Source organism: Psychrobacter sp. M17(2026), assembly GCF_055699815.1.
In genome coordinates, this window is record NZ_CM146741.1 from 1 (window position 1) to 115343 (window position 115343).

Here is a 115343-nt window from a genome sequence, read left to right on the forward strand (position 1 = left end):
ATGATAGATACCGCTATACTTTGGGACAAATGCTTAGACGATCTACGTTATCGTGTGAAAGATAACGTTTTTACGATGTGGCTAAGACCTTTGTCAGTACATAAAGAAGAGCAAACGCTAATCATTAGAGCGCCTAACGACTACTTCGTTACTTACATAAAAAAGAACCATCTAGCAGATATTGAGCAGTTAGTTATCAAACACAGTCAAAACAGTATTGAAGAGGTGGTGGTTCGTGTAGATAATAATAGTCATAGTAATGCTCAAAATGTCGATGCTAGTGAAACAGGAACGATAGATAATAAAGAAACGTCTTCTACTTCGTTGTTTACAGGCAACCAGCTCTCCCCTACCCTAGCGAGTTCAGATAATAACGCTAAGGACTTAAATAATAAGCAGCAAGTAAATACCTCGCAAGCGGCACTGATTGACTCAGCTGACATTAAATCCCTGAGCTATCTCAATCCTGATTTTACCTTTGAAACCTTCGTCACAGGCAAGTCTAACAACTTAGCTTACAAGGCTTGTTATGAGCTTACCAAACCACAATCAAAAAATCGTCATAATCCTTTATTTATATACGGACCTTCAGGTTTGGGGAAAACTCATTTAATGCATTCTGTAGCTCAGCGCTATTTAAAAAATAATAGAAGTTTTTATTATTTCACTTCTGAGAAATTTATTAATCAATTAGTTTACTCATTAAGAAATAATAAAATAGAAGATTTTAAAAAGAAAATAAAAAAAGTAGATCTATTAATTGTAGATGATATTCATGTGCTTGCAGGAAAGACTAAAAGTAGTAATGAGTTTTTAACTTTATTTGCTGATTTTACCAGTGGCGACAAGCAGCTGATACTAGCCTCAGATCGCCATCCTTCACAAATGACTGAATTTGATGAGCGCTTTCGATCGCGTTTTTCTTGGGGCTTGACAGTCGCAGTAGAGCCACCTGAGATCGATACTCGGGTACAGATCCTGCAAAAGAAGGCTGATTCTTACGGAATGTTGCTACCAAAAGAGTGTGCTTTGTTTATCGCACAAAACGTAGTTTCTAACGTTAGACGTTTGGAGGGTGCCTTAAACCAAGTATTTGCTAATGCTAATTTGACAGGCGCCCCTATTACCCTTGAGATGGTACAGTATGCGTTAAAAGATATCGTAGCTATGCGCGTGCAAGCGGTTAATATGGATAATATCCGTAAAGTAGTCGCTGAGTATTACGATATAACCGTAAAGGATCTAATGGGGCGCAAACGTACGCGCACAATTGCCCGGCCAAGACAAATAGCCATGGCGCTATCACGGGAGCTGACGGGCGATAGCTATCCAGATATTGGTCAATCTTTTGGTGGTCGTGACCATACAACAGTGATGCATGGCTGCGATAAAGTCGCTGAACTACGCGCCGCAGACCCTGCCTTTGATAAAGACTACAAAGCTTTAGCGATGATGCTACAAGCTGGGTAGTATCAGTTGTAGTACTATGCGATAGTCATTAGTTTTGCTATGTTTTAGCGCTTAGATATGGTTTATAATCATAAAAATATTTCACAGAAAAGCATTATTAATAAGAGAAATACACATGCAATTATCAATCAATCGAGAGTCATTGTTAAAAGCTATCAACTTAATCGCCAAAGCCGCCGATAAGCGCCATAATATGGTGATTCTAGGCAATATAAAGCTGCAGTTATCTGAGTCTGAGCTGATCTTGACTGCCTCTGATTTAGAGGTTGAGCTGACCTCAACGCTTAAACTACCAATCGGGGCTTGTATTGAAGAAGGTACAACTACCCTACCAGCAACTAAATTAAGAGATATTTGTAAGTCATTGCCAGCTCAAGCGCTGATTAATCTTGCTACGCAAGAAAATGAGCGTTGTCTACTAACCAGTGGTAAGAGCCGTTTTACCTTAGGAACTTTGCCGAGTGAGGATTATCCAAGTCTAGGTAACCCTGAGAATATTACGCCGCTTACGATGAGTCGTAATCGCCTTGTTGACTTGATTCACAAAACTCAGTTTGCTATGGCTATTCAAGATGTGCGTTATTATCTGACAGGTATGTTGTTTGATATCTCAGGGCAGCAGCTAACAACTGTCGCGACTGACGGGCATAGACTGGCACTGGCTCGTAGCGTTATCGATGTCAGCAGTGAGCTAAACATGCAGGCTATTTTGCCGCGTAAGGCAGTGATCGAACTTGAGCGTTTAGCGACAGAATTAGGTAAAATGCTCAGTGATAAGGATAATAACGTTACGCTAAGCTTTGGTCGTGAGTTTTTGCAAGTGAGCTTGCCCTTTGGCGACGTTGATAGTATGGGTCAAGTGAGTCAAGACTTGATGGTAACCTTCACTGCGCGTCTTATCGATGGTAAATTCCCTGATTATCGTCGGGTAATGCCAAGTAATACTGATAAGCTAGCTCTGTTTAGTCAAGAAAAGATGTCTGATGTTTTGCGTCGAGTCGCTATTTTGAGTAACGAGAAATCACGCGGCGTCGTGTTTAATTTTGCTAGTGATGGCATGGTTGAGATTCGTGCTAATAATGCTGAGCAAGATGAAGCGGTCGAGATGATTCAAGCTAAGTATCAAGGTGAGCCGATGGAACTGTCTTTTAATGCGGCATATCTGCAAGATGTGTTAGGCGTCATCCAAGGCGATTTGCAAATGCATATGAGTCAGTCTAATGCCTCTGTACTGGTCAATCAGCTTAACGATGAGTTTCATCAATATGTCATTATGCCAATGCGTATATAAGTACGACAAATAAACAAAGGTTTGTTTATTGTTGTTGAGTGTTTTGGTTAAAAGTTTTTAGTTAAGAGTTTTGTGATTAAAATAGCCATTGAGATTGTGACGATTGATAAACAGGGACGGTTATAGTAGCTATGATTGAACGCTTACAAGTCTCGCATTTACGCAATCTTGAGCAAGTAGATATGCAAGCGGCTCAATGCAATGTCATTATTGGAGTCAACGGTAGTGGTAAGACTTCATTGCTTGAGTCTGTATTCTTATTATCACGTGGCAAGAGCTTTCGTCATCATCAGCCCAAACGCTATATACAACATCATAAGCAAGCGACTACTGTCCATGCTAGGCTCGCTGACGGTAGTACTGCAGCTATTCAAAAACAGACTGATGCCACAACTATCCTGCGCCTCAATCAATCTACTGTTTATAACCAAAGCATACTTACTGAGCAATTACCAACGCTACTGATAGATCCCTCATCAATGGATATGTTAGAGCAGGGGAGTGCCAGTCGACGTCAATTGCTTGATTGGCTAGTGTTTCACATGAAACCAGGGTTTCATTCACAGTGGGTGGCATATCAGCGTCTGTTGAAACAACGCAATAGCTTGCTCAAACAAGCTAACACCCTAACATCCGCGCAGCTTAGTGAGCTTAAGGCGTGGGATAAAGGCTTTGCCAATCACGCAGCATTGATTCATCACTACCGTGAAAGCGTCTTTAGAGCATGGCAGCCTTACTTTGAGGCTAGTATTAAGCAGCTACTGCCCAATTATGCTGAGCAACTGAGCTTAACTTATAATGCAGGTTATGATACTAGCATCGCTCTCGATGCGCAGTTGCACGAGCGCTTATCGCAAGACCTACAGCTTGGCTATACGCGTATAGGCAGTCACCGTGCGGATATACATGTTCATTGGCGCTCGAATAGCTTTAACAAGATAGATCAACTACAGAATACAGCGGACAACGAAACATCGGCTAACAGCATCAGTGATGTTCCTGTGGATAAGGTAAGTAAGCTGCCAGTAATAAAAGAGCAGGCGGCTAATGTATTATCGCGCGGTGAAAAGAAGCTGCTTATTACCGCATTAAGACTGTCACAATTACCACTATTATTGAATGATACTGATCAAGTAATGTCGTTAGATAATGTGTTTAAATCAAGTATGAGAGATGATGTGATAAAGAAAGTTAATACAACAACACAGCGACAAGCAACACCAGTAGTTTTATTAGACGATATTACTGCAGAGCTTGACGATAAAGCTTTGGATATCTTATTGGCCACTTTATCAACGCTACCTTGCCAAGTATTTATCACAAGCCTAACAGAGGATGTGCTACCACTTATCACTAAATACTGGTCTAACCTTAATGTGTTTCACATGAAACAAGGGCAGCTTACTATAGGTTAATGACGACAGGTTGATGAAGACGATTCAATCATCAAGCAAATACTTATATGACCTTTTCATTTGCTCATCCGCAATTATTCCCTCCCAAATTGGCACTGTTGATACTAGCTTGTTTTCTATAAAATTTAAGCCTAGCTATCTTTATAATATCACTGGTAAACAGTGACTTAAGCCCAGAAAAATGCTAAAATGAACCTTCGTTTTCGTCCTATTTTAAGTAGGTCTGTAGATAGTTTTATATTATTGATTATTCAACTCATTAAGAGTATACACAATTGATAATAAAAGCTTTTATTTTAATAATTAGCCTTTAGTCAGTGTCTTGATAAGTTAAAAATAAAGCATTGGCTGACTAGCCCGAAATTATTTAGTTTTTGTATAGTGACATCATACTTTATTCAAAGATATTAACGTTGATAAGCTAAATCTTAGATGAGATTACGGCATTACATTGAAATGTATAGCGGTGTCGAATCGCTGATTATGGCTTGATTAAGGAATGCACATGAGTGATTCATTACCTACTGATAATGAGCAAGTATTGACAGAGACTAGCGTTCAAATCATCGCCCCTGATACTGTTTCTGAAATAAGCGCTTCTGGAACAGTCCCATCCGACTATAGTTCTAAAGATATCCGTGTACTGCGCGGCTTAGAGGCTGTGCGCGTGCGTCCTGGGATGTACATTGGCGATACCGATGATGGCACAGGCTTGCATCATATGGTCTTTGAAGTCGTTGATAACTCTATCGATGAAGCGCTTGCTGGTCACTGTGATCAGATCGATATCATCATTCATGAAGATGAGTCAGTCAGCGTTATGGATAATGGTCGCGGTGTGCCTGTGGATATCCATCCAGAAGAAGGTGTGTCAGCGGCTCAGGTTATTATGACTGTACTGCATGCTGGTGGTAAATTTGATGATAATAGCTATAAAGTGTCAGGCGGCTTGCATGGGGTTGGCGTATCGGTGGTGAATGCGCTGTCTAAACATTTAGAGATGAATATCTGGCGTGAAGGCTTCCACTACCATCAGACTTATACTGATGGGGTACCTGACGCTGATATCGAACAACAAGAAGCTACCGATAAAACGGGCACACAAATTCGTTTTTATCCGAGCAATGACGTGTTCACGGGTACTATCTTTGAATACGATATTTTAGCCAAGCGTCTACGCGAGTTGTCATTTTTGAACTCAGGCGTGCGTATTGTCTTAACTGATGAGCGCATCGATAAGCGTCATGAGTTTGAGCACAAAGGCGGCCTATCTGAGTTTGTCAGCTACATTAACGCAGGCAAAGATAACGTCAATGAGATATTTCACTTTACCAGTGAGCAAGATGACGGCATCAGTGTTGAAGTTGCACTGCAGTGGACGGATACTTATAACGAAAAAGTGCTGTGCTTTACCAATAATATTCCACAGCGCGATGGCGGTACCCATCTATCAGGCTTTCGCTCGGCATTAACGCGCTGTCTAAATACTTATATGGATCGCGAGAATTTATTTAAAAAAGAAAAAGTCGTTGCCACTGGTGATGATGCTCGTGAAGGCTTGACGGCTATCGTCTCAGTAAAAGTACCTGATCCTAAGTTCTCCAGTCAAACTAAAGATAAGCTGGTCTCAAGCGAAGTTAAGTCTGCTGTCGAATCAGCGATGCATGATAAGTTTAATGACTATTTACAAGAGAATCCAGGCGCTGGTAAAGCGATCGCTGGCAAGATTATTGACGCCGCTCGTGCCCGTGATGCTGCTCGTAAAGCGCGTGAAATGACCCGTCGTAAAACCACTTTGGATATTGCAGGTTTGCCTGGTAAGTTGGCTGATTGCCAAGAAAAAGATCCTGCATTATCAGAGTTATACATAGTGGAAGGGGACTCAGCTGGCGGTAGTGCCAAACAAGGTCGTAGCCGTAAGACACAGGCTATTTTACCGCTCAAAGGTAAAATCCTGAACGTTGAGCGCGCACGCTTTGATAAGATGCTGTCTTCAGCTGAGGTTGGCAACTTAATTACCGCGCTTGGCTGTGGTATTGGTCCTGATGAGTATAACCCTGATAAGGCCCGCTATCATAAAATTATTATTATGACCGATGCGGACGTTGATGGTTCGCACATCAGAACCTTGCTATTGACGTTCTTTTTCCGTCAAACGCCTGAGTTGATTGAACGCGGCTATATTTATATCGCTCAGCCACCGCTTTATAAAGTCAAAAAAGGTCGTCAAGAGCTGTACCTTAAAGATGATGAAGCGCTAAAAGCTTATCTATTATCATCGACGATTGATAATACCAAGTTACATATCAGTGCGGATGCGCCTGCTATTACAGGTCAAGCGCTTGAAACTTTGCTGAACGACTATAACCAGACTCAGCTGATTAAAGCGCGATTGCAGATTCGCTATCCCGCTGTTTTATTAGACGCGCTAACGCATACGCCAAAGCTCAGCACCGATATGACTTACGATAAAGGTGTGATGCAAGAGTGGGCGGATAAGCTGCAAGTTCAGCTCAATACTTTTGGGGCTGATCTAAATCCTGAGATTGAGCTGGTTGATATTCATGCGCCTGTATCTGCGGCTACTGATGCAGTGACTGCTGATCTATTAGGCATGAAACCGCAAGTACAGCCTGAGATTGCCAGCGTAGATGGTGAAACCGTTACTGATGTTGAAACTGAGTCGAAAAGACCGCAGTGGTTACCACGCATAACCGTTTATGTGCATCAATTGGCGCATCACTATTTGCTAGATGCTAGCTTTATCAATTCAGGCGAGTACAGCAAACTCCTGCGTTTATCGAGTGAGTGGAATACTTTGCTAGAAGATGATGCCTTTATTCGCCGTGAAGGGACAAGTGCTAATAAAGATATTCCAGTACGTGACTTTGATTATCTCTGGCAGCAAATGATGCTTGATGCGCGTCGTGGTCTATCGGTACAGCGCTATAAAGGTCTAGGAGAGATGAACGCGGATCAGCTCTGGGATACTACAATGGATCCTGAAAACCGTCGTATGCTGCGCGTGACTATTGAAGATGCAATCGCTGCCGATCATATGTTCACATGCTTGATGGGCGATCATGTTGAACCACGTCGTATCTTTATTGAAGAGAATGCGCTGACCGTATCTAACCTAGATATTTAAAGCAGATATTTAAAGCAGATATCTAAATAAGATATTTGGTTTGGATTTACAGTAAAAATACCTATAATAAAAGTCATCTTGCTCGCAAGGTGGCTTTTTTGTTTCATGTGAAACAATATAAAGTATAGGCTAGGATTTATAATTATTGGTGAAGAGTAGGGGCTTTATTATGCTGACGACAGAACAAAAAGAAGCGCTAAGCAAATTATCCAAAGCCACTTTAGTAAACTTTGTCGCTGAGGTACAAGGCGTAGATAAGTTGTTAGATAAAAAGATAGAGCGTCTATTATTGCAATCTGATACGCCCAAACTGATCAAAAAGCTGACTTCGAATTTAAAAGGGCTGCGTCGTCGTCATGCGTTCGTTGAATACTGGAGGGTCAGTGAATTCGCCACTGAGCTACAATATTTAGCCGATGACGTTATGAGCTTATATCCTGAACAAGCTGATATCTGTCTGAATCTACTAGAGCTGTTCCTTGAATCAAGCAATAGCAGTCTACAGCGCTGTGAAGACAATGGCGAGGTCGCCAAGACTTATAGAAGTGCTGCTGAGTCTTGGCTGACAGTAGCCAGTAAATGCTACGAGCAAGAAAAACTCAGCTTACCTATAGATGAGCAGGATATCTTAAGTCAAGCGTGGCAACAGAAAATTAAGACCTTAATTGATGAGAATGACTACGGGTTTGGTCATATTTACGCTACTAAAGAAGCGCTAATAGAAGGTGTTAATCAGCTGTTATCAGAGTCTGAAATAGCAGGGCTTATTGAGGACTATGAGCAGTATTATGAAAGCTTGTTTGAACAAGATTCATCAGAGAGCATAAAAAGTCTATCTACAAAAAGATCGTACGATCATAGTAGAGCAAATCATCAGGAAAAGCTGAAAACAGAAGTGACGCTGATAGGGTTGGTTAGGGCACTGGGTAATGTGGCTTTGTTCGAGAAAGTATATTTACGGATTTATCCTAAAGATGCTATGACCTCGCAGCAATTGAATGAGCTATTACCATTTATGCTAGATCATAAGGCTTTTGATAAAGCTGAGTATTATTTAAATGAGGTCTGGCAAAATAATAGTAAGCAAAACAAGCAAGAGCAATTAAAGCGTTTGGATTGGCTGAGCGAGATTCACCGCTTGCAAGGTGACACTAAAGCACAGATGCAAGTCCTTAATGAAGCATTCGAGCTGCACGCATCACCGCAAAGGCTAAAGTCAATAATGGCTATTGCTAGCCCAGCGCAGCAAGCAAAATTACGTAAAACGGCTTATAAATTAGCTGAGCAGCAAGAAAGCATTGTTGATGCTATTTCACTATTATTAGAGATAAATGAGACGATACTTGCGAATCAAGTAGCCGTTACTCGTCATCTTGATTTTAATGATATCCACTATGAGACCTTGACGCGGTTGCTAAAAGACTTACCAGAAAATACAGATCTTATAAAGGTCATTATTTATCGCAGTTTGATTGACGATATATTAGATCAAGGTCGTAGCAAAGCTTATGGTTATGCAGCTCGCTACTGTAAAAAGCTCATTTTACTTAATAGCATTATTGGTAATACAGAGCAGAGCTATAGCACGCTTACCTCACATAAAGCCTATATCAAAGCGCTTTATGACAAGCATGGTAAAAAGTATAGCTTTTGGGAGCGAGTAGAGGACTAAAGGAATATCAGCCGATAAAAAACACCGCTTTAATGATTGAAGCGGTGTTTTTGTTTCACATGAAACTTAAAGGGTTAGTTCAAAATTACTTAATGTTCCATGTGAAACATAATAGGTGAAACTATTTATTCTTCTTCATCCATAGTAAAGCGCCATGCCAATACTCGAGTGCTCTTTTGGCCTTGGCTCATCTCAATAATACGCATCTGCGCAACATCGAGCTGCTTTAATAATAACTGTAAAGGTTTTACGTTCTCTGATTTTGATACCAGTGATGTAAACCAGCCAACGTGTTCGGCAAAGTTGGCACTCTCTTTAATCATATTGGTCAAAAAAGTAATCTCGCCGCCTGTAGACCACAGCTCTTTATGTTGACCACCAAAGTTCAGGTTTTGCGCGGCATTACCTGATTTGGTTGAGCTACGGCTGACTTGCTCGCTCTCATTCTTACCGCGATGTCGTTGCAGGTTATGTTGCTTGCGGCTATTGGATTCCATTGCCTCTGCCATCGAGGCATGAAACGGAGGATTGCATATCACCACATCGAAGTAATCTTGACGACCAATGATATTTTTAAAGAAACTCTTAGGCTCAGGCTGTAGTTTAACTTTTACTGCGCCTTTTAGCTTAGGGTTAGTCTCACAAATAAGGGCTGCGGTATTGACCGAAATTGGATCAATGTCGCTGGCAGTAAAGCGCCAGCCATAGCTTTGACTACCGATAATTGGATAAATCGCGCTAGCACCTGTACCGATATCTAAGGCATGAATTTGCTTACCTGTCGGCGGGGTACTGTCTTTATTCGCATGTGTCGTTTGTGCCAATAAGTCAGCGATATAATGGATATAATCAGCGCGACCTGGAATCGGTGGACACAGATAGCCGTCAGGAATATCCCAAAACTTCACCCCATAAAACTGTGCTAATAGCGCTTGGTTCAGCACGCGCACTGCCCCGTGATCGGAGAAGTTAATCGTCGACTCACCTTTAGGATTGGTAATAGTATGCTTGGCTAATTCAGGCAGGGCGCGAGTCAAAGCTGCAAAGTCATAGCGACCTTGATGCGGATTGCGCGGATGCAATTTGCCTAGTTTCTTAGCGGTCGCAGGTGAGCGGTTTTTATGGGTACTAGTGTTGTTTCGGCTGTTCATAATATTGGGCTACAAAGTTTGAATATAACTAGACATTTTAGCAGATTTTGCGAGTCACTAATGTTTTATCGATTGCGAAAAATAAGGTTTAACCCTAATACAATCATTGCGCTACCCAATATACGGTCAATCCAATGCTCAAAGCGCTGAAAACGTCTGAGAATAGTGGGAATGGATAGCAGCATCACCACAGTACTAAACCATGCCATCTGCAATACCATCATCCATACGCCATAAATAGCCAACTGCCAAAGCGGAATATCAGGCGATAATACTAAAGTAAATATTGCCACAAAATACACTGGCGCTTTAGGGTTAAAGACATTACAAAAAAAGCCACGGCGCAAGATAGCAACGGTGGACTCCGTTTGTTGATGGTCTTTATTTACAACGGGTCTTGCCATTGAAGCTGGCTGGTTCGCAAGCGGTTGAGTCGCTCTATTCTTAGTCTCAGTTTTGGCGATGATAGGTTGTGGTCTATTATCACTATCACCTAATAATTTTTTCGGCTTAGCTTGGATACCTTGCCAGCCTAAATAAATAAGATAGCTACCGCCCAACCATTTTATGGCCGTCAGTAAAGGCTGCGAATGCGCAATTATTGTAGCCAGTCCTAGTACAGAGTAGATAATATGAATGGCAAGACCGAGGGTAATGCCTAGACTACAAATTAGACCAGTGCGACGACCTTTAGCTAAGGTCTGCTGTGAAACCAGTACAAAATCAGGCCCCGGCGAGGCGGCAGCAAGCAGATGGACGCTCGTAATTAACAAAAACCCATGCCAAAATTCCATAAAGTGCTCTGCGTCTTGCGGCTATTCGCTCAATCTTTGCACTAATTCTAAATGAGGTCAACTCTATAAAAGAAAATAGCGCGGTATCATTTTAGCGTGATATTGCCAACTGCTATGGTAGAGCGCTTTGTTACTTGTGTAATCGCGCTAGGATGTCTATATTAAAAGCACGCTTGCTAAATAATCATAACTTCGACAAGGATAGCACTATGACCACCGATAACCGTATTACTTATGACACTGATGGATACATTTGCCTGATTGGCTTTAATCGCGCCGATAAGCGCAATGCCTTTGATAGTCATATGATCAAGCAACTCTCTGTTGCGCTAACCAACTACGAAGACGACGATAATCTGCGTTGTGCGCTGATATTCGCACACGGTGAGCATTTTACCGCAGGTCTTGATCTGATGGAGCTGCAAGACAAAGTCGCTAAAGGGGTGTTTGTATTTGATGATAGCCAAATCGATCCATGGGGCGTCGGTGGTAAATTGCGTACTAAACCTGTGGTGGTGGCGATACAAGGCACTTGCTTTACCGCTGGCATTGAGCTGATGCTTAATAGTGATGTGGTCATCGTCAGCGATAATAGCAACTTTGCACAGATGGAAGTCCAGCGCGGTATCATGCCGTTTGGTGGGGCAACGGTAAGGTTTGTCGCGGCGGCTGGCTGGCAAAAAGCCATGCCGTATCTATTAACAGGCAAAAACTTCGACGCGCAAGCCGCTGATAAGCTGGGCATAGTTAGTGAAGTCGTAGCCAACGGTGAAGAGTACGAGCGTGCGCTGACTATCGCTAAAGAGATTAGCACTGCCGCACCGCTTGGGGTAAAAGGGCTGATCTCATCAGCACAAGACGCTACTCGTAATGGCGCAGGCGTGGCACTGGGTAATATTCATAGCTATCTACCCGCGCTATTTCATTCAGAAGATGCCAAAGAGGGTGCAATGGCGATGGTTGAGAGACGAGCGGCTGAGTTTAAGGGTAGGTAGAGACTCGTAATGCTACCGAACGCATGATGTAAAGCTTTCTTTAACCGTATGACCAAGGACAATACTAGTGCAATATAACTTCGACGAAATCATCGATAGACGCGGTACGGGATCACTTAAATGGCACTATAGTGACGATACCATTCCGCTGTGGGTCGCCGATATGGACTTTAAAGCCGCGCCGCCTATCTTGGCTAGCGTACAGCGCGTGGCCGAACACGGCATCTTGGGCTATACCAAACCGACCGGCGCTTTGTATGAGGCGATTATCAACTGGCATAGCAATCGTTATGGCTTAAATCTGACACAGGATAATATCTTATTTTCGCCAGGGGTGGTGCCAAGTCTAGCGCTGATGATACAGATATTTACCGAAGTAGGCGACGCGGTACTGGTCAATGATCCTATTTATACGCCGTTTATGACTAAGGTTGAGCAAAATAAGCGCACGCTTGTGATGTCTGCGTTAAAAGAAGTCGATGAGAAATATCAGTTAGATCTAAAAGATATCGAAGCCAAAATAGTGGAGCATAAGGTTAAGCTATATCTATTATGCAACCCGCATAATCCGGGCGGGCGCGTCTGGACTGCTGATGAGCTTAAAGCACTACTTGCGCTATGTCAAAAACACGATGTCGCCATCGTCAGCGATGAGATTCATCAAGATTTAACCTTAAATGGTCATAAATTTACGCCGTTTTTGAAACTCGCAGAAGCAGCAGGGTACGCGCACAATGTCGTCAGTCTCACCTCCATGACTAAAACCTTTAATGTGGCGGGGATTAAAGGCTCGATGATCTTTGCCAAAGATGACGCTTTAATCAAAAAAATCAGCCAGCAGCAGCAGCTAAATGATGAATATGAGCTGAATTTATTTGCTTATACGGTGATGCAAAGCGCTTATGAAGAAGGGGGAGAATGGCTTGAGCAGGTGCTGGCTTATATTGAGAAAAATATTGAGTTGACGCTAGATTTTTTAGCAGGACATCTGCCAGATATCAAGGTCATGCGTCCTGAGGCGTCGTATTTGATTTGGCTCGATTGCTCGGCGTACGGTGAGGACAATCAGGCGCTATATGACAAACTGCGAGACGCCAAAGTTGAGCTAAATTCTGGTATTAAATACGGTAGCGAGGGACATCTGAAAATGCGTATTAATGTGGCGTGTCCGAAAACGCTGCTGCGTGAGGGATTAAATCGGGTTTATGCGGCGTTTAGGGGTGAGGTTTAGTTTATAAAATATTTTGGAGAAAATAATTGGCTAATAAAAGTAAGGAAATCAGCAATCCGTTTTCTACAGGGGGCGGAGGCGCACATTTCGAGGCGCATATTCAAGCATGTTTTGTAGCTTTGATGCTATCTAGAGGTCATGTTCCTAATATGCCATGTTGGCCTATTAAAGAAATAGCTCTTCAAGGTAAGAGGTTAGGTTATGAGACTGATGACTTAGTTTTATTAATTGAAGACTCGGAAACTAATGAGTCTCGCAGACTACTGGGTCAAGTAAAACATTCTATTACTATTACTAAAGGTGACTCTACATTTGGTGAGGTTATACAAGCAGCGTGGACTGACTTTAACAATAGCTCTATTTTCAATAAACGTAAAGATATTATTGCGTTGATTACTAGTCATATAAGTGCAACTGACCATAAAAATGTTCAGTTTATTTTGCGCCAAGCTAAATATGCTAAGGATTCTTTGGAGTTTTTTACGAACGTTAGAATGGCTAAATTTAGCCCTTCCCAAGCTAATAATAAACTTGATGTGTTTAAACTACACTTAAAAAATGCCAATAATGGCACAGATTTAACTGATGAAGAATTATATAATTTTTTAGGCTGTTTTCAGGTCTTAGGTTATGACTTAGGAGATGAAAAAGGTGTGGTTCTATCTCTAATTCACTCTCATATTTCCCAATTTCAGAATAAAGATATTAGTAGGGTATGGAGTAGAATTGTCGATGTTGTTCAATCATACAATCAAAGTGGTACAACTATAACTAGAGATAATCTACCTGAAGACTTGTTGAAAGATTTCGCTAAGCATAGGTCTACCATAGAAATACCCAGCCATTTAAAAAATAGTAGGGGGCAAACGTCTAACCAGTTGATCAGTTATCAACATAGCTCGGAGTTAGCACTTCTACTGCTTATTGGTGGATGGAGTGAGCAAAATGAAAACGATAAAAAAATAGTAAGCCAACTTCTGAACAAAGAATACGAAGATTGCTTGCCTATTATTAAAGATATTTCTAAACAACCTAATAGTCCTCTAGTTTTCAAAAACGGCGCTTGGTTGATTAATGAGAAAATAGAGTTACTTAAGACGTTAGGCTCACTGATTTTTGATAATGATTTAGATAATTTCAAAACTATTGTAGAACTAGTCTTGAATGAAGAAGATCCTGCATTCGAGTTGTCTAAAGATGAAAGATATTTAGCTACTATACAAGGAAAAGTTACTAAATATTCAGGCATACTGCGTCAAAATCTTGCAGAAAGCATGGCACTGACTGGAAATCATGCAAAACTATTTACTCAATGTACTCCATCGAAAGCAGAAAATATAATTTGTACTTTGTTGAGAGAATTGTTAAGTGAAGCTACTTGGCAACAATGGGCAACGCTAAACACCTTGCTACCTAATTTAGCTGAAGCCAACCCTAATGAGTTCCTTAAACAAATAGAAAATGCATTGAGCTTAGACCCTTGTCCCTTCGATGAAATATTCGCACAGGAGGGTAGTGGATTTGGTCAGACAAACTATATTACAGGTCTTTTATGGGGACTTGAAGCTTTAGCTTGGAATCCACAACATTTAGTTCGTGTTGTTTGTATATTAGGTGAACTTGCTAGACATGATACAGGCGGCAATTGGGTAAATAGACCAATCAACTCTCTCACAACAATTTTACTACCTTGGAGACCACAAACTACAGCTGACTTGGAGAAAAGAAAAACAGCTATAACTACTGTAGTAAGGGAAGAGCCAGATGTAGGTTGGAATCTATTACTTGAGTTGTTACCTAATAAGCACTTAACTGCTTTCGAAAACTATAAGCCTAAATGGCAAAATATTATCTCTAGTGAATGGGAAGCTAATATTTCAAATCAAGAATATTGGGAACAGAACGACTTTTTCGGTGATTTAATTGTAGGTATGACAGAGAAAGATATTGAACGTAATGTAGAGTTGATCAAAAACTTAGACAATCTTCCTGAAAAAAGTTTTGAAGTTTTTATTGATAAACTAAGCTCTGAAACCTTTGACGAGCTTTCAGAAGAAAATAAAAAGCGTATTTGGAACGAGTTAACAGTACTATCTGTTAAGCATCGTAAATTTACAGATGCAGAGTGGGTATTACCAAGTCATATGGTCGATAAAATAGAGGATGTTTCTAAAAAATTTGCACCAAAGAACCCTTTTTTGCTTTATCAATATTTGTTTTCAGAAAGAGACTTTGAGCTTTATGAAAGTAATGATGACTTTAATCAAGAGCAAAGTAAACTTGATGAAAAACGGAAGGTTGCAATAGAAGAGTTGTTAACTTATAACGGTATTGAACAGGTTATAGAATTTGTACAAGTAGTGTCCTCGCCCCAAGCTGTCGGGTATGCTTTAGCTAGTATCTCGAATAATAAGATAGATGAATATTTATTACCAAGCTTGTTGACAACTTCAGATAATAAGTTAAAAGAGTTTTTGAGTTCATACATATTAAAATCGTTAAGAGAGAAAAGTTGGAATTGGGTTGATAATATTAATAGATTGAACTGGTCAGAAGAGGATTTAGGTCAGTTTTTATCTTATTTGCCATTTTCTGAAAACACATGGGAAAGAGTCGAGTCATGGTTGTCAGAAGATGAATCCAAATATTGGACTCGAACATTTACTAATGCCTTATATATTGAGAAAGATATAAAATTTGCTGTGGATAAGCTTTTACACTATGAGAGACCACGAGCAGCTTTAAGATGTATATCTAGTGGGATGTTTCAAGGTAAGAACTTGGATAGTGAGCAATGTATAGAGGTACTACTAGCTAGCTTAAACTCTAAAGAATCTATTAACGCACTCGTACCATACGAAGTTGTTAAGTTAATAAAATACTTACAGTCTGAAGAAGAAATAAATCAAGAAGCGTTAGCTAAAATAGAATGGGCTTATTTACCATGGCTTGATTACAAGCTTGATGCTAGACCTAGGCTTTTAGAATGGAAGCTTGGTACAGACGCCAGTTTCTTCTGTCAAATAATTCAACTAATTTACAAATCTAATAAAGCTATCGAAGAAAAATCCAACACCGATAGTGTAGATGAAAATAAAAGACGACTAGCTACTAATGCATGGCAATTACTACATAATTGGAAGTCTGTTCCTGGAACAAATATGGATGGCTTCTTTGACTCTGATTTGTTTCAAACTTGGATTAAAGAAGTTGAAAAAATATGTATAGACTCTGGTCACTATGAAGTTGCCATGCAACAAATAGGTAGTGTTCTTAACAATGCAACAGAAGATAGCGACGGGTTATGGATTGACAGGACAGTTGCTGCCACTTTGAACGATAAAGACGCTGGAGACCTTCGTCGTGGTTATAGCATTGGCTCATACAACTCGAGAGGTGCTCATTTGGTAGATCCAACTGGTGAACCAGAGAAAAAGCTAGCAATCGAATATCATAATAAAGCAGAGGCTATTGAAAACGCAGGTTATCACCGTTTTGCAGTGACACTTCGAGAGCTTGCTAATGGTTATAAAAGGGAAGCAGAAGGTGTTATCTCTGATTATAAGGATAACTAAGAAGACAATCATGATACTGATATAGTTGTCATATTTAAAACTCTTAGTTTAACCTCGCTACGAAGGTGTGTTTTAGCCGTGACTGACGCGGTATCCTGTGCGACTAAGCGAGTTGCGGGCACTTGGCTGAGGGTAGTATCGAGAATACAGGAATGCCATCAGCCGTTAGTGCCCGCCACGCTTAGGGGTACAGATACAAGCAAAAAGCGCGATTAGCTCCCACAACTTATCAGCCAAAATCATTCCACCTTTTGACCATTCCCAATACGCCGACACCTTGAGCCTGCGCAGATTACTTGGCAGGGTAGCCCGTGATATCTTGAATGCTTTGATATAACGGCTTTAAACGCTGATACATCTTTAGATAGACCTCATTGTAGAGACGTTTATAGAGCTGGACGTTGGCTGCAATCGGTAGGAACTCATCGCCTAAATGAGTCATCGCTTGGGTGGCGGATAAATGGTCGGGATAGACGCCAAGACCGACCGCGCAGTTGATGGCAGCGCCCAATCCTGTGGCCTCAAAAGTGTGTGGACGGTAGGCGGGCATGCCAAAGATATCGGCGGTGAGCTGCATGGCAGAGTCGCTTTGGGATCCGCCACCTGAGACGCGCAAGTGTTTGATAGGCTTGCGCGTACGCTTCTCGATAGTATCAAAACCGAGCTTGAGCTCGTAGGCCAACCCCTCCAAAATAGCGCGATAAACGTGCGCCCGCGTGTGTACATCGCCAAAACCAATGAGCGCGCCTTTGCCCTCAAGCCCTGGATGACGCACGCCTGGTGACCAATACGGCTGCATCATCAGCCCCATACAGCCTGCTGGAATATCTTTTACCGCTGCATCGAGGAGCTTTTCGGTATCGATACCTTGCGTCTTTGCCAGCTGTTGCTCGTAGTGGGCGAACTGCTCCTTAAACCAGCTGACCATCCAAAAGCCACGATAAATCATATACTCGTGATTGTAGTAGTGGGGCGCGGCGGCGGTGTAGGCAGGCATGTGTTTGAGGATTTCGACGTAATCGGTGGAGATAGTATTAATCGTGGCGGTAGTGCCAAAGCTCAAACAAGCGGTGTCGGCCGCTAGACCTGCTGCGCCTAAAGCTTCGCAGGCTTTATCGCTAGCGGCGGCTATCATCGGTGTGCCTTTAATGATACCTGTAGCTTTAGCGGCTTGGGCAGTAATGCTACCTAATAGCTGGCCTGGTGGGATAAGGGTTGGCATTTGTTTAAGTGTACAGCTAAATAGTCGCCATTTAAGGTCGCTCGGCTTTAGCCACGTTTGCGCTTTATAATCGTAGGGTAGATAGCCGACACAATGACCTGTTGAATCGATGAGCTTGTCAGTGAGTTGGTAGGTAAGATAAGCGGATAGGTTGACGTAATGGGCGGTGTTTGCCCAAATCTCAGGCTCATTTTGCGATAGCCAATTGCAGCGGGCTTTTTGTTGCGCCTCTTGAACCAGCTCGCCCATGCCGATGACTTTGGTCAAAGGGTTTAGAAAGCCGATATCATTGGTTTCGCCACGGCGTAAATCCATCCAAACGATAGCGGGGCGTAGTGGCTGTTTATCCTTATCCAGACAAATCATGGTATAACGCTGGGTGGCGAGACTGACGCCTGCGATTTGATTGGGCGTAATGTCGCAAGTCTGCCATAACTGCTGGCAGGCCTCGGAGAGCTTTTGCCAATAGTAGTCAGCATGCTGTTCGGCATAATTGGGCTGCTCGGAGAAATACGGCTCGATAGGGACGCGAGCTTTGGCAATCTCAGTGCCAAATTGATCAAAAATAAGCGCTCTGACGCTTTGAGTGCCATTGTCGATGGCTAAGAAATAGATAGGGTCATTGGGGGTGGTCATAGTTGTCCTTAACTATGTGGATACGAAAAAAACTAAGCCGCAGGCAAGTGATAATAGCGTTGCCATAAATCATTATAGCGAGCGACTTCTTGTTGCCACTTTTGCTCATTCCAGCCCAGCTCTTGCTGACATATTTGCTTTAGTCTCGCGCGAATAAGTGGTGTCATTGCGCCATGCGGCAGTATCAAACCTAAGCGGGTACGGCGTAATAATAAATCGTCCAAATGTATAACCTGCTCACAGCGCGCAGCAAAGCGAAGCTCCGCCCAAATAGTATTGCTATCGGTGACATAAGTTAAGTCATCATCGTGCGCCAGCTCCAATAAAGTATCGAGCTGTAGACCATAAAACCCTAATAGGCGCTGCTGCAACTGTGGCGACAGGGTAGCGAATTTTTCATTGGTTGGCACAACGGTGCTAAAGACTTGATCGCCATTTATTGCTTGGTTTTGAATGGTTGTGTCATCGAGCGCTAGCACTTGTTGGCACTTCTCAAGCACATCAAGGGCGATCAAGCGAAAGGTGGTTAGCTTGCCACCGCTGACCGTCACTAAGTTATTATCGAGCCAGACGCTATGGTCGCGCTTTTCTTTACTGGGGCTAACGCGCTTACCATCGCCGCCATCAGATATCAGCGGACGCACGCCTGCCCACGTACTGATGACATCCTCTCGATTGAGCTTGGCATCATCAAACAGATCATTGGTCGCGGCCAATAGATAATCGACCTCTTCGCTAGTAATACCGACTTCGTCATCATTAAGCGGTGGGTGATCTAAATCGGTGGTGCCAAGGACGGTACGGTTCTCCCATGGGAAAACAAACACCGCTCTTTTATCAACAGGATGCAAAAAGGTATAGGCTTGATAGATAGGCAAACGCTCTTGGCTAACGACCAAATGACTACCGCGTGAGGGACGGATTTGCTTATGAAAGGTTTGCTCCGTCTCATTGCTGGCTTGCATGCGCAAGGTATCGGCCCAAGCGCCTGTGGCACTGACGACGACTTTGGCGTGAACATTGTAATTTTGATTACTATTAGAGGTTGTAGAGTCTGTATCGGCAGTGTCTTTTAAATTAGCACCGATGACTAATCCTTGCTCATTAGTAATAAGCGACACCGCTTTTAAATAGTTAATCGCATAAGCGCCATCATGAGTGGCTTCATCAAGCACGCGCATCACCAGCCGTGAATCATCGGTAACGGCATCGCTGAATTGACTAGCACCCAAAAAATCATCTTGCTTGATATTAGGGTTTAAACTTAGAAAAGCGTCCTTTTTAAAGTACTTAAAATAGCGCTTGCCCGCTATCCTATCGTAGATCCTTAATAAGGTATTAAATATCCAAGGCGGTGGAAACTTGCCTTTATAGTGCGGCATGACGTAGTGCATCTCATTAACCAGACCGCTTGCCTCGGTAAGCATGCGCTCGCGCTCACGTACGCTAAGCAAAGTGGTTTTATAGTCTCCTGAGGCGATATAACGTAGACCACCATGTACCATTTTGCTAGAGCGGCTAGAGGTACCCCAAGCGAAGTCTTTTTGCTCAATGAGTAATACGGCAAGACCGCGCCTTGCTGCCTCACGTGCAATGCCCGCACCCGTAATACCGCCACCGATGATGAGCATATCCCAAGGTTCTGTTTGAGACAATCGGTGAGACGAGCGGCGAGATAGGGGCGCTAATGCTTGCTGGCGTTGTGTGCTTTGAGTCATAAGGTGCTCTTATTAATTTGTCTGCTACTCTTCAAGCAACACACCTGGGTTCATACGCTGCTCAGGGTCTAAGCTTTTGAGCATATCACGAGTTACTTGCAATCCAAGCTCGCCTTTTTCAGCCGCCAAGTAAGGCGCATGATCGCGACCTACGCCATGTTGATGCGATATCGTTGCTTTACCGTTAGCGACACTTAAGCTGGCAGCTTTTTTAATCTTTTGCCAACGCGCTAAGGTACTAGCATGATCTTTTGCCGCTCTAAAAAAGTAAGTGGTATAAAGGCTAGCGCCCTGTTTATAGACATGCGAGATATGAGTAAAAGCCATGACTTCTTCACTTTCATCTGCTAGAGAATTACGAACGGCATCCTGCATCTGCTCCATCTGCTGGTCGATATTGTTCCAGTTAGTCGCGGTCTCAAAGGTATCGACCATGATGCCTTTATCCCAAAGCGTACCGCGTAGATAAGGAAACTTAAAGCGTCCATGTGCCCAGACATTACCCATGATATTAGTGATTTTCCCCGTAACGCTGCCATACTGTTTTAAGAGTTTGTTGAACTGCGTTAGCGCTAACTTATTCTGTGCTTTATCGCCTGAGACGCCGTAGGTCAGCATGACCTTTTCTGAGTCAAGACCACGCGCTTTTAGATAAGTGCTAATCGCTAAAAACTGACTAGGAGAAGTGCCCAAATGCAAATGGGCGTTGGTCTCGATAGCATTGCTAAGACGGAGCATAGATAGGCGAATATCAGACTGTACTGCTTGTCTGAGCACCGCTTTGCCCGCTGTCCAATTCGGTAAAAAGGCCACTTTAAATAGCTCTTGCTCAGGTTGCGGCTGTACGCGCATTTTGACTTCAGTGAAGATACCTGCGCGGCCCTCAGACCCCATCATCATCTCGCGTAGATCAGGCCCTGCTGATGATGCGGGAATATCAGCGATTTCTAGTATACCTTGTGGCGTGACGAGCGTGCCGCCTGCAAACATCTGCTCGATACGCCCATATCCCAATGACTGCTGACCACTAGAGCGTGCAGCAATCCAGCCGCCAAGCGTCGATAGCTCCCACGACTGCGGATAATGTCCTAGACGGTAACCGTGCTCGTCCAGTTGTGCTTCTACCGCTGGGCCTTGCGTGCCAGCACCAAAGGTAGCAATTTGACTTTCATTATCTAAGTCAGTGAGCTGGGCCATTTTACTCATCGCTACAGTTAATACAGATCGCGCGTCTTTTGGTGGATTGATATGACCGACTACAGAAGTACCACCGCCGAACGGAATGACGATTAGATCGTGTTCTTGTGCTAGCTTTAGTAATTGCTCGACATCATTGGTCGACTCAGGGAAAGCCACGCCATCTGGGAAGGCTTCAAAGTCGCCACCATGCATAGCAATCCAATCAGGGAAGCTCTGACCACGCGCGTGTCTAAGTCTTATTTCACTATCAACCGACACCATAGCAAGATCGGTAACCTCGGTAGGCAAGCGCGATTCAGGTACCGTTTTAAGTACTTGTTGCATGCTGACAGATTTAAGTTTTTTGGTTTTACCGATATGCGATTTGATTAGCTTTGCGCCGTGCGGCGAGACCTTTTTATTAATATCAATATTGCCCCAACCATTCCAGCGCGTTTGCTCTATGGGCGTATTTAGGGATATTTTGGTCTTGGAAGCCACATTTTGACTGGTGTTGTCGGCATTTTTGCTATCAGAAGTGACTGCAATAGGGATGCTTTTATCATTTTTACGGATAATGGATTTGATTTTGCTCATAAGACTATGACCTATCGATTTATTATAATTGTAAAATAAAATATGATTCATTTGAGCATAACACACTATAAACAACTGTTATCTATAGACTTGCTACTAGGCAGTGGTAGGATTGATTAAAATAGAAGATAGCTGAATAAGCTATCATAATGACCTTTTTGATAAACCAAAGCTATTTAAGAGAATACTTATGTTGCACAACTTTGATGAGATAATCGATAGACGTCATACTGGATCGCTGAAATGGCCTTATACCGATGACACTATTGCACTTTGGGTGGCTGATATGGATTTTAGAGCCGCGCAGCCCATTCTAGATACGATTGAGCAAGTAGTGCAGCACGGCGTATTGGGCTATACCAAACCTACTGAGGCTTTGTACAAGGCGATTATTAACTGGCATAGCAGTCGTTATGATTTGGCATTGGATAAACAGCATATCCTGTTCTCCCACGGTGTCGTTCCAAGCTTGGCGCTGATGTTGAGAGTATTTACCAAGGCTGGCGATGCGGTAATGATCAATGATCCTATTTATACGCCCTTTATGACGAAGGTTCAAAATAATGACCGACGACTTATTACTTCTACATTAAAAGAGAGTGAAGGCAGGTATTATCTAGACTTGGCTGATATCGAAGCCAAAATTATCGAGCGCGATGTAAAGCTATTTTTATTGTGTAACCCGCATAATCCAGGTGGTCGTGTATGGAGGCTAAGTGAGCTTGAGGCGCTATTGTTGATCTGCAAAAAACATAATGTAGCGATAGTCAGTGATGAGATTCATCAAGATTTAACTTTAAGCGGTTATGAGTTTACGCCCTTTTTACGGGTAGCAAAAGGCTATGAGCATAAGGTGGCGAGCATCACCTCAATGACCAAAACCTTTAATGTGGCAGGTATTAAAGGCTCACTAATATTTGCTAAAGATCAGGAGTTGATAGATAGAATCAGCCAACAGCAGCGCTTAGGTGATGAGCATGATCTGAATTTATTGGCTTATGAGGTGATGCGTACTGCTTATGAAGAGGGCGGGGATTGGCTGGCGCAGCTGTTAGTTTATATTGAAGCTAATATTGAATTGACCCTTTGTTTTTTACAAGAGCATCTACCCGATATCAAAGTCATGCGCCCAGAAGCCTCGTATTTGATATGGCTCGATTGCTCAGCGTATGGCGCGGATGATCAAGCGCTTTATGACAAGCTTAGAGCTGCCAAAGTTGAGCTTAGTGCAGGCATTCAATATGGTACTGAGGGACATCTAAAAATGCGCCTCAATGTGGCTTGTCCTCAAGAGGTGCTTATTGAGGGGTTGAATCGTATTCATGCTGCCTTTAGTGATATGAGCTAGATAAGAGTTGGGTCATATTTTTATCAATATCGTTAAAAAAACCCCGCAATAGCGAGGTTTAAAAGATTCAAATATATTCAAATGATTTTCTAGATATTATTCTTAGCGAGCTGACTTATAGTAGTCAACCAGCATAGTGCCTAAAGTACCATTGTCGTCGATAGTGACGATTCTGACTGTGCCTGTCTGAGATGTTGTACTAGCTGCTACTTGTCCTGCGCTACCTAAGACCACTTGATTGCCTTTAGCCGCCATTGCGCCATTACCGATGGCGATGCTATTGATGCCGCCTGCCATAGATTTATTGCCTAGCGCTACCGAATTGGCACCTTGTGCTGTGGCAGCTTCACCGACTGCGGTTGAACGAACACCACTAGCATTGGCTATATGACCGAAAGCTTGCGCACGCTCGGCAGTGGCTTTGGACTGCCAGCCGATAGAGGTTGAGCCGAGTCCTGCAGCGTCGGCTTCACCACCGACGGCAGTTGCTGAATTGAGCCCTGCATTGGCTTTGTTACCGACAGCGACAGTGTCATTAGTGCCACCAGCCATGGCCGCTTCACCAACTGCGGTCGCGCGTACGCCACTAGCATTGGCTAGATGGCCGAAAGCCTGTGCTCGCTCGGCAGTGGCTTTGGACTGCCAGCCGATAGACGTTGAGCCTAAACCCGCTGCATTCGCTTGACCACCGACAGCGGTTGCCGAGTTAAGACCTGCGTTCGCCATATTACCGATAGCGACGGTATCGTTAGTACCACTAGACATAGCGCTATCGCCTAAAATAATGGCAGTACTGTTAGCATTTGCCATCATTTGATTATGTGCATCATTCGGTTGAGAGTCAGTGGCTGTGGTCATAGCCGTACAAGCAGAGGTGGCAGCGATAGCTAAAGTAAGGGCGCTAATTTTGACTGCTGATTTTGATAAAAAGTCCATTTTCATTGTTTAATCCTTTTTAAAGCCTTTATGGCTTGATGATGAATATAGTTGCAGATTAATAAAGATTACAGGGCAAATAGTATCGAAGCATACTATCGTAGCGTTAATTAATAAAACCTCGCAGTAACGAGGTTTTATTAATGTTAAAGAGTCAAAAGTAATTTCAGCTATTAAGTTTTGGTTAGCTAACTTGGATAGATGGTTATAGGCAGCTTACCAAGCAAAAGTCACGCCGCCACGTGCGCCGACTTTGCCCGTATCAAGACCAACGCCTGCACCCGCTGAGATCGACATAGTATCGCTCAAGCGACTAGCAAATGAAGTACTTAGAGCTGAGCCACCATTGTAATAACCCGTACCAATCGTCATCGCATAGCGTTTGCCTGAGGGAATCACTGGGGTCTCTAATGCAAGCGCCATAGCGATGCCGTCTTCGGCTTCATCCAAACGATCTTCTTGACGGTTATACTGGCTGCGTAAATCGTTAATCTGTCGAGTATTGTTAGCTGAATTGGTGTTTAAATTAGCAACTTGGGCATCTGTATTGGCTAACTGATTTGCAGTAGCTAATGAGGTTACAGAGACGCTAGTACCTAGAGTACCGCGAGAATCGGTAGTGACTATGTTTGTATTACCTGTTTGCGATCCAGTACTCGCTTGCAATTGTCCAACACCGCCAATAGCAATTTGATTATCATTTGCGGCTGAGGCTTCGTTACCAATAGCGATACTGTTTAAGCCGCCTGCGCTTGCCGCTTCACCGACTGCAGTCGAGCGTACCCCAGTGGCACTAGCTAGATGACCGAAAGCTTGAGCACGTTCTGCAGTAGCCGTTGACTGCCAACCTACTGCGGTCGCGCCTGCTTGAGTAGCCTGAGCTTGGGCACCAATAGCGGTTGAAGAAGTGCCAGAAGCTGTCGTTTGACGGACACCACTTCTATCGCCACCTATTGCAACACCGTCAAGACCTGAGGCTACCGAATTATTACCAATAGCGACTGCATTATCTGATGACGCTGCTGCTGCCTCACCGACAGCGGTAGAGCGAACGCCACTAGCATTAGCGAGATGACCAAAGGCTTGCGCGCGTTCAGCGGTCGCTTTGGACTGCCAACCGATAGAAGTAGAGCCTAGACCTGCGGCATTGGCTTGACCACCGACAGCGGTAGCAGAATTAAGACCTGCATTCGCTTGATTACCGATGGCAACAGTGTCATTAGTGCCGCCAGCATTTGCCGCTTCACCCAAAGCAGTAGAGCGTTCACCACTAGCGTTAGCTAAATGTCCAACAGCGGTCGCTCGCTCTGCCGTAGCTTTGGACTGCCAACCAATCGAGGTGGCCGCAAGTCCTGCTGCATTTGCTTGACCACCGACTGCAACTGCTGAGTTATTGCTTGCATTGGCAGCATTACCAATAGCGACCGTATCGTTCGTGCCGCCTGCAACTGAGCCATTACCTAGAGCGACAGAAGCTTCACCTTGTGCGGCAGCTGCTTCACCGACTGCGGTTGAGCGAACACCACTAGCATTGGCTAGATGACCGAAAGCTTGCGCCCGTTCCGCTGATGCCGTAGATTGCCAACCGATAGCAGATGCGCCTGCAGCAGTGGCTTGAGCTTGTCCACCGATTGCAGTCGAGGATGTACCCGAAGCGGTCGTTGCGCGTCCACCTGAGCGGTCACCGCCGATCGCCACACCATCGGCACCTGATGCAACTGCAGTGTTACCGATGGCAACAGCATTTGTGCCTGAAGCAACAGCATCTTCAGCGCCAGCAAAACTTTGATCACCTGAGGCTGTAGTTTGATGACCGACTGCGGTAGCCATAGCGCCAGTTGCTGCTGCTTGCCAGCCTAAAGCGGTTGCACCTGGAGTATTCGCTAAGCTCTCACCACCAATAGCAGTGGTCGAATTACCCAAAGCCTGTGCTCCTGCACGCGAACCATTCGTAGAAACACCACCACCAAGCGCTACAGCATCAATGCCGTCAGCTTGCGAGTTAGCACCGATGGAGATAGCGTTTTCAAAAGAAGCAAAAGCAGTGTTTCCGATCGCTATATCGTTCTCGTTTGCTGCAACTGCGTTTTGACCGACAGCAGTGGAATTATCACCAAAGGCACTAGTGAATGGGCCACAAGCTAAAGCGTCTGTCCCAAAGCTGACCGCGCCACCTGCATTTCCGCTAGCCAATTGACACTCAGCTGCCATCGCTGTAGTCGATCCCAAAGAGGCTGCCGCGATCGCTAGAGTGAGCGCACTAATTTTTAAAACTGAAGGAGATAGAAAGTCCGTTTTCATAATGATTCATCCTATTTTCAAAGGCCGCAAAGGCTTTGGAGTGGGTTTGATTAAATATAAATAAAGAGTATATCGCTTGAAGTATCCACCGAATCCATAGCTTATACTGTTAAATTAACCTTAACACTGTAACACTATTCTGTAGGGTGTTTAGATAAATTTTTACAAAATATTGACTAAAATTATATATAAAACTGGTGAATAATGACTACCTTCTACAGCCACTATTTAACAACCTATAACTAAAATGAGCGGTAATATGACTAATAAAAGCGCTTATTTAAGTAATAAATAAAATAGTCATGATTAATCAGCACACCAATCGCCATTATTCTCTTAAATCTTGTTAAAATAGGCCACCAATTTTATCTATTGATGGACATCCTTTTATGACAACCGCTGCCCCTTCGAATACTAATGTTCCCGCTATCAAAGAAGATCGCATCTTAATTCTCGATTTTGGCTCGCAATATAGCCAGCTTATCGCCCGTCGTGTCCGCGATTCTGGCGTATTCTGTGAGATGTTCCCGTTTGATATCGACACCCAGCGCATCATCGATTTTGGCGCAAAAGGCGTCATTCTATCGGGTGGCCCTGAGAGCGTGCATGCTGAGAATAGTCCGCGTATCAACGATGCCGTATTTGAGTTAGGCGTACCCGTATTAGGCATTTGCTATGGTATGCAAGCGATGGCGGAGCGCTTCGGTGGGCAAGTTCACGCCAGTGATGTCCATGAATTTGGTGCTGCAACTATCAATATCGATGGCAAATCCACCCTTATAAACGGTATCGAAGACGCCGCTGGTAAGCTCAATGTGTGGATGAGTCATGGCGATAAAGTCATTGAAGCGCCAGAAGGTTTTGATATTGTCGCTAGTACACCGAGCTGTCCGATTGCGATTATGGCGGATGATAGCCGTCATTATTATGGTTTACAGTTCCATCCTGAAGTGACCCATACCGCGCAAGGTGAGGCACTGATAGGTCGATTTGTCCATGATATTTGTGGCTGCGCGGGTAGCTGGACGTCCGACAACATCATCGATATGCGTATCGCGCAACTCAAAAAGCAAATCGGTGATAAGCAAGTATTATTAGGTCTGTCAGGTGGCGTCGATAGCTCAGTCGTTGCCGCATTATTGCATAAAGCCATTGGCGATCAGCTCACTTGCGTGTTTGTTGATACGGGTCTGCTGCGTTTGCATGAAGGCGATCAAGTCATGCAAGTATTCGCCGAAAACATGGGCGTCAAAGTCATTCGTGTCGATGCTGAGGATCTATTCTTAAACGCTTTAGCGGGCGAGTCTGATCCTGAAGCCAAGCGCAAAATCATCGGTAAAACCTTTATCGATGTGTTTGCTAATAGCGCCCGTAAAGTTAGTGAGCAAAGCGACGGCAAAGTCATAGAATTTTTAGCGCAAGGCACGATTTATCCAGACGTGATCGAATCCGCCAAGTCGCATCAAGGTAAAGCCCATGTGATTAAGAGCCATCATAATGTTGGCGGTCTGCCAGATGATTTGGCGTTTGAATTGGTTGAGCCGTTACGTGATTTGTTCAAAGATGAAGTGCGTAAATTAGGTCTTACCTTAGGTCTACCTGCGAAGATGATAAATCGCCATCCGTTCCCAGGACCAGGTTTGGGCGTGCGTATCTTAGGTGAAGTGACCAAAGAATTTGCCGATATCTTGCGCTCTGCTGATGCCATCTTTATGGAAGAGTTAGAGCGTTCAGGTTGGTATGAGAAGACTGCGCAAGCGTTTGCGGTATTCCAACCGATCAAGTCCGTCGGCGTGGTCGGTGATGGTCGCCGCTATGCGTGGGTGATTGCGCTACGTGCCGTTGAGACAGTAGACTTTATGACTGCGCGCTTTGCTCATCTGCCTTATGATTTGATCGAGACGGTATCAAACCGTATTATGAATGAAATCGCTGAAGTATCACGGGTGACTTATGATGTGTCGAGCAAGCCACCTGCGACTATTGAGTGGGAATAATCTCTACTTAATCTTTAGCTGACATAAAAAACACTCAACTTGGTTGGGTGTTTTTTTTGTAGAAATTTTACAATACTTTTAGATTTGGTAAAGAATTAAAGCTAATAATAGTTTTTGCAAAATTTTTGAATATAAAGTAACATCAACTTGCCCTTAGTTTGAAGTTCCTCAGGGAATTTCATGCGGTTGGTGTATAGCCGACCCGATTAGCATTGTTAGACATTCTTGACACAAGAATTCAATTGTCTCAGTGGATACAATCAAATTCTTGTGTACGCCTCCTATTTGTAAGGGCACTAATTTGATGTGGTACAAAAATCCGAAATACCTCTCTACAAAAGATAGATTTGTTTCTAACTTTTCTTCATGGAAGCTTACTCTTCTACATAGTTATTTACCTAAAATTGTTTTTATTTGCGGTGGCGATGAAAAATATCATCCCAATAGAAGTAAACTGGAAAATTATATCGAAAGTCATTTACCAGCATATCTTACATTCAGAGCTGAAAATGCTTGGGAAATTATTAGTGAACATTTTAAAGCAGATAGGTCTGTCAAAGACACGAACGCTCTAGCTTTAGAAGAATGGTTAGCTGATTTTTCTGACATAGTAATTATTCTAGTTGAGAGCTTCGGTACTGTTGCTGAATTGGGCGCTTTCTCAATAAGTCCGGTTTTACGGAAAAAATTATTACCTATTTTAGATGAGAAATATAATTATGATGAATCTTTTATTAATACTGGACCTATTCGATGGGTAGATGCAGACTCAAGGTACAAGCCATCAATATACACTGATTTTTCAACAATATTGACCTGTATGCCAGAGCTTGAGAAAAGAATGTCAAAGAACCGTGTTTCCTCATTAGTGAATGAGGATAAACACGGAAAGTATATATATTCAAAAAAAGTACTCCTTTTTTTTGTACTATATCTGGTATCCTCTTTTGGACCGATCAGTAGTTTAGAGGTTTCTGACTTGGCAAGAAAAATCATATCGTTGGATGATAAGAAACTAATTTCATTCATGCTTTCAGTTGGAGTTGCGCTAAATATTTTTACTAAGCACAAGATAAATGATGAAACTTTCTTTACTTGTTTAGACTATGAGAAATTATTTAGAACTGATGAACCTCAGAAACTATTACATAGTATTCAACAAGCCAGAGCTAAAAACCTTTCAAAATTGCTGTTAATTCCTGAATATAAAGCTGTATTAGAAAGGGTAGTATTAGATGCTAGTTGAATACCTCTCTAAAAACCTCTTACTCGAACAAAACTATATTGAAACTGTTGCAAAAACTGCATCGCGGAGATATAAGTCTTATCATATTAATAAAAAAAATGGTAAAGGTACTAGAAGAATATATCATCCTGCAGGTGAGCTAAAAGCAATTCAAAGAGCACTTCATAACGATATTTTGAGTAATTTTCCAGTTCATAATTGTGCTAAAGCTTACTATACTGGGTGTAGCATACTTAATAATGTTCAGCCTCATAAAAATAATAAATACTTATTAAGAATGGACTTTAAGAATTTTTTTGAATCTATAAAAAAAACAGATATTCAAAATTATGTTAATGAAAATTTCCCTAAGATATATTCTGAATGGGGTGAAAAAGATACCAATGTGCTATGTGATCTAGTGTGTTTTAATAAGACTTTAACGATTGGTTCTACGACCTCTCCAACAATAACAAATATTATATGTTATGAACTAGATGTTAAGCTTGAAACTTTATGTCGTACGAAAAACATTGTTTACACTAGGTACGCTGATGATATGTTCTTTTCAACTAATGAAGATAATATATTGTTTAAACTACCTTCAGAAGTAAAAAAAGTCGTTAGAAGTATAAAGTGTCCAAAATTACTGTGGCTGAATTTTGAGAAGACTGTACATTCATCAAGAAAACGTAATATGAGCGTCACAGGATTGACAATAACGAACGATAGAAAAATATCTATTGGACACGGTAAAAAAAGAGAGACTAAAAGTAAGGTATACAAATGGACAAGTTTATCTTTGGAAGAAAAGCGCTCTCTTTCAGGATATTTGTCGTACTGCAAGTCTGTAGAACCTGAGTTTATTAATAGATTATGTGATAAATATGGAGCAAGTAGAATAGTTGAAATTCTACAATATCCTTAATTTTTACCTTATTATATCCATACACACTTTACTAAAATTATAGTCTATTTTATTAGTCTAAAGTAATGGCAGCACCCCAAAAGGAGCACTGCCATCATCTAAAAATTATCTTCTAAACCGAAAACTTAACCCCGCACATTCACCACATAACGCCCAACGGTTTTGCTCGCCATAAAGCGATCTAAGTACTCAGGCGTTTGCTCTAGCGTAATCTCTTCGCCATAGCTTTCAAGATTAGGCAGTTTCATATCGGTTGAAACACGCTCCCAAATAGCTTTTTTATCCGTGAGTGGAATATAGACCGAATCGATACCGAGTAGGGAAACCGCGCGAGTGATAAAAGGTATCACTGACATCGAAAAATCAGCGCCACTCGCTAGACCACAAGAGGTCACCGCGCCGCCCGCTTTGGTTTGTTTGAGTAAATTGGCTAGATAATCACCACCAATCGTATCAATGGCGTTTGCCCATAGCTCGCGACCGGCAGGTTTTTTGCCGACTTCATTGATGGTATCGCGATGACGGACTTCACTTGCACCAAGCTCTTTGAGATAATCGCTTTGCTCAGGTTTACCAGAGAAGGCGATTACCTCATACCCGAGCTGACTTAAGATCGCGATACTGATACTACCGACACCGCCTGTGGCACCAGTGACTGCTACTGGACCATGTTCAGGTTTTGCGCCCATTTTTTCTAACTTTTGAATACTCAACGCTGCCGTTAAGCCGCCAGTACCATAAATCATCGCTTCTTTTAGTGTTAAGGAAGATGGACATTCGACTGCCCAATCGGCAGGGATAGAAATCATCTGACCTAGACCGCCATCCGTATCCATACCGAGATCATAGCCGAATACCACGACCTCTTGCCCTGCTTTAAATGTGCCAGACTTATCGCTGACCACGATACCAGCGGCATCGATACCAGGGGTATGCGGATAGTTTCTGGTGATTCTTTTATTGCCTGAGGCTGACATCGCATCTTTGAAATTTAATGATGAATAATGCACTTCGATGAGCAAGTCGTTCTCTGGCAAGTCGCTGATATTGCGCTCTTGAATGCTTTTATTGAATTCACCATCGCTGACCTCGCGGACGACTAAGGCTTTAAACGTTGTATTGTTAGACATAAGGCTATTCCTACTTAGTTTTTTGGTACGTCTTTATTCATGAATGTAGAGAAGCGTGCAAAATAATAACTTAAGGCTTTAATAGCACTTTACCTGTCTTCTCAGACTGAGTTTTTCCATCGACTGCTTTTGATATATCGGCTAGGTCGAAAGTCGCCTCGACAGGTAGTTTTAATTGACCATTGACCGCGCGATCAATCAGCTCATCGACCAAACGCTGCTTGTTCTCAACGCTCATCTCTTGACTAAGCTTACTACCCCAAAAGCCTTTTAACGTCGCTTGCTTAAAGATAATATCCGTGGGATTGAGTACCATTGCCTTACCAGACATTGCACCAAATACCGCAAACACGCCACCATGACCGAGTAGTGAAAGGAGCGCACCGCTGTCTTCACCACCGACTGAATCGACCGCTGCGCTAATCTTGTTTTCACCAATGATAGCTTTTACTTGCTCTTTCCAATCCTCATCTTCGGTATTGATATTGTTTTTGACATCGATAGCTTCTAACTCTCCAATGGCTTCCTTACTGCGTACCACATTGATGGTTTTTACACCGCGAGCTGCGGCTAGCATTGCTAAGGACTTACCGACTGCGCCATTAGCAGCATTATGGATGACCCATTGACCGCTCTCGACTTCTAAGAACTCAAGTAGCATTAAGGCGCTCAGCGGCATCGCGACCAATTGCGCCGCCATCTCATTATCCAAGCTATCGGGTACAGGGAATACCATATCTTCTGACGCGACAAAATACTCTGCCCAAGTGGCTTGTACACTAGCAGCTGCCACACGTTGACCGACTTTTAGGTCTTTGACTTCATCACCGACTGCATCAATGATACCGACCGCTTCAGAACCACCAATAGCAGGCATTTCAGGCTTGAAGCCATATTTGCCACGAATGGTCAAAAGGTCATGATTATGGATAGAGGCAAGGACAGTTTTGACTCGTACCTCATTGGCTTTGGGCTCAGGAATTGGGCGATCGCCTATAGATAGTACTTCGGTAGGTTTGCCAAAATGATCATAAGTTGCGCTACGCATGGTAATTTCCTTAATTTATTGATTTATTTTAAATGTTTACTTTAAGTCGTGAGCAACAGTAACAAGTCACATGCATTTAGCGCAATATTAATTTGGTTAATGAGCGTTGCTAATTTTACATACCAGTACCTTGGCGACCTGTATTTTCAGCGCTCTCGTCTACAATGTTTTCGTCCTGAATACTTACACCTTCAATAACCGAAAATTCGCCATTGACCATATCCGTAAGTAATGGCTCGCCTTTATCATTCACTCGAAATAAACCATATTCAGCGCCCTCAAACGCCTCCGCGTGACCCTCTTGAAAAAAGAAAGCATTGGTAGCGAGTTTGACCTGATTGCGGCGAATACGATAATAGATGGGCAGCTCATTAGTCGCCAAATTATTACGATTGTTACTATCTGCTAAACGCACAAACTGCCCAACGTTGTTTTTATCTAATTGGATAATGGCATAGCCGTTGCTCGATTCAACCTCATTACGGCGTTGCTCAGATGCAGTCAGTATGTCATCTGCTATAGCATAGCTTAAGGTCATATAATCGCCCTGCATAAAGCCACGCGGATCGACTGGAGCCAGCTCTAGTAATACGGTATCACCGTTTGCCAAATGCGTCTCATATTTAGCAACATTGATAGTCATTATCGCAATGACTAAGAGCAAGCCTAGTAGCGCAATACCGATTTTGAACGCGCGTTTTTGCCACCATGGTTTTGGGTTGGGTAGAGGATTCCGAGCCAATACACTAGCGTTTATATCGCTCATAGCGGGCGCTCCTCATGACTAATATCACTTATATTTGCTGTCGTTACACTACGGGCAGGATAAAATCTAATCAACAGCCAGCGCATCAGCAGTATTGCAACACCGATAACGAACATGGAAATAGATTTGGTGATTAATGTGGTGTCGAGCTGATAGTAATACCAGAATATATAGCTGACTAAGGCGATGATAGCGACACCCAGTAGCACTCGTTGGCTATTGGCCATTGCGATTATAACGACTAAGCTAGTGGCTAATAGACCTGACACATAGATCGATAGTGTGCCCAAAATAAGGATAGCAACGATCGATATTATCCCTAGTGTTGAAAGCAGTTTGACTTGATAGCGACGCAATATAAGGTAGGCGGCGTATAAGCTGGCGAGTGTCAGGAGAGTTTGAGCTAAGTAGTAATTGTAGCCAAAAGCCTCGTCATTGCGAATAAAGACATTACCATATTCAGCCGCGATAAAATACACCGAGACAGCAAGTAACATGAGTGCGCTGGCATAAGCGACCGCATTGATAATTTCAAAGGTAGCAGCATGCCATTTGATAGGTATATGTTGAGCGAATGAATAGCGTTGTAAGTTGCTGACTATAGCGATAAATGCCAATAGCCCTAAACTGATTTCTGCTATGTAATAGTAATTAAGTAGATAAACCACAGCGCTCAAAGTGATGACTGCGCTCAATAAACGATAGACGAAGTTTGGCATGATCAGCGTCATAGCCAGCTGAATAAGCAAAAACAGCCAAATATCTAAAGGCTCTGGTAACTCATTAGCTAATAAAGCAAAAGCCACGTAGGATTGGCCCGCTATGCTGATAGCGAAGGCTAAGCTACTCATAAATGCATTATGGCGAGTGTGCTGACTTTTAAAAATTACAAAACCGACAGCGCTCAATGACAGCCCGATGACGAGTAAAGCAGGCAGGCTATCAAAGGCCTTGGTCTCGAATAATAGTAGAGACAAAAATCCAATCAATAATAAGCTGGCAAAGACACCACTAAAGCCAAATAGTACTTTTATAAACCAAGGCGTATCTGATTTCGGGTCATGTTGGAGGTTATTATCACCCGCTCGATCAGTGCCCAGATTAGCATCGATTAAGCCTTGCTGTTGTAGCTCTAAAAAGGCTGAATTGCGCGTATCATTACTCATGATCGCCCCCTTTGACTACCGTATATGACGTATTGTTCTCATTGCTCTGATAGTTGGCGCGCGCCACCTTGCGTAGCCAAGTGACTGCATATGAGCTCATGCTAATCAACAAGACAGCTAATATTAAAAATCCACTAGCATCCATACTGCTGGGCTTTAGCTCAATGGCCCAACACATAACCACAGCAATGATAGAGCCACATAAATAGGTGAGCATCAGTAAATCGAATTGCTGTCTTTTAAAGCGCCAATATATAAACCCGCACCAGCTAAGCCACAGTGAGGCTGCAATGAAAAGTAATAGAAGGCTGTTATTACCGAAAACGGTCGATATTGTCAAAGAAGAGACGTTGTAAGCGCTTAATAACGCGACCGTATAAGTACTCCAATGTAAGCTTGTGTTTTGATGTTTTAGACGTGTATTTTCAAAGCAAAATAGCCATAAAGACAAGGCTGCAAAGTTAACGACAGCTATTAGAGTAAACCGCCAAAAGTCTTGATAATAATAGTCTAAGCTAGTAAAAATTGAGGTATCAATATAGAGCAAGGTTAAGGCGTTAATTAAACCTAACCACAATAGCCACAGCGCAGGGAAGCGGGCGATAAATACCCAAGGTAATATGAATACGGCCCAAGCAAAGAAAAGCTGCCAAGTATCAGCCCCCGTCTGATACACCTGCCCAAATAACGCGAGCAAGCTACCTGTAATGATGCTTGCGACAAGTAAAAGTAGCTGACGAATAAGGGTATAGCGCTTACGAAAAGAGAGCGCCACGTACAGCGCAATAGTCATGGCTAATGCGCCTTCAACCAAAGCGAACTTGCCCATCTTGCCCAAGTCCTGCCAATTATAAGCAATGAAAAACACTAGCGCTAAGCTCAGTGCAATCACACCGATAATCAACGCGGCTTTATCAAAGAAGCTGCGCCAAGTAGACGCGCTGGGATAAACTTGCAAATGGGTGGCTGCTGCCTCAGCATTCGATAAAGGCAATTGGCCTTGTTTGAGCAGCTGCTCGATAGTCCGCCGCGATTGACTCATAGCGTTCTCTATATTAAAAGAGTATTTAGCCTATCTTAGCGGTTTTTGGGAGGTAGGGGTATAATGAAAGCTTCGTAATAGATGAGCGAGGTTTTAATAAAACTCAATACGACTCAAGATATGCTCTTGCACCACATAAGCACAAAAATAAGCGCTCGGCCATGCAAACACAAACGCCAACCCCCACGAGTGTAGTAGCGTCATAAAGAACCCATCATGAATGCCTGTTTTAACTGTGATAAGCGCTGCTGAGATAATAAGCGACATCATCAATGCCATAATCCCCGTAAAGATAAGCCGATAATATTTGCGACGGGTACGTATTCTGAGGGTAGGAAGATTTGCCATAATAGTGCTCAGTTTAGAACTTTAGTAGATAACAGTTATTATTTTTATATAATTTTGATTGCATATTATACTCACTACCACACTGATTGGCCTTAAACTTTGTAAGATGAATTGATACCGCCGCTATCTAGGTAGCGGCGGCTGACTTTCTATTGAGTGAGCTGTGAAGGTATTTTTATACTAGAGTCAGCTATTAAGTAAGCTGTAACGAGCCTTTAGCACTCATCAATAGCTTGACTACATCATCACCACTGATAACCTCGAAACGCTTATCAATCGCTGATTCTTCAACGCCATTGTGCTGCATACAGGCACCACAGACCAGTACGTTGCCGCCTTGCTCAATAAAGGCTTCTAGTAACTTGCCAGCAGGCTCAAACGGAGCGCCAATATCGATATTATCTAAGGCGTTAGGTAGTGCTAAATGCACCGCATCCACCATTAAGATAACAGTCGCCGTATGACCTTGTTTTAGGGCTATACCTGCCATGGTAAAGGCTAAAGTAATTTTATTCGGATTGCTCTTGTCATCGAACAGGGTGCTGACATAATCGGTTGCAGTAGCCATATAATTCTTCCTTTATAGTTAGTTACTATTATAGTTAAATGCTAAGTAATGAAATCATAGCACATACTATGTTTTTTTATATAATGTATTGTTATTAATAAGTGTTCTTTGCTTACAGTCACAATACTACTCGATTGCATATGTACCTATAGCATCTATCATTCTTTTGCTGTCGAATCATGCTCGCGCAGGCGTCGATGCAAGTTCACCACATGGCGTAAAGGTAAATGCTTCCACGAGGTAGTTGGTGCCAGATCACGACACGATGCCGAAGTGCCCATCTGCGTGCGATAGCCTTCGCACCCTTGCGCGGCCTCCTCTTTGGACAGATTTTTACCTTTGCGCCAGCCACCGTGCAGATATAATGCTCCTCCCATTACTGCAGTCGCTACCATACCTGCTGGAAACGATAACCAAAGCGCATCGGTGCCAAGTATAGGATACATACCAAAAGCAAAGCCAAGGCGCACAGGATACATCGACACCACCATGACCATCAGTGGCCAGATAACATAGCCATTGGCTCGCATAGTGCCAAAAAACACTTGCGCTATGCCAAAAAAGAGAAAGCCCCAAGTCGCCATGATTTGAATATGTCGACCGATCGGTACCGCTGCGCTATCGCTACCTAGAAAAAAGCCCAAAATAGTTTTATCAAAGAGGGTCAGCACGCCAATCATAGTACCTGTCAATATCACATTAAAGATAAGTCCCCAGCGGGTAATCCCAGCCACGCGACTCCATTGATTGGCACCGATGTTTTGTGCGACCATGGCACTGGCAGCAGCACTGAGTGCCATAGCTGGCATCTGCACGTAAGTCCAAAGCTGCTGGGTGGCGCTATAAGCGGCGGTCGTCTGTACACCCTCGCGGTTGATCAGCGAGAGCATAGTCAGCGCGGCGGTTGAGATGACAATCATCTGCAAACCCATCGGCAGGCCTTTTGAGAACATAGACTTCAAAATACTGAGGTCTACCTTCAAAAATTTTAGCTCTGGCATACTGAGCGTTAGTGCCGAACCCCTCCAGTACATGGTGACCACCATACCGACTAGCGCTAGCGTATTAGCAACAGCAGTAGCAAAGGCTGAACCAAATATGCCCCACTCAGGGAAAGGCCCTAAACCTAAAATAAGCGTCGGGGTCAAAATCAGATCAATCACCACTGACATAGCGATAAACCATAGCGGCGTGGTGGAATCGCCCGTCCCACGCAGTGCCATCATCATCAGCGTAAAGGTCAAAGTCACGGGCATCGCAATAAAAATCATGCGCAGATAAGTCAGAGCGAGCTCAAACGCACTTGGCGGCGTTCCGAGCAGATCAAGTAGCGTCGGTGCAAATAGCCAGCCTATCGCCGACAATAAGATACTTATCGGAATAATGCTCCCTAGCGCCGTTCCCATAGTGCGCTTGACTTTGACATTGTCGCGTTCCCCCATAGCCTGACCAATAAAAATAGTCGCCGCCATCCCAAAACCAAACACGAATGAGATCATAATAAACATCAAGATATTACCGTTCGCTGTCGCAGCAAGCGCTTCTTCACCCAAAAACCGACCTACCCAAACGGCATTAATCGAGCCGTTCAAAGACTGTAGTGCCGAGGAGCCAAGGGTTGGCAAGGCGAACAGCAACATGGTTTTGGCAATCGACCCTTCGGTGAGGTCACGTGATTTATCAGCAGAAGTACTAGTATCGCTCAAGGTGCATCCTTTTGCGCCATTCCAGTTGTTTTCGGTTGGCTTTTCATTTTACGATAAAAACGCTTATTATAAATGACACCATTCATTCTATCTTGATTAGAAAGGTAATCAGTTAAGCGGTAGTGTTGTTTGTTAACGCAGAGGAATAATATTTTGACTACAAAGTTATAAATTAAAAAGTCTAAGCAGGAATTTACCTTTAAGATTGTAATTAAAATTCATTTGTAGGAAGATTTTCAATGCCATTAAAACGCTTAGCTCTTGCCACTATCTTTAGTATGTCAGTGGTAGGCTGTACCACTGCGCCTAATACCCTCGCCATTAGTACCACTCAAAAGCTCGTGCAGTACGAACGTAATAAATCAGATCTTGATATAAAGACATTTACTTTAGCCTCAGGCGATAGGCTAACTTATGCTGAGAATGCTAATGTGACTGGCGAGCCTTTACTACTGATTCATGGCTTTGGCGGCAATAAAGATAACTTTACCCGCATTGCTAATCAACTAGATAGCTATCATCTCATCACTCCTGATTTACTCGGTTTTGGTGACTCTAGCAAGCCAATGGCGGCCGATTATCGCGCTGATGCTCAAGCTGAGCGTTTGCATGAGCTATTGCAAGCCAAAGGTGTCGCTTCTAACATTCATATCGCTGGTAACTCAATGGGCGGCGCGATCAGTGTGGCCTATGCCGCCAAGTACCCACAGGATGTCAAAAGCTTATGGCTGATAGATAGCGCAGGGTTTTGGTCATCAGGTATTCCAAAATCGCTTGAGGGTGCGACGCTTGAGAATAATCCGCTACTGATTAATAAGACAGAAGATATTTATAGCTTATATGATTTTGTTATGTATAAGCCGCCTTATATACCAAAGTCAGTAAAAGCGGTGTTTGCACAAGAGAGAATCGCTAATAAAGAGCTAGATGCCAAAATTTTAAAGCAAATTACTGAGGACAATGTAGAGGAGCGCGCCAAAGTGATCGCTGAGTATGATATTCCAACACTAGTGGTGTGGGGTGAAGAAGATCGGGTGATTAAACCTGAAACGGCTATCTTGATAAAAGAGATTATCCCGCAAGCGCAAGTCATTATGATGGAAGAGGTCGGTCATGTACCGATGATAGAGGCGGTAAAGCAGACGGCGAATGATTATAAAAAGTTTCGGGCGGGGTTAGGGGCGGAGTAATTTAAATTTGCTTTAAATTAAAAAAAGAAACATCAGGTAGTTTAGTGTTTCTTTTTTTGACTACAGATGTGTAGTTAAGATAGTTGACTACGGATTTGTAGTTAAGTTGCTCCAATCGATAAATCCATTACGAATACATCAATGCCTTCTTTATATTTCTCTTTAATACAAGCGGTTAAAAACTCTTGGAGTTTGTTAGCACTTTGAGGTTTGTAGCCTTTGTTATTCTTGAGTTTTTTGCTTTTAATCAAATCTTTACCAAAATAGAAAACTAGGTAGATACCTTGTCCTTGAGACTGATACTCTTTGAGATACAAGTCGCCAAGCTGGTCATTCATAGCTGTCCATAAATCAGGATGCCATTGCCCTTTAACTTCTATAGGTAACTGCACCTCACTACTATTACAAACCAAATCAGCACGTTTATCATCTGGCATATCTTTTTCAGTATCTAACCTAAACTGGTATGGTTCAATATAAGGTTTTAATAAATCAGCTAATCTATCCCTACAATAGTTCTCGCCATGAGGCTTTTTCGGATTTTTACTTTTCCCATCTTCGTAGAACATCTTATAGCTATCGAGTTCACTGGACTTAACCTTTTTTTGAGTCTCATCAAGCAGTTCTAAAATTAAGACTTTCAAGTCTTTGCAATTCTTAGGTGCTTTATTTTGGAAAGTATTTAACAAGTCATCTAACCTTGGCGCTTGATAATTAGCATCCCTAATATTATTAGCTTGTTCTGCAAGCAGGTTGGTAATGAATATCGTATAACTTGAATGAACACAGTTTCTAAGTTTTCTAAGTTCTGCTTGAGCCTCAAAGGTAGTGATATTGCTAACCTCTGTTAGACAAAAAGTAATAAAGTTACTGGCATCGTAAGGGTGTCGACTTCCCGAGAAGCCACCAGTAGGCATATCAGTTTTAGGAAATGGATAACTAAAGCGATACGCAACCCAAGATGTTAATATCAGACTCATCATTTTAGGGTTTTTAGTTAATTGTGTGAGCCTTTCCCAAACTTTGTGTAACTGCTTATAATCCACTAACAGGAGAATAAGCAATGACTAACCAATCTGACATTAAAAAACTGGCCGAGCAAATGGCTGGTAGCATGAATAGCTTTGATGACATCAAAGACTTTCAGAAGCAGCTCATGCAATCCTTTATCGACACTGCTCTTGAAGCTGAGATGGAAGACCATCTCGGCTACCCCAAGCATGAGAAAGCAGACAAGCCTAATAAGCGTAATGGGCACACTAAAAAGACCATCCGTAGCGACACAGGCGATTTTGAGATATCCACCCCAAGAGACCGTGATAGCAGCTTTGAGCCTGTACTCGTCAGTAAGCATCAAACCCGTATTAGTGGCCTTGATAACAAGATCATCTTCCTTTACGCCAAAGGTCACACCACCACCGAGATTGTAGAGAGCATCAAAGAGCTCTATGACGTCGACATCTCAAGCTCTCTTGTCTCAAGAGTCACCGATAACATATTAGAGGACATTATCGTTTGGCAGAACCGGCCGCTGAGCAGTGTTTATCCTATCGTCTATTTAGACTGCATTGTCGTTAAGGTACGCCAAGACAAGCAGATCATCAACAAGGCGATCTATCTGGCCTTAGGAGTGGGACTTGATGGTAGAAAAGAGCTGCTTGGCATGTGGCTATCAGAGAATGAAGGCGCTAAGTTCTGGCTTGGTGTTCTCACTGAACTACAAAACCGCGGCGTTCAGGACATTCTTATTGCTTGTGTCGATGGTTTAAAGGGCTTCCCTGATGCCATTAACACGGTTTATCCCAATGCTCAGGTTCAGCTTTGCATTGTTCATATGGTGCGCTATTCGATGAAGTTCGTGCCGTGGACGGATAAGAAGGCCGTAGCGGCTGATTTAAAGGCAATTTATGGTGCTGATACGCTTGAGATAGCAGAGGCCAATCTTGAGCACTTTGATGAGGTGTGGGGTGATAAGTATCCGCATGTGGTTAAGTCTTGGCGTAATAACTGGGAGGGCTTAACGGTGTTCTTTGAGTATCCGAAAGATATCAGAAAAGCCATCTATACCACCAATGCTATTGAGTCTTTAAACAGCGTGATTCGGACAGCGGTGAATAAGCGTAAGGTGTTCCCGTCTGATCAGGCAGCGTTTAAAGTGGTGTACTTAGCCACCCAGCAGGCATCCAAAAAGTGGTCGATGCCTATTCGTAACTGGACGTCTGCTCTGAATCGCTTTATGATTATGTTTGATGATCGTATTAGTAAGCATTTAATCTAAATGGCAGTTACACAGAATCTGGGATGGTCTCAATTGTGTGTCATGATAAATTTCTTTTAGCTGCCAAAATATTGACTTTGGATATGGGGTACATCGTAGATAGTATAGAAAGCCCTTCTCATCAATAATGCTTAATAATGACAACCATCTACTAGATTCTTCAATATATTCATCATTAAACTTTGCTTTTACGTTAGCAACAATTAGCTCACGTACATTAGTCAATTTATCATTATTAATAAGCGTATCGATAAATTGTTTTTTTGCTTCAGGATGAATTTTAGAGTAAGTGTTCAATAAATACACAATAGTGTTAATTGAAAGCTCATCTACATCTATACCGTAGACCCAATGCAAGCCCTTTATTAGCGCACCATCGTTCTGAAACTGAGGAATAAACATTTCATCAATAATTGTCTTCTTTAAGCTTCTGATAACTATTTCATGTCTGATGGTTTCGCAAAGCTTAGGACTTTCATTATCGTAAAACGTAAAACCTAAGTATCGGTCATAATCTAGAATAACAGCGCAGGCTATAATAGTATTATCAGATAAATCACTGAGTGTTTCGTTTCTCAAGAGACGACAATAAATTCCAGCTATCAAAACTGGCTCAATATGATAGCTTTTTTGGGTTGTTAGTTCAGATATAGTAGGAACTGAGTTATGTAGGCTAGCTTCAAACCCTCTTAGTATAGAGTCAGTTAAATTCTCTCCGAAAACATATTTAACTTTTTCAACTGCCTGTAAATCTTCAGGTATATCATAGTCTTTATACAGTAAAATATGAGCTGGATAATTACAAAATTTAGCGTCGCCTCTCTCTAATTCAGTTCTGTATGGTAATAAGTTGTTTTGAATTTTCTTAGATTTCAGCCTCTTATTTATTCCTTTACGACGGCTAGAGCGCTTATCTTTTATTTCCCAATCAGAAAGATAAAACTTCTTTTTGCTGTTCAAATAGTCTAAGAGTTTATTGTGTTGTGCGTAAGGTAATGCAAGTCGATAAATTTCATTAGAGATAATACCCCTACCACAATAAAGACTCAAAAGGTGCTTCCATTTACTAATGCTATCTTCGGTCACATTTTGCTCTTGTATGTATATTAGTAATTTTTCCACATTTTCCTTTGTTGGAATTAGAGAGTACAAGACAGTTTGGTTAAATAAATAGAAGCTAAAATGCTCGCTTGACTGTTCCAAATAGCACTTCTGAATCTCTAGTTTCTCCTCTGGGTATCGTTGGAAGTAATCTATGAAAAAGCTAGAGGTCTCTTCATCTGACCCAGAGGTGTAAAACTTATAAAAAAGTGAGATACTTTCGTAGAAAATAACGGTATCTATTTTTTGCTTACTCTCTGATATATATCGTTGAATAAGCCTTATAATTAAGCGATTTATATCTTTTACAGCTTCATGATTTAAAGCATACCTACCAATAGCTAAAGAAATAACTTTTTTACGTAAATTCTTTAGAAAAGTAGGAATTCTATCAATAGGATATTGTGAAAAATAATATTCACTACCATTTCGAGGTGCAAAAATTTCTCCACGTTTTGCGTTAGAAAGTTTAAAGCTATAAGATTTCATAATTAATGTAATAATTTGTTCATCTGTAATCAAACCATAGCCATGTTTAATGCAATATTCAAAAATTAACCTTAATGACGAATGACTGCCTTTTTCTATCAAGGGAGTGAAATGAGCAGAGGTATTAATTAAACCACTGGCATGGAGCAACATCAGAGAGTCAGAACGAGCAGAGTAATACCAGTCGTCATCGTAAGCGATTGCAAATAACTCATCGGTTAGCTCTGGAATAAAGTTCGCATCTCGTAATACTTCAAGTATGGTTGTTAAGAAATGAAAGTTCGCATCTTTATTGCTTAATAATTTCTTATATTTCTTGAGTAATGAGCGGCTAACTAATCCTTCAGCTTTAGTTTTTTTCCAGTAATTATTTTTGCGAAACCAAGGGTTGTCTATAGTCAACTTTTCCAAAGCGTCAAATAGTAAAACACTATCAGTATCTGAGAAGTAATTAGTATCGCCATACTCTATTAGCCCGTAAGAGTCAGTTTTAATGACTATTTCAGATAAGTTAGGATTGAAAGTAGGTAACCAAGCAAAGATACCCCTTAGCGATGCAATAACACCATTATCTACAATTAAGTAGGAAAGAATATGACGTTTAACTATAGGGCTAGTCATCTTCTTCGCTAACCACTTAGCACCTAAATATTCTGCAATACTTCTATGCCAAGGCTTAAATAAGTCAGCTTCTACTGATTGAAATAGTCGCGACTGTATGGTTGACTCTAGTGTTTCAATATTTATAAGGTCAGTTAAAGAATGAATATTTATTGCGCTATCAGGCGTAGTGGATGTCATACCTTTATAGATAAACTGCTTTCCTGCTAGTAGATAAATAGCAAAGAGTAATCCTGCACACTCGATGACTTGTTCTTGGTGTAACTGTCCAAGTGTATTCTGCGCTTTTGGGTTTATCTCTTGCCATAGTTTTTCAGCTGACAATTCAAATAATTTAGCTTTTGTCTTGGGTACAGAATGAAATGAAAAATCAATTTCTGCTAATAAAGCTAAATTCCTTGGATTTTCGTAAAAAGAAGATAAGCTGTTTTCTTCTAATTGAGTGATAAGCTGAGAGACATTTTCTGAAGATAGACCTCGCGATTGTAGAAACTGATGAGCATCTTCTCGGGATAGATTTGTTAAGTTCGCAGTCAATATATCTTTATAGTCACTCTGAATTTCGTTCTTATTACTACTATTCCATTCAATACTTCGACAAGTTAATATAAACTTTGGATAGTCCAATTCAGCAAGCTTGTTTAAGACACTATCAATGCCACTACTATCTTTGGTTGAAGGTATTTCGTCAAATGCATCTATCAGGAGAGTTTCATCAGGCTGAATACTTAGCCTCTTGACTGACTTTTGAACCAAGTCTGATGCACTTAAATACTTCGTTTTAATATGAGATGGTTTAGCCAACTCCTTCATTAATTCAGTTTTACCCATACCTGCATCAGCAAGAATAACAACAGGTTTAGACTGAGCTACATTTAATAGTTGTGAGTCCTCTACGGTTATAGTTTCGAGTTTCCCTTCATCATTACGGAATTCATATTCGAGCTTTCTGGGAATATAATTTTGCATTTTTTGTTATCTATAGGTATGAGTTATCCTTAATCTATCATTAACATTTGTGTCTTAGCAAATAACTTAGTATGAGAAAACTCATCAATATTTAATTAATAGAAAAACCACAGAAATATTTCGTCTCCATAGTTTACAGTATCTTCTTTCAATCCAAATAGCCTCAACCCATCGGCGGCCAACGGTGATCCTTATTCGCCTCTATCCATTCATTTACCCAAGGCTCAGGCTGAATCACTAAATCAGGCTCGCCTAACGCCTCTAGCATTCTTGCGATTTCTATTACCTTACCGCCTTGAGTGATACCGTTTCTTAGCAATACCGACGAGCAAGGCTTACCTCTGACCCACATGGAATGCTCAAGATATAGCCACTTTTCATCTAAGCCAACCAGTTGCGTTTTTATCGTGATTTTATCAAACCAACGAATGCGTTTGCGGTACTGAATAGTGCTGCCAGCGACGACCATACCCCAACGTTGCTTCAATAGCGCTCTGCCAAGACCAGTACGAATGATAAAGTCCGTACGTCCGATGTCATAAACCGTCAATACTCGCCCATTATTCATCTCAAGCATCGGATCGAGATCAGTGACGCTACAGCGAACGTCTACTTCAGTAGTGTTTGCCAAACTAATAAAACCAGTTTTTCTATTATCACGAAAGGAATCAACCATAGACTTGGCATAGCGTAGATAAGGATACATAGAACACTCTCAAAATTTCAAAAATTAGGGTCAGAATGGCATTCTCTCAATGATTATTTATGGGATGAAACCCCAATATAATTAAAATAAGCACTGACCGTTTCAGGTATCCAATTGATATCAAATCTTGATTTTTTATACAGATGCGGTGACTTGTCTTTATCGGAGCGATAGCGCAAATAGCCGATATGACCACCGTGCTCAGTATCGATGATAGTGACTTGGTCAGAGACATCATTTGGCGTGGCGGTAAAGCCAATAAACGGATCGTCTTTGGCACTGATGAGTAATAATGGACGAGTCACATTCAGTAAATAGGGTAGGGCTGACGAGGCTTGATAGTAGTGATTATTAGAGCGGTAGCCATGACGCGGAGCGGTAAAGATGTCATCGAAGTCACTGATGCGATTGACCGCTTTTATCGAGTCGATCTCTTCTGCTGTAATGTCATTGGCTAGCGCTTTTTTGATAATAGGGTTAAGCAGATAAGGGGTATAAATTCGATGACTCAAAAAGCTGTGCATACTAAGAGCGGCCGAAGACATATCGACGGGAGCTGAGATGACGGCAGCACCCTTGCATAAAACTTTGTCACCATATTCACCCATGTATTTGGCCAAGGCATTGCCACCCAATGAGACGCCAACGGCATAGATATTGTCATAAGTTGCGCACAGATTCTGTAGGGTATGATGTACTTCGCTTGTATCACCTGCGTTATAAAACACTCGACCGCTGGCAGGAATACCGCCACAGCTGCGAAAATGGGCGACTACAAAGTGCCAGCCCTGCGCGTGCATTTGATAGGCTAGAGCGCGCGCATAATGGCTATCGCTGCTGCCTTCCATCCCATGAAACAAGACGATTAGTGGTATTTTATCACTAGCGTCAGTCGAGGTGTCTACTGTGGTATCTGTCGTAGTGCTTGGCGGCCACGCATCATAAAAGTCATAAGCGATATCGCTTTCACCGAGCGAGTCTTTTTTGACCACACGTCGATATTCAGGCGTCTTTGGGGCAAAAAACTTCGGCAAGATACTTTGCAAATGGGGGTTGGTTAGCCAAAAAGGTGGCTTAAATTCTTGGTAATTAAAAAGTGTCATAGGTGGTATCAAATATAGTTGAAGAGAATAAATTTTCTTACTGAGTGAAATTAAGTTTCCCGTGAAACAAAAAGTTTTGTTAGCTGATAATTAGCGTTTTTCCGATGAGCTATCATACTAAGCTATAACTAAGGTTCCAATATGTTTTAGTGAACGCGCTACTCATCATTGGTTAACACTTTCCCCGACATTGCCAGCTCAGTCTTTAAAGATTCAATATTTCGCTCAGCAAGCGTTACGATCAGTAGTACCTCTTTGCTATAAACCACATCATCGATAGTACCGTTTAAGCTCTCAATAACATAACGGCATTGAGACTCATTAGCGAAATCCGCTACTATCTGCACTTGTGCCATAGCGACATAAGGACACAGCTGCATCTCATCAACAGCCGCTTGTGCCGAACCAGCATAAGCACGCGTCAAGCCGCCAGCGCCGAGCTTTATACCGCCAAAGTAGCGCACGACGATGATAATAATATTGCCAATAGACTTGTGTTGCAGCACATTTAATATGGGCCGTCCTGCCGTACCACTTGGCTCACCATCATCATCGAAGCCTGCGCTCGTGGTGTTATTAGGATCACCAATGATATAAGCCCAACACCAATGTCGCGCGTCTGGATACTTTATGCGTAATTGTTCCACATGAAACATCGCTTGCTCACGCGTATGCACAGGATAGGCATAGGCGATAAAGTCGGACTTTTTGATCTCAAGTCGCGCCGTAACTGCGTGCTGTAGGGTTTGATAACTCATAGCTCAATCACTTAGTAACTTTGTCATTTAGTTTTTATAAAGGGTTAGATGATAAGTCTAGGTTTTGGTGGGATATGGTAAACTAGCCCCACTATAACAAAACCCCATAATAGCAAAGGTAGTAAAAAGTATGCGTTTAGATAAATTTATCAGTAAAGCCACCGAGCTGTCGCGTAAAGAAGCCAAAAAAATTCTCCATGCCTCTGAGGTTACCGTTAATGATGAAGTGATCAAAGACCCAGGTATGCACGTCGATATTATCAACGATGAAGTATTGTGGGTAGGCGAGCCGCTATCTGTCGCCACAGGCAATCGCTATATCTTATTGCATAAGCCCGAAGGCTTTGAATGTACGCTCAAAGAAAAAGAGCATCCGATAGTCACTGAACTGATTACTGTACCAGAGCTTAGCAGTTTACGGATGGCAGGACGCTTAGATGTCGACACCACAGGTGCGCTATTACTTAGCGATGATGGTAAATGGTTGCATCGTGTCACTAGCCCCAAGCACGAACACGCCAAAGTTTATGAGCTGACGCTAGCAGATGCTATGGATGAAGCCGCTCAGGCTAATGCTATTAAAGAGGTTGCTCAAGGTATCCTGCTAGAAGGTGAGCACGAAGAAACCAAGCCTGCTACTTTAGAATTTATCGATGAGACTCATGCGCGTCTAACCTTGGAACAAGGCAAATACCATCAGGTCAAACGTATGATGGGTTATTTCGGTAATAGAGTCACTGAGCTACATCGTGCGAGTGTCGGTCATATTACTTTAGACGGGTTAGAGAAAGGTGATAGTCGCTTTTTAACCAGCGAGGAAGTCGCTAAATTTTAAAAATAAGTCAATTAATTGATATCTTATGGGCTAGGTTAACGTCTTTTGTAGGGTGCGCCCAGCGCACCTGAGAAACGTCAAAAAATCGTATTACTAGAAAATCACAGATTTTCTCTTGCACTAGGATAAAGGTTCCCCAAACCTTTATTTAAACCTAGCTCATAGTTTCGCAAGGAAAATCCTTTAAATAGGATTTTCTATTATTATACCTCTACTATTAGCGCGGTTGGTTTTGCGAAATTCCTATAAATAATTCTGATAAAAAGCAGCTTATATAATAGGTATTAAGTTAATTCCAATCATATTCTACAAAGCCACGCCGTTTTAAGGCTCTACTTTATCAAACATAAATCATATTTGTTGTGCATCCTTCGATTCTGTTACTTGTCTCTTAAGCGCAAGTAGCAGATTTGCAAAATAAGCCATAATACCTTTGCTGATTCCTTATAAAGTTAGCCCTCTGTGCTACAGTCTTATCTTATTTTTAATCTACTTTTTTATATACTATCAGTCATACAAAAACCAGCTATATGCAAATAGCTGATACTGATTAAAAAGTACGCCTTATTCAAAATATGATAGGACTATCCTGTGAAACTACCTACGTTCAAATCTGCCACTATTATTAGCGCTATGTTGTTGGCGACCAGCGCTTGTGCACAACCTACATCCACTACTAATGCTAATAGCGAGAGCAGTAAAAATGTACCAAGCGTTACAGAGACGAGTACAGTAACGGCTGCTACCGAAAGTTATTTACGTAAGGTACTGTTAGAGGTCGGCATAAAGACTGAGATTGTCGCTATTACGCCATCGAATTTGCCGAATATGTATCAAGTTGATCTAGTAGCGCAGCCGCCATTGCATATCACTGCTGATGGTCAATACGTTATTCAGGGTGAGCTGAACAAGAATCCAAGTAAGCGTGTCATCAGTACAACACCTGCTCGCAGCAACAGCAGCCAGATTGGACAGCCGGTCTCTGCCCAAACCAAATCTTCCATACTCGCTAATATGAGCGAGCTCAAAAATATGAGTGAAAAAACACCGTTTTTTTATACTGCGGTGCCAGGTGTTATTTGGGGAGCGACCTTAGAGGGCGTGCCATTTCTATTATCAGATGATGCGCAGTACATCACGGATGGCGAGATATCTGTAATAGAAAACGGACAGTTTATAGGACTCGATGAGAATTTTGAAAAGCTCAAGAATCAGTCTGTATTTGAGACACTAGATACGTCGCAGCTGATTACTTATCCAGCGACTACTACCGAACGTGCTGTTATTTACGTCGCCACCGATGTTAACTGTCCGTATTGTCGTTTGCTCCACAAACAGATGGATAGCTTGAATAGTAAGGGTGTGACGGTAAGGACCATCGGCTATCCTATCTATGAAGAGTCGCCCGAGCAAATGCGCGCGATTTGGTGCCAAGCCGATGACAGCAGTCGCCGCACTGCGCTGGATAAAGCGCTATTGAGCGGCGAGATGACGCCAGCACCCGCCAGTTGTAGTACGGATTTCGTGACGCCTAATCGCGAGAAAGCAGCAGGTCTTGCTGTGATTGCCACCCCAGCCATCTATTGTGATGATGGGGTGTTGTTTCAAGCCAGCTTTGAGAGTCCTGAGTTTTTGGCATTCTTGGGCGTAGAATAAACTTTTATAGTACTTAAGTTATTGGTTGTTTGTTACATGCTGCGCAAGGTATTGGATATGCTCAACGCCAATACCACAGCAGCCACCAATGATCGTGGCACCTGAGGCTTGCCAGAGTGAGGCCCACTTAAAATACTGTTCAGGGGTAGTGTCTTGACGCATTTGGCGCAGCTGTGTATTGGCTTGTTTGTGGTTTTGTTTTGCAACAAAAGCATTAGCGTAGACTCCTAACTGCAAGGTAGAAGAAGCGCTATCGATCATCTCTTTTGCAACTTGCAATGCAGCATTCATGACCTCGGGCTGACTACAGTTGAATAATATAGCATCGATATTTAGAGTCATCATAACCCGTATTGCCTCGGCTACTGTTTCGCCAGAGCGTAGCATAGGCGTGCTTACAGTTTGACTGGATACGATGTTTTTTTGGACGCGAATGTTATCATCGTTGCTATCTAGATCATTGTCATCTAGCGTAAAGGCGATCCAAATGGGTTTGGGCGTACTATCTGTTTGAGTCGCTGTAAATTCAGTAATCAGCTGATACCAAGTTAACGCTTCAGTAATACTACTTTGGGTCTCTACTAGCCAAGTATCGACATAGTCTACTTGTCCAGATAGTAACGGGCGTGCAATAGCAGGAGCTTGTTTGGCATCGAACAAATCAGGCTGGTACGAGCCAAATAGGGGTGGCAAGCAGCCAGCGATTTGTACAGATACAGGGTTGTTGCTTACCTTCTTTTTGCTTATTTGTACGGCTTCAAAGGCGAGTTTGGCGGCTGTTTCTATAAGCTGTTCGCCTTCACTAAAGAATCGCTCATCTAAGTGAAAAGGCGTGACGGCATAGCTATTGACCGTAATGACCGTCGCTCCAGCTGCTATATAGTCTAAATGGGTATCACGAACACTATCGGGCGCCAAACTCAATGCTAACGCCGACCATTCAGGCTGGCGAAAGGGCACACCGCGGCGCTCAAGCTTGCGCCCCATCCCGCCATCTAGTATCGTTATCGATAAGTGTTCAGACTGCGCTATCATTTTATTGGGTAATACTTGAGCGTGCATCATAAGCTCACTTGTCAGTTAGATTATCAGACCAAAACACGCCCTAAGGCAATATCACATCAACGATCTGCCAATCGATTAAACCTTGACGTTGCATCTCTATAGTCAGTGGATAGCCTTTTACTTGTCCGCTGATCGTAAAGCAATTGATACCGCAGTAACTTAGCGTTGGCTTAGAGCTATCTTCACCTTGTGCCGCTTGTCGCTCAAGCTCGCTAGCTTGCTTTGTCATAATTTGCTGCATTTGGTTTTTGACCACGGCATTGACATCGCCGCGTTGAATGATCAGCTCTTGAATCAAGTTCTTAAGATCGACTTGATTGCTCGCGATTGCCCAAGCCGCTGCCAACTCTTTGGTCGCATTATTCGCCTGACCTTGGGTGTTAATAAGCTTTTCGATGTTCTCTGTAGTAATCGCGCCTTCAACGGCTTGGCTAATAAAATTATCAGCGGCTTGTTTGAGGGGTGCACCGCCCAGCTCAGCGACCAGTGGATATTGAGTTAAAGTATTGGCAAACTTACCTGCCAATTGATTATAGACGCTAGGGCGCACCTGCTCGTAGTCAATTGCAGCAGCAATAGTTGCGCCATCCTTGGCATCATAAGCTTTTTTGAGTTGATAGGCACTGTAATAAGGCGAGCCTGCATAAACAGCAATAGTGACGATGACCAGTAACATAAGCAGAGCGAGCAGTTTTTTCATAATGACCTTTGGTGTAGGAGCGCTTTTAATAGGACGTATCGGGTTTTATAAGGCGATAAATATTAGCATGACTTAACCCTTTGCTGTTGTGAAAAATAAATGTAAATACGTCTAAAGGTAGGTTTTTGAATATCGAAACTGAATAGATAATAATTTTGGTGATGACAAGCTTGATAAATCAGCTTGCCATCACCATTAACAGCCCAAACTTTTATACTTTTTTATACTTATATTAATTGATTTAGTTAAACAGCCCTATGCTACTTGCACTAGTAAATATTCGTTTTGACTAGTTATTTAGATATCTAATGTTTCATGTGAAACATCATTAATTATCCAAAATGACTACTAGCATAATTATCGGTAAAGGCGACTGTATTGACGATAGGAGAGCCCATGAGTAAGCGTGATTTTTATGAGATATTAGGCGTCGCTAAGACCGCAGATAGCAAAGAGATTAAACGATCTTACCGTAAATTGGCGATGAAATATCATCCAGATCGCAACTCTGACGATCCAGACGCTGAAGAAAAATTCAAAGAAGCGTCAATGGCTTATGAGGTTTTAAGCGATGCTGATAAGCGCTCCGCTTATGATCGTATGGGTCATGCCGCGTTCGAGAATGGTATGGGTGGCGGCGGCTTTGGCGGTGCAGGCGGCGGTAACTTCCAAGACATCTTTGGCGACATCTTTGGCAACTTTGGTGACATTTTCGGTCAGCAACGTGGTGGCAGTGGTGGGCGTGCGCGTCGCGGCTCGGATCTTCGATACGTCATTGAGCTGACTCTTGAGGAAGCCGTGCGTGGCTGCAAAAAAGAAGTCAGTTTTAGCGCTCCTGCTCCTTGTGATACCTGTGATGGTAAAGGCGCCAAAAAAGCCTCAGATATCGTTACTTGCCAGACCTGTCATGGTCAAGGTCAAGTGCGGATGCAGCAAGGGTTCTTTGCCGTACAGCAAGCATGCCCACAGTGTGGCGGCTCAGGTAAGCAAATCAAAAACCCTTGTTCTGACTGCCATGGTCAAGGCGTCAAAGACAAGTCGCGCAATTTAGAAGTATCGATTCCAGCAGGTGTTGACGACGGTGATCGTGTTCGTCTAGCAGGTGAAGGCGAAGCGGGCGGTGCAGGCGTACAAAACGGTGACTTATACGTTGAAGTCCGCGTCAAGCCGCACAATGTCTTTACCCGTCAAGGCGCTGATCTGTATATGGATGTGCCTGTTAGCATCACGGATGCCGCTCTTGGTAAAGAAGTTGAGATTCCAACCTTAGATGGCAAAGTGAATATCAAAATCGCTGAAGGTACTCAAAGTGGCAAGCTGCTAAGAGTACGTGGTAAAGGCGTCACCCCAGTACGCACGACTATGAAAGGGGATCTGATCTGCCGCGTCATCATCGAGACACCTGTGAATCTAAATCGCGAGCAAAAAGACTTATTGCGTCAGTTCCAAGACACCTTAGATGGGGATAGCCATCATAAGCAATCACCACATAAAAAGTCCTTCTTCAAAAAAATTGGCGATCTTTTTGATTAGGTGGTTTGATTAAGAAGTTTAATAAGTAAGTAATCTTTTAAAAGTATGATTAAGCTCAACTGTTTCATGTGAAACAGCTGAGCTTTTTTAGGACAGTAGTAAAATCAATTTATGCTATGATATTCACCAAACAGCCAATTCTGATAACTTCAAAAAATAGAACTTTAGGATAAAAAGATGACAAAAAAAGCGAATAAAAAAGTGGCTGATGAACCTATAAATATCGGTGTCATCGGGGCAGGTGGGCGCATGGGGCGTATGTTAATAGAGGCCGTACAAGATAATCCACAGACGACGCTTGCCGCAGCTATCGAGCGTCAAGGTTCAAGTTTGGTAGGCGCTGATGCTGGTGAAGTTGCCTCAATAGGTCGTATAGATATAAAAATTGTCGATGATTTAGTCGCCGTTATTGATGATATCGATGTGTTGATTGATTTTAGCTTACCAGAGGCTACCGAGCAAAATATGCAGATTTGCGCGGAACATAAAGTGGCGATGGTTATTGGCACGACAGGCTTTAATGAGCAGCAAGAGCAAGTGTTGACTGAGGCCAGCAAACATATTGCTATCGTCTACGCGGGTAACTACTCAACTGGCGTTAATTTATCGTTAAAACTATTGGCTATGGCGGCAAAAACCTTTGGCACTGAGGCCGACGTAGAAATCATCGAAGCACACCATAAGCATAAAATAGACGCGCCATCGGGTACTGCTTTTATGATGGCAGAAGCAGTTGCCGAAGCACGCGGACAGGATTTAAAACAAGTTGCGGTCTATGGACGAGAAGGCCAAACAGGCGCACGCAAGCAAGGGGAAATCGGCATTCACGCGATTCGTGGCGGTGAGATCATCGGCGATCATACGGTAATGTTTATCGCGGATGGTGAAGTGGTGGAAATTACTCATAGAGCGCGTGCCAGAATGACTTTTGCCGCTGGTGCGGTACGAGCGACGACTTGGATCGTGCATAAAAAATCAGGTCAATATAACATGCAAGATGTATTGGGATTGAATGAGTAGGGATTATATAATCTAACCACAAGCGAGATGGTAATGATAGATAACGCTAGTATCACTATTAAAAACTTTAAGAGCTATAAAGAGGCGACTTTGCCATTATCACCGCTGACCTTACTCATAGGGGCGAATGCATCGGGTAAAAGTAACGCTATTGAGGCATTTCGCTTTTTGAGTTGGGTGGCTGGTGGTGAGCGTCTTTCTACACTAAAGAATAGAGTCAATGATAGTGATAAAGTCGTTAGAGGCAGTGTTAAAGACTTAGCTTTTAATCACGAGGATAGCTTTTCTTTATCCTTTAACTATACTGCTGATATTAGCTATTCAGGTGTATTTTTAAATGAAGACAATCAACTTTATGTAGTAGCAGAGCTTTATCAGGAAAGAAAGAATAAATTACTTTTTCATAGAAACGGTAAGTATCTTAAATTAGCTTCAAAATATTCTGATGAAAATTTAATTAAAAAAACCTTGGCATTAGAAACTATTTTTGAAAAGAACGACAATAAAGGTATTTGGATACCTCAAAAGTTTAGTAATTTTGAGGTGGTAGCTAATTTTCCAGATCAAGATTTATCTGTTTTATCTATGAAAAATTTTTATGAAGTCATATGGAAAAACCTTTACGATAAAACTAAAGTTAGTCCAATTAATATAAACTACTTTGATGATTTGACGGACTTTCTGATTGACACTTTCTTTTATGATTTTGCCCCCAGCGTAATGCGTCAAGATAGTGTAATGGAAAAAGTATTGAGTAATAATGGCTCAAATTTAGCAGGAGTTTTGGCTTATCTTTGCAAAGAAAACTTAGAATATAAAAATAAATTACTACAGTTAGTACAAAGTTTACCTGAGCAAGATATTATCGATATTAAGTTTTATACCGATAAGAGAGAGCGAGTAGAGTTTTTGCTATGTGAGAGTTTTGGTGATAGATCTACTGAACGCACGATGGATTTACTATCAGACGGTACTCTAAAAGTATTAGGTATTGCAGCTGCGCTACTATCTGTACCAAAGGGTGCAACGGTAGTCATAGAAGAGATTGATAACAGTATCCATCCTACAAGGGCAAATGAAATACTAAGTTTGCTACGCCAGTATGCCAAAGAGCGTCAGCTTAACTTATTATTATCGACGCATAACCCTGCACTGATGGATGCGCTTCCCGATGAAGCTTTAGCGGACGTTGTCTTCTGCTATAGAGATCCAAAAGAAGGCGATAGTAGATTAGTACGTTTAGGCGACTTAGATGATTATCTTGGTTTGGTGGCGCAAGGAACGCTTGGCGACTTAGTGACTCAAGGTATTGTTGAGCGCTTTGTTAAGCATCCAACTACGCCAGAGCAGCGTAAAAAACAGGCATTAGATTGGTTAAATCAGCTACAAGGAGCTGATTAGATGGCTGATATCTGCTTATTAGACACCAGTATATTATTAAATATTTTAAACGTGCCTAATAGAAATCAACAAAGAAAATCGGTTCTTGACGATTTTGAGGTTTATATTAGCGCTGGATGTAAATTCATTATACCTCTGGTTGTGGCCGTAGAAGTCGGTAATCATATTAGTCAAAATGGTGATGGCACGACGCGACGCCAAACTGCCAAGCGTTTTGTAGATATGATGCATAGTACTTTTAGTGGTCAATTACCGTTTGAAATTAGCGACTTTGACTTAAAAGTAGAATGGCAGAATTGGATTGATGAGTTTGTTGATAAAGCAGGACATAACAAAACGGTCACTAAGTCAAATGAAGGTATGAGTTTGACTGATTTGTCTATCATTAAAGAGTTTGAAGATATTCAAGCCAAAAATATTGCAAATAGACGTAAGCACGTAAAGGTGTTTATTTGGTCACACGATTCGGATTTAGCAGCTTATGGACATTCTTACTAGATCTTTGAAAGTCTCAGTGGTAGCGGTAATCGTAAGTTTGACGTTAAGCCTACCAGTGCAAGCTGCTCCTTATCAGAACAGCTACCAAACCTACGTCATCCACACTTACGGTGGTGAGGCGTTATTGCCAGCAGTACGTCAGCAATTAAATACCAGCCGCGACGGTGGTACTGTCGCACCTTACCAAGACAAATTAGTACTCAGAACCACTGCTGCTAACTATCAGGCCGTACAACAATTACTAAGTCAAATTGATGGTCAGCCGCAAGCCTTGACGGTTGCAGTACGCGTCGGTAATAGCAGTAGTACTCAAGGCAATATCCAGCAAGGTCGAGTGATCATCAGTAATAGAGGTGTTCAAGGCGCAGGGGTTATTAGTCGAAATAATACTAACCAGCAGAGCAATAGCTTGTATCAAGTGCAAACCTTGTCAGGCAGTGCGGCGAGTATAGGTACTAACACGCTGTATTCGTTAGCCCAAAACTATCAAATTAACAGTTATCCCACTTATAATCGCCCAACAAGGCAGATTATTATTCAACAGCAAGTTCTATTACCAACCACGCAAGGTATTCAACTTATACCGAGACTGCTGTCTAATGGACAAGTTGAAGTGCAATTGGCGCAAGCAGAAGAAAAATTGGTAAGCGCAAATTCTAGATACAGTCAAAATAATCGTAGCCAAAACAGTGTTATTCAAGGGCAGCGACTGAATAGTACGATTATCGTTCCGCGCGGGCAGTGGGTAACTATCGGACAAGTTTCAGAAAATAGCCAAACCCAAAGTTCAAGCTATGGCAGCAATCGTGATAGCGTTACTAGTAACAGCGTACCTATTCAGCTATTAGTACAGTAGTCACAGCTACTAAAAAACCATACGATAAAAAAGCACGATACTGACATTTGCAGCATCATGCTTTTTTTATCCCAATTTTTAATAGCTAATTTGCCAGCTATTAATTGACGTAAACCACTTCTAACGGTGGAAAACCGTTGAACTCAATAGAAGAGTACGAATTAGTATAAGCGCCAGTCGCGAGCCAATAGATTTTATCGCCAATAGCGAGCTCTTGTGGGAGCTGATAATCGGTTTCTTCGTACATGATGTCCGCCGAATCACAAGTCGGTCCTGCCAATACGACTCGACCAGATTGGGTCGAAGTTGCCATTGTTGGAGTATAGATAGGGTACTTGATGGCCTCTCCTAAAGTCTCTATGAGTCCTTGGAACAGTCCCACATCAGTATAGACCCAGCGCGTGGTTTCTTCATTCGCTTTGCGTGAAATGAGTACCACCTCACTGACTAACACTCCTGAGCTAGCTACGAGTGAGCGCCCAGGCTCCAAGATAATCTCAGGCATATCATCCACACCATAGCTGTCTAGCAAATACTGCTTTACTGATCCAGCATAGTCTTGGGTGGTATTGATCTGATTAAGGTATTTAGCAGGGAAGCCACCACCTAGATTTATCATTTGCAGCTTGAGGCCTTGCTCATGCAATAGCTGATCAAAGATGTCTTTGACCATGAGCAAAGCGTCATTCCATACGGCGACTGACTTTTGCTGACTACCTACATGAAACGAGACGCCATAAGGCACCAACCCTAATTTGTGTGCTTGGATCAATAAGTCAACCGCCATATCAGGATGGCAGCCAAACTTACGTGATAATGGCCATTCTGCGGTGTCTGATCCTTCGACCAAAATACGAACAAATACGTTTGAGCCTGGAGCCTGCTCAGCGATATTTTTGAGATCTGCTTCTGAGTCAGTTGCATAAAGCGTTACACCTTTCTCAAAAGCATATCTGACATCTTTAGCTTTTTTAATAGTATTACCGTAGGAGATGCGCGTAGCATTAACACCGCAATCAAGAACACGATCTAACTCATAAATGGAGGCGCAGTCAAAGTTAGAGCCCAAATCCGCCAATAAGTTAATGACTTCAACCGCAGGGCTGGCTTTCATCGCATAATGAATTTTTGCGTCAGGAAACAAGCCAACCATTTCATTGAATTTAACCTTGATACGATTAAGATCGACTACCAGAAAAGGTGTTTCACGTCCCTCAGCAGCTTTGGTGAATTTTTGCCAGCCAGCAGGGTCAAAATATTGGTCGATTTTGATCATGGTCATGATAGTAAACCTTGTTGAAAACAAAAATGTTAAATCGAATAGTTCTAAAACCCAGAGCAAAAAAAAGTGTAAACAAAGGCAATAAGCCCTCATATACACTTAATTACTGATAGCTTAGACGTTACTAGGCTGCGCTTGTTTTTCTAAGTTTTTCTCGCGAATTTTTAGTACTTTTTTGACTTTATCACGAGCACGGTTCTGCTTAAGGTTAGATAAGTAATCAACGAAGATAACGCCGTTTAAATGATCCATTTCATGCTGAATACAGACAGCCAGTAGACCTTCCGCTTCTTTATCTATAGCGTCACCGTTTTCATCCAAAGCTTCAATACGCACTTTATTAGGGCGCTCAACTTTGTCATATACTTCTGGTACCGACAGACAACCTTCTTCGTACGGTTGTTTTTCTTCGACTAATGGCGTGACTTTGGGATTAATAAATACCATCGGTGTGTCTTTATTCTCAGATAAATCCATAACGATAAGCTGCAAATGCTCATCCACTTGTGATGCTGCCAATCCGATACCTTCGGCATCATACATGGTCTCAATCATATCAGTGATTAGCGTTTTGATTTTGTCATCGACCTGCTTTACTGGTGTGGCGATGGTACGCAGGCGTGGATCGGGATAGCTTAAAATATTAAGTACGGCCATGTCGCTTACCTCAAAAAGTGCGAATGAACTTAGGGCGTTTCGTCATTCTTTAATTGATGACACGCCCTAGATAGCAATAAATTAAATAAAAAAAAGGGCTTTATTATAAGGTAAATGGGGGCAAAAAAGAGATTTATCAATATAAATTTATAGGCGAGTATCAAAAAAGACCTTACCTAAGATAAAGTCTTTTATGATTACTATCAGCATATATCAGTGAATATTAAACGCACTAAACGCTATTACACGCGGCGTTTATTCATTATCATCTCATATAAGAACAATAAGATAATGGCGCCGATTACTGAAAAGATAAGGCCTGTAAAGCCACCGTCAGCGTCAATACCGATAAGACCTGCGACAAAGCCACCTAACATAGCACCAACGATTCCTAATACGATGGTCATAATCCAACCCATAGCATCGTTACCAGGTTTGATAGCACGCGCTAATAGTCCTGCTACTAGCCCGACGATAATCATCCAGATAAAACCCATAATTGTTCTCCTAGCTTTTGTATTGTTTATAGTATTTATTAAGTAATCTTTGAAATAAGACGATTAAAGATCAATGCCCTTATTCCAATAGAGTTATTGTAAACACTCAATAGCTTGAAGAGTAAGTACAAAGTGTTACCTATGTAGGCGCTGTGTGAGAAAAACCAAAGCTTTGCTATTTTGCAGATAAAATAAGTTAATAGCGGGTTACAGAACTGAGTAATTATTAATAATCTTCAACAGACCTTAAGCTAATACTTTGTCCAGTGCGGTTAGTAAACGCTGATGAATGCCCTCAAAGCCGCCATTAGACATGATAATAATAGCGTCATTCGCGCGTATATTATCGGTCACGTGCTCAATGATAGCTTCTATACTCGTTAGCACTTGCTGCTTACTATTTTGAGCAGCGCTATTATTACTACTATTAATGTCAGCACTCTCTATGACTTCTCTTAGTCCCCACTCAAGCCCTGCTGGCTCGTACCAGATAGTATGATCTGCTAGCATAGCTGACTGTGCTAGGCTGTCTTTATGAATACCCATTTTCATCGTGTTGCTACGCGGCTCAATGATCGCCCAAAGACGTCTGCCTGTTAGCTTCTTTTTTGCGCCGTCTAACGTTGTCGCAATAGCGGTCGGGTGATGAGCGAAATCATCAAACACTAATACATCGTTAGTATTGCCGATGAGCTCCATACGACGTTTGATACCAGCAAAAGCAGATAAGGCGGCACATGCAACGCTTATATCAACGCCTACATCATAGGCCGCTGCGACAGCGACTAGGGCATTATTGACATTGTGCAGACCACTCATCGACCAATCGACGACAGATTCTAATTTATCTTTACTATTATTATCGTGGTTATCAGCATCTAAATTATAACTTACTTTGAACTGGCTACCGTCTGCGCTAATGAGCTCGGCTTGCCAGTCAGCATTAGTAGCTGTTATTGTGCTTTTTGAGCTATCAGATGAGGGCTCATTGGTGACAGTAGTGCGCCAAATAGGTGTCCAAACGCCCTTGGCTAAAGTATCTTCTAAGCTGATAGTATCCGCTGGCATGATGATTTTACCATTACTCGGAATCATACGGATCATGTGATGGAACTGCGTTTGAATAGCATTTAGATCTGCAAATATATCCGCATGATCGAATTCAAGGTTGTTTAGGATAGCAGTACGCGGGCGGTAGTGTACAAACTTTGAGCGTTTATCAAAAAACGCAGAGTCATACTCATCCGCCTCAATAACGAAATAGCCTTGAGTCACAGAGTCCGTACTATCAAGAGAACTATCGCCGTCAAGAGTCTCTGCCCCTAGGTAACTACTATGCGCAAATACTTGTTGCAAATGCTCATCCGTCGTATCAACCAGAGGCACGCCACCGATCAAAAACCCAGTATCGATACCCGCGTAATGAAGTATCCACGCCAGCATAGTCGTCGTCGTGGTCTTACCATGCGTACCAGCCACAGCGATAACATGACGCGACTGCAGCACCTCTTCCGACAAAAACTGCGGCCCTGAGGTGTAGCGCAAGCCTTGATCTAACATATATTCAATCACTGGCATACCACGTTTCATCGCATTACCTACAACGACCAAATCAGGAGTAGGCTGTAGATGCTCTACTAAATAACCTTCATTAATAGTCACGCCAGCACGCTCAAGTTGAGTGGACATAGGAGGGTAAACATTAGCATCTGAGCCAGTCACTGTGTGACCTAAGCTACGTGCTAAAAGGGCAAGCGATCCCATAAAAGTGCCACAAATACCAAGGATATGAATATGCATAAACGAACCTGAGCTTAATGAAGTGAATATGAAAGTAAAATAAGGATAGCAAAATAAGAATAGTAACGAAATAGGTCGCATACCCTAGCTGCGCTTATTGTAGCGCATTAATCGCAGCTCTAATAGCACTACTCTAGTAGCCATATTACTAACAGGCATACTACTAATAAACAGGCAATAAAAAACGCCTAGCGATAAAATATCAGTTAGACGTTAACGAGTTATCTAAAATAATCATTTGATAAGCATTAGGATTTATAAGTTTGTGCAAGTTATTGTTAATAATTTGTCGTTAATGATCAGTAACGCGATAAAGTATAGTCAGGATCAGGGTTTTTGTTAGCATCTAACATCACTAAGTGATTGTCTTGAATACGATAACTATCTATATTTTCTTTGCTATAAACGATAGTAATCATATCATTATCTTGACGATACACCCCAGTCTCAACCAAAGTGGGACGTGTTGTTTTGGGATTCTCATAGATGCTAGTTTGTTTGACTGTGCCATCAGAATGCAAGTTGAGTGTTAAGGTAATCTCATCGCAATTCGAACAGGGTAGAATACCCATGTAATTACCGATCAAAGTCGCTTGTAGAGCACTACCAGCACGTTTTTCTGCAATCATAGGCGAGCGTCTCTTCTCCTCAATATCATCAGCTTTAGCCGAATCCATAAGGGATGTACCTTTATCCTCTACTGAGATTTTATCATTATTACTAGCTTCCTCAGTTGTAGTGTCAGCTACTAATGAAGGCGCTTTTTCTTCGATTACTTGATCACTTACAGAACTATGGTCGTTACTGGTGTTATTAGCACTGGATGCAGATTGATTATTGCAGCCCAATAACGGCAAAGAGCATGATGCCACCACTAAAAGCTGTCTACAGCTAAAATTAATGGTTTTGGGTAAAGGTACAAGTGCAAAAGGCAGCAAATACTTCATAATTACACCAACTATTGAACAGCGCTACAACGAGATAGAGACCATCATGCTAGTGCTACATCTACAACAGTCTCGCTACAGTTGTTAGTTAATAGGAGCTACTAGTTAACCTGTCGAAATACGTATGATAATGGACATACAGGCGTAAAAGTAAAAATTAACGTTGTAGAAATATAGTGCTACTGTAAACTTTTATCAAATAAGATGGTTGCGTAGTGATGATGATATTTAGAAGCATTGAAACAGGTGTCTTATGTGTTATTGATGTCACTACTCCTAAAACACGCCTTAATATCTAACAAACACATGGTGTATAGCAAAGATTGATCATTTTACAATCTCCAATTTATAATCTTGGCTTTAAGATTCTTACTAGTATCAGTATATGGACAATGAGCAATAGGCTGAATAACAACAGTGATTGCTCAGGAATACTAAATCCTAAAAAAGTCCAATCTACTGATGCGCACTCACCAGAACCTGCGAATACTTGATTGAGCACCTCACTCATAGGTAGAGTGTCGAGCCAATAATCAAGCCCAGGCCCACAAGAGGGGACTTGATCGGCTGGTAGATGCTGCAACCAAACATGACGCGCTGCTACGCCAGCAGCCCAGCCTATCCCTAATAAGCTACCCAGCCATAAAACGAGTCTGACCGCTTTAGATTTAGGATTAAATAGCGCAGCGATTAGTGCAAAGCTGCCCATGACCATCAGACCAATACGCTGAAAGATACAGAGCGGACAAGGAGAGAGGCCCATATAGCGCTGCAAAAAAAACAGCGCAAAGCTCATGCCGATAACAGTCATCACAACCAAGAGTATTTGCAAATTACGATAGGTGCTTAGACGTTGCATTGAAGGGATGCTCTTATAAAAGGGGCTAGGTTATAGACTTAGCAGGCTTAGCGATATTGCTGGACAAAGTTTATAAAGTCTTCTGTTTCGACAGCTTCTATTTCAGCTTGTTGTAATATTGATTTCTCAGCTAATACTTCATATTTAGCTTGAGTATTTGGGCTGAGGGTTTGCTGCAATAGAGAGTCACGATGCTGGTTAGCTAGCGTAAAGCCTAACTGCCACAGGCTACCTAAACGCTCGCTATCAGCATTCACTTGTGCTGAGATAGTAGACTCAGAGTGTCCTGCTTTGCCTTGCATCAGCGCGACCGCTGCACGATAATCATTACCGCCGTGATGCGCATCAAGCAGTGCTGCCAAAGGCTGCATACTGGTTAAATGATCTAGCATCCAATCTTGTAAAGGTTGCTCAGTCCCGTTATTTAGTATATGCAGATTATCAGCACGCCCTTCATTGACCACGCGCTCGAGATTGATCGCCAGCTCTTCTTCTTCGTTAGGCATCAGCTCAGGGGAGTCATTAAGCAAGCAATACAGCGCCATAACTTCTAAGAAGCAAGCGCTTGATAAACGAATACCAACATCGCTGTATGGGTCTAGATCAATCGCGCGAAACTCAACATAAGCGATACCGCGTCGCTCTAGCGCTTCAGTCGGCGTCTCACCACGATCAGCGATTTGCTTAGGACGGATAGGGCTATAGTATTCGTTTTCTATCTGCAAGATGTGATCATTGATCTGAATGGGATTGCCATCGGCATCGTTTAGACCTAGCTTTTTGAAGCTATCATGTGGGGTTTGAATAGCACGACGCAGACCTGCCACATACTCTGGCAAATTGTTATAGCGAATATCGAGCTGCTCTTGTACGCTGTTGGTATAACCAAGTTTGCCCATACGTAAGCTGGTTGCCGTAGGCTTATAAAGGGTCGAGTCATTCATCCGCTCAAGGTCGTGCTCACGTCCTGCGATAAAACACGGACAGACGCTAGGACTGGCTCCTAACAGATAGAGCACTAAACTGGTCAAGCGCTTAAAGTTGCGAATAAGACCTAAGTACTTATCGTTTTTGAAATCAGCTAAGGACTCAGAACCTTTATTGGCTAATTGAGCCTGCCAATGCTCAAATAAACCATCACCGAAAGATAAATTATAATGCAAGCCTGCAATAGTCTGCATACGGCGACCATAGCGAATACCTAAGCCACTACGATATAGCGTCTTAAGCTTACCAGTATTTGAACTGCCATAGTCTGCCAGCGGAATATCTTCATCATCGGAGGATAGCATACAGGGCATAGATAACGGCCACATCAGCTCGCCCTCAGGCAAGGCTTGATAGACCAATACGTGCAGTTGGCGCAGCATCGCAAGGGTGTCTTTGGGCGTACTACGAGGGTCGGTAATCAGCTCAAGTAAGCTCTCTGAATAGTCAGTGGTGATAAACGGATGAGTGAGCTTTGAGCCAAGTTTTAAGGGGTGCGGCGTCTGAGCTAAGTATCCATCAGGTCTAACGCGCAAACCTTCTTTTTCGATGCCGCGCAGCATACCTGCTAGGTGCTCGCTATCGAACCAATCTGGAATCTTAAAGTCAACAAAGCTATCGGCAAATTTACTCATAGTATTCATCTGTTGTTATTTATTATGTAAGAAGTGCTGGTATAACCGCTGCGTTGAGGCAAAAGCTTGCTCTAAGCTAGGCAACTTTAAACTAGATAATAGAGGCGGTAAATAATGCAGTCAGTTTAGCCCAAAGCTATGCTAAAAACTATGTAAACTTACAAAATCAGTAAGCTTTAGCTAAGGTCTGTTTAGTCATATTTAACCCATTAAAACTTAATTAGGTTCGCTAATAGGCGGATATTTTAGAATTGCAACTCATAACAGCAACAAAGCTTTTATCATTGAACATAAGAGCATTTTTGTTGTAATCATAGCAGTCTAGAGTTTTTTAAGACAAAAAACACCTACTATAAATAGATGCTTTAAAATGATACCAACTACCCAAAAACTGTTGAATACGAATAAAGAGTAGTTAAATAGAGAACGATGAGCCACAGCCACAAGTCGTCGTCGCATTGGGGTTTTGCACCACAAAGCGCGCGCCCTCTAACCCTTCAGTATAGTCAACCGTTGAGCCTTGTAAATACTGATAACTGAGCGAATCAACCACTAAGGTCACATCGCCATTGTCAAAGTTAGCATCGTCTTCGCCTAGATCATTGGCAAAGTTAAAGCCGTAAGAGAACCCTGAACAGCCGCCACCAGTCACATAGACTCGTAGCATCAGATTACTATCGCCTTCCTCTTCACGAAGTCGGCGCACCTTTTGCGCGGCACTATTGGTTAGATTCAATATCGTAGGATCAACAGGCTGATTGGCGCTTGGATCGTATTGGGTGGTTAGTTCAGTCATAATTACCTCAGTAGCTACCGTCAAAGCCGCTATTGGCTCCTTTATAGTTACTAAAAACAGTCACTAAAAATTATTAGTAAATAAAAGATTGTAGCGCGTGCTATCAGGTTAAATAGTATGTGATATAGCGATTAAACTATGAATAATTTGATCAACAGGGCCTAGGTTTTTAAACCTTATTTCTATAGATTGTTTTTGCCTATTGTTTGAGGTTCATTTTACCACTTGAACCTGTCTTTAATGTATGAATAGTTTTTTCTAGTATAGCATAATTGGGTCTCGCATTTGTTTGTCAAGGTTTAAGCATAGAGCGAGTTAAAGCCGTTGAAAAAGCCTTCTTTCGCCTTCATTAAGCAACTAAAATTAAAATAGCTATTTAATCGTTTGCCTATCGGCTAGTCGTTTGAAATAATAGCGACCATTTATTTGCAAAAGCTTTTATAAGTGCTGATTTGCAAATGCTACCTACCTTTTAAACCGTGCAAGCTATAAAAGCCATGTTTTAACTGCCTTATCCAAACCCTCTGAGATTAAAACTTTTATGATCGAATTTAAAGACGTTAGTGTGCGCCGTGATGGCCGTGAGTTATTTTCAGGTGCCAGCTTTCAGTTGCACCCCAACCATAAAATCGGCTTGACGGGTAATAACGGTACTGGCAAATCAACGCTATTTGCCTTGTTATTGACGCAAATGGGCACAGGCGATACTGAGGTTACCCTTGATCGTGGCGAGGTCAATATTCCTGATAGCTGGCAGGTGGCGCATATGGCGCAGGAAGTCGGGGCTAGTAGCCAAAGCGCGATTGACTATGTGCTAAGCGGTGATGAGCAGTGGTTTGAGCTCAATGCAGCGTTGAGCGACTTAAGTACAGTGAGCGATGAGCAAATTCCTATTCTTTATCAGCAGTTCGATGAAATCAATGGCTATAGTACCCCGACCAAAGCGGCGCAAATTATGGCAGGTCTTGGTTTTAAGACCAGTCAGCATGAGCTCCCTGTAGAAGGGTTCTCAGGTGGTTGGCGCATGCGTTTGAATTTGGCTAAGACCTTGATGAGCCGCGCTGATTTGATGCTTCTCGATGAGCCAACTAACCACTTGGACTTAGATGCTATTCTTTGGCTTGAGACTTGGATCAATGACTTTACGGGTCTTGTGATTGTCATCTCGCATGATCAAGCATTTTTGGATGCGACTATCGGCCATATCTTGCATGTTGAACAGCAGCAAATCACCATGTACACCGGTAACTATCAGCAGTTTATCCGCACGCGTCATGAGCGTATGGCGCAGCAGCAGCAGGCGTTTGAGAAGCAACAAGCGACCAAAGCCCATCTAGATGACTTTATTCGTCGTTTCCGTGCCAAAGCCAGTAAAGCTAAGCAAGCTCAGAGCCGTATCAAGCAATTAGAGCGCATGGCTGAGCTATCGCCTATGATGGCAGATAACCCATTCTCATTTCGATTTTATGAGCCTGCGCACATGAATACACCACTCATTGAGCTGACCAAAGCTGATGTTGGTTATAGCAGTACACCGCTTATTCATGATGTTAGTGTGCAGGTGACACCTGATACCCGTCTCGGTCTGCTAGGTATGAATGGTGCGGGTAAGTCAACGCTGATTAAGGCGATGGTCGGTGAGCTTGGGGTTTTATCAGGGTCTTATACGGTTTCCGATACTCTAAAGCTTGGCTACTTTAATCAGCATCAAATGGATGCTTTGGATGCTCAGGCTACGCCGATAGAGATGCTACGCCGTCTCGCAGGCAAGACCTCTGATGCTGAGTTACGCTCGTTTTTGGGTAGTTTTGACTTTCGCGGCGAGCGTATTGATACACCAAGTAAACTATTTTCAGGCGGCGAGCGTGCGCGTTTAACATTAGCGCTGATCGTTTGGCAGCGCCCTAATGTGCTCGTACTTGATGAGCCAACCAACCATCTAGACTTACAGATGCGCCAAGCCTTGACCGTAGCCTTGCAAGGTTTTGAGGGAGCAGTGGTACTGGTCTCGCATGATCGTGAGCTGATTGCTAATGTCTGTGATGAGCTGTACTTAGTACATGATGGTCAGATTGAAGAGTTCGATGGCGATATCAGTGACTATGGTAAGTGGCTAAGCGAGAAGCGCAAGCAAGAGAACAGCTCTGATAAAAAGTCGAACAAAAAAGGCAAGAGTAAAAAAGAGAAAAAAGCCTTTGTCGCCAAAGACAGTGTTTCACATCAAACAAAAGATAATAGCGTAAAAGCAGATGGAAAGTCTTCGTCGCAATCACTGTTAAGTAAGGATGAACAACGCAAGTTGGCCGCGCAGCAGCGCAAGCTTAGTGCACCTATTCGCCGCGATATTGAGAATACTGAAAAAGCTTTGGCAAAGATTGATGATCAATTAGCTGATTTGGAAACTAAGCTGGCAAACACTGAGCTATATGAGGAAAGTCGTAAGGCTGATCTGCTAAAACTACTAGAAGAACAATCTTCATTGCAACAGCAGCATAGTGATAAAGAGGAGAGTCTATTGCTGGCGATGACCAAACTAGAAGAGATGGAAGCTGACTTTAGTTAGAGTGACTGGAGCACTAAAGCTGACTGTTGTGGGAAATAATGAGTCAAGTTTATAAGCGTCATAAGTTATAAAAAAGGGGGAGAGCGTCAGCTCTCCCCCTTTCCTTACATTATTGCTTACGATATTTACCATCACCGTAAGATAATATCTTCATACTAGTCGTACAAAGTTGGCAGTTTATTTTACCAGCAGCGCCTTTAGATAAATCAAGAATTCTTCCCTTGATAAAAGGGCCTCTGTCCGTGATTTTTACTATCACGCTCTGCTTTGTCTTTTTGTTGGTCACTTCAACCTTCGTACCGAACGGCAGCGTTTTATGTGCTGCCGTCAAAGAGTTCATATTGAAGATACTACCACTAGCTGTGCGTTTACCGTGGAACTTGCTACCGTAATAACTGGTATTAGCAGCAAATGTGGCGGTACTCAACAGCAGTGATAACGTGACTACTAAAGACTTGATTAAATAAGACATTTAATACCTTTTTACGATTAATGAAATAGACAGATATTTTTGCCTATAATATTCACACTCCCTATGAGTATGAATAATATAGATATTTTACTATAAAAAGCTTGTTGTGTCCTCACAGCTCTGTAAACGACAATTAAGCAGCTCTATTTATTTAGTTGATTCATTGAGTTACTCTATATCTAATAGATATAGCAGCCGAAACCTATGCATAAGGAAAAAATAATGGCCGAAAAAAACTACTACGAAATATTAGGAGTCAAAAAGGACGCCACAGATAGCGATATTAAGAAAAAATATCGCAAACTCGTCCGAAAATATCATCCTGACGTCAGTGATGACCCTGATGCGGATAATAAGATTGCTGAGATTAATAACGCTTATGAAACCATTAGAGATAAAGACAAACGAGCTGAATATGACGCTATGCTCAATAATCCATTCGCAGGTCAAAGCAGTGGCGGATTTGGTGGACAAGCGGGCGCTGGACAAGGCGGCTTTAATTGGGAAGATATAAAAGGTCAGTTTGGTGAAGGGGAGGCCTTTGGTGACGGTGGCTTTCGTTTTGATGACATATTCTCAGCCTTTGGTCGCGGCGCGCGTGGCGGCTCCAATGAACAAGCAGGTGGTCGTACGCAACAAGGCTTTGATCAGTTCGGTGGTGGCTTTGGCGCTCAGGACAGCAAAGGTCAAGACCAACATGCCGAAATCAACGTTGATTTGGCATCCGTTTATAATGGTGATGACTATAGTATTAAACTAAATGTACCCACGCGACAGCTCAATGGTAGTGTCGACTATGACAATAAAACGCTAAAAATAAAAATACCTAAAGGCATCACAGATGGTAAGCAGATTCGCCTGAGTGGACAGGGAGCGGCGGGTAGTGGTAACGGTAAAAACGGCGATCTATTCTTAAAGGTAAAAATCACTCATAGCAACAATATCCGTTTAGAAGGCGCTGATGTTTATCAAACAGTAAATATCACCCCGTGGGAGGCCGCTCTCGGTGAAAAAATCAATGTCACCACGCCAGCAGGGACTTTGGGTGTTAGCATCCCAAGTAACAGTAAGTCGGGCAGTAATCTGCGTCTTAAGGGCAAAGGCATTCCCGCTAAGCAAGCCGGTGATCTGTATTTAACCTTAAATATTATAAACCCTGAGGTCAGTAGTGATACAGATAAACAAGCTTATGAGCAATTAAAACAAGCTTTTGCTGATGCTGGTATTAGCCGCTGATAAAGATAGTGATGCGAAAAATTAGTGAAACGTTAGCATAACCGCAACGAGGATAATAATATGAAACACTCACCCGAACTAACCGATCTCATTATGAGCTTTGATGAGCTAGTCTCTGCTTGTGGTCAAGAGCCGCAATGGGTCATTGCGCTAATCGAAGAAAATATTATCGAATATGATGTACCTGAGCAACAGCAATTTACTGGTTTCCAGTTGACGACCGTACGTCGTGCCTCACGCATTAGCCGTGACTTTGAGGCCAGCGTGCCTGCTATTGGCTTGATTCTTGAGCTATTAGATGAAGTTGAGCAACTGCGTCAGTATAAGCGCCAATTGGATATGCAAGCACCAGTTATTGAAGTCAATATTGAGCATTTAAAATAACCTAGTCTAATAATTTTAAATTTTAGAAATAAAAAAAGGGCATTGATTGCCCTTTTTTTTGTGTTTATAACTGCTGAATTAGTGATTGTTAGTCAGTTAATAAAACCAGCTAACGCGCATATTTCGGATCAGCGGCTGCGGTAAATAACACATCTGTTGATGAGTTCAGCGCAGTCTCTGCTGAATCTTGTATTACCCCGATAATAAAGCCGATAGCGACCACTTGAATAGCAATATCGTTAGGAATACTAAATAGGCTTGCTGCTAATGGAATAAGTAGCAATGAACCGCCAGCTACACCAGACGCTCCGCAAGCACTAATCGTCGCTACTAAGCTGAGCAGCAATGCTGAGGCAAAGCTGACCTCAATGCCTAAAGTATGAGCTGCGGCGAGGGTGAGTACGTTAATAGTAATTGCCGCACCTGCCATATTGATGGTCGCGCCAAGCGGAATCGTCACTGAGTAAGTATCTTTATTCAAGCCTAATTTATTGGCAAGATTCATATTGACTGGAATGTTCGCCGCAGAGCTACGAGTAAAAAACGCGGTAATGCCAGATTCACGTAGACAAGTAAAGACCAGCGGATATGGGTTTTTGCCGGTCTTGATAAAGACGATAATAGGATTAGCAATCAAGGCGATAAATACCATACAGCCAATCAATACCATCAAAATCCGTGCGTAGCCTGCCAGTGCAGCAAAACCCGTTTCAGCGACAGTGTTGGCGACTAGACCTAAGATACCAAAAGGGGCTAGAGCAATAACCCATTTGACCACTTGTGAGATAGCTTCAGAAAAATCAACGACAGCAGCACGTGTGGTTGCGCTGGCTTTACGGAGCGCAAAACCGATGATAATTGCCCATGCCAATATACCAATATAGTTGGCGTTAGCGACGGCATTGACAGGATTAGCCACAAGGCTAAGCAGTAGATTACCTAAGACTTCTTTTAGATCGGCGGGCGGTATCTGCGTCACGGCATCAGCACTCACTAATACTAAGCTGGTAGGGAATAAAAAGCTGGCACCCACCGCCGTCAATGCCGCCAAAAACGTGCCAAAGATATACATAATCAGCACGGGCTTTACGTAGACTTCACCATCACTACGATGTTGGCAGATAGCGGCCATCACTAAGATAAAGACCAGCACAGGCGCAACCGCTTTTAGTGCTCCGACGAACAGTGTACCTAGCAGGCCTAGGGCAATACCGACATTGGGCGTCAGCCAACCAACCAACGTGCCCACTATCAAACCGATAATAATAAGCGGTACTAGACCAATGCGCTTATACATTTCAACCAATGAATACATTCTTACTCCTACAACTTAATGAATAATAAAAGAGATCAAGCTATTCTCTATTTTTTGCCTTACTAGCCTCGTACTTATATATATAAAGGTAAGATTCGTAAAACAGAATAAAAATCGGTGAATTATAACCAAAAAAAGAGCCGTTAAGCCCTTTTTTATTTTTATAGCTATTCATTTGAAGAGATTGATTGGTTATTGGGGTCTGTTGAACATTTGATCATGGCACTGACAGTGACTATTTTTTAGGCGATTCTAGATTAAAAATATCTAGTTTAGTCATTCTAAGCGGATCTTTTTAATGACGAATCGGCAAAAAAGAGTCCTGTCCCACTCGAGCACAGCTCTCGTCTTGCGAACGGGCAAAGCAGTGCTTTGCTCGATCCGTTCTCAGGGCTGATGCTAAAATTGCCCTATTCGTTGTAAAAATCTAGCCAAGGCATCTGCATTACCTGCGATTTTTACCTAGACTAGAACACAGCTTTGATAAACTAGTAGCTATCAGCAGTGCTCACTTATAAATGTTCAACAGACCCTACCTCTCAAATGATATTAGCGTGCGTATTTAGGGTCAGCAGCGGCAGTAAACAGTACGTCTGTTGACGAGTTCAATGCGGTCTCTGCCGAGTCTTGCAGGACACTAATAATAAAGCCGATAGCCACCACTTGTAGCGCAATATCATCAGGAATATTGAATAAACTGGCCGCCAAAGGAATGAGTAGTAATGAGCCACCAGCGACGCCAGAGGTACCGCCAGCACTGACCGTAGCGACTAGACTTAGCAGTAATGCTGAGCCAAAGCTGACTTCAATACCCAAAGTATGGGCTGCTGCAAGGGTGAGCACATTAATAGTAATTGCTGCACCTGCCATATTAATAGTGGCGCCTAATGGCAGGGTGACTGAATAAGTATTTTCATGTAAGCCTAATTTGCTGGCTAGATTCATATTAATGGGGATGTTAGCGGCTGAACTGCGAGTAAAAAACGCGGTAATCCCAGATTCACGTAAGCAGGTGAATACTAGCGGATATGGGTTTTTACCGGTCTTGAGATACACAAGGATAGGGTTAGTTACCAATGCAATAAACAACATACAGCCTATCAATACTAGCAAAATTCGTGCATAGCCCAACAGCGCAGCGAAGCCTGTATCAGCGACGGTATTGGCTACTAAGCCCAAGATACCAAAAGGTGCTAGGGCAATAACCCATTTGACTACTTTTGAGATGGCATCTGCAAAGTCATTGACAGCGCTGCGAGTTGTCTCGCTGGCTTGTCGTAACGCAAAGCCGATAATAACCGCCCAAGCTAATATACCAATATAATTAGCATTGGCTAGGGCATCAACTGGATTGGCGACGAGACTGAGCAGCAAGTTATTTAATACTTCTTTTAAGTTTGCAGGCGGTACTTGCTCGATGGTGGCATTCACCAAAGTCAATTCAGTTGGGAATAAAAAGCTGGCACCAACAGCGACCAAAGCGGCCACAAAAGTGCCTATCAGATATAAAAACAGCACGGGTTTTACATAGACCTTATTACCGCTACGATGCTGACAGATAGCAGCCATAACTAAGAAAAACACCAGTATAGGGGCAACGGCTTTTAAAGCGCCGACGAACAGCGTCCCCAAAATACCTAAGGCAATGCCAATACTTGGTGCCAGCCATCCTATCAAAGTACCCAGTACTAAACCGATAACAATCAGCGGTACCAATCCGATTCGTTGATACATCGCTATTAATGAATGCATTTTTACCTCAGTAGTTTAAGTAGCAAAAAACATAGACTTATTTAACGGGCGATATTAGCATTTTTTGACATGTTAACCCATAACTAGACTTTTAAATCATTGAAACGCAGACGAAAAAAAACGCCATGACTGGCGTTTAATTTCTGTACTATTTGTACTAGAAGACTAGGGTCTGTTGAACATTCACAAGAAGGCACTGCTGATAGCTAAAATGGGTCTAGTCTAAGTGAAAATCGCAGGTAATGCAGATGCCTTAGCTAGCTGATTTTAGTTAGACGGTTACAACGAATAGAGCGATTTTAGCATCAGCCCTGAGAACGGATCGAGCAAAGCACTGCTTTGCCCGTTCGCAAGACGAGAGCTGTGCTCGAGTGGGACAGGACTCTTTTTTGCCGCTACATTGCTAAAACTAGACGCTTAGAATGACTAAACTTACAATTTTTATCTGCGAAGCGCCTAAAAAATAGTCGCTGTCAGTGCCACGGTCGAATGTTAAACAGACCCTAAACTTTGAAATGGGTAAGCTCATGCCCTAATTGCTGATAATGCTTATACTTAGCCCGTCCTGCTGCTACGCTGACCGTATCTGGTTTGATAATCTCTAGGATACGGGTTATCGATACGTTATGAGTCGCACCTATAAAGTCCGTAACGGTACGAGCAGTAGTGTTAAGAACTATACCTTTGAACTGCTCGGGCAAATAGTCACCTAATAGCACAGGCGCAAGCAAATCATCAGCAGTATTTGTCGTTAGTAACTGATGCGGGATAAAGCTAACGGCATCGTGCGACCACAGCGCCTCATCAAGCTCGCTTAGTAGCGATGATTCATCACTCAATACGAGTATCGATTGCTTGCTTTTATGAAGCGCAGTCTGTACTAACTGCACCATAAAGCGCAAAATATCTTGAGCTTTAGGGTCGCTGAGTACATAAAAGCTAACGGGTAGCTGGGTCGCCGTTGTCTGATCCGTTGCCATTATCTATTACGCTATTGAAGCATTCTTTAGATACTGCATAAATAGCGGCACCGGACGACCTGTAGCGGCTTTGTCTTTACCTGAGATCCACGCCGTACCAGCGATATCCAAATGCGCCCACGCTTGACCTTCCTCTATAAAGCGCGATAAGAAGCAAGCGGCAGTGACAGCGCCTGCGCCTTTGCCACCGATGTTCTGTATATCAGCAATAGGCGAATCAATCAACGACTGATACTCATCATCCAACGGCATGTGCCAAACGAGATCACCAGACTGATTACTAGCGTTTTCTAAGCCAAACAACACATCTTCATCGTTACTGAATACGGCTGAGCGCACATGACCAAGCGCGACGACGCAAGCACCTGTTAGCGTTGCTACATCGATGATCGCTTTTGGCTGATAGTACTGCTGTACGTAGCAAAGCGTGTCGCATAGTACTAGGCGACCTTCAGCGTCTGTATTGAGGATTTCGACCGATTTGCCGTTCATCGCTCTGATGATATCGCCAGGACGCGTGGCTTCCCCTGATGGCATATTTTCAGCACAAGCCAATGCGCCGACGACATTGATAGGTAGACGTGATTCGCATAGCGCTTTTAGCGTACCGAGTACTGCAGCAGAACCACCCATATCAAACTTCATCTCATCCATAGCCGCGCCTGGCTTGATTGAGATACCACCTGAATCAAAGGTAACGCCTTTACCAACCAACACAATAGGCGCATCATCATTGACCGCTTGAATAGCTTGATCGGTAGCTTTATCCGCTTTTTTACCAGCGCCTTTTAATGGCAATTTATCGGCTATGGCTTTTAGGCCACCGCTAACTTTTGCTGCGCTACTAGTCGTCTTAGCACCGAACTTTGATTTGCCTTGATATTCCATGGTGACCAGCTGGCCCTCGCGGGTCGAGCCTTGTGACACGGATAAGAAGCAATTCATCCCAAGCGCTGCCATTTCTGCCTCGCCAAGTACGGTGACTTTTAATACATCAGAATGCGCTTTGGCAAGCTCTTGTGCTTGCTCTGCCATGTACGCCGGGAAGCAGATGTTGCCTGGCTCATTAGCCACATCACGAGTTAGGCTTTGACCTGCAAATACTGACTCAGCAAAGTCTAGCGCTGGCTGCAAAGTAACATCAGCCAATAGATAGATATCAGTCAATACAGGGGTGTTTTGCTTAGACTTGTACTTATCGAAACGATAAGTCGCTGCTAATAAATTCAGTGCGAATTGACCGAATTCGTTTTCCTCTAAGCTGTCATTTAGCGCTACAGTAATTGAGCTAACGCGCTTTTGTGTGGCACTATAAATCGTCTTAGCAATTTTTTGTAGCGTCGCATTATTTAGTTTATCGACATTACCCACACCTACTAGCAATAATTGCAGCGGATTTTGCTTAGTGGTTTTTTTGTCACCTGCTAACGCATAATCGGCTACTGTCTCGCAAGCTTTACCTGTAAAATGCGACACATCGATCAATTGCTCGATACGCTCTTGATAGTCGGTTAATACAGACTCTGCTAAGATATTTTTATTGTTATCGACTAGCACCACTAAGCAGGCTGAGTCTTTATCCTTAGCTTCTTTTTTGAGTATTTTTTGAGTATGGGTTTTTGGTAACTGTTGGGTGAGCTTAATATTCATATAGGGTTGTCCTTGTAAGCTTGTTAGAGTGATTATTGAATCAATTGGGCAGTGATGTGATGGCAGTGTAGCATATCAAAATAGCAGCGCACCGTCAGCGAGGGTTAATGATTTTGGCTAGGTTTGCTGGCTACTTTGGCAATTATAGCTAAACATCAGCTTGTTAGCCGTTGATTGCGGTATCAGTCGACATCAAAGCGGCAAATCTATCTTGCAATGCAGCCATAGCCGTATCGTGTATTACGTTGGCGGCCAGCGTTTCGCCTTGAGCACTAGGCAAGTTGCGAGTAGCACAAGCATCATGACAAACAAAATTCTCAAAGCCTAAATCAAAGGCAGATCTTACGCTTGAGCTGACACACATATGACTCATAAACCCAGCAAAGACAATTTGCGACTTGCCAGTAGCTTCGATAAGCGCTTGTAACGGAGTATCATAGAAGGCATTAGGATGCATCTTAGTAATGGTTTTTTCACTATCTAATGGTTGCAAGCTGTCCACTATAGTAACTTTGTCTGACAAAGGATCAAAAATATTACCCTTGTCTTCACCATGATGGGCGATATGAAAAATAGGCGTGTTGTTATCTCTAGCTTTATCTAACAGCAAACGCGCATTGGCAGTGGCTTTAGTACCAGCTGCGCCTAATGGCATTTTACCATTGACATATTCATTCTGAAAATCAATCAGTACCACAGCGCAGTTTGACCAATCAAGCTTATTATACTGGCCGCCAGCCAATTCAAGTAGAGTTGCAGGACTAGACATAGTGTTCTCCAGATGGTGTGTGAGGTAAAGATAGATTCTAACAACTAATGAGCCGCTTATCAGTGCTTGATACCAACAACACACAAACCGTTTTAAATGCGCTACAGTACAGAGTACTGTAATGTATTCAAACACATTTTACCGTCATTTTTTACAAAAACATGGTAGCATTAGCGGCTATGCCTGAATGCCATATCCACAAGCATAGCTTGCATCATTTAGTTGGTTCGACAGACGCTCAGCTACGTTATTAATGCTGTTACCCTAAGCTTTTTATTAAGAGTCCTTATCGTGATATTACGCCGTTATATGACCAATCAAGTTGCCTCGACCACCGTTTTGGTATTGGGGTTTTTGGTCGTAATGATGCTTGGCGGACGTCTGATACGTTATTTTGGCATCGCCGCTGAAGGTAATTTGGATATCAGCTTATTGTTTAGCATTATTGGCTATAATCTACCTTACTTTTTAGAGCTTATCCTGCCGTTAGCGTTTTTTATCGCCTTAATGCTAGTGTTTGGGCGATTGTATGTCGATCAAGAAATGGCCGTTATCAATGGTAGTGGGGTCTCACGCGGTAAACTTGCACGGTTGATGACCCCATTGATTTTGGCGCTGTTCGTAGGCGAAGCCGCCTTATCGGTAGTCGCTAAGCCTTGGGGCGTGCGCTCCTCAGAAACTATCTGGCAGCAGCAAGCTTTGAGTAGTGCTTTTGATCTTATTCGTCCTAATGAGTTTGTCAGTAGTGGCAATTACCATCTGTATGTCGGTAGCTTGAGCGACGACAAAAAACAGCTGCAAGATGTAGTCTTAATTCAGACCAAAGAGACGGTTGAAAATGAAGAACCGCTTAGCAGTGATGATGCTGAGCTGGCAAGGCAACTGGCTAATACTGAGATGCCGCAAGAGTTGACGACTACTATCGACAACAGCGATCAAGCCATTACTAAAGACACCATCACTCTTGCCAAGCGTGCTGAGCAAGTTGATAACGGTGCTGGCGGTATCACGCAGTTGGATCTGTTTCAGGGTCGACGCTATGAAGTCGGCGCAGGCAGTCTAAAGTATAATCAAATTGGCTTTGATCGTTATCGGATTACCTTAACTGAGTCCTCTAAAGAGATAGTGACTGAGGATAATACCGAAACCCAAGCTATTGGCCCTTTATGGCAAGCTGCTACAGGTAGCGCGTCAGTTAATAGTACTAGTGCTATGCGGGCCGCGCAAGGTGAGCTGGGTTATCGATTTGCGCTGCCTTGGCTGATGATCATCGCGCCGATGCTAGCTGTACCTTTATCTCAAGTAAGGCCTCGTCAAGGGCGCTGGCTACGCTTATTCCCCTCAGTATTATTATTTGTCAGCTGTGCATTAGGCATTATTTCGCTCAAAAACGCAGTGGGTCAAGGCAGTGTTAGCGTTTGGGCTTATGCTTGGCTGATCGTAGGGTTTATGGCGTTGGCACTATATATGAATTGGAGCAGCCGTATAGGACATCGATTACGGGTACGACGAGAGGGTACTGAGCCCTCTCTAACAACCGATCATTCAAACGGAGGGAACTATTAGTGCGCTCTCCTGTTAATACCCAATCCACCACTCTAAAAGTGCTCAGTCGTTACGTGAAAAAAAACGCCCTACTAGCCATTATCGCGGCGATACTAGGACTGTGGGCGCTACAAATTGTTTTCTCTTATTTATCTGAACTGGACTCACTAGATGATAGCTATACGATGGCGGACGCTCTCAAATACATCCTATATCGCTCGCCCTATTTTTTAGAAGAATTTATCCCGACAGGTGCTTTATTAGGCGCGGTTATTGGATTAGGATTATTAGCTAATAAGAGCGAGCTGGTGGTCATGCGCGCCGCTGGTATTAGTGTGTATCGTATCGTCGGTTGGGTACTACAGCCTGCGCTGGTATTTGTGCTTTTAGCCTTAGTGATTAACCAATTCGTATTACCTACCAGCAATCAATTGGCACACGAAATCAATAGCGACGAGCGCGACGTATCGATTACCACAGTGCGCGGCTACTGGACCGTGCAGCCAAGTTTTACTACTAGTGCTGGCAACGATGCGAATAATAGCACCGATAACACTAGTGGTAGTGCGCAGCCCAATGGCAGCGATATTCTCTATATCAATTATGCAGATGTACAAGGCAATATCGGTGAAGTAAAACGCTGGCACTTAGATAATGACGGCAATCTGCAAACTGCTATCCGTGCTGAAGGCGGCAACTATAAAAGGCGCGTCGCTATTGATGCGGATAATAATACCTCGGCCCAGTCTGCCCAGTACCGCTATGAGTGGCAACTCAATAATATCACCAAGCTGAGTATCAACCAAGGGTTTGAAGCCAGTCAAGCCAAGTCACTATCAGACACACTAAGCTTACCTTTTGCACCTGAGTCGGTCTATCTATTGACCCGTGAGGCTGAAGATCTATCGCTGACTCAGCTATATGATCATCGTCAGCTTATGCGCGCGCAAGAGCAGCGCTCATTGACTCATGAGCTGGCCTTTTGGCAAAAGTTGTTATCACCACTCTCAATTTTATCGCTAGTTATCGTTGCCTGCTCATTCGTCTTCGGCTCGCTACGCACTCATAGCTTAGGTTTACGTATTGTCGTCGCGCTACTATTCGGCTTGCTATTTAGCTACCTGCAAGACTTGGTTGGGTTTATTTCCTTGGCGACTGGATTTTCGCCGATGCTTATGGTGATACTGCCCATTATCGCCAGTACAATACTGGGAATATACTTACTAAAACGGCAAATGTAGACGGTTGTTTTGGTAAAAACTTAAGCTCAGCGAAATACAACTAAAAAGCACGCTATAACTCAACGTTAAGCGTGCTTTTTGCTGATGGGTTTTGCAAGATTATTCTTTGGTCGCCATGGTAATAGTATAAGTTTTGCCTTGCTTGACCTTTTCGCTATTCCCAAACACCTCGGTAAACGAGCGCTTCATAAATTGACGTAAGCCATTGATGGTCACCACGTAAAAACGTCCACCTTGACGCATCCGCGCATAAGCATCTAAGAAGTATAAATAGTGCTGCTCTTTGCCGACTTTAGCAGGCAAGTTCGACATCACAAGGCTAAAGTCTTTATCTGCCGCCACATGATTAAAGCCGTTTGATAAATGCACATCGACATTATGCAGACCATTTTTCTCACAGTTCAGGCGAGCATATTCTACTGCCATAAAGTCTTTATCAATTAAGGTGTGCTGACCATTTGGACATTCGCGCGCCGCTGCCATACCAAGTACACCATAGCCACAGCCCAAATCTATCGAGTCATCGTCCGTCTGAAAGTCGACATAATCAAGCAGCATGAGGCTACCGTCATCGAGCTTTTGCGGAGAAAAAATACCCCACGTAGTGGCAAAGTCAAAAGGTTGACCCAGCACATTCGCTTGAAAGTTAATATCTTCACGCCAGTGTTTGGCTTTTTCTAATAATTCAGCAGGTGGTCTATGTTTCATGGAGTTCTCTATGATATGAATAATTAATGATGATATTGTAACGAGAATTTAATAAAGTTTCAGCTCATTACTCATCTTTCATCTTATTTTTTGCTTTAAAAGGCTCTGAGAACTGTAGGATCAAAAAGCTAACGACAGATAAGATGATGGCAATCTCATAGCGGCTATAAGCGACTGAGATACCAATGGCAGCGGTATTCCATAGTCCTGCTGCTGTGGCAGTCCCTTTAACACTGCCACCACTTGTGAAAATAGCACCACCACCGATAAAGCCCATACCTGTGATAATACCGTACATAATACGCGCTTCGGCATCGCCCTCATTGTAGATATCTCGACCGACTAGCATAAAGGCGCAGGAGGCAATAGCCACCAAAGGGAACGTTCGTAGACCCGCACCATTGTCCTTCATCTCACGATTGAGCGCGATGGGTAGTGACAATATAAAGGCAATGCATAGTTGAAAAAAGTGATACTTCATCAACGCCATATCGATATCTAATTCAAACATAGCTCACTCCGTTATGCAAAAGTGAATTTAAATAAGTAATACAACTTTAAAGCTATTTAAATAGTATTGTAGCGATAACAATGTGAGTTTTCAGTTATGGATTGATAGTGGTTTGTGATTGATTCTAATTATGAAAAGGTTAATAGGCTTTTAGCCTAGTGGAGTTGTTAGCTGGCTGTAGGGTGGGTTAGCCCAAGCGTAACCCGCCGAATGAGTGCTGCTCTATACGATAAATCAAGTTTAATGATCGGCTGTAGGCTGGGTTTTTAACCCAGCAGGATACAGCGGTTAGCTTGAAATTTATAGATAAAGTAAAATTTTGTTTGTAATATAGTACGATGTTATCTTTCTAGCTTGACTAACAATCTGCTTAGCTAAAAGTTCAGCCTACAAATCACAATAATTTATATTTTAACTGGATTTTCATATGAAGAAGTTTGTACTTAGTTTGGCGCTTAGTTTAGGAGCTGTATCAGCAACGCCTGTTATGGCTGCCATCCCTGCTTTTTCTGCTAATCAAATGGCGCAGGTTAAGCTCAAAGACCTGAGCTTTAGAGAAGTTATGCGTCAGTTTTACAGCGGTCAGATGACTCCTACTTTTGCAGATGACACGTATATTGATTCATTACCAAACATTGGTTTAGGTCATGATAATAGTACAGCATATAAAATAGTAGCTTTAATGCACCCTATAGAGCTTTATTATAGCGCGGATGGTGAACAACGTTATTTAGTGACCATTGAAAAAGTGTTTGTTAATGATAACTCATTAGAATACTGTGAATCTTGCGGCTCAAAAGCAGATTTATACAGTTTTAAAAAACTAAATGATCTACGGTTTCAATTAGTAAGCAGGACATCAGAGAGCGTAGAGTTTTCAAGTAATTATGGCTCAATGAACCTTCAAAACAATGACCTTGATATTCATGGGATTTTAGAGCGTTTAGGTGAAAATTTAGTAGGTAGCATATTCAAGAGTGGATATATGCGTCAAGGTTATACGACAGACTCATGGGCAGTACTACATCTACCTGAAAATGATTTTATTAATACTTATGCATTAGGCGATGCTGGTTCAGATAATAACGGTGCACATGATTATGATTCACCCTTGCATTATGACTATGAAGGAGTTGTGACAGTAATGGCTGAGAACACCGCCTACTATCCAATTATGTTAACTTATAAAGGCATACCTCCTGATGATCCTGAGCGTCCTAAATTTATCAACAATAGCTACATTATGAGTTTTGATCCGATAAAAAAAGCTTATGAAACAACATCCACTATAAAGCGGTAATTAGCTTCATTGGGATGCGCTCAGCGCACCGAATAAAATGTAAAGTAAAGGTTCTATATGAAATACACTTTATAGTTTTTGACTCAAACAAAATCAAATTCGCATTGATTTTAGTTCAAAATATTGTAGATATAAATTCGGTGGGTTACGCTTTGGCTAACCCACCCTACGATATAAAAATTAACCAACATTTTAATAATACCATTCAGAAAATTCCCTTTAAGGAATTTCCTCTTGCGAGCCTAACGAAGCAGTGCTTCGTTTTAACGGCTCTCAACCACGCGGATGATGCTCAGCATGTAATTTCTGCAATCTAGCCGTCGCCACATGGGTATAAATTTGCGTCGTTGATAAATCACTATGCCCAAGCAAGAGTTGCACACTACGTAAGTCCGCCCCATGATTGAGCAGATGCGTAGCAAAGGCATGACGTAGCGTATGCGGTGATAAGTCTTTATCAATACTGGCAACTTTAGCGTATTTTTTTAGTAGATACCAAAAGTTCTGCCGCGTCATATAGCCACCTTGCGCAGTCAAAAACACCGCTTGGCAGTTGCCAGACTTCAAATGAGCGATTAGATCACCACGAGCGTGGTTTAGGTAATCCTCTAACGCGTCCGCCGCGTATTCCCCTAATGGCACAAGACGGGTTTTATTACCTTTGCCCGTGATTTGTAGCCAACCTGCATTTAGATTGACTTGTTCAAGCGCTAAATTAATCAGCTCGCTGACCCGTAGACCGCAAGCATACAGCACTTCTAGCATCGCCTTATCACGTAGACCAAGCGCTGTGCTCGTATCAGGGGCGGCAAGTAGATTATCGACGTCGCCCTCGCTTAAATCTTTGGGTAGGGGACGACCTAGCTTTGGTGATTTGATCTGCTCACAAGGGTTGTCTTCGCGCAGATTGCTAGCGATCATCCATAGATAGAATTGACGTAGGCTTGAGAGCATACGTGCCTGAGTACGTGGCGTCTTATCGTCTTGAGCAAGTAGAGATAGGCAGTGCAGCACGTCATCAGCTTGCCATTGAGTTAGTGCTTTGGTATTGGTCAGCTCACAGGAGCGCAAATCACGCACATAAGCGTTACGGGTACGAGTCGCAAGACCACGAGCGAGCATCGCCTGACGAAATTCAGTGATATAAGTTGGCTCGTCATCGACGGCTAGCGCCTTGGGTTGACGTTGTTGTACGGCGCGATCACGGCTCATCTGAAGCGCCAACTAGACACCACAACGAAGTAATCTCGCTACTCCTCGCAGCATATAACGGATCAGTCTCATCTTGGCTACGACCATGTTTAGGCTGGGTATCTAAGCGGTATTTTATGGTTAGCCCAGCATTGGCAATCCAGTCTAATAGCTCATCACGGCTGCGCAATTGTAGATGTTCTGCTAAGTCCGACATTATCAACCAAAGCTCACCCTGCTCAGCTAAGTGCTGTTTTGTACCTTGCAAAAACCCGCGAAGCATCTTACTTTTCTCATCATACACCGCATATTCAAGTGGTGAGGTTGGTTTGGCAGGTAACCAAGGTGGATTACAAATAATCAAATTGGCTAGTGGCGCGTCTATCGGAAACATATCCGCTTGCTGGAGCTGTATATTAGATAGCTCTTGACGCGTAAAATTATCTTGCGCACAGGCTATAGCTTGCGGGTTCAAGTCGGTCGCGATGACGTTTTGCACACCGCGCTGAGCTAAGATAATCGCCAATAGCCCTGTACCCGTACCAATATCATAAGCGATATTACAATTAGCAGGCAGCGGTGCATCGAGCAATAGCTGTACATACTCATGACGGGTCGGTGCAAACACCCCATAATGCGGATAAATCGACAGCCCTAAGCTTGCAATGGGTACGCCTTTTTCGCGCCACTGCGCTGACCCTAACGCCCCTTGCAGATCACGGAGGGATAGCAAGCAGGATTCGCTCATTTCTCCAAATGCTGCTTTACAAGCTGCACTGACATCAGGCGCACGGCGTAGGTGACTGACATAATTGGCATCCAGCTCTAGTAATAAACGGCCCAATATTCGCGAGCGCTGAGCTTGGGCTTGGCGCTGCTGATGAAATAAGTTGGGAATTACTTTAGCTGGTAATGAGGCGTCATCGGCAGGATTACTGATAGTGTTTTTAGATTTGCTAGCGGCTTTATCACTCTTGCGCTGCTCACCACGCTCGACACGGCGAGTCATAGCTTGCAGAAGTTGACGGGCATTATGGAAGTCGCCACGATATAACAGTGAGGTGCCTGCACAGGCTAGACGATAGGCTTTGTCTGCGCTTGTGCTGTCGTCAATCACTTCGATATGTGCAGGCGCTGCTTGATCACCTGATGACAACCAGCGCGCCTTATGCAAAGTATTATTGTGCAAAGTATCGCTGCCGTTTTTACTTTCAGTCCATTCTACATATTGCTTTTCTACTGTGAGCACGTCATTGACCTTTTATAAAAGTTTTGTAATAGAAAAACATAAATGGTTATCCGCCATTAAGCAGATTTTTTCTTAACTAAATAACGATATAGAGTAACGCTTGCTTGCTCGTCATTCCCATTATTAACAATGTCACTATCTATAGTTATCTCGTCAGGATCTACGCTTAAGGTTACATTTTCAGCGACAGTTTCTTGCGTTAATAACTCATGGCCTAAGTGACGACAAAAATTAGGAATATCGCGAGTGGTCGCAGGGTCTGTCGCTAGCACCTCGATAATATCACCGCTATCAGCGCGGCGGATAGTCTTGTGTAGCATCATGACCGGCTCAGGACAGATCAGTCCTTGAGTATCTAAGTGATGATTGACGATAGTATTTGAAGTTAAAGTAGTCATATTTTAAATTACAGATAATTAAATAAATTTATAAAAGGTTTTAGGTTTTAAATGCTGCTAAAGCGCTTCATCATTTTCAGGCTCATCTTGTCGCGCTAAAAAGTCAAAAAAGCGCTTGAAGCTGACTCTAAAAAAGAACGCGACGCCAAGCCAGCAGGATAGTCCTAGCCATGCTGTATCGGCAAATATTAGGCCACCAATCAATACTATTGATGATACGCCAATACACATAATAACCATCGATGATTGAGCGAGCCGATAGCGATAGATAATAAAAGCATCGTAGAGGGTCATAGGAATAGTCAGCGCAATCAACACATAGGGTAGGTTAAAAAACAACCGATATAACAGAGCGCTATCATGGAACATCTTGATACTAGCGATAGTACCGAACACCATAAACGCAATAATCGCCGCATAGAGCAAATAGACCGCTAGGGTATTAGCACGCTGCGCACCTTTTATACGTGCAATGGCAATCGGGGGAAAGCCATGCTGAGTTACTTGCTCTGAGACAGTAGTCATAATGATCAGCGCTTTATCTATTTGAAATAAGGATCTTTATTTAAAGTAAGAAATCATGGAGTCTTAATAATATCTGTAAGCCTATTAATCCGCTTTGCCTATTAATCCGCTTTGATAGTATCAATCGCCATAGCGCTATTAGGATCAGTAAAATAAGTCGATAGCAAAATACAGGCAGAGATATCATCAATAGGATCGCGCTCGTGCTGTATCCAGCCTTGCTCCCACGCAATCTCACGTGCGCCTACCGAAGTTAAGCGCTCATCACACATTTTGACGACCACAGCTTGATGCTGTTCAACTAGGCGATGGGCTAGGCGACGAGCAAATTTATGCGCACGTTTGGAGAGCATAGAGCTACTACCGTCCATATTTAACGGCAAGCCAACAATCACTTGGGTCACGCCCCAAACCTTGATGATACCTAGTAGATTGTCCCAGTCGGGCTGCCCATTATTCATAATCAAAATATCAAAAGCTCGCGCCGTCTGAGTCATGGTATTACCCAGCGCCATCCCCATCTTTTTGACCCCATAATCCAAACCCAAGACCAAATGGGGCTTGAGAGCGGAGACATCGACCCTTAGATCGACCGTTTCTTCAAGTTCTATGGGCGTGTTGTTATCTGGGCTATTCAATGAGCAGTCCTATATTTTTACTATTCATCTAAAGTAGAGAGGATTTAAACTAAGCGTATTAGCAAAGTTATTAGGCATGGCCAATATCGCTACTAAGATAATCGGTGGTGTTCTAAAAAGTATGCTGGCATCAGACGTAGCCATAATTGACATAGAAGAACACCAGATCGAATACCTTAAAGTGATTATCAAGCTTTTTCGAGAAGCAGCAGGTTTTTCTAACGGCTCGACGTAACCGGTGTCTCAAGCGACAGTTATTGCCTTCTATACCTACCGTATGCTGTTTGCCAACTCGCTTATGATCTGATTTAAAAGCCGTCAAAAAGCTATCCCAGTTGTCCATACTAATAGAGTCATAGCTGACTTTGAGCTGATTTAGACGTGCTCTTAGCTTCTTAGCCGTTCTCAAATCACGTTTGCCCCAGACATAAGCGACAATCTCATTGGTAGCACGGTCATAAGCATAAATCAGCCAGACTTTACGTTTCTTACGGTACACGTAAGTCCAGAACTCATCAACTTCTAAGCGTTCATAGTAGCTCTGCTTAGGCGCAATCTTATATACGGATGAGCCTATGGTACTTAGCACTTTACCAATGCTAACTGAGGCTATAATAGCAATGTCTCTAATGCCACAGCCTCTCACTGTCATTAGCCGTATTTTATCTTCTATTCTAGAGTGACAGCCGTTATAAGTTAAGGCATGATCGCCAATGAACTGACGCTTGCAGGCTTTGCATTGGTAGTTTTGCTTACCATAGCTTTTTTTGCCATTTTTCTTTAAACTGGGACTGTGACAGTCGGGGCAGCTGATATCTATTTGTGTCTTCATAACCTCAAATATATCATCTTGCTTTGGCTGTCACCCTCCTTTATTACCTCAGCATACTTTCTGATACACCACCAGATAATCAAGGTTAACACCGATTTTATTAGCAGCCAATTGCCAACGCTCCTCGAAAGGCGTGTTAAAGAGCAGGTTTAGATCCGCAGGACAGACCAGCCAATCGCCATTATTTAACTCGTTCTCTAATTGCTTTTTGCCCCAGCTAGCATGACCTAAGCAGAGCTGATAGTGACCAACCCCTTGACCCACGGCAATACGCTTTAGAATATCTTGGCTGGTAGTAATACAGACGTTTTCTGAGATAGCAAACGAGGACGCCCACTGTGGCTGACCTGTATGCAGCACAAAACCAACCTCAGGATACATCGGGCCACCCTCCAACGCCAAATCCTCCATCACTTGCTCATCAGTGACTTCGATATCTAGATTCTCAAGTAGCCGACCGACTTGTGCTTGTTCTATAGGCCGATTGACCATCAGGCCTAATGCTCCATGTTTGTCATGACGACAGATATAGATAAGCGCCTGCTCAAACCGTGGGTCTGACAGATCTGGTGCAGCAATTAAGAAGTGATGGGTCAAATTGACTTTAGACATAGAGACAGATGCAACCTAAAAAGAGCTGAGACATTACTATATGGCGATAGCAATCGAGAAATCAACCAAAATCTAGTAGCCTACACTCTAAATAAGAAACACCTTTCATCATGGCGCTTGTCAAAATAAAGGCAGTTATTTGACATCACTGAGTAGGCTACGGGCATGGTCACGCGTGACATCGGTAATAATCACCCCACCTGACATCCGCGCCAGCTCGTTGACTTGCTCCTCTTGAGTCAAGATAACCAACTCGCTTTGGGTCTGCTCGAGATGATGCTTTTGCACTAAGATATGCTGATGCGCCTGCGCGGCAACTTGTGCTTGATGGGTGATAGCAAGGAGCTGTTGAGTCTGACCGAGGGTGCGCAGTAATTCACCGACAACTTGTGCGGTGCCACCGCTGATACCGACATCGACCTCATCGAATACTAGCATAGGCTTGGCGGCATTATTATCGCTATTGGTCACTTGTAATACTTGCATCACCAGCGCCATTCGTGACAGCTCGCCACCTGAGGCAATCTTATGTAATGGCTGCATCGGCATACCGACGTTCGCGCTAAATAACAGCTCAATATCATAGCGACCCTGCGCATTACTCTGAGCTGCCTCTCTAGCCGTAAACACAAACTCACAGCGTGCGTTAGGCAAAGCTAAAGGTTGCAATTGAGCGACTAGCTGGGCGCAAACCACAGGCGCAGCTTGAGCCCGCTTATCATTAAGCTGATCTGCTAATAGTAAATACGCTTGCCAAGCCTCATCAATTTGGGCGGCTAACACGTCACTGCTAGGCTCGTTTTCTAATTGCTCTAACTGCTGTTGCCAGCCTTTTGCCTCGTCTATTAAGTCATTAGCAGGCAAATTGTGCTTGCGAGATAGACGATGACCTAAGCTAATTAAACTGTCCAGCTCTTGCAAGCGTTCAGGATCGGGCAATTGCTGCTCGGCATAGTCGGAGAGTAGGGCAGACGCTTCCGTGATTTGTTGCTGGGCTAGATGGAGCTGTTCTGAGACTTGACCAAAAGTTTGACTGACACCAGTCTGATTATCACAGATCTTAATCGCTTGACCTAGCAGAGTCATCACATCAGGCTCATCAGTATCATTATCGAGCAGATGCAAGCCCTGACTGGCCTCTTGCATCAGCGCCTCAATATTGGACAGCTCTTCGTGTTCCGCTTCTATTTCATGATAATCAACGGCTAGTAACGGTGCGATATCACTTAGCTGACTCTGCAATAGCTGTATACGGTCTTGGCGCTGGGCTTCACGACTGGCAATATCATCAGCGCGGCGCTTGAGCTGCTGATACTGCCCGAAGCTGTTGGCTGTTTGCATAGCTAATGGCGTTATCTGTGCCATCGCATCTAGCCACTGCACCACAAACTGTGGCTTGAGCAATGCTTGCTGGGCATGCTGACTATGAATATTAACCAGCAATGCCCCTAAAGTTTTCAGCTCAGCAAGACTAACAGGTGACCCATTTAACCAAGCTTTTGAGCGCCCGTTACTACTGAGCTGACGGCGTATTAATAGCTCGTGCTCATCTAACTCACGCTCGTGCTGCGCGAACCACTGGGCAACTACCGCATTAGCGGTGACATCGAACTGGGCATAAATATCGGCATAGTCAGCACCATGTCTGACCATAGCGCTATCAGCACGCTCACCTATACATAAGGATAGAGCATCAAGCAATAGCGACTTGCCTGCCCCTGTTTCTCCGGTGATGACATTGAAGCCTTCAGCCACACTTAGCTCATGCTTAGCAATGAGCGCAAACTGATGTAGGGTTAGGGATAACAGCATCAAAGCCTCTCGTGGCAAGTGGTAAACAAGGTGTCAATCGTTGATTTTGTTGCTAGTCAATCTTATTGTAAATAGGTTAAGAATAAAGTTGCTATATGATGACATAAAGTGCGAAATACAACTTATAGTCAATTAAGTCAATTAAGTCAATTAAGTCAATTAAGTCAATTAAGTCAGTTGCCGATAATATCTCAAGCTGTGACATCATAGCTCGACAAGGTGAGATAGTTTATTGTTGATTTTATCATTGAAAATGTCCAGTATTATGCAGATACTATAAGCGTTGCAGCCTATTTTTCGTTAGTAATCATTGATGAATTAGATACAATTGCGACATTTTTAGTGACACAATAACAAACTTTTTAGACGTAATGTGGTAGCATAATCGCACTTAATCATAAACTCAACTGTCAAACTCTGTAAATCATAAGCAGTTTTGTGAGTCATTAGCGACAGACTCTGGTTGTCGAAGCATATTGAAAATAAAAAGCTATGGTTTAATCTTAAGTCATCACTTATTAAAACCGTAGCTTACCTTGTGAAGATATTCAATTTATACTGTTAAAACTTATTATTAAAAGCAAATAGTAAAATAATACTTATTTTAGTTTGGGTAACAATATTTAATAAGGAAGTCATTATGGCAGCGGCACAATTTACTAATGTAACCGTTAACGCTCAAGCGACGATATCGTATGATGGGCGTTGTTCAAGTCACACCCTTATGTTTGAAGATGGACGCCATAAGACTTTAGGCGTTATTCTGCCCTCAGATACTACGGTTGAGCAATATCACTTTAGCACCAATACCTCAGAGCGTATTGAGATTATCAGCGGTGAATGCGAGGTCAAAATAAACGGCGACGAAGATTTTGGCTATTATCGTGCTGGTCAGTCCTTTGTGGTCGAAGGCAATAGCAGCTTTAATCTACGTACCGAAGAGATCGTGCAATATATTTGCCATCTAGAAGGCTAGCTGCTGTTTGGATATTTAGATCAATAAACCAGTGGCTACAGATACGTTATTACCTTTAAAAGAAACAAATAAGATCATGCCGATTTTGTTTGTTTCTTTTTGCTTATGCTTCTAGTTATTACTTTTTTGCTTATAAATTGTTTATAAATACAGTAAGCTTATCTCCACTTTTTAATTAACCAGCAGGCGCAACATGGCAAAACCCATCTATTTCTATGGCATCCACGCGATTGAAGCCTTACTCACTCATCGTCCGCTTGATGCACTCAGCCTCTTTGTACAGCAAGGTCGCGAGAGTGATAGCCATGTGCAAGCTATCATTACTGAGGCCAAAGATAATGGCATAAGTATTCAGCCTACTCAAAAAGACAATCTTACTCAGCTTTGCGGTAGTCCGCAGCATCAAGGGCTAGTGCTGCATGCACGTCCTCTAAGCTTTGCTAATGAGGGGTTATTAGATGAGCTGGTCGCTCGCGATGATTGTCTCTTATTAGTACTAGATCAAATTACCGATGCGCATAATTTTGGCGCTTGCTTACGCACGGCGGTGGCGATGGGAGTGAATGCGGTTATTTGTCCCAAGCATCATGCCGCCAGTCTCACGCCAACGGTTGCTAAAGTATCCGTAGGAGCCGCTGAGATGATGCCTATTATCAGTGTCACTAATCTGGCACGGACGCTGGCGCAAATTAAACAGGCAGGGGTATTCGTATTCGGTACGGCACTAAGCGATGATGCTAAGCCAATACATGATGCTGATTTGACAGGTAAGACGGCGCTGATTATGGGCTCTGAGGGCGAAGGCATGCGCCGGCTTACCACAGAGAGCTGTGATGAGCTGGTCTATATTCCGATGTCAGGTAATGAGCATGGTAATTTGCAAAGCCTGAATGTCAGCGTTGCAACGGGAATGGCATTATATGAAGTTAATCGGCAGCGCGCGCTAACAACTGAGTAAGCTGCAGATAATTTTGGTGTAGAGGCTCTAGCTGCAAATGCAGAGCGTCTAGATCAGCTTCATTGGTCACTACGTCATCAGCGTGACTATTGCGCTCAGTGCGACTAAGCTGATTGGCCATGATTGCTTTAATCTTTGGTACGCTTTGCGAGTCTCGTAAGCTGGCACGAGCAAGCTGGGTGTCTTCACTAGCATCAACGACCAGAATGCGCTGACATAAATTCGCCAGTCCTGCTTCAGCCGCCTCTATCAGTAGGGGTGCTGACAATATAACATAGGCTGAAGTACTCGCTGCCAATTGCTTTTTTGCCGCCTCGCGTATCGCGGGATGGGTAATAGATTCAAGCTCAATAAGCGCGGCTGGATGAGCAAAAACATGCGTACGTACCGCAGCGCGATCCATTTCACCATTATCCTTGATAGCCCAATCGCCAAATTTTCTTTGAATTTTGTGTAAGGTAGTACTACCTTTAGCCACGACCTCGTGAGCGAGGACATCAGCATCTATAATGTCCATCCCCTGCTCAGCGAACCAGGCGCTAGTCGCTGACTTACCGCTACCGATACCACCTGTTAAGCCCACTACTAGCTTTTTACTCTTAGCTTGGCTAATAGTTTGCGGCTGATCGGTATGATCATGGCTCTGCGCAGATGATGTGCTATTAATACTCATAAAGGCCACTTATTTTATAAATAAAAAGATAGATAGCTAATATAGCGCTGATATAAATTTCAAAACGACAGCTTTAGCGTAACGGTTAGTAGTGCAAAAAGTATCAGGGTGGGTTTACTTATTGTCAGCTGAAAGGGATTTTAAAGCACGCCAGCAAGCGTGCAAGATAATATAATGACTGTTGTGATAACGGTTTGTTCCGTAGCCCTAAATATACATAGCCAAATACCAGCTAATGATATCATTACCGTATAGTAAAGCAATAATCCCCGCAACTGCAATATAAGGCCCAAAGGCAAAAGGTTTGCTTGCGCCATGTATCCTCATCAAAACAATGCCAACGACAGAACCTAATAGCGAAGATAATAAGATAATAAGAGGTAGCATCATTGGTCCAAGCCAAGCGCCTAATACCGCCATTAATTTAAAATCACCTTGCCCCATACCGTGCTTTTTCGTTAGTAAATAAAACACCTTCACTACGATCCATAAAGATAAAAACCCTAGTAGCAAGCCCCAAATAGCTTGCGTCGGACTGACAAACCAGCTTTGCGAATTAACCGCGAGCCCCAACCCTGCCAGTGGGAAAGTTAAGCGATCTGGTAGTAGCTGAGTATCAAAATCAATGCCCGTCAGCGCTATCAAAGTCCACACGAGTATAAGTGCTGAAAGACCTACCATGGTGACGCCAAAGTGATAAATAACCAATGCTGAGAGCAGAGCGGTAATCAGCTCAACGAGCGGATAGCGCCAACTGATAGAAGCCTTGCAGTCCGAGCAACGTCCGCGTAAACCTATCCAGCTGATAAGGGGTATATTCTCATACCACTTGATTTTATGAGCACAGTTGGGACAACGCGACGCTGGACGGCTTAAAGTAATAGGGGTGTCTTTGGCAATGATAGCTGCGATATCATGCGCTTGAGCTTCTAATGTCTCAGGCTGCTGTACCAAAAATTGACTGCACTCCTGTCGCCATTCAAACTGCATCATCAACGGTATGCGATGAATAACGACATTTAAAAAGCTGCCCACACAAAGCCCTAATAGTGCAAATACGAGCAGGGCTACAGTCATGTTTTGTTGTAATAATTCTATTAATTGCATTAAACTTTTATCCTACTACATTACCCAATTGGAAAATAGGTAAGTACATAGCAATGACTAGACCACCTACTAATACGCCAAGAATAGCCATAATAAAAGGTTCCAGTAGACTCGTTAGCCCATCAACGGCGTTGTCGACTTCATTTTCGTAGTAGACCGCGACTTTATCTAGCATCTCCTCTAAGCTACCAGATTCCTCACCGATACCTACCATTTGAATTGCCATACTAGGAAATAAATTGGTTGAGCGCATAGAGAACTGTAGCTGCTGACCCGTTGAAACATCATTCTTAATCTGTTGAGTCGCATTATAAAACACCACATTATTAGTTGCCCCAGCGGTAGAGTCTAGTGCATCAATCAAGGGAACACCTGCTGCGAACGTCGTTGATAGAGTACGAGCAAAACGAGCAATAACTGCTTGGTAAGCAATCTTACCAAATACAGGGGCTTTCAAAACGGCTCGATCTAAAAAATCGCGAAACTTTTTCGAGCGTTTTTTCGCTTCAGAAAAGCCAATAATAGCGCCGCCAATGACAATGATTAAAATAAACCACCAAGATTGCATCCACTCAGACATACCGACTACCATCCGAGTAAAAGCGGGTAATTCAGCACCAAAGGATTCAAAAAGGTCCGAGAATACAGGTACTACTTTTATCAATAGAATCATAGTGACAATGACTGCAACGACTATTACCGCTATTGGGTATTTTATAGCTTTACGAATCTTAGCTTTGAGTAGCTCGCTCTTTTCTTTATAAGTGGCGACCCGCTCAAGCATAGTTTCAAGCGCCCCTGATTGCTCACCCGACTCAACAAGCGAGCAGAATAGATCATCAAAGTAACGCGGATGTCGACGTAGCGCTGAGGAAAAATTACTTCCCGATTCAATATCTGCTTTGATCTGTAGTACTAATTCTTTCATAGTAGGATTATCTAGAGAGTCCGCCACGATCTCAAAAGATTGGGTTAATGGAACACCGGCTTTCATCATCGTTGCCAGCTGGCGCGAAAAAATAGCAATATCGATAGGCTTGATAGACTTTTTAAATTCAAAAAGCGCTTTAGGCTTTTTCTTGATGGTTTTGACGGTAATGCCCTGCTTGCGCAAGGTCGCCTTTGCCAGCTCTAAATTGCGACTGGTCGTTTCGCCTTTGACTTTTTGTCCACGCCGATTGACCCCATCATAGACAAAATCTAACAGCATGTCGGTCTTAGCTTTTGCCATCTCTTAACCCTCAAATTTACTTAATTAAATATACTGGTAATGATATAAATAACACCATAACACCTGATAAAAAGGCTATTTTAAATAGCATTATATAATTTATTCAGAAGTCACGCGCATCATCTCTTGAATACTAGTCATGCCCTGCAATACTTTTAAGATACCTGAGTGGCGCAAATCACGAAAGCCGTTTTTGAGTGCCTCATCTTTTATATCGATTGCATTACCATCTTCCATAATGATACGAGAGATATCATTAGTTACTCTTAGCACCTCATAAATACCGATTCGGCCTTTATATCCTTCGCGGCATTCACTACAACCTATAGGCCCGTAGATGACATTACCTGAATCGTCTAGTTGTTCATCACTAAAGCCCAGCTCTACTAGACTGATTCGAGGAACATCAATAGGCTTTTTGCAGTTATTGCATAAACGTCTAGCCAGTCGTTGAGCGATAACTAAGTTCACTGAAGTTGCAATATTAAACGAAGCTACGCCCATATTTTTGAGGCGAGTCAAGGTCTCGGGAGCCGAGTTAGTATGTAGCGTCGATAATACTAAGTGACCTGTTTGTGCTGCTTTAACAGCTATCTCAGCGGTTTCTAAATCACGAATCTCACCAACCATCACAATATCAGGATCTTGACGTAAGAATGACTTGAGTGCATTGGCAAAAGTTAGTCCTACCTTAGAATTAACGTTGACCTGATTGATGCCCTCTAGGTTGATCTCGACTGGATCCTCTGCAGTTGAAATATTGGTCTCGCCCGTATTCAGGATATTAATACCTGTATATAACGATACCGTTTTACCAGAACCAGTAGGCCCTGTAATTAGAATCATCCCTTGTGGCTTACTTAAAGCGGTCAAGAACAGCTCTTTTTGATCAGGCTCATAGCCTAGCGCATCAATACCTAGCATGGCTGATGAAGGATCTAAAATACGCAGGACGATTTTTTCACCAAACAGCGTAGGCAATGAGTTCACTCGAAAATCGATAGCTCTGCTTTTGGAGAGCTTGAGCTTGATACGTCCATCTTGCGGCACGCGGCGCTCAGAGATATCCATTTGTGACATCACCTTTAGACGAGCGGCAATCTTATTAGCCAGTTGTACCGGTGGATTGGCCATTTTTTGCATAACACCATCGACTCGAAAGCGTACGCGATAGCTCTTCTCATACGGCTCGAAGTGCAAATCTGAAGCACCCATACGAATAGCTTCAACCAGCATCTTATTGACAAATTTTACTACTGGCGCTTCATCAACGCTATCATTAAGGCGGGTTTCAACCTCACTTTCACCCCCTTCATCAAAATCAACGTTGAAATCGCTATCAGCGAAGTTACTGAAGCTTTGCATCGTATCCGCGTAAACACTATCGATACGTCTTCTTAGCTTGTTCTCCTCGACCAGTACCGCCTCAATAGATAGACGTGAGTTGAACGCTAGTGCATCAATCGCGTCGATACGCGTAGGATCACTCAAAGCCACAAAAAGACGTTGACCCCGCTTAAATATCGGTAAAGCGTTAAATTTACGAACGATTTTTTCATCGACTAGATCTTTAGGGATCACACTATTATTAAGCACATCGAGATCGAACAGAGGATCGCCAAAAGATTCAGACAGCAATAAAGCTAGTTTATAAGCATCAGCCAATTTGTTGCCAACCAAATAAGCGACTAGACCTACCTGTTGCTGCTGCGCCTCAGTTTGAGCACTGCGCATATCTTTATCACTGACCAGTCCTGCACTGACCAACTGCTCTGCTAAGCCGCCAAATTTACTAATAACAGTAGACATAACCTGTGTTCCTTAATACAAAACCGCTAATTTTATTATTTAAAGCAGCATCAACCGCGGATAATTATTTTTGTGTAGGGTTGTAAGGACATACCTTAGCACCGCACTTATATTAATTTTTTCAATAATCATGATAACGGTAAGTTGTTAAACCGTAAGTTACTATATGCAAAAATATGCAAAAATCATGACAAGTTATCAATTCGGATCAGATTTAATCGACTTATATCAGTAGCTCCAACACTATACTATAGCACTTGCCAAATATTTGTTATACTGACGCGCATATAAAAATATGTTTGATAATTTGACAAGGTAGATAAGTGATGCAGTCTTGGGTAATTGGCAACTGGAAACAAAATCCGGCCACAAATAACGATGTAAATATGTTGTTAGATCAGTTATTAGCGGCAGTAGCAAAAGATGATGTCACTACGCCTTGTCAGTTGATGGTAGCGCCTAGCTGTGTGCATTTAGCTTCGGTAAGCGGGCGAGTGCAGGGCACGCCAATACTAAGTGCGGCGCAAGATATTAGTGCTCATAGTGGGAGTACAGGTGCTTATACAGGCGATTGCTCAGCGCAGCAAGTCGCTGATGCTGGCGCGACTTGGACGATTCTTGGTCACTCAGAGCGTCGTCAATATCATCGCGAGACGAATGATACTTTGCTACAAAAATTGACTCATGCACTTAGTCAAAATCTGAACGTAGTGCTGTGTATTGGTGAAACCCAAGCGCAGTATGATGCAAGCGAGACTTTTACTGTGCTTGCTGAGCAATTGGCAGTCGTTAAAGACTGGCTTGCAAAACAATCTTTGGAGCCTGTATCTGTAACACAAGCCAGCAACTTGGCTGAGCATCTTATTATTGCTTACGAGCCAGTCTGGGCGATAGGAACAGGCAAAGTGCCAACCGTTACAGAAGTGGCTGCTACTCACGGTTATATTAAGCAAACATTGGCAAGCTTTGATGCTAATTTGGCAGAGTTTACCGTGTTATATGGCGGTAGTGTCAATGCTGATAACGCCGCAAGTTTTGCAGCTAATCCTGCAATAAATGGAGCCTTAGTTGGCGGAGCTGCTTTAAAATCAGAGAGTTTTTTGGCCATTGCTAAAGCTTTTAGCAGCGCTAAATCTTAAGTCTATAAAAGTCGCTTTAATAATACCCTTGCAATCGTGTACAATGCGCCTTATTTATAATGCTTGTTTTAGCACTTGGTTTTTTGGTGCTAGGTTTTTAGAATAAGTTATTTTTAATACTTAGTTGTTTTTAATGCTCAGTTCTACGGCATTGATCAGCTTGCAAAAACCTAGTCATCATTTAACTTGGGCACCATCTAAAAGCTTTATTCACATTTTATTATTGTTATCAGTCGTCATCAGGCGGCAAAAGAGGCCAGCATGTTTACGTTTATATTAGCCCTGCACATTATCGTGGCGATTGCTATGATCGGCTTGATTTTGATTCAGCATGGTAAAGGGGCAGACGCTGGCGCATCTTTTGGAGCAGGGTCTTCGGGTACGGTATTTGGCGCCGCGGGAACGGCCAACTTTTTGACTCGCGCCACCGCAGTACTGACAGTCATATTTTTTATTACCAGTATGACCCTTGCAGTGCATGCGCGTAAACAAGCTGAAGATCAGTTTCGATTAGACGCACCAGTGTCAGCGCCACAGACGCCACGTCCTTTGACTCAAAACCCGCAGTGACAAGGGTTAGCTTTTAATATTCTTATTTTTTACTGATGTTTTTTTAGATAAGTAGCAATAGTTATAAAAGTAAGGTGATTTATCTAAAGCCTTGCTATTTTAGCTGCTTAGTTTTACAATACTTTTCTGTTTTTGACAGGCAATAACTTTCTTGATTGGTTTATTGGCATAGAATAGATATTATTTTATCGGCTTACTGTTATCCTCATAATAGTGAATAAGCTGAAAATAAGCGACAAGTTTGGTTAAGTAGTAAGTTATAAGCGATTGTGGTGGAATTGGTAGACACGCCATCTTGAGGGGGTGGTGGCGCAAGCTGTGGGGGTTCAAGTCCCCCCAATCGCACCAAGTTTTATGTAGCACGGCGTAATATTAATGATAGTTAGAGGCATAACAACATTAATATTATGGGTAGTAGAGAAGTTATTGCAGTAATTAAACGTTTAATTTAATATTATTTAAAATAATCGTTGACAACTCTATAAAACCTACCTATAATACGCATTCTAAATTGTTGCGGGGTGGAGCAGTCTGGTAGCTCGTCGGGCTCATAACCCGAAGGTCGTTGGTTCAAATCCAGCCCCCGCTACCACTTTTTTCGATACTGATTGTTGTACACTAAATACTCAGTGTAAATTAGCCCACCATTATGTTTGTGGGTTTTTTTGTATCTGTCAGTCAGTGTTACAACGGTATCTAGCCTACTTATGCTAAGCTCTAAACCCATATACTATGATAGCGTTGGCTATAAATGCAGCGTATCGCCTATAAGGTTTTTGTTGAAAAACATTTGCTTCAAGCTGTTTAATAATAAAAAGCACATCGTTAAAGACAGCAGTTAAACAAATAGTTAGACAACACAACAAAGCAAATGAGCCAATAAATAATAAGTTATCAGATCAATTAGGAAACTATAAATAAATTATGAAGCTTTCGACTAAAGTTGCAGAATTAACCAGTATTATTGAACCTGCAGTAGCAGCTTGCGATGTTGCACTATGGGGTGTGGAGTTTGTACCTCAAGGTCGTCGCTCGCTATTGCGCATTTATATCGAAGCGCTACCTGAGTTACAAGCACAAGATAAGCAAGTGACTATTGAGAATTGTGCAGCGGTCAATCATCAGGTTAGCGGTATTTTAGAAGTCCATGATCCTATCGCTGGTGAGTATATCTTAGAAGTATCATCACCAGGCTTTGATCGGGCGTTTTTCCGCGATGCACAAATGCGTGACTACATTGGTGAGACTATAAGTTTACGTTTGATCTCTGCGATAGGCTCAGGCGACAAAAAACGTCGTAAAGCCACAGGCAAGCTCGATAGCATGGGTGAGACTTCATTACAGCTCACAGCTACTGATGGTGAAAAATTTGAGATTGATTTTATCAATATTGATAAAGCCAATTTAATTTTTGAAGAAGCAACTTTTATTAATCAATAATTTAATAAATTATTGTATTTATTATTGTTTAAACTAGTAAAGTACAATATAAATTATAAAATTTAAGCCAATTATGAAATGATAGGACGGGTAGAGTATGAGTCGTGAAATCTTAACGGTAGTAGAAACCGTCAGTAACGAGAAGGGCTTAAATCCTGAAGATATTTTTGAAGCGATAGAAGATGCTCTAGTAGTATCGACTAAGAAAAAGGTCTATACCGAGCAACCAGAGGTAGAAGTACGTGTCGCTATCAATCGTGAAACGGGTGATTATGATACTTATCGCTACTGGACGGTTGTTGCTGATGAAGATCACGAAATGCCAGCTTGTCAGCTCGCTATTACTGACTTAGATCAAGATGAATGGTCTATCGGTGATATTAAAGAAGAGCAAATCGACTCTATCGAATTTGGTCGTATTGCTGCTACTCAAGCCAAGCAAGTCATCATTCAAAAGATTCGTGAAGCGGAACGTGCTTTAGTTGCTGATATCTTTGAGCCACGTATTGGCGAGATGATGTATGGCGAAGTCAAAAAACAAACGCGTGATGGGTTTATTATTGATCTCGGCGATAATGCTGAAGGCTACCTAGCTCGTGATCAGATGTTGCCGCGTGAACAGCTACGCGCTAAATCACGGATTAATGCTATTCTCTATCATGTGAATCGTGAAAATCGTGGTGCGCAATTACTGTTATCACGTACGCATCCAGAAATGCTATCTGCTTTGATGCAAAAAGAAGTCCCTGAAATCGCTGAGCAAATTATCGAAATCCGTAATGTTGCTCGTCTGCCAGGTACCCGTGCTAAGATATCAGTCAAAACTAATGATCATCGTATCGATCCTGTCGGTGCTTGTATCGGTATGCGCGGTACACGTATCCAAGCAGTACAGCAAGAGCTTGATGGCGAGCGTATTGATGTCGTAGTATGGTCAGATGATCCTGCGCAATTTATTATTAGCTCGCTTGAACCTGCTGACGTCAGCAGTATCATCTTAGATGAAGATACCAAGACCGCTGACATAGTATTTAGCACTAATGATCAGTTGGCACGTGCTATTGGCTCACAAGGTCAAAACGTACGTCTTGCCTCTGAGCTGACGGGTTATAAGCTCAACATGATGCTAGAAGAAGAGTATCAACAGCGTCAGCAAAACGAGAGTAAAGCCTTTATCGATCTGTTTTACGAGCGTTTAGAGGTTGATCAAGACTTAGCGCAAGCGTTAGTCGATATCGGTTTCACTAGTATCGAAGAAGTTGCTTATGTGCCTGTTGATACCTTTTATGATATTGATGGCTTAGATGACGAAGCGATCGATATGATTCAAGAACGTGCTAAAGAAGTCGTGATAGCGGATGAACTCGTTAAGCAACAGAACATGAAAGAGCCTAGTCAAGAACTACAAGATCTTGAAGGTATGACGGTAAGCTTAGCCTATAAAATGGCACAAAAAGATATTATTACCGTAGACGACTTAGCTGAGCAGGCGGTATTTGATTTAGAAGATATCGAAGGTTTAGATAATGAAACCGCAGGAAAACTTATCATGAAAGCTCGGGAATCTTGGTTCAATGAATAGGCGTTAACTGCATATCGCTGTCTTTTGGTGATATGCTGACGATTATTCAAAGCTGATGCTAGTGCAAACTGACATGAGCTTGAGCACAATTATTGATAGTCAACAACCCAATTGAATGTATAGCAAACAATAGACAGTAGGTGATAATAAATGGCAGATAAGACCGTCAAAGAACTGGCAGACATGGTAGGCAAAACCGCAAGTGCTTTACAGCAGCAACTGCAAGATGCTGGAATGCCTGCTCGCGGTGAAGGTGATCCAGTCACTGAAGCTGAGCAAGAGAAGCTAGTGGCGTACTTAAAGCAAAGTCATGGTCAGCAAGACAAGCGTCGTATTAGTCTAAAATCTAAAACGACGAGTACTGCGCGTGTGACTGGCTCTTCAGGCAAATCTAAGAGCGTCAATGTAGAAGTGCGCAAAAAGAAAATCTTTGAAAAGCCTGATCCAGAGAAGATGGCTGAAGAGTTAGCAGCGCGTGAGCAGGCATTAATTGAAGCGCAAGCTCGGGCGGCCAAAGATCTCGAGGAGCGTTCTGAGGCGAAGAAAAAAGCTGAGGAACGTCAAGCGGCTACTCTAGCAGCTATGCGTAGTAGCTTAGGCTCTAGCAAAAGCTCAACCAGCAAAAGCGCTAAAGTCGCTAACTCATCGGTTGTAGTCAAAAAAGGTAGCAAAGACGCTGTCGAAGTTATCACCAAAGATAAAGATAAGCCTAAGAAAAAAGTAGTTGCGGCCACCAAGCCAAAAGTTGAAACTGCAGCTGAGCGTAAAGCACGCGAAGCACGCGAAGTTGAAGAAAATCGTTTACGTGAGATTGAAGCTGAAACACGTCAAGCACAAGCAAAAGAGGCACAAAAGCGTACTCTTGAGCAAATGCGCAAGATGGCTGGTAAATATACGGACCGTGAGCCTGTTGCTGAAGTGCGTAAAGATGAGCCATTGGCCGAAGGTCTAGTTGGCGACGCACTAGAAGAGTCATTTGAAAAAGAGCGTCGTGAGATCAAGCGTGGTGCTAACAGCACCGGTACTCGTGGGCGCCGCCGCAAAAACCAAGACGAGCGTGAAGTCAAAAACCGTAAGAACGGCTTACGTTCAGCGCAGGCTGGTCAACACAAGTTTGAAAAACCTGTGGAAAAAATCGTTTATGATGTTGAGATTAGCGAACAGATTACTGTAGCAGACTTGGCTCAGCGTATGGCAGTCAAAGCTCGTGAAGTCACTAAGTTACTTATGAAAATGGGTGAAATGGCGACTGAATCAGATACTATTGACCAAGCGACAGCTAGTCTTATTGTCGAAGAGATGGGTCACAATCCAGTTCCAGTCAGCGATACCAAAGTTGAAGACGATCTACATGATGCCGTTGATGGGCGCAGCAGTAACGTACAGACGCGTCCACCAGTGGTCACTATCATGGGTCACGTTGATCATGGTAAAACATCGCTACTTGATAAGATTCGTGAGACCAAAGTTGCCACTGGCGAAGCTGGCGGAATTACTCAGCATATCGGTGCTTATCATGTTAAAACGGATCGTGGCGTTATTACTTTCCTTGATACACCAGGTCACGCCGCCTTTAGTGCGATGCGCTCACGTGGTGCCCAAGCGACAGATATCGTCGTACTAGTCGTCGCCGCTGATGATGGTATGATGCCACAGACCGAAGAAGCTATTGATCATGCTCGTGCTGCTGGTACGCCGCTGATTGTTGCGATTAATAAAATGGATAAGCCAAGCGCTGATCCAGATCGTGTATTAAACGAGCTAACGGCGAAGCAAGTAATATCAGAAGAGTGGGGTGGTGACACACCTATGGCTCGTATCTCAGCCAAAACAGGCGAAGGTATCGATGAGCTATTAGAATACATCAGTTTGACTGCAGAGCTAATGGAATTAGAAGCACCATTGGACGGTGCGGCGCAAGGTGTAGTTATTGAATCAAGACTAGAAAAAGGTCGTGGTCCAGTTGCTAGCGTATTGGTTAAAAAAGGTACGCTCAAGCAAGGCGATCTAGTCTTAGCCGGTGAGTATTATGGCCGTGTACGGGCTATGGTTGACGAGCATGGCAAACGTATTCAGACTGCAGGTCCTTCTATTCCTGTTGAGATCCTAGGCTTACCAGATACACCAGCTGCGGGTAGCGAATTCTTAGTCGTAACTGATGAGAAAAAAGCGCGTGAAGTGGCGGACTTTAGGGCCAACCGTGAGCGTGAGCAGCAGCTTGAGCGCCAGAATAAAATGCGCTTAGAGAGTATGTTTGAGCAGATGGAACAAGGCGATGTGTCCTTCTTAAACATCGTCCTTAAAACGGATGTTCGTGGTTCACTAGAAGCTCTATTGGCAGCATTAAATGAGTTATCAACCGACGAAGTCAAAGTACGCGTTATTAGCTCAGGTGTTGGTCCGATCTCAGAATCTGATGTTACCCTTGCTGAATCTAGTGAGGCAGTATTGTTAGGTTTCAACGTTCGCGCTGATACTACCGCACGTCGTAAAGCAGATGCTGCTGACATGGACATTCGCTATTACAGTGTTATCTATGGTTTGATTGATGATGTGAAAGCGGCCATGAGTGGTATGCTAGCTCCTGAACATCGTGAGAAAATCTTGGGTGTGGCTGATGTGCGTGAAGTATTCCGCTCTAGTAAGTTCGGTGCAGCTGCCGGTTGTATGGTGGTTGAAGGTACGATTTATCGCAACAAACCTATCCGTGTATTACGTGCTGACCAAGTTATCTTTACTGGTCAATTGCAATCATTACGTCGTTATAAAGAAGATGTTAATGAAGTACGCACAGGCATGGAATGTGGTCTAGCCGTTCGTGGCTATGATGTAGAAGATGGCGATAAAATCGAAGTCTTTGAGATTCAAGAGTTCGCACGTACTATCTAAATAGGCTATTAAAGTCATATTTTCGATATGCCTTAATAAGATGTTATTAGGCCTAACAGGGTAATCCTGCTAGGCCTTTTTTATTGCAAACTAACGGTTTAAATTTTTATTAAAAATACAATATTTTAATTAGGATAATAGAATGAATCAACGTCTCCAACGTTTAGCAGATCAAATCCAGCGTGAGCTTGCGGTACTCATTCGCGATGCTGTCAACGACCCACGTCTAACAGGATATGTCACTATCTCCAGTGTCAAAGTCAGCCCTGATCTAGGTTATGCCGATATCTACGTCACTGTCATGGAACCTGAGCTCAATGATGCTATGACTAAGACCAATCATGAAGAGAGTATTAAGGTACTCAATAAAGCCGCTGGATTCTTGCGTACTGAATTAAGTCATAGTCTCAAAACGCGCACGACACCGCGCCTTAGATTTCATTATGATGAAGTTACCGCTCGTGGTAACTATATGATGGATCTAATCAGTCAAGCCAATGCAAAAACAGATGATAACGAAACTGATAGCTTAGATACTGATGGCTTAAATATTGATGAGCCACAGATAGAAGAGCAATCACAAGAGAAATAGCTACTATGTCTAAAGTGTCTGAGCAAGCGTCTCATCAAAGTGATAAGCCATATTCTAAACAAAAAGTCTCTGGAGTTATCTTAATTGATAAACCTATAGGTATGACCTCCCAACAAGTGGTGTCAAAGGTGAAGTATCTGTTTCAATCACCTATTCACGACAGTAAAAAAGCAGGGCATACGGGTACTCTTGATCCCATGGCTACGGGTCTATTGCCTATTTGCTTAGGTGAGGCGACTAAGTTCAGCCATTATCAACTGGACGCTGATAAATCTTATCAGGCAACGATATTACTGGGTCAACAGACCGATACAGGCGATGCGGATGGTAAGATCATTGCTGAGACAGCAGTGCCAATTATCGATAATGAACTACTAACTAGCATTGCTCAGCAGTTCATGGGCGCCCAGCAGCAAATCCCACCTATGTACTCAGCTCTAAAAAAAGACGGCAAAAAGCTCTACGAATACGCGCGCGCTGGGATAGAGGTTGAGCGAGCACCTAGAGATATCACTATCAAGTCGTTAGATTTGACAATGCTTAGTGCTAATAGTATTGAGCTGACGGTGACTTGTACTAAAGGGACTTATGTACGTGTGTTAGGTGAGGATATTGCTAAAGCTTTAGATACATTAGGTCATCTAACCGCTTTAAGACGCTTGGACGTTGGCAAGTTTAGTATTAATAATGCGATAAGCTTGCCAGAGCTAGAAGCGCTAGAGTTTGATAATAGGTTTGTACAGTTATTACCTATAGATGCCTGTATTTATATCGAAGCTCAGCTGGTTTTAGATTCAGAACAATGTGAACGGATCAAGATGGGTCAACGGCTGAACGTAATCGAACAGCTAACGCCGACGTTGCAACAATATATTATTGATAACGTTCAATTAGATGTACAAAAAACTGAAAATGCTAATATCCCAGAGCATGAACTGCCCGTTGATATCCGCCTATTAGATCAAAATAATCAGTTCTTAGGATTGGGAGCGGTTAGTCTTAATGGACGCTTGCAACCCAAAAAGCTGATTCAACGATAACCTAATCGCTGCATAATTTACTAGTGTATTACACTAATCACATTCCGCTACATTTAGTTGCAGGTTTCGCCTACGGTGAGACCTGCTTTTTTTATACCATGACTATGTCAGTTAATAATAACAATTACCAAAACTAATAAATACTGACTGTTGATACAACAACTATAAACATAAAGATTAGATAATAACTAAAAGTATGGAACAAGTAGCTAAACGTAGATCTCAGATAAACTAACTCTAAATAAAAAGGAAAATACTATGTCACAGCCTAATCCAAACGATACCAAACTTGAGCAACAACGTTCTGATGCGGCACAGGATTCTTTAAAGAATCAAACCGAAGACAATTATACCGAAGATACTGAGGCAGCAGCAGACCACATTGCTGAAAATGCAAAAGAAGATAAGTAATAATCGATAATTAATAAGCTTTAATAAACGATGTCGGCTGTACAAACAGTTGGCATTTTTTATACTACTAGCTTTATGTCAATAGTGATCAATATACAGGGAATAAAATTATGGATAAGCCAAATAAAGAGATGGATGTCGAGGAGAAGAAAATTCAAGAGCTAGCTGGTGAGATTGATCCGAATGACAAGGCGCCTGATAGTCTTGCTGAGGCAACTACTGCGCCGTTAAATGATGATGATTTAGGTGGCAATGCCAAGCAAGATGACGTCAATAAATAAGGGTTAATCTTTGCTATCAAAAAAGACTGTCAGCTTGACAGTTTTTTGCTATAATAGCTGACGTTTGTAGTAGCGTTAGTTATAAAACACTATCTACTATAATACCGTATTGGGTTTGCTGGCTAATAGGTCAACTCTAGTAATGCAGGGTTATCCTGAATGGACAGCGAACTATTTTATTATCTTATTATTCTATGAGTGTTCAACTACTTGAAGCTCTGTAGAATTATTAGCATTGCTGGAGAAATTTATGCTAACGAATACCGATCGCGAAAATATCATTGCTCAATATCAGCGCGGCGAAAATGACACAGGTTCTCCTGAAGTTCAAGTTGCTCTTTTAAGCGCGCGTATCAACGATTTACAAAACCATTTTAAAGCTCACAAAGCGGATCATCATAGCCGTCGTGGTCTTATCCGTATGGTTAACACTCGTCGTAAATTGCTTGATTACTTAAAAGGTAAGGACTTAGGTCGTTACACTACTTTGATCAGCCAATTAGGTCTACGTCGTTAATACAACCCTTATGTATTATCATTATAAGAATTGAGCAGTACAGAAACGGTATGAAATAGCTTCATGCCGTTTTTTTATGGCTATTATTTATTAAACCAATAAATTGGTCAATAGCCTTAAATCACTGTAAAATAGTGCACGATGAAAATATCTCAAAAATGCTGACTGTGGCATGAATAGTCAGTAGCAACGTATTACCGAATTTGAATAGTTTGATTTAAATAGCACAATAGAGCCACACGTTAAATTAGTACACAGAGCAGATATACTAACGAACACCAGTATTTAAAACCGTATGTGAGCGCTAAATAGCTGCAAACCCGTTAAAACGACAGCATTTTGAATTCATATAAAAATATTATAAAGAGTGATATTAGAGGCTGTATCGATAAAAGTCGCTTTTATCACTTTTATCACTTTTATCACTTTAGACACTCAACATTAGGAAAAATTTTATGTCAATGTTCAATACTATCACCCGTGAATTTCAGTATGGCAATCAACAAGTCATCATTGAGACTGGCCGCGTAGCCCGTCAAGCCAACTCTATCATGGTACATATGGGCGGCGTCACTGTCCTAGTCGCTGCAGTGGTCAAGTCTGAGGCAAAATCAGGTCAAAACTTCTTTCCGCTAACGGTTAACTATCAAGAAAAAATGTATGCCGCTGGTAAGATTCCAGGCGCTTATGGCAAACGTGAAGGCCGTGCGAGCGAAAATGAAACTTTAACTTCACGCTTAATTGACCGTCCAATCCGTCCGTTATTCCCTGAAGGTTATGTTAACGAAGTCCAAATTACGGCTACTGTCGTATCTTCTGACAAAACTCAATCAGCTGATATCGCAGCGTTAATCGGTGCTTCAGCTGCTCTAGCTATCTCTGATGCGCCATTCAATGGCCCAGTTGCTGCAGCGCGTGTCGGCTTTATCAATGGCGAATATGTACTGAACCCAACGATTGAGCAGCTTAAAACAAGCGATCTTGATTTAGTCGTTGCTGGTACCAAATCCGCAGTACTGATGGTTGAATCAGAAGCGGCAGAGCTATCAGAAGATCAAATGTTAGGTGCGGTACTATACGGTCATGAGCAACAGCAAATCGTCATCGATAATATTGCCTCTATGGCAGCAGAAATCGGCACGGCCAAGCAACAGTTCGAAGCGCCAAAGCATGATGAAGCTTTAGAAAAAGGTATGAAAGAGCAGTTCGGCGAGCAAGTCGCTGACGCTTATAGCATTAAAGATAAGCAAGATCGCTATACGAAGCTTGATGAAATCAAAGATGCCGCTATCGCAGCACTAGCAGGCGATGCTGAGTCTGATGGCTACATCAACAATGTCTCTGAGCTAAAAGACATCTATAACGATCTTAAGTATCGTACGGTTCGTGATAGCATCCTATCTGGTAAGCCACGTATCGATGGTCGAGATCTAGATACGGTACGTGCGCTTGATGTGCAAGTCGGTGTATTGCCATATACTCATGGTTCTGCGTTATTCACTCGTGGTGAGACGCAGGCATTGGTAACGACGACTCTAGGCAACAGCCGTGACGTCAATATGATTGACTCACTAGCGGGTACTATCCGTGATCATTTCATGTTGCATTATAACTTCCCGCATTTCTCAGTAGGTGAGACCGGTCGTGAAGGTATTCCAAAACGTCGTGAAATCGGTCATGGTCGCTTAGCGCGCCGTGGTGTCCAAGCCATGCTACCTGATAGTGATCGCTTCCCATACGTCATCCGTGTGGTATCTGAGATCACTGAATCAAACGGTTCATCGTCTATGGCGTCTGTATGTGGTGCAAGTCTAGCGTTAATGGATGCTGGTGTACCAATCAAAGCACCAGTTGCTGGTATCGCGATGGGTCTAGTCAAAGAAGGCGAACGCTTCGCAGTCTTGTCTGACATCTTAGGTGATGAAGATCATCTTGGCGATATGGATTTTAAAGTTGCTGGTTCTAAAGACGGTATCACAGCATTACAGATGGATATCAAAATCGAAGGTATCACTCCTGATATCATGGAGCAAGCGCTCAAGCAAGCTCACGCAGGTCGTATTCATATCTTGGACGCGATGAATAAAGTATTGCCAGAGAGCCGTACTGAAATCAACGCTCATGCACCTAACTATGCGGTCATCGAAATTAACCCTGATAAAATCCGCGACGTCATCGGTAAAGGTGGCGCGATGATTCGTCAGCTAACTGAAGAGACTGGTGCGGTTATCGATATCGATGATGGCGGTACTATCCGTATCTTTGGTGAGAATAAAGCGGCAACTAAAGCCGCTATCGGCAAAATCGAAGCATTAACGGCTGAAGTTGAAGTAGGCAAAACTTACGCAGGTACAGTCGCACGTATCGTTGACTTTGGTGCATTTGTAAACGTCCTACCGAACACTGATGGCCTCGTGCATATCTCACAAATCGCAGATGAGCGCGTAGAGAATGTCTCTGACTATCTAAAAGAAGGTCAGACTGTTAATGTACTAGTACAAGACGTTGATAACCGTGGTCGCATTAAGTTGACTATGAAGGGTGTTGAGCAGGATGCAGCTGCTGAGTAATAGCTTTATTTAGAATTAAATAAACCGCTCTAACTTTTTGGTTAGGGCGGTTTTTTTGTGGATAGATTTTTTAACAATGACTGAAACATTGCTGCTAGGTTTTATAAGCTTCATTCAACCTAATAGCTACCACTAATCGATGAACGTAAGTCTTTCCATACTTCGAGTAGCTGGAAAGTAATCACCAACTGCATAGTGCTGTAAGTGTCTATTATCCCATATAACTATTGTTTCTAAATCCCAGCGCACCCTGCATTGTGCTTCTGGCATAAGTACACTAGCAAAAAGAAAATTTAATAAAGCTTTGCTCTCATCAGTTGTGATGCCTAAGACGCGAGTAGTATATGCTGTATTACAGAAAAGGTAACGATCATTAGATATTGGATGAAACTTAATAAGGGGATGAGTCGTAGGTGGGCAATGAGTATTCAATTCTTTATGTTTGTTTAAAGGAGCATGTTTTACGATGTCGTGTTCTGCTTCTAAATTTTCAATAGCTTCAGAAATCCCTTTTGGAAGATTATCAAGCACCCAGCGCATATCAGCAAACAGAGTGTCTCCGCCAGACTCTGGTAATACTTTTGCTCTAATTATTCTTCCTAATGGTGGTGAAGTCAAAAAGCTCATATCACTATGCCAGATATTTTCAGTTGCAGGGTGAGTAGCATCATGGGTAAAACTGGTCAATGTCGAAAATCCAAGCACGGGTCGGGGCGACTCCTCAAGATTGCCTATCCGTGTTCCAAAGACGACGAACTCTTCTCTACTGACGTCTTTTAACCCGCGGAGTACAAGCACGCCGTACTTGGCCAACAACTCCCAAACTTCGTCTGAGTCGATTGACTCTAAGGATGCTGGCCAAGCCTCTATTCCTAGAATAGGCGTTATACGACGTGTTTTCATGACACTTGCGCCGATTGCAATTGAGGTACAAGCGCTGAGCGTTCGAAGTCTGTGGCGACCTTTTCTGCCAACACTTTATCGTTTTTACAGGATCGAGCCAACCGAGCACGCTGACTGATATGCTTGCGCACCAATCGATCAATTTGGCTTTGCCCTGCAATTCCAGACATGCTCAAGAGCTGTAATATATCATCAACTTGGTCATTCTGAACCGCATGAACTAAATGACCGTCGAGGACGCTGCGCAGAAGATCTGTTTCGTCTTCATTGAAAGGCACTCCTCTAGCTATACATGCAGCAGTCCATTCCTGTGTATGTTTCGCTACTAGTGCGCTCAGATTACTAATAGGATTAGAAATAGAGGTCATTTCACTAGGGTGCCAATATCGTTCTTCAAAAGTACTTAATGCAGGTTCCCATTTGAGACTTTGGCGATTCTGATCTCGTAGGATACCGTAGCAAAGAAGGGCGTAGACAAAGGTAGTGTGATAAGAATGGAAGCGAAGATAAGTATCTTGATCGACTGCGCAGTCATAATCTGATTGTTCGAACGATGGAGATGGTATACGCCCGATGGCATCGAAAACATCGTTAAGCACGGCACGCACGGCTACCTGAGTACCATTGCAAGCTTGATCTCCAACCAGCACATCAGCGAGCGCAAGTTCTGCTGCGAGATCAAAATCTCCTTCCATCAAGCGAGATAGGGTTATTCCACCAATCACCTCTGAAGAGTATGTGTCTGGTTGCGACCATTCTCCAAAATCAGTTATATACATCGCGGTATGAGTCAAGGCATAGAGATCATTACGAGGCATGAACGGAGCGCCATCGAGATTGCCAAGGGATGTAAACGGTACTAGTGCTCCCGTTGCAATTACTGGATCGACCTCGCCTTTTGCTTTACTTCTGACCCAAGCTTGGTCTAATAAACGATATGGTGAACGCTCATGGGGTTGCGCTGGGAACGGCTCGCTTTTCCATAGCTCGCGCATTGAAATCCGCTGGTCGGCGTCTCCGCAATCAAAACTATCGAGCGCTACCCACAATAAACCAATAGATGTCCGCAGGTGAGGCCGTCGTCGGATGAGTTCATAGAGCCTAGAGGCTACCTCCGTATGCTTTGCTACCTCTTGCATAAGATCTTTAGCAGCGGTTCGGGCATCTTCACAGCGACCAGCTATGAGTGCTAATAGAGAGGCTTCGAGTATCATTTTATCAATTGGGCGTACCATGATGTCAGTGTCTTCAGGGTACCATAACGGTGCATCAAGCCGAGCAAGACTTACAGTAGTTGTGGCCCACGCCAAAGATGCATTTAGACGTGTAAGAAGTTGGGCTGAACGTATGCTATCTAAGCAAGTCCAGCCCAGCTCTGACCATTTATTATTCACTTGTTACTTCCGAGGATCAGAGAGAACATCGCGAAGCTTGCCCTCTAAATCCGCACGTATATCTTTGTCACGGACTGCTAGATCGTCTCTAGCTTTAGACGGTAGGATTGCAACATAACCATCCCAAGCAATCAAAGTTGCGCCAACCGGACTATTTGGGTCAAGTGTGCTTAGGCCTTCGACTTTTAGTAGATCGCCGATTTTCATATCAAGGTTCATTGCACCAGCTTTCTGCAATGCCTCAGCTAATTTAGCTACATCTTTCTTTTCCATGATGAAGTTCCTTCTTCACATAGTGTCCTGAATCAGAACACTTTCTATTGCAACATATACTCATATGATTGAAAAGAGTATGTATTAGGTATAACAGTTATATCAACTAAAGTAAATATATATATTAACTAAAGTGAATATAAAGGTATGAACCAGAGTGAATAATTTTATGTGTTTTTGATCAGAAAACTTTGAAAATTTGCGACAAAAGCAAAGTTTGACAAATCGATGGTAGAGTACAACTGGTAAGCAGGTCAGGTAGATATTGTCATAGTGTGTATTAGACCTAGACTGCGATATTAAGCAAATGAACACTTAAAAAATATAATCGCTATAACTTATCGGTTCTTATTGTCTATTTTTCAGTGCATAGATACGTGTCATCAAAAAATCCAGACCCCTTAAGTTGTCTAGATTTGTATGCAGCATCAATTATAAATTATCCTAAATGAAGTTAACCAACTCAACCCAAGATTTCGATCATCGCTTAGATCCTCGACCTCTTGCAGGACGCTTACCATTGGTAGCAGGTCTGCCTTTACCGCCAGATTTCTTACCATCATTAAAAGGACGCTTATCTCTGCCTTTAGAACCTGCTGGTTTACTAGCACCATCCTTGGAATGTTTAGCGTTGCCTTTTGCTGCACCCTTTGAGTTTGCAGGTGATTTTGATGCGTTATTGCTATTATTATTAGAGCGAGATTTTTTTCGTGGTGTATTACTAGATTTCTTACCCGAATGACTGTCTTGTGAAGAAGAGTCTTCTATAGATTTAAGTAAAGTTGTTAACTCTTTTTCGGTCAAATCGCGCCAATCGCCAACAGGAGTCCCTTTCAGACTGACATTCATAATCCGCGTACGCTCAAGCTTGACGACTTCATAGCCAAAATGCTCACACATACGGCGGATTTGACGGTTTAAACCTTGTACTAGCGTAATATTAAACACAGTAGGCGCGATCTTAGTCACAGGGCACTTTTTGGTTATCTTGCCTAGCATTGGCACGCCACCAGCCAAACCTTCAATAAAACTATCGGTTATTGGCTTATTCACCGTCACTAGATATTCTTTTTCATGGTTATTACCAGCGCGCAATACCTTATTGACTAAATCACCATTACTAGTCAAAAAGATCAACCCCTGAGAGTCTTTATCCAAACGGCCAATCGGGAAAATACGTGTGCTATGTCGTACGAAATCAACGATGTTATCTTTCTCAGAACTTTCAGTGGTACTGACAATGCCCACTGGCTTATTCAATACGATAAACACAAAATCATCGGGCTCTCGCGGCTCAATGAGCTGGCCGTTAACCTTTACCGTATCGCCAGAGACCACTTGATCGCCTACTTGAGCACGTTTGCCATTGACGTAGACGTTACCTTGTTCAACGAAGCGGTCAGCGTCACGGCGAGAGCAAATGCCGCTTTCGCTAATGTATTTATTTAAACGAGTCGAGGATTGGTTAAACATAAAACGCCTTTTTTGCTAAAAAGCCTAAATTGAATGGAGTATTAACAATAAGATAGCCCACATTATATAGGAAATTCAGTGCCCATTTTAGGAGTGATGGTCAAAACCTAGAATTTCCTTAGAACAGTGCAAATAGAAATACTGGTGCGATTATTGATTGACAAACTCTAACTTTTACCTATAAAAATAACAGCCCTAAACCAATCACCACGCCACTGACAATCAATACAATGACACAAAATCCCATGATGTCTTTAGCTTTAAGGCCAGCAATTGCTAGCGCTGGTAATGCCCAGAACGGCTGAATCATGTTTGTCCAAGCATCTCCCCATGCGACAGCCATAGCAACTCTCGCAGGATCACTACCAAGCACTTCTGCAGCTTCTAACATGATCGGTGCTTGTACAGCCCACTGCCCACCACCTGAAGGAACAAAAAAGTTAACTAGTCCTGCACTTAAGAAAGCAAAAAGTGGCAGTGTGTCCACTGTTGAAGCGTTAACAAACGCGTCTGACATCACTCCTGCCAAACCAGATGCCGTCATCATACCCATAATGCCTGCATAAAATGGAAACTGAACGATAATGGCTCCTGCTCCTTTGACCGCTTCCTGAACAGCAATAAGATACTTGCGAGGCGTTCCATGGAACATAATTCCAAGAAATAAAAACATAAAGTTAACTAAGTCTAAGGTTAAGGCAAATCCATTTTGTGCAAAATAATAAACAATGAAAGCAATTCCCATTACACCGATTACCATGGATAAAATCCAGCTATTTTCCAAACGTTCTGCTGGAGTCATAGCTGACTTTTCAGGAAGCTCCTCAACGATTGGGTCAACTAGAAGCTTCGGATCGACGGTCACGGTATCTTCTTTTTTTGGCATCATAAAACGGTTTAATAAAGGAACAATAATCACCAAACTTACGACAATGATCAAGTTGTAACTAGCAAAAATAGTCGCACTCGTTGGAATAATACCGATTTTGTCAGCGAATGGATGCCCTTCTGTTGCAATTGACAGCGGAATCGATCCAGAAAATCCAGCATGCCAAATGATAAACCCAGAATATGCACTGGCAATCAGTAGACGATAATCAACGTGCTCAACACGCTTCGCTAATTCTTTTGCGAACAACGCACCAATAACTAATCCAAACCCCCAGTTAATCCAGCTTGCTGCAAGTGATACTAAGGTTACCCAAATAATCGCACTACCTGGCGAGCTTGCAAAACTCGCCAATTTCCCTAAGCCTTTTTTGAATATCGGACTGCTTGCCAATACGAAACCAGTGACAAGCACTAGCACCATTTGCATTGAGAAAGCGAGTAATGCCCAAAACCCTTCACCCCAAAAAGCTACCATCTGTAAAGGTGAGGAGTCGGTTAAGCCTAAGCCTAGACCGAAAATCACGACGGTTAAGATGATAACGAATAAAAATGGATCTGGTAAATACTTTTCCATCAAACTGTTCGAAAAATGTGTGATTCCCTTCATTTCTTAACTCCCTTATGTCCAAATTTTTATTGAATTTTCAATGCTACCTCATTCTGTCTTTTTATTCTTATCTATTCATTTGTAACTTGTTTTTTTAATGCTGTATTGACTGCTTAAATTATTTTTCTTCTTCAAGAGCACATAGGATAGGTATCGAAAAATCCTTCCAATCTTTAGAAAATGATTTGTGTATGAAAGTTATTTTCTGAAAATAAAAGCGGATCTAAGGTAAAAATAAATAAACCCTCCTTACCCTCAGTTATTCAGCTAAAATCATCAATAATGAATAAATTAGTAAAAATACGGTTATCCAATGAATATGCAACAGATACTTGATGATATTGCCGCTCAGATGGCAAGTGAGACTGAACGTGGATACGTGGCAAATTACATTCCACAGCTCGCTCATATCGATCCAAATCAGTTCGGGATTGCCGTTGCGACACCTGATGGGCAAGTCTATTCAGCGGGTGATGCCAGTACGCTTTTCTC

The 115343-nt window shown here is 42.6% G+C and carries 96 protein-coding genes and 2 tRNA genes (1 of these 98 running past the window's edge); 43 read left to right on the forward strand and 55 right to left on the reverse strand.

Going from position 1 to position 115343, the window contains the following annotated elements; all coding sequences use genetic code 11:
* From dnaA to ACR63T_RS00025, 5 genes are all read left to right on the forward strand, one after another.
* On the forward strand, window positions 1-1470 hold the full coding sequence (dnaA, locus tag ACR63T_RS00005) for a chromosomal replication initiator protein DnaA (RefSeq protein WP_472784340.1): 1470 nt from the start codon (window positions 1-3) through the stop codon (window positions 1468-1470).
* 115 nt (window positions 1471-1585) lie between these two features.
* Window positions 1586-2761: a DNA polymerase III subunit beta gene (dnaN, locus tag ACR63T_RS00010; RefSeq protein ID WP_305899214.1), complete on the forward strand. Its 1176-nt coding sequence runs from the start codon at window positions 1586-1588 to the stop codon at window positions 2759-2761.
* Between the two features lie 131 nt (window positions 2762-2892).
* Entirely contained in the window at window positions 2893-4176 is a 1284-nt protein-coding gene (gene recF / locus ACR63T_RS00015) for a DNA replication/repair protein RecF (protein WP_472784341.1), read from the forward strand.
* Window positions 4177-4681: 505 nt separating this feature from the next.
* Window positions 4682-7324 carry a DNA topoisomerase (ATP-hydrolyzing) subunit B gene (gene gyrB / locus ACR63T_RS00020; RefSeq protein WP_472784342.1) on the forward strand — a complete coding sequence of 881 codons (2643 nt, stop codon included), beginning with the start codon at window positions 4682-4684 and terminating at the stop codon, window positions 7322-7324.
* Window positions 7325-7493: 169 nt separating this feature from the next.
* Window positions 7494-8996 carry a DUF6880 family protein gene (locus ACR63T_RS00025; protein WP_472784343.1) on the forward strand — a complete coding sequence of 501 codons (1503 nt, stop codon included), beginning with the start codon at window positions 7494-7496 and terminating at the stop codon, window positions 8994-8996.
* A gap of 125 nt (window positions 8997-9121) precedes the next feature.
* Here ACR63T_RS00025 and rlmF read toward each other — a convergent pair whose 3' ends face one another.
* Together rlmF and ACR63T_RS00035 are read right to left on the reverse strand one after the other, a co-directional pair.
* Complete coding sequence (rlmF, locus tag ACR63T_RS00030; protein ID WP_472784344.1) at window positions 9122-10147, reverse strand: 23S rRNA (adenine(1618)-N(6))-methyltransferase RlmF; 1026 nt, start codon at window positions 10145-10147, stop codon at window positions 9122-9124.
* A gap of 65 nt (window positions 10148-10212) precedes the next feature.
* Window positions 10213-10941: a LysE family translocator gene (locus ACR63T_RS00035; RefSeq protein ID WP_472784345.1), complete on the reverse strand. Its 729-nt coding sequence runs from the start codon at window positions 10939-10941 to the stop codon at window positions 10213-10215.
* Between the two features lie 209 nt (window positions 10942-11150).
* Here ACR63T_RS00035 and ACR63T_RS00040 point away from each other — a divergent pair, with 209 nt between their 5' ends.
* The 3 genes from ACR63T_RS00040 to ACR63T_RS00050 all read left to right on the forward strand — a co-directional run bounded on the left by ACR63T_RS00040 (window position 11151) and on the right by ACR63T_RS00050 (window position 16742).
* Window positions 11151-11936, forward strand: coding sequence for a crotonase/enoyl-CoA hydratase family protein (locus tag ACR63T_RS00040; protein WP_472784346.1), 786 nt, complete (start codon window positions 11151-11153; stop codon window positions 11934-11936).
* A gap of 67 nt (window positions 11937-12003) precedes the next feature.
* Window positions 12004-13167: a MalY/PatB family protein gene (locus ACR63T_RS00045; RefSeq protein WP_472784347.1), complete on the forward strand. Its 1164-nt coding sequence runs from the start codon at window positions 12004-12006 to the stop codon at window positions 13165-13167.
* Between the two features lie 26 nt (window positions 13168-13193).
* A complete protein-coding gene (locus tag ACR63T_RS00050) occupies window positions 13194-16742 on the forward strand; it encodes a hypothetical protein (RefSeq protein WP_472784348.1) in 3549 nt (1182 codons plus the stop codon).
* Window positions 16743-17034: 292 nt separating this feature from the next.
* Here ACR63T_RS00050 and ACR63T_RS00055 read toward each other — a convergent pair whose 3' ends face one another.
* Genes ACR63T_RS00055 through ACR63T_RS00065 form a run of 3 tightly spaced genes read right to left on the reverse strand, consistent with a single transcriptional unit; the run spans window position 17035 to window position 22094 of the window.
* Entirely contained in the window at window positions 17035-18600 is a 1566-nt protein-coding gene (locus ACR63T_RS00055) for an FGGY-family carbohydrate kinase (protein ID WP_472784349.1), read from the reverse strand.
* Between the two features lie 32 nt (window positions 18601-18632).
* Complete coding sequence (locus ACR63T_RS00060) at window positions 18633-20318, reverse strand: glycerol-3-phosphate dehydrogenase/oxidase (RefSeq protein ID WP_472784350.1); 1686 nt, start codon at window positions 20316-20318, stop codon at window positions 18633-18635.
* 24 nt (window positions 20319-20342) lie between these two features.
* Complete coding sequence (locus tag ACR63T_RS00065; RefSeq protein WP_472784351.1) at window positions 20343-22094, reverse strand: FAD-binding oxidoreductase; 1752 nt, start codon at window positions 22092-22094, stop codon at window positions 20343-20345.
* 190 nt (window positions 22095-22284) lie between these two features.
* Here ACR63T_RS00065 and ACR63T_RS00070 point away from each other — a divergent pair, with 190 nt between their 5' ends.
* Window positions 22285-23442, forward strand: coding sequence for a MalY/PatB family protein (locus tag ACR63T_RS00070; protein WP_472784352.1), 1158 nt, complete (start codon window positions 22285-22287; stop codon window positions 23440-23442).
* Between the two features lie 102 nt (window positions 23443-23544).
* Here ACR63T_RS00070 and ACR63T_RS00075 read toward each other — a convergent pair whose 3' ends face one another.
* Together ACR63T_RS00075 and ACR63T_RS00080 are read right to left on the reverse strand one after the other, a co-directional pair.
* Window positions 23545-24384 carry a hypothetical protein gene (locus tag ACR63T_RS00075; protein WP_472784353.1) on the reverse strand — a complete coding sequence of 280 codons (840 nt, stop codon included), beginning with the start codon at window positions 24382-24384 and terminating at the stop codon, window positions 23545-23547.
* A 210-nt stretch (window positions 24385-24594) separates the two neighbouring features.
* Window positions 24595-26679: a hypothetical protein gene (locus ACR63T_RS00080; protein ID WP_472784354.1), complete on the reverse strand. Its 2085-nt coding sequence runs from the start codon at window positions 26677-26679 to the stop codon at window positions 24595-24597.
* Window positions 26680-27068: 389 nt separating this feature from the next.
* Between ACR63T_RS00080 and guaA the strand changes: the two genes are divergently transcribed.
* The 3 genes from guaA (at window position 27069) to ACR63T_RS00095 (ending at window position 30829) form a co-directional block, all read left to right on the forward strand.
* A complete protein-coding gene (guaA, locus tag ACR63T_RS00085; RefSeq protein ID WP_472784355.1) occupies window positions 27069-28676 on the forward strand; it encodes a glutamine-hydrolyzing GMP synthase in 1608 nt (535 codons plus the stop codon).
* A 304-nt stretch (window positions 28677-28980) separates the two neighbouring features.
* Window positions 28981-29922: a retron St85 family effector protein gene (locus ACR63T_RS00090; protein WP_472784356.1), complete on the forward strand. Its 942-nt coding sequence runs from the start codon at window positions 28981-28983 to the stop codon at window positions 29920-29922.
* Window positions 29912-30829 (forward strand): retron St85 family RNA-directed DNA polymerase, encoded by a 918-nt coding sequence (locus tag ACR63T_RS00095; RefSeq protein ID WP_472784357.1) that lies wholly within the window; start codon window positions 29912-29914, stop codon window positions 30827-30829. The genes ACR63T_RS00090 and ACR63T_RS00095 overlap by 11 nt, the downstream gene beginning before the upstream one ends.
* Window positions 30830-30954: 125 nt before the next feature.
* On the opposite strand, the gene ACR63T_RS00100 is transcribed toward ACR63T_RS00095, so the two are convergent.
* The 8 genes from ACR63T_RS00100 to ACR63T_RS00135 all read right to left on the reverse strand — a co-directional run bounded on the left by ACR63T_RS00100 (window position 30955) and on the right by ACR63T_RS00135 (window position 38603).
* The gene (locus ACR63T_RS00100) at window positions 30955-31959 is read right to left on the reverse strand and encodes an oxidoreductase (protein WP_472784358.1); all 1005 of its coding nucleotides are present in this window, start codon (window positions 31957-31959) and stop codon (window positions 30955-30957) included.
* A gap of 70 nt (window positions 31960-32029) precedes the next feature.
* Entirely contained in the window at window positions 32030-33007 is a 978-nt protein-coding gene (locus tag ACR63T_RS00105) for a zinc-binding dehydrogenase (protein ID WP_472784359.1), read from the reverse strand.
* Between the two features lie 115 nt (window positions 33008-33122).
* A complete protein-coding gene (locus ACR63T_RS00110) occupies window positions 33123-33773 on the reverse strand; it encodes a GDYXXLXY domain-containing protein (RefSeq protein WP_472784360.1) in 651 nt (216 codons plus the stop codon).
* Entirely contained in the window at window positions 33770-34939 is a 1170-nt protein-coding gene (locus tag ACR63T_RS00115) for a DUF4401 domain-containing protein (protein WP_472784361.1), read from the reverse strand. Before ACR63T_RS00115 ends, ACR63T_RS00110 begins: the two co-directional genes overlap by 4 nt.
* Window positions 34932-35981 (reverse strand): DUF2157 domain-containing protein, encoded by a 1050-nt coding sequence (locus ACR63T_RS00120; protein WP_472784362.1) that lies wholly within the window; start codon window positions 35979-35981, stop codon window positions 34932-34934. The genes ACR63T_RS00115 and ACR63T_RS00120 overlap by 8 nt, the downstream gene beginning before the upstream one ends.
* A 93-nt stretch (window positions 35982-36074) precedes the next feature.
* Window positions 36075-36329 carry a DUF2798 domain-containing protein gene (locus tag ACR63T_RS00125; RefSeq protein ID WP_201570755.1) on the reverse strand — a complete coding sequence of 85 codons (255 nt, stop codon included), beginning with the start codon at window positions 36327-36329 and terminating at the stop codon, window positions 36075-36077.
* A 193-nt stretch (window positions 36330-36522) separates the two neighbouring features.
* Window positions 36523-36897: a DsrE family protein gene (locus tag ACR63T_RS00130; RefSeq protein WP_472784363.1), complete on the reverse strand. Its 375-nt coding sequence runs from the start codon at window positions 36895-36897 to the stop codon at window positions 36523-36525.
* 158 nt (window positions 36898-37055) lie between these two features.
* Window positions 37056-38603 carry an MATE family efflux transporter gene (locus tag ACR63T_RS00135; RefSeq protein WP_472784364.1) on the reverse strand — a complete coding sequence of 516 codons (1548 nt, stop codon included), beginning with the start codon at window positions 38601-38603 and terminating at the stop codon, window positions 37056-37058.
* Between the two features lie 239 nt (window positions 38604-38842).
* On the opposite strand from ACR63T_RS00135, the gene ACR63T_RS00140 reads away from it, so the two are divergent.
* On the forward strand, window positions 38843-39793 hold the full coding sequence (locus tag ACR63T_RS00140; RefSeq protein WP_472784365.1) for an alpha/beta fold hydrolase: 951 nt from the start codon (window positions 38843-38845) through the stop codon (window positions 39791-39793).
* Window positions 39794-39894: 101 nt separating this feature from the next.
* On the opposite strand, the gene ACR63T_RS00145 is transcribed toward ACR63T_RS00140, so the two are convergent.
* Complete coding sequence (locus tag ACR63T_RS00145; protein WP_472784366.1) at window positions 39895-40857, reverse strand: hypothetical protein; 963 nt, start codon at window positions 40855-40857, stop codon at window positions 39895-39897.
* Here ACR63T_RS00145 and ACR63T_RS00150 point away from each other — a divergent pair.
* Entirely contained in the window at window positions 40857-42071 is a 1215-nt protein-coding gene (locus ACR63T_RS00150; protein WP_201574572.1) for an IS256 family transposase, read from the forward strand. The two genes, ACR63T_RS00145 and ACR63T_RS00150, sit on opposite strands and share 1 nt — an antisense overlap.
* On the opposite strand, the gene ACR63T_RS00155 is transcribed toward ACR63T_RS00150, so the two are convergent.
* The 4 genes from ACR63T_RS00155 to ACR63T_RS00170 form a co-directional block, all read right to left on the reverse strand.
* Window positions 42063-45251: an NACHT domain-containing protein gene (locus tag ACR63T_RS00155; RefSeq protein ID WP_472784367.1), complete on the reverse strand. Its 3189-nt coding sequence runs from the start codon at window positions 45249-45251 to the stop codon at window positions 42063-42065. The genes ACR63T_RS00150 and ACR63T_RS00155 overlap by 9 nt on opposite strands.
* Window positions 45252-45414: 163 nt before the next feature.
* Window positions 45415-45957 carry an acyl-CoA thioesterase gene (locus ACR63T_RS00160; protein ID WP_472784368.1) on the reverse strand — a complete coding sequence of 181 codons (543 nt, stop codon included), beginning with the start codon at window positions 45955-45957 and terminating at the stop codon, window positions 45415-45417.
* 53 nt (window positions 45958-46010) lie between these two features.
* Window positions 46011-47060 (reverse strand): YheT family hydrolase, encoded by a 1050-nt coding sequence (locus tag ACR63T_RS00165; protein ID WP_472784369.1) that lies wholly within the window; start codon window positions 47058-47060, stop codon window positions 46011-46013.
* 158 nt (window positions 47061-47218) lie between these two features.
* The gene (locus ACR63T_RS00170) at window positions 47219-47818 is read right to left on the reverse strand and encodes a YigZ family protein (protein ID WP_472784370.1); all 600 of its coding nucleotides are present in this window, start codon (window positions 47816-47818) and stop codon (window positions 47219-47221) included.
* 130 nt (window positions 47819-47948) lie between these two features.
* Between ACR63T_RS00170 and ACR63T_RS00175 the strand changes: the two genes are divergently transcribed.
* Together ACR63T_RS00175 and ACR63T_RS00180 are read left to right on the forward strand one after the other, a co-directional pair.
* Window positions 47949-48653, forward strand: a complete 705-nt coding sequence (locus ACR63T_RS00175; protein WP_472784371.1) for a pseudouridine synthase — start codon at window positions 47949-47951, stop codon at window positions 48651-48653.
* Window positions 48654-49244: 591 nt separating this feature from the next.
* Window positions 49245-50309 carry a thioredoxin fold domain-containing protein gene (locus tag ACR63T_RS00180; RefSeq protein WP_472784372.1) on the forward strand — a complete coding sequence of 355 codons (1065 nt, stop codon included), beginning with the start codon at window positions 49245-49247 and terminating at the stop codon, window positions 50307-50309.
* An 18-nt stretch (window positions 50310-50327) separates the two neighbouring features.
* Here ACR63T_RS00180 and ACR63T_RS00185 read toward each other — a convergent pair whose 3' ends face one another.
* Together ACR63T_RS00185 and ACR63T_RS00190 are read right to left on the reverse strand one after the other, a co-directional pair.
* A complete protein-coding gene (locus ACR63T_RS00185) occupies window positions 50328-51374 on the reverse strand; it encodes a homocysteine S-methyltransferase family protein (RefSeq protein WP_472784373.1) in 1047 nt (348 codons plus the stop codon).
* Between the two features lie 40 nt (window positions 51375-51414).
* Window positions 51415-52074 (reverse strand): DUF2939 domain-containing protein, encoded by a 660-nt coding sequence (locus ACR63T_RS00190; protein WP_305899246.1) that lies wholly within the window; start codon window positions 52072-52074, stop codon window positions 51415-51417.
* A 396-nt stretch (window positions 52075-52470) separates the two neighbouring features.
* Between ACR63T_RS00190 and dnaJ the strand changes: the two genes are divergently transcribed.
* From dnaJ to ACR63T_RS00215, 5 genes are all read left to right on the forward strand, one after another.
* Window positions 52471-53607, forward strand: coding sequence for a molecular chaperone DnaJ (dnaJ, locus tag ACR63T_RS00195; RefSeq protein WP_472784374.1), 1137 nt, complete (start codon window positions 52471-52473; stop codon window positions 53605-53607).
* Between the two features lie 177 nt (window positions 53608-53784).
* Window positions 53785-54627: a 4-hydroxy-tetrahydrodipicolinate reductase gene (dapB, locus tag ACR63T_RS00200; protein WP_472784375.1), complete on the forward strand. Its 843-nt coding sequence runs from the start codon at window positions 53785-53787 to the stop codon at window positions 54625-54627.
* Between the two features lie 90 nt (window positions 54628-54717).
* Entirely contained in the window at window positions 54718-56028 is a 1311-nt protein-coding gene (locus ACR63T_RS00205; protein WP_472784376.1) for an AAA family ATPase, read from the forward strand.
* Entirely contained in the window at window positions 56029-56526 is a 498-nt protein-coding gene (locus ACR63T_RS00210; RefSeq protein WP_472784377.1) for a hypothetical protein, read from the forward strand. It abuts the gene before it with no gap.
* A complete protein-coding gene (locus ACR63T_RS00215) occupies window positions 56510-57382 on the forward strand; it encodes a hypothetical protein (protein WP_472784378.1) in 873 nt (290 codons plus the stop codon). The genes ACR63T_RS00210 and ACR63T_RS00215 overlap by 17 nt, the downstream gene beginning before the upstream one ends.
* Before the next feature lie 100 nt (window positions 57383-57482).
* Here the strand turns inward: ACR63T_RS00215 and ACR63T_RS00220 are convergent, their stop codons facing one another.
* From ACR63T_RS00220 to erpA, 8 genes are all read right to left on the reverse strand, one after another.
* Complete coding sequence (locus ACR63T_RS00220; RefSeq protein WP_472785290.1) at window positions 57483-58658, reverse strand: type III PLP-dependent enzyme; 1176 nt, start codon at window positions 58656-58658, stop codon at window positions 57483-57485.
* A gap of 120 nt (window positions 58659-58778) precedes the next feature.
* A complete protein-coding gene (def, locus tag ACR63T_RS00225; protein ID WP_472784379.1) occupies window positions 58779-59321 on the reverse strand; it encodes a peptide deformylase in 543 nt (180 codons plus the stop codon).
* A gap of 242 nt (window positions 59322-59563) precedes the next feature.
* Window positions 59564-59818: a GlsB/YeaQ/YmgE family stress response membrane protein gene (locus ACR63T_RS00230; RefSeq protein ID WP_201570789.1), complete on the reverse strand. Its 255-nt coding sequence runs from the start codon at window positions 59816-59818 to the stop codon at window positions 59564-59566.
* Between the two features lie 246 nt (window positions 59819-60064).
* Window positions 60065-61618 carry a UDP-N-acetylmuramate:L-alanyl-gamma-D-glutamyl-meso-diaminopimelate ligase gene (gene mpl, locus ACR63T_RS00235; RefSeq protein ID WP_472784380.1) on the reverse strand — a complete coding sequence of 518 codons (1554 nt, stop codon included), beginning with the start codon at window positions 61616-61618 and terminating at the stop codon, window positions 60065-60067.
* Window positions 61619-61917: 299 nt separating this feature from the next.
* Window positions 61918-62565, reverse strand: a complete 648-nt coding sequence (locus ACR63T_RS00240; RefSeq protein WP_472784381.1) for a copper resistance protein NlpE N-terminal domain-containing protein — start codon at window positions 62563-62565, stop codon at window positions 61918-61920.
* A 346-nt stretch (window positions 62566-62911) separates the two neighbouring features.
* On the reverse strand, window positions 62912-63424 hold the full coding sequence (locus ACR63T_RS00245; protein ID WP_201570792.1) for a disulfide bond formation protein B: 513 nt from the start codon (window positions 63422-63424) through the stop codon (window positions 62912-62914).
* Between the two features lie 47 nt (window positions 63425-63471).
* Window positions 63472-65046 carry a glutamate--cysteine ligase gene (gene gshA, locus ACR63T_RS00250; RefSeq protein ID WP_472784382.1) on the reverse strand — a complete coding sequence of 525 codons (1575 nt, stop codon included), beginning with the start codon at window positions 65044-65046 and terminating at the stop codon, window positions 63472-63474.
* Between the two features lie 415 nt (window positions 65047-65461).
* Window positions 65462-65842 (reverse strand): iron-sulfur cluster insertion protein ErpA, encoded by a 381-nt coding sequence (gene erpA, locus ACR63T_RS00255; RefSeq protein WP_227680307.1) that lies wholly within the window; start codon window positions 65840-65842, stop codon window positions 65462-65464.
* Between the two features lie 541 nt (window positions 65843-66383).
* Here erpA and ACR63T_RS00260 point away from each other — a divergent pair.
* Window positions 66384-68405: an ABC-F family ATP-binding cassette domain-containing protein gene (locus tag ACR63T_RS00260; protein ID WP_472784383.1), complete on the forward strand. Its 2022-nt coding sequence runs from the start codon at window positions 66384-66386 to the stop codon at window positions 68403-68405.
* 109 nt (window positions 68406-68514) lie between these two features.
* Here the strand turns inward: ACR63T_RS00260 and ACR63T_RS00265 are convergent, their stop codons facing one another.
* On the reverse strand, window positions 68515-68877 hold the full coding sequence (locus tag ACR63T_RS00265; RefSeq protein ID WP_305899255.1) for a septal ring lytic transglycosylase RlpA family protein: 363 nt from the start codon (window positions 68875-68877) through the stop codon (window positions 68515-68517).
* A gap of 222 nt (window positions 68878-69099) precedes the next feature.
* Here ACR63T_RS00265 and ACR63T_RS00270 point away from each other — a divergent pair, with 222 nt between their 5' ends.
* Together ACR63T_RS00270 and ACR63T_RS00275 are read left to right on the forward strand one after the other, a co-directional pair.
* Window positions 69100-70113: a DnaJ C-terminal domain-containing protein gene (locus ACR63T_RS00270; RefSeq protein ID WP_472784384.1), complete on the forward strand. Its 1014-nt coding sequence runs from the start codon at window positions 69100-69102 to the stop codon at window positions 70111-70113.
* Window positions 70114-70173: 60 nt separating this feature from the next.
* Window positions 70174-70497: a chaperone modulator CbpM gene (locus ACR63T_RS00275; RefSeq protein ID WP_201570807.1), complete on the forward strand. Its 324-nt coding sequence runs from the start codon at window positions 70174-70176 to the stop codon at window positions 70495-70497.
* A 109-nt stretch (window positions 70498-70606) separates the two neighbouring features.
* On the opposite strand, the gene sstT (ACR63T_RS00280) is transcribed toward ACR63T_RS00275, so the two are convergent.
* The 5 genes from sstT (ACR63T_RS00280) to ACR63T_RS00300 all read right to left on the reverse strand — a co-directional run bounded on the left by sstT (ACR63T_RS00280) (window position 70607) and on the right by ACR63T_RS00300 (window position 76963).
* A complete protein-coding gene (gene sstT, locus ACR63T_RS00280) occupies window positions 70607-71812 on the reverse strand; it encodes a serine/threonine transporter SstT (RefSeq protein WP_472784385.1) in 1206 nt (401 codons plus the stop codon).
* Between the two features lie 549 nt (window positions 71813-72361).
* Window positions 72362-73564 carry a serine/threonine transporter SstT gene (sstT, locus tag ACR63T_RS00285; RefSeq protein ID WP_305899259.1) on the reverse strand — a complete coding sequence of 401 codons (1203 nt, stop codon included), beginning with the start codon at window positions 73562-73564 and terminating at the stop codon, window positions 72362-72364.
* Window positions 73565-74067: 503 nt separating this feature from the next.
* Window positions 74068-74544, reverse strand: coding sequence for a DNA polymerase III subunit chi (locus tag ACR63T_RS00290; RefSeq protein WP_472784386.1), 477 nt, complete (start codon window positions 74542-74544; stop codon window positions 74068-74070).
* Window positions 74545-74550: 6 nt separating this feature from the next.
* Window positions 74551-76194: a leucyl aminopeptidase gene (locus ACR63T_RS00295; RefSeq protein ID WP_472784387.1), complete on the reverse strand. Its 1644-nt coding sequence runs from the start codon at window positions 76192-76194 to the stop codon at window positions 74551-74553.
* A 163-nt stretch (window positions 76195-76357) separates the two neighbouring features.
* The gene (locus tag ACR63T_RS00300; RefSeq protein WP_472784388.1) at window positions 76358-76963 is read right to left on the reverse strand and encodes a cysteine hydrolase family protein; all 606 of its coding nucleotides are present in this window, start codon (window positions 76961-76963) and stop codon (window positions 76358-76360) included.
* 309 nt (window positions 76964-77272) lie between these two features.
* On the opposite strand from ACR63T_RS00300, the gene ACR63T_RS00305 reads away from it, so the two are divergent.
* Window positions 77273-78529 (forward strand): LPS export ABC transporter permease LptF, encoded by a 1257-nt coding sequence (locus tag ACR63T_RS00305; RefSeq protein WP_472784389.1) that lies wholly within the window; start codon window positions 77273-77275, stop codon window positions 78527-78529.
* A complete protein-coding gene (locus ACR63T_RS00310; protein WP_472784390.1) occupies window positions 78529-79749 on the forward strand; it encodes an LptF/LptG family permease in 1221 nt (406 codons plus the stop codon). Before ACR63T_RS00305 ends, ACR63T_RS00310 begins: the two co-directional genes overlap by 1 nt.
* A 99-nt stretch (window positions 79750-79848) precedes the next feature.
* Here the strand turns inward: ACR63T_RS00310 and ACR63T_RS00315 are convergent, their stop codons facing one another.
* The gene (locus tag ACR63T_RS00315) at window positions 79849-80457 is read right to left on the reverse strand and encodes a class I SAM-dependent methyltransferase (protein WP_305899265.1); all 609 of its coding nucleotides are present in this window, start codon (window positions 80455-80457) and stop codon (window positions 79849-79851) included.
* Between the two features lie 67 nt (window positions 80458-80524).
* Window positions 80525-80968, reverse strand: coding sequence for an MgtC/SapB family protein (locus ACR63T_RS00320; RefSeq protein ID WP_472784391.1), 444 nt, complete (start codon window positions 80966-80968; stop codon window positions 80525-80527).
* Between the two features lie 427 nt (window positions 80969-81395).
* Between ACR63T_RS00320 and ACR63T_RS00325 the strand changes: the two genes are divergently transcribed.
* The gene (locus ACR63T_RS00325) at window positions 81396-82268 is read left to right on the forward strand and encodes a hypothetical protein (RefSeq protein WP_472784392.1); all 873 of its coding nucleotides are present in this window, start codon (window positions 81396-81398) and stop codon (window positions 82266-82268) included.
* 273 nt (window positions 82269-82541) lie between these two features.
* Here ACR63T_RS00325 and xerD read toward each other — a convergent pair whose 3' ends face one another.
* From xerD to recN, 8 genes are all read right to left on the reverse strand, one after another.
* On the reverse strand, window positions 82542-83480 hold the full coding sequence (gene xerD, locus ACR63T_RS00330; RefSeq protein ID WP_472784393.1) for a site-specific tyrosine recombinase XerD: 939 nt from the start codon (window positions 83478-83480) through the stop codon (window positions 82542-82544).
* A complete protein-coding gene (locus ACR63T_RS00335) occupies window positions 83470-84708 on the reverse strand; it encodes a methyltransferase (protein ID WP_472784394.1) in 1239 nt (412 codons plus the stop codon). The genes xerD and ACR63T_RS00335 overlap by 11 nt, the downstream gene beginning before the upstream one ends.
* Window positions 84709-84764: 56 nt before the next feature.
* On the reverse strand, window positions 84765-85106 hold the full coding sequence (gene tusA / locus ACR63T_RS00340) for a sulfurtransferase TusA (RefSeq protein WP_305899271.1): 342 nt from the start codon (window positions 85104-85106) through the stop codon (window positions 84765-84767).
* Window positions 85107-85163: 57 nt separating this feature from the next.
* Window positions 85164-85631: a hypothetical protein gene (locus ACR63T_RS00345; protein WP_305899272.1), complete on the reverse strand. Its 468-nt coding sequence runs from the start codon at window positions 85629-85631 to the stop codon at window positions 85164-85166.
* A gap of 101 nt (window positions 85632-85732) precedes the next feature.
* A complete protein-coding gene (ruvX, locus tag ACR63T_RS00350; protein ID WP_201573643.1) occupies window positions 85733-86152 on the reverse strand; it encodes a Holliday junction resolvase RuvX in 420 nt (139 codons plus the stop codon).
* A gap of 247 nt (window positions 86153-86399) precedes the next feature.
* On the reverse strand, window positions 86400-87101 hold the full coding sequence (locus tag ACR63T_RS00355) for an IS1 family transposase (protein WP_201571335.1): 702 nt from the start codon (window positions 87099-87101) through the stop codon (window positions 86400-86402).
* A gap of 48 nt (window positions 87102-87149) precedes the next feature.
* A complete protein-coding gene (locus tag ACR63T_RS00360) occupies window positions 87150-87713 on the reverse strand; it encodes a YqgE/AlgH family protein (RefSeq protein ID WP_472784395.1) in 564 nt (187 codons plus the stop codon).
* 135 nt (window positions 87714-87848) lie between these two features.
* The gene (recN, locus tag ACR63T_RS00365) at window positions 87849-89525 is read right to left on the reverse strand and encodes a DNA repair protein RecN (RefSeq protein WP_472784396.1); all 1677 of its coding nucleotides are present in this window, start codon (window positions 89523-89525) and stop codon (window positions 87849-87851) included.
* Between the two features lie 640 nt (window positions 89526-90165).
* On the opposite strand from recN, the gene ppnP reads away from it, so the two are divergent.
* Both ppnP and rlmB read left to right on the forward strand, forming a co-directional pair.
* Entirely contained in the window at window positions 90166-90501 is a 336-nt protein-coding gene (ppnP, locus tag ACR63T_RS00370) for a pyrimidine/purine nucleoside phosphorylase (RefSeq protein WP_201570831.1), read from the forward strand.
* Between the two features lie 193 nt (window positions 90502-90694).
* Window positions 90695-91459 (forward strand): 23S rRNA (guanosine(2251)-2'-O)-methyltransferase RlmB, encoded by a 765-nt coding sequence (gene rlmB / locus ACR63T_RS00375; RefSeq protein ID WP_472784397.1) that lies wholly within the window; start codon window positions 90695-90697, stop codon window positions 91457-91459.
* Here the strand turns inward: rlmB and coaE are convergent.
* The 4 genes from coaE to pilB all read right to left on the reverse strand — a co-directional run bounded on the left by coaE (window position 91428) and on the right by pilB (window position 96279).
* Window positions 91428-92132: a dephospho-CoA kinase gene (gene coaE, locus ACR63T_RS00380; protein WP_472784398.1), complete on the reverse strand. Its 705-nt coding sequence runs from the start codon at window positions 92130-92132 to the stop codon at window positions 91428-91430. The two genes, rlmB and coaE, sit on opposite strands and share 32 nt — an antisense overlap.
* Window positions 92133-92339: 207 nt before the next feature.
* Window positions 92340-93239, reverse strand: a complete 900-nt coding sequence (locus ACR63T_RS00385; RefSeq protein WP_472784399.1) for a prepilin peptidase — start codon at window positions 93237-93239, stop codon at window positions 92340-92342.
* Between the two features lie 7 nt (window positions 93240-93246).
* Window positions 93247-94470, reverse strand: a complete 1224-nt coding sequence (locus ACR63T_RS00390) for a type II secretion system F family protein (protein WP_201570835.1) — start codon at window positions 94468-94470, stop codon at window positions 93247-93249.
* Window positions 94471-94569: 99 nt separating this feature from the next.
* Complete coding sequence (gene pilB / locus ACR63T_RS00395) at window positions 94570-96279, reverse strand: type IV-A pilus assembly ATPase PilB (protein WP_472784400.1); 1710 nt, start codon at window positions 96277-96279, stop codon at window positions 94570-94572.
* A 326-nt stretch (window positions 96280-96605) separates the two neighbouring features.
* Between pilB and tpiA the strand changes: the two genes are divergently transcribed.
* The 13 genes from tpiA to pnp all read left to right on the forward strand — a co-directional run bounded on the left by tpiA (window position 96606) and on the right by pnp (window position 109310).
* Window positions 96606-97418: a triose-phosphate isomerase gene (tpiA, locus tag ACR63T_RS00400; protein WP_472784401.1), complete on the forward strand. Its 813-nt coding sequence runs from the start codon at window positions 96606-96608 to the stop codon at window positions 97416-97418.
* Window positions 97419-97679: 261 nt separating this feature from the next.
* Window positions 97680-97988, forward strand: a complete 309-nt coding sequence (gene secG, locus ACR63T_RS00405) for a preprotein translocase subunit SecG (protein ID WP_025652589.1) — start codon at window positions 97680-97682, stop codon at window positions 97986-97988.
* Window positions 97989-98251: 263 nt separating this feature from the next.
* Window positions 98252-98336, forward strand: a tRNA-Leu gene (locus ACR63T_RS00410).
* Between the two features lie 167 nt (window positions 98337-98503).
* Window positions 98504-98580, forward strand: a tRNA-Met gene (locus ACR63T_RS00415).
* Between the two features lie 332 nt (window positions 98581-98912).
* Window positions 98913-99428, forward strand: coding sequence for a ribosome maturation factor RimP (rimP, locus tag ACR63T_RS00420; RefSeq protein ID WP_472784402.1), 516 nt, complete (start codon window positions 98913-98915; stop codon window positions 99426-99428).
* A gap of 97 nt (window positions 99429-99525) precedes the next feature.
* On the forward strand, window positions 99526-101010 hold the full coding sequence (nusA, locus tag ACR63T_RS00425) for a transcription termination factor NusA (RefSeq protein ID WP_201570847.1): 1485 nt from the start codon (window positions 99526-99528) through the stop codon (window positions 101008-101010).
* A 150-nt stretch (window positions 101011-101160) separates the two neighbouring features.
* Window positions 101161-103899, forward strand: coding sequence for a translation initiation factor IF-2 (infB, locus tag ACR63T_RS00430; RefSeq protein ID WP_305899278.1), 2739 nt, complete (start codon window positions 101161-101163; stop codon window positions 103897-103899).
* 142 nt (window positions 103900-104041) lie between these two features.
* Window positions 104042-104491 carry a ribosome-binding factor A gene (locus ACR63T_RS00435; protein ID WP_472784403.1) on the forward strand — a complete coding sequence of 150 codons (450 nt, stop codon included), beginning with the start codon at window positions 104042-104044 and terminating at the stop codon, window positions 104489-104491.
* Window positions 104492-104496: 5 nt separating this feature from the next.
* Window positions 104497-105531: a tRNA pseudouridine(55) synthase TruB gene (gene truB / locus ACR63T_RS00440; protein WP_472784404.1), complete on the forward strand. Its 1035-nt coding sequence runs from the start codon at window positions 104497-104499 to the stop codon at window positions 105529-105531.
* Between the two features lie 258 nt (window positions 105532-105789).
* The gene (locus tag ACR63T_RS00445) at window positions 105790-105942 is read left to right on the forward strand and encodes a hypothetical protein (RefSeq protein WP_472784405.1); all 153 of its coding nucleotides are present in this window, start codon (window positions 105790-105792) and stop codon (window positions 105940-105942) included.
* Window positions 105943-106052: 110 nt separating this feature from the next.
* Entirely contained in the window at window positions 106053-106223 is a 171-nt protein-coding gene (locus ACR63T_RS00450) for a hypothetical protein (protein ID WP_305899282.1), read from the forward strand.
* 250 nt (window positions 106224-106473) lie between these two features.
* A complete protein-coding gene (rpsO, locus tag ACR63T_RS00455; protein ID WP_201570865.1) occupies window positions 106474-106740 on the forward strand; it encodes a 30S ribosomal protein S15 in 267 nt (88 codons plus the stop codon).
* Between the two features lie 455 nt (window positions 106741-107195).
* On the forward strand, window positions 107196-109310 hold the full coding sequence (gene pnp, locus ACR63T_RS00460) for a polyribonucleotide nucleotidyltransferase (protein ID WP_472784406.1): 2115 nt from the start codon (window positions 107196-107198) through the stop codon (window positions 109308-109310).
* 132 nt (window positions 109311-109442) lie between these two features.
* Here pnp and ACR63T_RS00465 read toward each other — a convergent pair whose 3' ends face one another.
* The 5 genes from ACR63T_RS00465 to ACR63T_RS00485 all read right to left on the reverse strand — a co-directional run bounded on the left by ACR63T_RS00465 (window position 109443) and on the right by ACR63T_RS00485 (window position 114851).
* Window positions 109443-110213 (reverse strand): TauD/TfdA dioxygenase family protein, encoded by a 771-nt coding sequence (locus ACR63T_RS00465; protein ID WP_472784407.1) that lies wholly within the window; start codon window positions 110211-110213, stop codon window positions 109443-109445.
* The gene (locus ACR63T_RS00470; RefSeq protein ID WP_472784408.1) at window positions 110210-111607 is read right to left on the reverse strand and encodes a DUF6895 family protein; all 1398 of its coding nucleotides are present in this window, start codon (window positions 111605-111607) and stop codon (window positions 110210-110212) included. The genes ACR63T_RS00465 and ACR63T_RS00470 overlap by 4 nt, the downstream gene beginning before the upstream one ends.
* A 3-nt stretch (window positions 111608-111610) precedes the next feature.
* A complete protein-coding gene (locus ACR63T_RS00475; protein WP_472784409.1) occupies window positions 111611-111880 on the reverse strand; it encodes a hypothetical protein in 270 nt (89 codons plus the stop codon).
* Between the two features lie 480 nt (window positions 111881-112360).
* Window positions 112361-113353 (reverse strand): 23S rRNA pseudouridine(2604) synthase RluF, encoded by a 993-nt coding sequence (gene rluF, locus ACR63T_RS00480; protein ID WP_201570879.1) that lies wholly within the window; start codon window positions 113351-113353, stop codon window positions 112361-112363.
* Between the two features lie 178 nt (window positions 113354-113531).
* Window positions 113532-114851, reverse strand: coding sequence for a short-chain fatty acid transporter (locus ACR63T_RS00485; protein ID WP_472784410.1), 1320 nt, complete (start codon window positions 114849-114851; stop codon window positions 113532-113534).
* A gap of 313 nt (window positions 114852-115164) precedes the next feature.
* Between ACR63T_RS00485 and ACR63T_RS00490 the strand changes: the two genes are divergently transcribed.
* Window positions 115165-115343 carry the 5' end (the start) of a glutaminase gene (locus ACR63T_RS00490; RefSeq protein ID WP_472784411.1) on the forward strand. It continues 748 nt past the right edge of the window, so the window shows 179 of its 927 coding nt (coding positions 1-179); it begins with the start codon at window positions 115165-115167; the stop codon falls past the right edge of the window.

What these genes read in the sequence shown, in the direction of transcription:
- dnaN (WP_305899214.1), top strand. Translation starts at nt 1,586, where the DNA reads ATGCAATTATCAATCAATCGAGAGTCATTGTTAAAAGCTATCAACTTA.
- ACR63T_RS00100 (WP_472784358.1), bottom strand. Translation starts at nt 31,959, where the DNA reads ATGTCTAACAATACAACGTTTAAAGCCTTAGTCGTCCGCGAGGTCAGC.
- ACR63T_RS00260 (WP_472784383.1), top strand. Translation starts at nt 66,384, where the DNA reads ATGATCGAATTTAAAGACGTTAGTGTGCGCCGTGATGGCCGTGAGTTA.
- ACR63T_RS00060 (WP_472784350.1), bottom strand. Translation starts at nt 20,318, where the DNA reads ATGACTCAAAGCACACAACGCCAGCAAGCATTAGCGCCCCTATCTCGC.
- gshA (WP_472784382.1), bottom strand. Translation starts at nt 65,046, where the DNA reads ATGAGTAAATTTGCCGATAGCTTTGTTGACTTTAAGATTCCAGATTGG.
- ACR63T_RS00115 (WP_472784361.1), bottom strand. Translation starts at nt 34,939, where the DNA reads ATGAGTAATGATACGCGCAATTCAGCCTTTTTAGAGCTACAACAGCAA.
- ACR63T_RS00075 (WP_472784353.1), bottom strand. Translation starts at nt 24,384, where the DNA reads ATGAAAATGGACTTTTTATCAAAATCAGCAGTCAAAATTAGCGCCCTT.
- ACR63T_RS00070 (WP_472784352.1), top strand. Translation starts at nt 22,285, where the DNA reads ATGTTGCACAACTTTGATGAGATAATCGATAGACGTCATACTGGATCG.
- ACR63T_RS00305 (WP_472784389.1), top strand. Translation starts at nt 77,273, where the DNA reads ATGACCAATCAAGTTGCCTCGACCACCGTTTTGGTATTGGGGTTTTTG.
- ACR63T_RS00120 (WP_472784362.1), bottom strand. Translation starts at nt 35,981, where the DNA reads ATGAGTCAATCGCGGCGGACTATCGAGCAGCTGCTCAAACAAGGCCAA.
- ACR63T_RS00025 (WP_472784343.1), top strand. Translation starts at nt 7,494, where the DNA reads ATGCTGACGACAGAACAAAAAGAAGCGCTAAGCAAATTATCCAAAGCC.
- rluF (WP_201570879.1), bottom strand. Translation starts at nt 113,353, where the DNA reads ATGTTTAACCAATCCTCGACTCGTTTAAATAAATACATTAGCGAAAGC.
- pnp (WP_472784406.1), top strand. Translation starts at nt 107,196, where the DNA reads ATGTCAATGTTCAATACTATCACCCGTGAATTTCAGTATGGCAATCAA.
- ACR63T_RS00485 (WP_472784410.1), bottom strand. Translation starts at nt 114,851, where the DNA reads ATGAAGGGAATCACACATTTTTCGAACAGTTTGATGGAAAAGTATTTA.
- xerD (WP_472784393.1), bottom strand. Translation starts at nt 83,480, where the DNA reads ATGAGCCGTGATCGCGCCGTACAACAACGTCAACCCAAGGCGCTAGCC.
- ACR63T_RS00165 (WP_472784369.1), bottom strand. Translation starts at nt 47,060, where the DNA reads ATGACACTTTTTAATTACCAAGAATTTAAGCCACCTTTTTGGCTAACC.
- ACR63T_RS00315 (WP_305899265.1), bottom strand. Translation starts at nt 80,457, where the DNA reads ATGAAACATAGACCACCTGCTGAATTATTAGAAAAAGCCAAACACTGG.
- rimP (WP_472784402.1), top strand. Translation starts at nt 98,913, where the DNA reads ATGAAGCTTTCGACTAAAGTTGCAGAATTAACCAGTATTATTGAACCT.
- def (WP_472784379.1), bottom strand. Translation starts at nt 59,321, where the DNA reads ATGGCCGTACTTAATATTTTAAGCTATCCCGATCCACGCCTGCGTACC.
- ACR63T_RS00210 (WP_472784377.1), top strand. Translation starts at nt 56,029, where the DNA reads ATGGCTGATATCTGCTTATTAGACACCAGTATATTATTAAATATTTTA.
- ACR63T_RS00110 (WP_472784360.1), bottom strand. Translation starts at nt 33,773, where the DNA reads ATGAGCGATATAAACGCTAGTGTATTGGCTCGGAATCCTCTACCCAAC.
- truB (WP_472784404.1), top strand. Translation starts at nt 104,497, where the DNA reads ATGTCTAAAGTGTCTGAGCAAGCGTCTCATCAAAGTGATAAGCCATAT.
- ACR63T_RS00040 (WP_472784346.1), top strand. Translation starts at nt 11,151, where the DNA reads ATGACCACCGATAACCGTATTACTTATGACACTGATGGATACATTTGC.
- ACR63T_RS00450 (WP_305899282.1), top strand. Translation starts at nt 106,053, where the DNA reads ATGGATAAGCCAAATAAAGAGATGGATGTCGAGGAGAAGAAAATTCAA.
- ACR63T_RS00125 (WP_201570755.1), bottom strand. Translation starts at nt 36,329, where the DNA reads ATGGCAAATCTTCCTACCCTCAGAATACGTACCCGTCGCAAATATTAT.
- infB (WP_305899278.1), top strand. Translation starts at nt 101,161, where the DNA reads ATGGCAGATAAGACCGTCAAAGAACTGGCAGACATGGTAGGCAAAACC.
- ACR63T_RS00320 (WP_472784391.1), bottom strand. Translation starts at nt 80,968, where the DNA reads ATGTTTGAATTAGATATCGATATGGCGTTGATGAAGTATCACTTTTTT.
- recN (WP_472784396.1), bottom strand. Translation starts at nt 89,525, where the DNA reads ATGCTGTTATCCCTAACCCTACATCAGTTTGCGCTCATTGCTAAGCAT.
- ACR63T_RS00435 (WP_472784403.1), top strand. Translation starts at nt 104,042, where the DNA reads ATGAATCAACGTCTCCAACGTTTAGCAGATCAAATCCAGCGTGAGCTT.
- ACR63T_RS00055 (WP_472784349.1), bottom strand. Translation starts at nt 18,600, where the DNA reads ATGACCACCCCCAATGACCCTATCTATTTCTTAGCCATCGACAATGGC.
- sstT (WP_472784385.1), bottom strand. Translation starts at nt 71,812, where the DNA reads ATGTATTCATTGGTTGAAATGTATAAGCGCATTGGTCTAGTACCGCTT.
- rlmF (WP_472784344.1), bottom strand. Translation starts at nt 10,147, where the DNA reads ATGAACAGCCGAAACAACACTAGTACCCATAAAAACCGCTCACCTGCG.
- ACR63T_RS00160 (WP_472784368.1), bottom strand. Translation starts at nt 45,957, where the DNA reads ATGTATCCTTATCTACGCTATGCCAAGTCTATGGTTGATTCCTTTCGT.
- ACR63T_RS00240 (WP_472784381.1), bottom strand. Translation starts at nt 62,565, where the DNA reads ATGAAGTATTTGCTGCCTTTTGCACTTGTACCTTTACCCAAAACCATT.
- ACR63T_RS00090 (WP_472784356.1), top strand. Translation starts at nt 28,981, where the DNA reads ATGTGGTACAAAAATCCGAAATACCTCTCTACAAAAGATAGATTTGTT.
- ACR63T_RS00360 (WP_472784395.1), bottom strand. Translation starts at nt 87,713, where the DNA reads ATGTCTAAAGTCAATTTGACCCATCACTTCTTAATTGCTGCACCAGAT.
- ACR63T_RS00230 (WP_201570789.1), bottom strand. Translation starts at nt 59,818, where the DNA reads ATGGGTTTTATCTGGATGATTATCGTCGGGCTAGTAGCAGGACTATTA.
- dapB (WP_472784375.1), top strand. Translation starts at nt 53,785, where the DNA reads ATGACAAAAAAAGCGAATAAAAAAGTGGCTGATGAACCTATAAATATC.
- ACR63T_RS00155 (WP_472784367.1), bottom strand. Translation starts at nt 45,251, where the DNA reads ATGCAAAATTATATTCCCAGAAAGCTCGAATATGAATTCCGTAATGAT.
- ACR63T_RS00105 (WP_472784359.1), bottom strand. Translation starts at nt 33,007, where the DNA reads ATGCGTAGCGCAACTTATGATCATTTTGGCAAACCTACCGAAGTACTA.
- ACR63T_RS00270 (WP_472784384.1), top strand. Translation starts at nt 69,100, where the DNA reads ATGGCCGAAAAAAACTACTACGAAATATTAGGAGTCAAAAAGGACGCC.
- ACR63T_RS00390 (WP_201570835.1), bottom strand. Translation starts at nt 94,470, where the DNA reads ATGGCAAAAGCTAAGACCGACATGCTGTTAGATTTTGTCTATGATGGG.
- ACR63T_RS00345 (WP_305899272.1), bottom strand. Translation starts at nt 85,631, where the DNA reads ATGACTACTGTCTCAGAGCAAGTAACTCAGCATGGCTTTCCCCCGATT.
- tusA (WP_305899271.1), bottom strand. Translation starts at nt 85,106, where the DNA reads ATGACTACTTTAACTTCAAATACTATCGTCAATCATCACTTAGATACT.
- erpA (WP_227680307.1), bottom strand. Translation starts at nt 65,842, where the DNA reads ATGACTGAACTAACCACCCAATACGATCCAAGCGCCAATCAGCCTGTT.
- ACR63T_RS00190 (WP_305899246.1), bottom strand. Translation starts at nt 52,074, where the DNA reads ATGAAAAAACTGCTCGCTCTGCTTATGTTACTGGTCATCGTCACTATT.
- ACR63T_RS00140 (WP_472784365.1), top strand. Translation starts at nt 38,843, where the DNA reads ATGCCATTAAAACGCTTAGCTCTTGCCACTATCTTTAGTATGTCAGTG.
- ACR63T_RS00355 (WP_201571335.1), bottom strand. Translation starts at nt 87,101, where the DNA reads ATGAAGACACAAATAGATATCAGCTGCCCCGACTGTCACAGTCCCAGT.
- ACR63T_RS00300 (WP_472784388.1), bottom strand. Translation starts at nt 76,963, where the DNA reads ATGTCTAGTCCTGCAACTCTACTTGAATTGGCTGGCGGCCAGTATAAT.
- ACR63T_RS00295 (WP_472784387.1), bottom strand. Translation starts at nt 76,194, where the DNA reads ATGAATATTAAGCTCACCCAACAGTTACCAAAAACCCATACTCAAAAA.
- secG (WP_025652589.1), top strand. Translation starts at nt 97,680, where the DNA reads ATGTTTACGTTTATATTAGCCCTGCACATTATCGTGGCGATTGCTATG.
- ACR63T_RS00095 (WP_472784357.1), top strand. Translation starts at nt 29,912, where the DNA reads ATGCTAGTTGAATACCTCTCTAAAAACCTCTTACTCGAACAAAACTAT.
- ACR63T_RS00035 (WP_472784345.1), bottom strand. Translation starts at nt 10,941, where the DNA reads ATGGAATTTTGGCATGGGTTTTTGTTAATTACGAGCGTCCATCTGCTT.
- ACR63T_RS00290 (WP_472784386.1), bottom strand. Translation starts at nt 74,544, where the DNA reads ATGGCAACGGATCAGACAACGGCGACCCAGCTACCCGTTAGCTTTTAT.
- guaA (WP_472784355.1), top strand. Translation starts at nt 27,069, where the DNA reads ATGACAACCGCTGCCCCTTCGAATACTAATGTTCCCGCTATCAAAGAA.
- dnaA (WP_472784340.1), top strand. Translation starts at nt 1, where the DNA reads ATGATAGATACCGCTATACTTTGGGACAAATGCTTAGACGATCTACGT.
- ACR63T_RS00465 (WP_472784407.1), bottom strand. Translation starts at nt 110,213, where the DNA reads ATGAAAACACGTCGTATAACGCCTATTCTAGGAATAGAGGCTTGGCCA.
- ACR63T_RS00150 (WP_201574572.1), top strand. Translation starts at nt 40,857, where the DNA reads ATGACTAACCAATCTGACATTAAAAAACTGGCCGAGCAAATGGCTGGT.
- ACR63T_RS00215 (WP_472784378.1), top strand. Translation starts at nt 56,510, where the DNA reads ATGGACATTCTTACTAGATCTTTGAAAGTCTCAGTGGTAGCGGTAATC.
- dnaJ (WP_472784374.1), top strand. Translation starts at nt 52,471, where the DNA reads ATGAGTAAGCGTGATTTTTATGAGATATTAGGCGTCGCTAAGACCGCA.
- ACR63T_RS00385 (WP_472784399.1), bottom strand. Translation starts at nt 93,239, where the DNA reads ATGCAATTAATAGAATTATTACAACAAAACATGACTGTAGCCCTGCTC.
- gyrB (WP_472784342.1), top strand. Translation starts at nt 4,682, where the DNA reads ATGAGTGATTCATTACCTACTGATAATGAGCAAGTATTGACAGAGACT.
- tpiA (WP_472784401.1), top strand. Translation starts at nt 96,606, where the DNA reads ATGCAGTCTTGGGTAATTGGCAACTGGAAACAAAATCCGGCCACAAAT.
- ACR63T_RS00445 (WP_472784405.1), top strand. Translation starts at nt 105,790, where the DNA reads ATGTCACAGCCTAATCCAAACGATACCAAACTTGAGCAACAACGTTCT.
- ACR63T_RS00265 (WP_305899255.1), bottom strand. Translation starts at nt 68,877, where the DNA reads ATGTCTTATTTAATCAAGTCTTTAGTAGTCACGTTATCACTGCTGTTG.
- ACR63T_RS00275 (WP_201570807.1), top strand. Translation starts at nt 70,174, where the DNA reads ATGAAACACTCACCCGAACTAACCGATCTCATTATGAGCTTTGATGAG.
- ACR63T_RS00475 (WP_472784409.1), bottom strand. Translation starts at nt 111,880, where the DNA reads ATGGAAAAGAAAGATGTAGCTAAATTAGCTGAGGCATTGCAGAAAGCT.
- ACR63T_RS00175 (WP_472784371.1), top strand. Translation starts at nt 47,949, where the DNA reads ATGCGTTTAGATAAATTTATCAGTAAAGCCACCGAGCTGTCGCGTAAA.
- rpsO (WP_201570865.1), top strand. Translation starts at nt 106,474, where the DNA reads ATGCTAACGAATACCGATCGCGAAAATATCATTGCTCAATATCAGCGC.
- rlmB (WP_472784397.1), top strand. Translation starts at nt 90,695, where the DNA reads ATGGCAAAACCCATCTATTTCTATGGCATCCACGCGATTGAAGCCTTA.
- ACR63T_RS00130 (WP_472784363.1), bottom strand. Translation starts at nt 36,897, where the DNA reads ATGGCTACTGCAACCGATTATGTCAGCACCCTGTTCGATGACAAGAGC.
- pilB (WP_472784400.1), bottom strand. Translation starts at nt 96,279, where the DNA reads ATGTCTACTGTTATTAGTAAATTTGGCGGCTTAGCAGAGCAGTTGGTC.
- sstT (WP_305899259.1), bottom strand. Translation starts at nt 73,564, where the DNA reads ATGCATTCATTAATAGCGATGTATCAACGAATCGGATTGGTACCGCTG.
- ACR63T_RS00065 (WP_472784351.1), bottom strand. Translation starts at nt 22,094, where the DNA reads ATGAGCAAAATCAAATCCATTATCCGTAAAAATGATAAAAGCATCCCT.
- ACR63T_RS00170 (WP_472784370.1), bottom strand. Translation starts at nt 47,818, where the DNA reads ATGAGTTATCAAACCCTACAGCACGCAGTTACGGCGCGACTTGAGATC.
- coaE (WP_472784398.1), bottom strand. Translation starts at nt 92,132, where the DNA reads ATGAGTATTAATAGCACATCATCTGCGCAGAGCCATGATCATACCGAT.
- mpl (WP_472784380.1), bottom strand. Translation starts at nt 61,618, where the DNA reads ATGCATATTCATATCCTTGGTATTTGTGGCACTTTTATGGGATCGCTT.
- ACR63T_RS00080 (WP_472784354.1), bottom strand. Translation starts at nt 26,679, where the DNA reads ATGAAAACGGACTTTCTATCTCCTTCAGTTTTAAAAATTAGTGCGCTC.
- ACR63T_RS00245 (WP_201570792.1), bottom strand. Translation starts at nt 63,424, where the DNA reads ATGCAACGTCTAAGCACCTATCGTAATTTGCAAATACTCTTGGTTGTG.
- ACR63T_RS00220 (WP_472785290.1), bottom strand. Translation starts at nt 58,658, where the DNA reads ATGATCAAAATCGACCAATATTTTGACCCTGCTGGCTGGCAAAAATTC.
- ACR63T_RS00185 (WP_472784373.1), bottom strand. Translation starts at nt 51,374, where the DNA reads ATGATGCACGCTCAAGTATTACCCAATAAAATGATAGCGCAGTCTGAA.
- recF (WP_472784341.1), top strand. Translation starts at nt 2,893, where the DNA reads ATGATTGAACGCTTACAAGTCTCGCATTTACGCAATCTTGAGCAAGTA.
- ppnP (WP_201570831.1), top strand. Translation starts at nt 90,166, where the DNA reads ATGGCAGCGGCACAATTTACTAATGTAACCGTTAACGCTCAAGCGACG.
- nusA (WP_201570847.1), top strand. Translation starts at nt 99,526, where the DNA reads ATGAGTCGTGAAATCTTAACGGTAGTAGAAACCGTCAGTAACGAGAAG.
- ruvX (WP_201573643.1), bottom strand. Translation starts at nt 86,152, where the DNA reads ATGGGGATGGCGCTGGGTAATACCATGACTCAGACGGCGCGAGCTTTT.
- ACR63T_RS00325 (WP_472784392.1), top strand. Translation starts at nt 81,396, where the DNA reads ATGAAGAAGTTTGTACTTAGTTTGGCGCTTAGTTTAGGAGCTGTATCA.